Here is a 115,343-nt window from a genome sequence, read left to right on the forward strand (position 1 = left end):
TACGTTAAACCCAACATCATTAAAAATCTCTAAGCAAACTTTTTGAATTCAGGCTTACTCTTCGCCCCTCACGGTAAACAATAGGTTCTGTCCGTCAGGAGTGAAGCAGACACCACCGTTCACTTTTCCTTTTACCACTGTATTAAATGGTTCGGGGTCTTTGTCTTCCGCTGGATTGAATTGAAAGAGTGCCGCTGGGGTTAAATTCGGGAAGAAAATGATCTTGTCCCCTTGAGGGTGCCATGCAAAGTCAGCAGATGGGGCTTTCTTGTTTTTGTAATGAACTTTGAAGCCCTCCTTCATGCCGGCTACATTGACAGTGCCGACTTCATAAGTTTTTTCAGATGCATTACGACCTTTAAAGCAAAGCCAGTTACTGTCAGGAGACCAACTCATGTTCCAGTACAAGCTTGAGTAAGGGCTTTCTCCTGGGGGAAACACCAGACTTTTGGTCTCTTCGATTAAATCATAAATCTGGATATTTGCTTTTCCCGAATCAGAAATGCTATATGCAATTTTTCGACCATCGGGTGACCACTGCGCTCCCCAGCCTCGTTCTTGAATCACTTTAATCTGGGAACCGTCTGCGTTCATAATCGCAACGCCATACGGGGAAGGCTGTGAAAAAGCGATTCGATTTCCACCCGGAGACCAACTGGGCATCGCGCCAGGCCCGATGACTTTCATGTCACTGCCATCGGCATTCGCAACAATGATTTGTACATTTGAGAAGCTTTCACCATTTTGAGACTTCCAGCCGTCAAAGGCCAATTTCTGACCATCGGATGAGAAAGCAGGGGAGCCAACATTATGAAAGTCACCGGGTACTAAAAAGAGCGTAGCGTCTTTTCCGTCTTGAGCGGCAATGTAAAATCGAGTCCTGTTGACTTTTGCTTCTTCGTCCGCGGCTATCAGGGAACTATTGAAGTGATGAACTACCAGGCTCGTCATACAATAGAAACAGGTAAGTACGATATGTTTCATCATGAATCCTCTGGATGTAGTAAAGGAAAGATTAATTTGTAGCTGTCTGAACTATAACAGTTTGAAAATCCGGTTGAAAGAAAATATTTTCTCAAAGGCCACTGGTGTATTTCAGTAACCATGATAAAAATCATGACTCTCTATTTTCACTATGAGTCAATCTTCAACTCAACCGATTGAGATATGACAACTTCTCAATGACCACTCTTTTTACCGCAAGTGAAGGCGACTCGATATGAGTTGAATGTCGTTTCATACAATCCGAAACTATTCTGAAAGTGGTTGATATCCTACTTTTTGTCGCGATGAACAGACCGAACTATATGGAGCGGCGAATTTCATGATACTCATTGTTTGAAGAGTTTGAGGCGACTTTCTCTTGTAGCGGATGGTTAAAATATTGTGAATCAATGTGCGCGAAGCAATTTGAAGTAACTACTGGTTATAAAACAGGATAACAGATAATCGTAGTTTTGTTTCGCGCGCGACGCAGAACTCAGGGATTTTAAGCGACGCCTGATAGCTGTCAAGCGATCTATTTTGAACTAAAAGTTTGCAGTCCTGGCTACAAACAGTTAGAATATATAAGCAGATGTTTAAGTGAATTGGCTTCCCCATTAAATTATAACCGAGTGATGAAATCGGTTTTGTATTGAACCCACCTGCCGATCCTTCCTGATACCACCAGCCGAGGACTTGACCATGAGTCGTTCTGTAAATTCGCTTCAGATAACTCAATCACGGCGCTCATTCCTGCAAGCAGGATTTCTTACTTTAGGTGGCTTGGGATTGGGAGATTTGCTGCGGCTGAGAACTGCAGCAGCCTCGCCTGCAAAATCGACGCCTGATACATCGGTCATTCTGATTTGGTTGCAGGGTGGTCCCAGCCATATGGAAACCTATGATCTCAAGCCGGATGCCCCCGTCGAATATCGTGGAGAATTCAATCCCATTCATACCGAAGTACCGGGTATGGATATTTGTGAGATGCTCCCGCTGCATGCGAAAGTGGCAGATCGCTTTACGATTATTCGCTCAATCTCACATGGCTTTGCGAATCATGCCGGTGGGGCAGGGCGTTTCCTTTCTGGCCGTGATCCATTAAGACCGCTGGATCCTATAGCTCAGTTTCCGACAATCGGGCCGATTGTCTCCCGGATGCGCGACCATGTGAATAATGGCATTCCCAATTACATTGGTAATCAACCGCGCGTCTATGGGGGAGGCAGTGCTTATCTGGGAGAGTCAGCATTACCATTTGTAGTAGGCGCAGATCCAAACCGGAGTAATTTCCAGGTTCCCAATATCACTATGGATGAGAAGCTCAAGAATCGTCTTGATGATCGCATGCTGCTATTGACTTCCTTTGATCAGATGCGTCGTGACCTGGATCAGAGCGGTTCTTTAGAATCCATGGATCAATTTAATCGTCGTGCCTTGGAGATGCTCACCAGTGATCGAGCCCGTAACGCTTTTGACATGACGCAGGAAAGCGATGCGACCCGAGAAAAATATGGTCGTCACAAATGGGGACAACGTGCATTACTTGCTCGTAGGCTGGTTGAAGCCGGCAGTAGTTTTGTAACGATGCAAATGCAAAATCCCAGTACTCCAGGTAGTGCAGGAAACTGGGATATCCATGCGGTCAACGGTCACTTGTATGATGATATGCGGGGACGGCTACCGATCTTTGACCGCGCGGTTTCCGCTCTGATTGAAGATATCTATGAGCGGGGTCTCGATGAAAAAGTGATGGTCATCGTTTCGGGAGAGTTTGGGCGTACGCCTCGTATCAATCCTCAAAAGGGAACACGTTCGAAAGTGATGCAACCCGGACGCGACCATTGGCCCGGCGCGATGTCTGTTTTAGTGTCAGGTGGTGGTATGAAAATGGGGCAGGTGATCGGTTCTACGACTGCCAATGGAGCCTACGCGAAAGATAACAAGTTGGACCCCAACGATTTGCTGTCGACAGTTTATCGTTTTCTGGGTATCGACCAGAACCATGAATTTCTCGATCACAGCGGTCGACCGATGCCGATTCTTCCCAAAGGCAAACCCATTGTCGAGTTGACCTGATTGTTGTATGAATTTTGTCTTGAGTATTGTACTGGTTTCTGAGTCATGAGAAATATTCACTGCCTGACCAACTAAAGCGTTTTACTCTGCATTAAAAAAGAGTTGATTGAGAATGAACTCAACCAACTCTTTTAAGTATTTATTGGAAGTGAACTGTGATTTCTTATTTCAGGAAGAAATCATCGGGTCCTTTGTGTGTGTAGTAAGGGTATTGCACGATTCCCATAGGCTGGTTTTGTTGAGGATAAACAGCCGCAGGGGGAATATATTTGTAAGTCTGGTAGTGTTTGGGACGTTTCTTGTGGTGATAGACATTTTTATGCCCATTGTTCCAGCCACGATATCCCGGAGGGCAGTATGCTCCGTGGTGCCTGTGGCCTATTTGCTGGATTGGTGCCTGTTGTCCAGCGTGTTGTTGATGCATCAGCTGCTGATATTTGACCATTTCAGCTTGTTGCTGCATCATGAACTCACCATCGGCCGATTGACCTCGAATAACCTGGCTATTTGTGCACCCTACACTTAAAGGTAGAATCAAACAAGCGGCCATTGTAACTAAAAGTTGAGGTTTCATTGGCTTCCTTTCCCCCTGAAATTTGAGTGTGAGCAGGTCTACTTATAAACAGAGACTCTTGCTCGCAAATATTGGTATCGTTTATGTCAAACGTTGAAAAAGCATCCATTGCCTTCTAGGAGACCGGACGATGATCAGCAAACGAGTTATTTCTTTTATCGGCATGTTTGGGATCAACAATAGTTAAAATCCCCCAGAAAAGGAAAACCGCTGTAATATTCAAAACTGATCGACCTTGCAGAATCGTCAAAGCCGGGATAAATTATCATAGTTTCCTACTCTATGACTAAATTCGTGTAAACTGGTTAAAGTGGGTTGTTTTGTTGTTTGAGTTTTTGAGGCAAGGCATCGTCGGTGGCGAAGTGCTCATCTTGCTTTGTTATTTGCCAACAAGGGAGTGTTCGGCGTGTTTGTAGCTGCATCATCACGTTGTTTTTCAGATGAATCGTTCGAAGTTAGTTGTGAACGATTGACGGATCTGGAATATGATAAAATTGAGATCTGGATGGATGAAGAAAGTGATCATCTGAAGCCATCTGAGGTGGTCGATTCCCCGGAAGATTTTTCTTCTCGTTTTCGTGAAGCTACGCGGCTGACACCGATTGCTTTTTGTCTGGAAAATGACATTACTCCCGATAAGTTTCAATCGTTGTGTAAAACAGCGAAGCTGATGCGAATTGCTCAGATTACGATCCCTGCTTCTCCTCTGGGAACTCCATTTAATTCCGAAATCGATCGCTTGAAAACGTTACTGGAAATTGCCAGTCGCGATGGTATCTGTCTTTCGATCAAAACAAAAACCGGCCAACTTACCGAAGATCCACGAACAGCGACAGAACTATGTCAGTCAGTAAAAGGTTTAGGAATCACATTGGACCCCAGTTATTATACCTGTGGTCCTTACAGCAATACTTCTTATGATTTAATTTTTCCGTATGTCTGCCATGTGCATTTAAGAGATTCCACCAGTGATCAAGTTCAAGTACCCGTGGGATTGGGTGAAATTGATTACAGTCGATTGATCAGCCAACTCGAACGAGAGGAATATAACCAGTTTCTTTCAGTGGAAGTTCTACCATCCTTACTGAACGGTGTAGATCGCGCTTTAGAGCTTCGTAAGTTACGACTCCTATTGGAATCAGTTGTGATCTAAACCGAGCTCCGTTTTTTCGGAGTCGGAACTGCGAAACGATTATTGGCTGTGCACGCGGTTCAGTTTCTTGCGCGGGAATTGTTTTTCTAGTAGTTTCACCGCTTTTTGAAACAGAACATCGTCGGAGGGAGATTCGGCAATGTTGGTGTTTTCGTTAGGATCCATGCTGTGGTCATAAAGTTCCCGTGCTTCGACCTCGCCTGTTTTGAAATCCCGCCACTCGGTATATCGATAGCGGGGCGTTCGGACTGAAACTCCCATCAATTGGGGACTGCCTTTGTAGTACGCGGGGCGTGGGTGTTGCGTGTATGCCGCGGGTTTCCCCTTTTGTGTGGGATCATTGAGTAGTGGAACGAGACTTTTACCTTCTAGTGGGCCGGGGTCTGGCAGGTTGCAAAGTTCGGCCAGCGTGGGATACAGGTCAAGTAACTCAACCAATGCTTTGGAAGATGTACCCGCCTGTTTCATTTTTGGAACAGAGATCATCAAAGGTACATGCGCATCATTTTCAAAATTCGAAGTCTTACACCAGAGACCATGCTCACCCAAATGAAAACCATGATCTGACCAGAAGACGATGATGGTGTTGTCACCTAACCCCAGCCGATCAAGTTCATCAATGACTTTCCCTATTTGGGCATCAAGGTAACTAATGCCTGCCAGATAGCCTTTCCGTAGTTCAATGACTTCGATTGTCGTTAATGTTCTGCCTTTCGTTCCCAGTAGTTCACGGCCATTATGCAAGGCAACTTGGGGAACATCTTTGGGCGGCGTGGGATTTTTAGGAGCAGTAATCGGGCTCTGATCATAAAGCTTCCAGTATTTTTCCGGAGGATTGAAAGGTAGATGTGGTTTCCAGAACCCAACCGCTAAGAAGAAAGGCATCTCCTTCTTTTTGAGTTCCTGTAAGGCACCAACGGCAAGATCAGCGATGCGTCCATCGAAGTAAGCAGAGTCAGGTACATCGCGACGTTCCGTTTTTAATACTTTGGACAGATTCACAGGCAGCTTTTCGTTTTTGCTGATAATCGGTTTGTCACTGCCATGAGTTGCATAATGCATGACTGCAGGCACAGACCATGATGCCGGATCCCCTTGAATATTCTGCCTCCAGTTATGGAAAATTTTTCCGATGTTCTGTGTGAAATATCCCTGTTGTTTGAATAACTGAGGCAGTGTGACAATCTCTGGTTTTACTTCGCGAAAATGGGTTGGCAAATCCCATATTTTTAAAGAATCTGGTCTGCGACCGGTCATGATTGAAGCCCGTGACGGATTGCATAACGCCTGCTGGCAGTAGGCTTGCTTGAAAAGCACACCACGTTTTGCCAATTGATCCAGGTAGGGAGTTTTGGCTAAAGGATGACCGTAGCAGGCCAGATCACACCGCAAATCATCTGCAGCGATGAACAACACATTTGGTTTCTGTGCAGATGCAGAATGTAAAGAAAGAGCAGGGCAGAGCAGTAAGGCGAGCAGTATTAGATGCAAGGATTTAGCTGAATTGTGCATTGGGGATGACTTTCGTAGAGATGTTCTATAAGAAAGCGAGTCATTCGTCTTTTTTATTCTGAACAGATCAGGGTGCATACGCAAGGATGTTTCGATTCATATTCCAAAGTCATTTGTGCGGGCACGATATATTTGAAAAATAATCGAAAAAAAGTTGTTGACATCGTTAATCAACTGTATTACTGTGTTGATACAGTTGATTGTGAGGAGATTAAATGCAGATTCAATTATCAGAAGCGGACGGCACTCCCTATTACCAGCAGGTAACGAATCAGATCAAGTTTCTGGTTGCTTCCGGGCGTTTGGAACCACATGAACAGCTCCCTTCTGTGCGCGGTCTTGCACAGCAATTAACAATCACTCCGAATACGGTGGCACGGGCTTACCGTGAGCTGGAAGCGGAAGGAGTCGTGATCTCAAAGCGCGGTGCCGGCGTTTTCATTTCGAACGGTGTTTCCCCCCTATCAAATAAAGAAAAACGTCGTATTCTCAATGAGCGCATGGATGCTCTACTGACGGAATCACGTCAATTAGGAGTCGATGAAGAAACACTACTAAAGTTACTACGTCAGCGTAGCCAGAAATTTGATTCACATAAAGAGGGTGTAAAATGACCGAGCATGTTATTGAAATTCAAAATTTGAGCCGTCGCTTTGGGAAAAAACAGGCATTGTCTGAAGTCAATCTAACGGTTCCTGAAGGTTGCGTCTTCGGATTGGTGGGAGAAAATGGCGCCGGTAAGACAACGATGTTAAAACATGTTTTAGGATTTCTGAAGCCACAACAAGGCGTTGTACGTGTATTTGGTTTAGACCCGGTTGCGGACCCTCCCGGCGTTCTGGGACGTATTGGACACCTTTCAGAAAATCGGGATCTCCCAACATGGATGTCGATTAGAGAATTGTTCGAATTTACCCGTGCCTTCTATCCAAAATGGGATCCGGTTTATGCTGAAGAACTTCGAAACATGTTCGAACTGACTCTGAATCAAAAAGTGCCTACGTTATCACGGGGACAAAAAGCACGGGCCGGATTGTTACTGGCACTGGCACATCGACCGCAATTACTGGTACTCGACGAACCATCCTCGGGTCTCGATCCGGTGGTTCGCAAAGATATTCTGGATGCCATCATTCGCACGGTCGTTGATGAGGGACGCACGGTCTTGTTTTCCTCTCATCTTTTAGATGAAGTGCAACGTGTTTCGGATCAGATTGCCATTCTCGATCAGGGACGTATTTTGCTGGCAAGTCCTTTGGATCAGGTCCTGGTTTCGCACTATCAGCTCACGGTCAGCTTCCCGGAACCACAGCCCTATTTTCCGCAGTTAACAGGTGCGATCACCTGGTCAGGTTCAGGTCGAGAATGGAAGATCGTATGTAATGGACAGAAAAAGGAACTCGAAGCAGAGTTGGAAGCAATGCACTGCGAAATTTTGGAGCAGGGGGCACCAACGTTGGAAGAAATCTTTGTAGCTCGAATGAAATCGGTCGAACGATCTTCTGCAAACTGATGAAGTTTATGAATGAAAAGAGGAGATCGGAGTGTAACTTATGAAATCCGCCTTGTATGTAACGACAAAAGATTTCTGTAAACGGGTACGATTTGGTGCTCTGCTTGCAGTGGGAACTTTGGTATCAGGGCCATTGTTGTTTCTGATCATTACTCGGTTACAGGGCTTGAATTTCGATTATCTCAAACAGGATATGTTTGCTTATCACTTTGCCTACCTGGGAGTTTCCTGGATAATCTTTCTCGCGGTTTGTTTGCATGCGTTGACGGGATGCCAAAAGATCTGCCTGGGTTTGCCGGTTCCTTCGAAAGTGATTGCCACATGGCTGATGTTGGCCACAGTGGCCTTAGTGATTGTATTACAATTAGTGACGAATGGTGCCTATAGAGTACTATTTTTTGATGAAAACTGGCTCACCGATTATTGGCCACTGCTGGGGCCATTGCTGTTTATTACCACATTGATTTTGGTGGGGCATTACATTTTCTGGAGTCTCCATGCACCTAGTTTTACACGAGTCGCTTTCTGGATTACTTTGATTGTCGTGATGTTCTGGTGGTTCATCTCACGTTATTATCCCAATGGATATCAAGCAAAGATTGTTCCCTGGAGTCACGTGACGCTTTGGGAGTTCGTCACGTTGCAACTGGTGAGTGTAGTTGCCTGGTATCAGGGAACCCGCGCGTTTGCCAAAGTTCGGTCTGGCATTGCAGTTCCCAGCCCGCAGTGGCAGCAAATGCAGGTCTGGTGGAACGCCTTACTCACCGGAGCCATCCCTGAAAGCGCACCGATTCCTCTTTCTAAGCGGACCTCATTAGCTCGTTTGCATTGGCGCGATTCGTGTCATCGTGCTGTGATCATGGGAGGAACCTTGTTCATGATTTCTGTGTTAGCCGTTAACCTGACGTCTAGAGCAGAGTTTGGAACGAGCCTTAGCCGACAGGTTGAAGGCTTTGTGATCGTCACAATGGTGTTTAGTTTCATTGCGGCTATTATCGTCGCGCTACTTATTGGAGAAGGGGTTTCTGCCTCAGGTCGAACAGAAATGAAACGCTTTCTGGCGATGTCACCACTTTCCGATAATGACTTTAATGCGACTTTATTCTGGAACATGATCAAAGCGTGTGTCTTGACACTTCTCTTGATTCAAGGGGGCCTGATACTTAGTTATGCTGGAGTCATGTTTTTGGAAGGACCAGAGATTTTTAACGGAGATCTAAACCTGAATGTTTTTGCCGGTTTGTGGGTGAAATACACCATTTATACGGTAATCGGATTCTGGATCATTGCGGCGAACATGATTTCGATACTTTGGACAGGCCGGACCTGGTTTTACTACACAATGATTGGTGTATTCTTCGGGGGCTTTAGTCTTTTTATGGGACTTGCCAGTGTTTCAAATCGGTTTTTTCGCACAAATGTCATCTACAGCTATATTTTTGCGGGTGTTTTACTCACCCTGCCGCTTCTGATAGTAGGAGGCACAATAGCAGCCTATGTGGTTGCATACCAAAAAAAACGGATTAGAGCATCTACGGCTATGATTGCCAGTCTACTCTGGTTAGTGAGTTCAATTCTGACCTGCTATTTTAAACATCCGAATCTTTCTCGAATTGATGACATCATCGGAATCTTTTTTATTGCAGCATTATTGGTATTGATTATTGCCCCATTTGCTACGATTCCACTGGCTTTATCCTGGAATCGACATCGATAAAGGTGCTAAAAACTCTTTTTAAAACTGCTAGTTAATATTCAAAACATGCAAATGTATTTGAGTGAAAATTGGGTGAAACCATGACGCATATGCTTTATGAGGTGACGCAAACATTTGTGAAACGAGCCTGGTGGGGAGCCTTACTTGGCGTTGGCCTGCTCGTGTTAGGTCCTCTGGTATTGCGAGGCTTAATTCTACTTGTTGAGGGCCCCATTGAGAGTGGAGCCTTTCGACCGTTTAGTTTTCATTTTGCATTTCTGGCAACCTCATGGCTTGTCTTTATCTCGGTTTGTTTACAAGCGTTACAGGGGGTCAAGAAAATCATCTTTAGTCTTCCTCTTTCTTCGGCATCGATTGCCAGCGGTTTGATGTTTATCACAATTGGAACCGTTGTTTTTCTCAGTCTCGTGACTAATGGGATTTATCGAATCGTCTTTTTTGATGAAAACTGGCTCAGCGATTATTGGCCTGTCTTAGGTCCAACACTATTCATTGCCACGCTGATGATGGTTGGGCATTGTGCATACTGGAATCTACATGCCCGGGGTTTCGGACGATTACTGTTCTGGATTGGTTTTATTGTCGCAATGTTCTGGTGGTTTATCTCACGCTATAATCCACATGGATTCGGTGAGAAAATCGTTCCCTGGAGTAATGTAACACTTTCAGAATTTGTCACACTACAACTGGTGTTTGTAGTGGCGTGGGTGTATGGCATTGTGTCGTTTGCCCGAGTCCGCTCTGGTGCTGCTGAGCCCAGTCTGCACTGGAATCGGTTTGAATCCTGGTTAAACCAGCTATCGAGTGGAACGTTGAACGAAACCCATAATAGTCTCATTTCAAAATCCAGTGCGCTGGCCCGATTGCATTGGCGAGATTCCTGTCGCCGTGCGATCTTGCTGGTTTTGTTTTTAGGGAGTATTGCCTTGGTTCTGAATCTGGTTCAATTCACTTATTTTGATACTTTGCGAATGGAGAATCAGACTGCCAAAGAAAGTCCCATGGTGGTTACCATGATGTTTTTGTTTTTTTCTGCGATTTCGATATTTTTAATCTTGGGTGAAGCACTTTCAACTCGGAATATGGTTGAGATGAAAGGCTATTTGGCAATCGCGCCTCTCTCAGATCAAGTCTTCTCTGCAGTTTTGGTTCGTAATTTAATCAAGTGCGTTGTGCTGACGATATTAGTATTCGCGCTGCTTAGTTTCCTGGTAAGTTACTTCATCGCGGTTTTGTATTACGGCTTTGATGTCATTAACAATCATTGGAACTGGCTCGTTAATCATGATTCGAAAGTGCTCTTTGTTGCAGTCCCTGTTCTCGTGTTGATTGGATTCTGGGCGGGAATCGCGAATTCGCTTTCATTGTTCTGGACCGGAAATCAATGGTTCTCTGTTAGTGTATTTTTCACTATTTTTGGACTTTTATTTTCGGGTTTTCTCATAAGTATTGTTTTGATTCCGGAGTCAATGAGAGTCAGCTTTTTGCATGGTGAATTTCTGTTGCTGACCTGCTGTATCTGGAGTGGTACGATCATTGCTTATTTTAATGCACTCAAAAAAGAACTGATCAATTCTACGACGATCTGGATAGCAGTTGTGTTTTGTCTGATAATGCCTTTGATTTTCTGGGGGTTTTGGAAAACAGACCAAAACATAGTCAGACTCTTTCTTTCTTCTCTCCTGGTATTAGTAGTGACCCCGTTCGCTACAATTCCACTGGCGGTTTCCTGGAACCGGCATCGCTAACACATCTCTGTTATGGGTAGGCACTTTCCGCCCTCTTAGCCTTAAATCGTGTGAAATTCTTATTTTCAGTTCAAATCAGCCTTAGTAGAGACTTGCAGTCCTGAGCGCAGCGACTAAAAATAAACAATTAAGGTAGATTTTCTAACTCAGGATATTCTAGTGTGGCTAGGCAGTTTACAGGGTTGTTAGTCACTTGACACTGACATTGCTTTTCGACCACACGGATATCGCCATATATATTGAGGAGAAATGATGGCTGTCGCAAAACATTTCAGAGTGACGCAAGCATTTTTGGCGAGCGTTGCCTTAATATTGGTTCTCATGTGCAGCATTTCTGGAGTGTGGGCAGAAGAAGAGGTAATCAAAGTTCCCGCTGGTTTGCCTCCCATCGAGTTCCCTGAAGATAATCCCCCCACGGCGGAAAAGATTGCATTGGGCAAACAGTTGTACTTTGACAAACGTTTATCACGAGATAACACTATTTCGTGTGCCAGTTGCCATGCTTCCGAGAAGGGATACAGTAATGCAGATCAGTTTGCGACTGGTTTCAAAGGGCAAAAAGGAGGCCGTAATTCTCCCACTGTGATCAACGCCGCCTATAATCGGTTTCATTTCTGGGATGGTCGTGCTGGCTCATTAGAAGAGCAGGCATTAGGGCCTATTGCCAATCCGATCGAAATGAATCTGACACTGAAGGAAGCCGTTGATCGCATTAATGCCATTCCTGGTTACAAGAAACAATTTCAAAAAGTTTTTGGCTCTGACGCTACCGCTGATACCATCGCCAAAGCAATTGCCACGTATGAACGTACGATTCTCTCGGGAGATGCTCCCTATGATCGCTTTAAGGCTGGGGATAAAAAGGCACTTTCCGAATCTGCACAACGGGGCATGAAACTCTTTTTCGGAAAAGCCTCGTGTAGTGCCTGTCACGCGGGACCGAATTTTACCGACAACGCCTTTCATAATATTGGTGTGGGGATGGACGCGAAAAAGCCGGATACCGGACGTAAAGCCGTTAGTAAACTGGGAGGCGATCACGGAAGTTTCAAAACACCAACATTACGCGATATTGCCCGATCTGCGCCTTATATGCACGATGGCAGCATGCAGACTTTGAAAGAAGTCGTAGAACACTATAATAAAGGTGGTGTTCCTAACGAATTTCTTGATGAAGAAATTTTCAAATTGAATTTATCCCCTCAGGAGGTCAATGATTTGGTGACCTTCATGAAAGAAGGCTTGGCCAGTTCAAAATATCCTGAGCATAAAGCACCTGAACTACCAAAATAGCGTTTCGTTGCTTTTTTTAAAACAGAGTGTGACGAGACAAAGTTACTAATTGAAAATCCCCTTTTCAAAGGAAGATGAACACCATGCAGTGGAATTTACACCTAATCTTGAAAGCAAGTGCTTGCTGCCTCACAGCGTTATGCCTGACCGCTGGAAGTAATCTACTGATCGCCGATGAAAAAGGTGATAAAAAAGGCGACGAGAAAAAGGGAGCCGCTAAAAAAGAAGAACCTAAAAAAGAGGCTGCTAAAAAGGAAGATCCTAAGAAAGATGCAAAAAAGCCAGCTCCCAAAAAAGAAGCACCAAAGAAAGAAGAGCCTAAAAAGCCTGCTGTGACCGTCAAAACTCTGGTTACCAACCTGGAAAATCCGAGCGGGATTGCTATTCAGGATGGAACCGGTCATGTCTTTGTTGCCAGTCGTTATGGCGTTTATCGCTATGACGCTAAAGGCAAAACCGTTGATCTGGAAATTGCCGGTTACCCAACCGATGTTTATGGAAAAGGTCCGAAGTACAATATCGGTCCCCTGGGCTTGGCATTTTTGAATAAAGACCATTTGGTTGTCGGCGATGGTAGCCGTCCCGACGGTTCAGAACTCGTTCGTATTTACAAAGTAGGCGATAAGCCTCTTGCAAAATGGGTCAAAGAAGATTCAGCCGCTCAGACTCTTGGTCCTATCAAGGCTGGTGACAAAACCGCCAAAGGAGAAGGTAACTTTTATGGAGTTGCCGTTGGTGGTGGAAATATCTTTGTTACTTGTAACGGAGATGATACCAAGGGCTGGGTTGCCAAATCTGTTGTCAAAGATGGTAAAGCGGGGCCTTTGGAACTCACTATCGCAACCAAGGAAGCTACCAATGTAGATGCACCGGTTGCCATTACATTCTCTCCGGATGGAAAACAACTTGTGATTGGTCAGATGGGTGAAATGAATGTCCCCAACGACGCTTTGTTGACGTTCTATGATCCTGCTACAGGAAAGCTCAACAAAAGTTTGAAAACCGGTTTAAGTGATATCGCCGGTTTAGCGTATAGCCCCAAGACCAAAAAGTTATATGCGACTGATTTCTCCTGGGTTGACACCAAAAAGGGAGGATTGTTTGAACTGAAAATTGATGGCGATAAAGTGACAACCGAAAAAATTATTGCCCTCGATAAACCTGCGGCCATTGCTTTTGATAAAGATGGCAATCTTTATCTGACGACTTTTGGAACTCAGGGGAAAGATCCTGAAAAATCACCTGGTTCACTGGCAATGATTAAAGCCGGTCTCTAAAACAGACGCTCACGACGCGGATTGATTTTATGGTAAACCAGTCCGCGTCTTTGTTACAAATATCATTTTTTCTCACCAATATTTTGAAGGTAAGTAAAGTCAAATGACAGCTCAAGTAATGCACCCCGCTCCTGATTTTTGTTTGCAGGGTTATGATCGTAGCAGCGATTCATTCAAAGATTACAAACTGGAAGACTACAAAGGAAAATGGGTTTGCCTCTTTTTCTATCCGTTGGACTTCACGTTTGTTTGTCCTACCGAATTAGTTGCGTTCAACGAAGCACTCGGTGAATTCGAAAGTCGTAATTGCCAGGTTCTGACTGCCAGCACAGATAGCAAGTATTCACACAAGGGATGGTGCGATGCTGATCCTCAATTGGCAGGCCTGAAATATCCTATGTTGGCTGATGGCACACATCAGCTTTCCAAGGATTATGGTGTCCTGAAAGAGGATGCCGGTATCGCTGTTCGTGGTATTTTCCTGATTGATCCGGAAGGTGTCTGTCAGTGGTTAGCGATTCACGGATTAAGTGTAGGACGAAATGTCGAAGAAGTTGTTCGAGTTCTTGATGCTCTCCAGACAGGCGAAAATGTTCCCTGTAACTGGAAAAAAGGTGACAAGACACTTTAAGCCAGGCTTAAACGTGCAAGATTCAAAACAGGAGAATTCGTTTTCGGATTCTCCTGTTTTTTTATCGCCCGCCTGCGACATCAATAAAAGCACCTGTTGTGAAGGAAGCTTCTTCCGATAACAACCAGACGATCGCATTGGCAACTTCCTGAGGAGTTCCTCCTCGTTTCATCGGTACCTGAGCTTTCACACGTTCGATTCGATTCGGTTCGCCTCCATCAGCGTGCATTGTTGTTGCAATGAATCCCGGGCGCACTGCATTCACGCGAATCCCTTCTTCTGCGACTTCCTTAGCCAGTCCTTTGGTGAATGTATCCAGTGCACCTTTGGAAGCAGCATAATCAAGGTACTCAAAGGGAGAACCCGTATATGCTGCCAAAGAGGAAACATTGACAATAGCGCCTCCTTGACCTCCGCGGGATTGCGACATTCTCGATACCGCAGCACGGGCACAAAGAAAGCTGCCAAACACGTTTGTATTGAAGATGCGCTGCCAGCGATCGAGAGTCATGGTTTGCATTTTCATCTGTTGTTCGAGAATTCCTGCGTTATTGACCAGGGCCGTCAGAGTTCCCAGCCGATCGTCGACAGTTTGAAATAATCGTTCGACGTCAGCTTCGACAGAAATATCTGCCTGTACGGCGATTGCTTCACCGCCCGCTCTCTGGATTTCAGAGACGACGTCATTGGCAGACATTTCATTGCTGCGATAATTCACACAAACTGAATATCCTTTTTGAGCGGCTAGTACCGATGTCGCCGCGCCAATTCCGCGTCCGCCTCCCGTAATGATAACTGCATTTTTCATAATAGAACTCTTGATTTGATCTATCGCGAATGTGGAAAGGAGAGAAATGAACCATTTTCATTATAAGGATATTTTTGAAGGGAGACAGGGCTATAAGCTAAAGCGACTCAAGAGGGTGTTCTATTTCTAAAGTATGGTTAATTATTTTCGATTTATGCTGGACTTCAAAAGAGAGTTTTTTAGTGACTTGGCTGGGAGGAGCCGTTAGTTTAGTCTAGTAGATCAACATAGATGAACCATATTCACATAAATCATCGAAATCAGTTCTGAGGAGATATCCGTTGAAACGCTCATCCCTTTCACAAGTGTTGAAATTATGCATTCTTATTTTAATCTGTCCTGTTTATTGCCTTGCGGCAGACAAAGCTGATAAAAAGCTGTCAGTGCTCTTGATCGATGGACAGAATAATCATCAATGGCAACAGACCACGCCTTTGCTCAAAAAGATTCTGGAAAATTCTGGTCGCTTTGAAGTCGAAGTCTCAACCACTCCTCCCAGTCCTCCCAGAAAGCCGCGCAAACCAAAGGGGAAACTGAGTGAGGGCCAACAGAAAAACTACGAGAAGCAGCTTGCGGAATGGAAAACAAAAGCAGCACAAGTCCAACAGGAAGCACCTGCGCTTTGGAAAAACTGGCGTCCTGATTTCAAAAAGTATGACGTAGTTGTCAGTAACTATAATGGTCAGAGTTGGCCTGAAGAAGTCAAACAGGCATTTGATAAATATGTTTCTTCTGGTGGCAGCTTTGTCGTCGTTCATGCCGCCGACAATTCTTTTTCGGATTGGCCCGCATATAACAAAATGATCGCCGTCGGTGGTTGGGGAGGTCGTGATGAAACCTCTGGTCCCATGTTGCGCTTACGTGGTGACAAATGGATTAAAGATACAACTCCTGGCAGGGGGGGGACACATGGCACGAAGATTCCTGTCGTCGTCAAAGTTCGCAAGCCTGAGCACCCCATTGTCAAAGGGTTACCTCGAGAATGGATGCATCCTGCCGATGAAGTCTATGGCAAGTTAAGAGGCCCGGCAGAAAATGTGACTGTGCTAGCGACCGCCTATTCCGAACCGAGTGAACGAGGGACCGGTGAGCATGAGCCGATTATGATGACGGTCGATTATGGAAAAGGTCGTGTGTTCCATACCACGTTGGGACATGATACCGTTGCCCTGCAAGGGACCGGCTTTCAGATTACGCTACAACGGGGAACAGAATGGGCAGCTACGGGGAAAGTCACACAACCACTGCCTAACACAAAATGGAAAGATAACGAACCAACGGTTCAAGCACCATAGTCCATTTGAGTTCGCTTTCAAGGACCGATTATAGAACAGCGGAACCTGCTATTTTAAGCAGGTTCCACCAGTCGTCAGGCATGTATTCTTTGCAGGCGAAGAATACGATATTGCCAAATCTGCATTGTCATATAACTTGCCAACGCTTATTTTTTTCCAGGCAGTTTGAGATCAATATTATTTTTACCAGATTCGACTGTAATTTTCTCTGGCAAAATAATGGTCTTCGGTGGAGACTTCATCGGAGGAGCCTCTTGATTCGATTCTAAATCCGGGTTTGTGATTGCTGCCATCCCAGGCGTAATCTGAACCGAGTGCCGTCCTACAACGGCTCCGACACGGTCATTGTATTTAAGAGAATATTTACCTTCTTCGTCGGTGATTCCAGTTGAAGTGATACCTTCTTCAGGAAAGAATTCAATCATAGCACCCGATATGGGAGAACCGTTTTCGAATACAACTCCTGTTACGACTCCTAGCTCCGGACCACTATTACCACATCCAGTTAGATTCAAGACTAATAATATTAAGCCAATCGATTGTACACGACTCATTGTATGATCCTTTCTGTTTCCAGAATCATTTGATTTTGTGTAGTAATTTACTGAAAGATCGCCAGAGAGTTCGCTATCTGGTTCTCTGGCGATCGTAAGAGTTAAAATTCTCCCAGCGGAATACCATCTTCAGTTTGAGACAACGCAAGCAGTGTGTTGAAATCGAGACTGTCACTCACAAAGCGAACGGCGCCATCTCCAAGTAGAATATGAGCTCCCCCTGTATGCTCGGAACGAAAACCATTATGTCCGCCATAAGGAATTTCATGACCGTAACCTGGACCATTATAGTTAATTCCATAGCGGGGGATCGTTACGTTTGCTGACCATCCGAGCCAGGCATAAGTTGCTGGGCCTGCCGCCCAGGGGCCACCTGCCCAAGCGGAAGGACGTGCATCTACTTTCGCTTTATCTGAGTCTCGAACTGTGTAGCTGGAGTGCTCACCTACCATAATTGTATTGGATGTTCCGTCTGTAATATTCGCCATCCGTATCGCTGCCGTCTGGGATGTCATATTGATAATAATTCCGACTTTGTGGTCCCACCCATAGCCCGTCCAGACTCCTCCAGGTGGAACAGTTGTAGTATTCGGTCGGTGATATCCGCCAGAGACACCTGCATAGTCTGCAGTCTGAACGGAAAATGCTGCTGGTGCTCCAATTCCTTGAGTTGCTCCGTTTGTTGTCAGTGATCGTGTTTTAGGCATAGGCGATGAAGGGCAATTGAGAATACTCACACGTAATTGTTCCATGACTTGCCAATTGAGATTGGCACCACTTTGCATCGACCAGTCAGTTCCTGAGAATATCATTTGGTTATAAGCGGCAGCCTGATCCATAAATGGGAGGATCAAGGTAATCCATGAAGTATTACGCTGATCGCCTGCAGTTTCGGTAATGTTACCTGGGAAAACCCGGTGTGTGTCATAGTAATTGTGGATCGCCAACCCAATCTGTTTCAGATTATTCTTACAACTCGAGCGGCGGGCCGCTTCGCGTGCCTGCTGTACTGCAGGTAACAATAAGGCAATCAAAACCGCAATAATTGCAATCACAACGAGTAGCTCGATCAGCGTGAAACCGCGTGATCTTCCTGGTCGGGGACTTAACATGAAACTGGCCTCCTGAAATGAAAAAGATGATAGGTGAGTAGAAATCTCAAATTGTTAAAACTACTCAAAAAAAACACGAGTCAGATTATGAATTGGTTAATTGCAAGAACAAGTCCGTTAATTGCGATCAGTAGTAGATTGTCTGCCGTCTTGTTGCCTTCTGATTATTTGAGTATGGCGTAACATTCTGTCCATTAAACACTTAGGGGTTTATAAGTAATTGTATTTACTCTTTTAATATTTTGCGCAACAGTTATTACGATTTTGCGCAACAGTCGATATACTGGTTTTAATGACTAATCATTGTGCAGGTTTGATTAAATGAGGTGCAACATGACCGCGATCGGACTTTTTCTTGAGCGTACCTCCGTACGATCACATCGTGTCATTAAAGGAGTATTACAGTTCGCCGACGAGCACCCTGATTTACGGCTTTGTGATTATCTTTTCGAGTCAGACCATGTTGAAGATTATGAACACGCGACTCCCCCCTGGCTTGGTCGTGTTGATGGAGTCGTTGCCAGTTCGAGCAAAATCGATTATCTCGTCGACTGGCTCAAGCGTGGTAAAGTTCCCATTGTAATGGCTTGTGGTGATCTGGCTGCCAGTGGGGTACTCAGTGTCTTTACCGATTCCCAGTCGATTGCTGAAATTGCTGGTAACCATATTCGTAGTATTGGACGCAGTCATGTTGGATTTGTGGGATACCAGAATTCAGATGGCTCGTTACATCGACAGAACTCATTAGCCCAGTTTTGTAAGGAACAGGGTTTTTCTTTTAGGGCTTGTGAAATGGAAGCCTATCTTCCTATTTCACATACGAAGGAAGCGGAATTGATTGAACCGGAACCTGATCTGCTGAAAATGCTGGCCAAGCTACCAAAGCCAGCTGTTGTGGTTACTCTGAATGACCACTATGCGATTGCGACTCTGAATGCGATTCAAAGTCTCGGATTTTCAGTTCCCGAAGATATTGCGTTAATTGGAGTGGACGATTCGGAATCGTCTCGCCTTTTTTCGACTCCGATTACCAGCGTTCATCCTCCAAGCTTTCAGATTGGGTATGAGTCTACACGTTTATTGATGCGGATGATTGAGGGTAAGCGTCTGGCACGAAAAACCGTTCTGGTTCCCGCCGACCGGATTTCTGTTCGCGAATCAACGGTTGGACAGCGGCGGGCTCCTGTGACCGATATTGACCGCGCCAAGGAGTACATTCGACGACATGCTTGCGAAGGAATTCGTGTCGTTGATGTTGCCGATCATGTTCATATTCCCTTGCGCACATTCCAAATTGAGTTCAAAGAACAGACGGGTAGCCCTGTCACTGAAGAGATCCGTCGCGTTCGCTTTAACCGTGCTTGTGAACTCCTGCAGACAACCGATTTCACTCTGGAACGAATAGCTCATCTCATTGGCATGAGCCATGCTGCCAGTTTTAGTGACTTCTTTAGACGTACAGCGGGAATGACTCCGAATTCTTATCGTGATAAGCACAATCAAGACTGATCACAGGCTCAATTTAATCTTCACCCATTTGTTTGTGAAGATGAATCGGCTCGGCTTGGTTTTTGCGCATCCGTAGGTTGAGCATTTCGACAGTAACAGAGAAGGCCATAGCGAAATAGATGTAGCCCTTAGGCACGTGGACATCAAAACCTTCTACCATGAGTGTCACACCGACCAGGATGAGAAACGAGAGCGCCAGGATTTTAATCGTGGGGTGTTTATCGACAAAATCTCCAATTGGTTTTGCAGCCACAAGCATCACTACGACTGAGAGCACGATGGCAATCGCCATGATCGAAACATGGTCTGATAAACCGACGGCAGTAATCACAGAATCGAGTGAGAAGATGATATCCAGCGCTCCAATCTGAACCAGAACTCCTCCAAAACTTGCTGCAACAGGTGAGTTTGATTCGTGACGAGAAACACCTTCCAGACTGTTATGGATTTCATGTGTTGCTTTAGCTAACAGGAATAAACCCCCGCCTATCAAGATCAAATCGCGACCGGAGAATTCACGTTCTAGAACTGAAAACCAGGGTTCGGTTAGCCCCATCACCCACGAAATAGAAAACAGCAGGATCAGTCGTGCCACCATTGCCAGACTGATACCCAATGTTCTGGCGAGGTCACGTTGTTTTTCAGGGAGCCGACCGACGAGGATCGAAATGAAAATAATGTTATCGATGCCCAGAACGATTTCTAATGTTGCTAATGTCGCTAACGCAATCCAAGCCTCAGGGCTGGCCAACCATTCAAACATGCTTTCTCCAATGAGGGACGATACAATTCCAAGTGTATCTGATTATACAGAACGACTGGACTCTGAACAGGGAATGGCAAACGGAGGATCAATCGTCGTGGATTAAAAGAAAAACCCTGATGTAGCGAATTTTACTACATCAGGGTTTTAACTAAACAAAAATTCTCACATTACTCAATCGCAACTAATAAAGGTTGTTCGTCCTGTTTTGTTATTTTTATGTTCCATCATTGAAGAAGGCAAAGTCATTCCCCTCCGCGCTCTCGCCGTGGCAAGCGATGCAACCTTGAACTTTTCCCGCAAGCTTGACACTTCCTTTTCGGGCGATCGTTCCATCAGGATTATATTTCGCCCAGTACCAGTCTCCTCCATTGGGGTTGTACCCATTGGAGCGGTACATCACGGTTACAGCCATTAATGTCTTCTGGTCTGGACCATAGTTCTCTTTGACCAGGATTGAACCATTCGGAAGTTGCTTTGGATTTCCCGCTGCTGTTCGGTTGAGATACATTTTTAAGAAAGCGCCATGGGGGCTTTCCCCTTTCGAAAATCCATCGCTTTTTCCAGGAACGGGAGCCCAGTTTTCATATTTTTGTGATATCAGATAGTTCCAGAATCGGTCTTCGAAGGGACGGGTCTTCTGAAACCCTCTCCGCGAGTTGCTTCCCTCTCTGGTACTACTTCCCCCGCGGTACCCACTTTGAGCAGAGGCTGCTTCTGGTGGTTTCAGAGCCAGCCAGATTCCCAAAAGGGAGAAACACATGATAGCCGCAATACTCAATCGTTTCATTGTTCATTCCTCGTATAGTACGACTCTGTCCTGATGTAATGATTTCACTTTTCATATCAATTTGTCTTGGTATTGTTTGTTCAATCATCTTTCAATTGCGACCTCACAACAGCCTTCATTCGCTCTCGCACAGTTTCTGAAAGTTGATTCTCGGAGTCGGTTTCGCTCTCGGTGATTTTGCCGCGTATTGTGTTGTGCAGTTTATTCTGTAGCCGACGAAACGAACGGCAGGTGCCACACATTCCCACATGAATCCAGAGACTCAACCGCTCTCTGATCGAGAGTCGCTGTATGAAGGACTTCGAGATTAACTGTGTGACCTGTTTGCAGTTCAACATGGAGTAGACGCTCCATAGCGATCCATTAAATGTTAATTTCTTTCTGTCGAGCTTCCGATGTTCTCAATCTTTGTCTAACTCAACGACGTTCGGCAACTCGTCCTAGATTTGCTTGATCGTTCAACTTCCAGTTGTAGTCCAGAAATGAAATACGAACGGAGTTTTGCCTCGCAGCATTCTGCACCGTTTGATCGGGTAGCCAGGGAGCGATTGTTTTCAATTGAACCGCTTGATTGGCACCAAAGTCTGTTCCGAACCAACTTAAAATCGAAGACAGGTAGAACCGTTTGTTTTGCTGATCAAAGCGAAAGTTTTGTGGTCGACTGAAAAAGTCTTTTGTATTAACGTCAAGTTGTTTCTCTACTTCACTGGCGGTGTAGGCTTGATTTAACAAACGAGGGCAACCAATTGACGCGCAAACGATCGCAAAGTGAATACGCGGTTCGTTCATTTTGCGGAGTATCTGGTGTTCGATTCCTTCAAGAGAGATTGCCTGTCCGCCTACTACAAGTTGAAGGTCCTTCCAGATGTTATAACCGATGACTTTTGCAGTATGGTTTCTGATACTCGATGTGGGATACTCTCGTAAGATTCCATGTACTGTGACAGCATTATAAGCGTTAATCCAGAAGGCAAGTTTTGCATTATTTCTGGCAGGTTGCTTGGGGTTTGCTTTCGACAGTTGATTAAGATAAGCCGTCAAAGCTTTCTGATCTGCGGACGACGCATGCCAGGCTTTGTAGTTCACATAGCCATTGTGATCGACATATTTCTTAAGCAGCATGTCCCAACTGGAATGATTGATTTGGTCCATTGAAACTTGAGCATTGGAGGAGACGTTCTGGCCAACATAAACTTTCGAGGCCGCCGCCACATTTCCACTGTTGACGATCATCACGATAGCAATTGCGACAGTAATGACCAGAACAGCAATGATTTCTTTACTGAACGTTTTCAAGACTCTTCCTTTCGTCCATAACATAATGTTTCCCTTCTCAAAACAATGAGTGTTGTCTCGATGGTTTCGTCCTTTTTCAGCACCCTCAGGTGACGGAGCTTTTCATTATTACTTACACTGTTTTTCCAGATTTCTAGAAAATGAAAGGTTTCTCGCAGCGGGTTGTCAGTCCAAACGGCTTATTAGTATGGACTTATGGTACATCTTACGAAATGCCTCTATTTAGATGGAAAATGTAATCGAATTCACAGACTCATCAAGAAATGAAAATTAGAGTGCAGTTTTCGTATTTCGAGAGTGTTTACTGGTGTGGAGGAATTGGTGATAAACTGCGAACAGAAACTCGATCCATCAGAGTGGGTCGATGCCTACAGCGATTACCTCTATCGGTATGCATTCTCTCGTTTAAGAGATGTAAGTGCAGCTGAGGAAAGTTTGCAGGAAACATTTCTTGCGGGTATTAAACATCAGAGTCAGTTTCAGGGTTTAGGTTCTCAACGCGCCTGGTTACTAGGCATCCTCAAACGCAAGATTGTGGATTATATTCGTTCCCGTTCTCGCTTGAAGCAGGTGTCTGATCATGGTGGTGAAGCAGAACTCGAAAATCAGTTATTCGATGAGTCGGGTTTCTGGCGTCAGGGAGCTAAGAGATGGGCAGTCGAACCAGGACGACAGTTAGAGAGCGAGGAATTATGGCAGGTAGTACGCGAATGTCTTTCACACATACCTGAACCTCAGGCGGATGCCTTTGTGTTGAGTGTGATGGAAGGAATGAGTACCGAAGAGATCTGTGCTGAGCTAAACATCACACAGTCAAACCTCTGGGTGCGGCTCCATAGAGCTCGTTTACACCTTGCTCATTGTGTCAGTTCCCACTGGCAAGCAGATGAAAAGGCCTGAGCTTCTCTAATTGCGATTCAGAATTTCTACTTATGAATCCACCGTCGTTTCGTTGTCCAGCTCATTGCGAGCCAGACAAACCAGGGTCCGAACTCAAGCCAAGTCACGACAAAGTCAAAAAAACGTTCTCCTGAATAGTTTGTGAAAGTCATTGGTGGGTCAGGCCAATGATATCCCAGCCAGAATCGCAGGTAATACATTAGAGTCAATCCGCTCAGTGCCAGCCACGCCCGGTTATGAGCATAGGGGAGAAAGGGAATTGCCCAGGTCCAATACCATGGATTTTGAGTTGGGAGTAACAGCCAGAACCAAGCAAGAGTCAAAAAAATTGCTTCCAAAAAATGAGTTACTTCATTTGCTCGGATCGCGCGCCAACAAAAGTAACTTGCAAGTACCAAAAACGCAAAGGCGGTAAATGTACGTGCTAATGCAAAAGGAACCTGTTCCTGACTGAGAGATGTCAATGCTGCCAGTTGGGTTACAATAGACTGCCGCCAGTTTTCTGAAGTGATAATAAACCATGGTCTTTGAGAAGCGGGAACCTTTGCCAGGGGAGTCAGGTTTTCGCTCACGAGTAAAAAAAGAAAGTCGTTCATTTTCCAGCGCGACAGAAACATCGTGAGCCCTTCGCCGTGCGCTTGTGGCGCGTTGCCATCGATGGAATTGATAGATTCCTCAGTGTTAGGAATTGGTGGCATTGAAGATTGTGAATCGAGAGGGCGACGATCAGCCTCGGCTGCGAGTCTCGATTCAGAAACACTCTGTGAAACCATCGGCCAGCATACGCCTGCTGAGACCAGAAGAAATACGAATGCCAACATTGTTGCCCGTGACCAACCCAGCTTCTGCACGGATACAAGAATCAAAAGTGGTGATAAAATGATAGGATATAGTTTTGCTCCCACAGCCAGGGCAAGAAACATTGATGCAGCTACACCCCATAACAAAGATGTTTGTTTCGAGTTTTTGATGGCAGCCATCTGATCGACAGAACTATAAAAAGCACGCAGCATCATGTAGACAGCGAGAGTTGTGAGGCAGACAGCAATTGAATCCAGATGCCCGCTGTTGGCGAACTCTTTGAGTACCAGTGGACACCACGCATAGACTACCGACCAGCCGACTGGTTTTGCGGTGAACCTAAGGATTAGGATTATCACCCAGATTGTGACCATGTCAAACAGCACAATCCAGGCCTTCATCACAATCAGATGAGTTCTAAGATCAGAATGTGAGGGAGTCGTTAGAGCAGCAAGTGCAAATACAGTTTGACTGACAGGTGGGTAAACAGTTGATAACTCGGAAAAGTGAACCCGATTCAGGATTGTCTCAATTGCCGGTGATGAATTTTTGGCTGTTGCAAGTTTAGATAGATCGGACGGAACCGTTAAATCTTTTGAACTTTCGAGGACTTGTAGCGGACTGTATCGAAACGGACTCACCCCGTGCATCATTGCTTGGCCGTCCCACATATAGCGATAAATGTCAACTTCCTGAATTGGTTCAGAAAAAAGCAGTAGTAGTCGCATGCTAAATGCAAACAGACCAATCACGGGTAATAACTGCCGATGCTGCCCCGCCTGAATTGCTACACGTAACGCAATGAGATAAATGGCAAATGCGGCAGCGAACAAAGAGAAAACTTCAATGATGGGTCTTGTGATGCCGGGGGTCTGATAGGAGAATCTTGCACTCAGCGAAACGATGAGTGTGTAAATTAACCACAACAGTATTCCACAGAAGATCAGAATAAACAGATTGTGCCGTTCCCTAACGGCTCTCGTTCGTCGCCTGTCGGCATCACTCAATGCTTCAACCCATACTTTCCAATTAAGTAGAGAATTTTTGATCCTGCTTTCACGGTACCGGAAAGTGTGCCACTAATCTTGCTGTTTCCAATACGACGCCGATAGGGAACTGGAATCTCGCGTGTTCTGAGATGCGCGCGAGTCGCTTTAATTTGCATTTCGACAGTCCATCCAAAGTTGTCGTCAATCATTTGAAGGTCAAGTAATGCACGATAGTTGATAGCACGAAACGGACCGAGGTCAGTATATTCACTCCCAAAAAGAGTGTGCATCAAAAAACATGCCAATTGGTTACCATAGACGCTTTGTGGTGGCATTGCTCCGGGCTCTCTTTCACCAAGTAACCGTGAACCGAGCACGAAATCGGCTTCGTCATTCAGAATAGGTGTCACGAGAAGGGGGAGCAGGTTGGGATGATCACTATAATCAGCGTCAATGAAAACGATGACTTGTGGAGCCTGTTGACCAGACTCAATCAACTGCCGCAGCGCTTGCAGACCGTGTAAACAGGCTGCACCATAGCCACGCTTCGGTTCGTTAAAGACAGTGGCGCCATGCGCGATGGCGATCTCTGCCGTCTGGTCTGTCGATCCGTTGTCGACGACAATCACCTCACCAACCGCGGGTAGGTCACTCAGGACCAAAGGCAAAGACGTCTCTTCATTCAGAGCGGGAATAATCACCGTAACTTTTGATAGATCAGTGATATTCGTCTCATTAGGCTTTTCGAAAGTCGATACAGCATGATCAGTGACCAAAGCAGCCTCTCCGTATGAAAACAGTTCTTTGTTTAACACATTGAGTCTCCGTTCGTTAGCCTTACGAGTAAGTATTTGCTGAGTCTATCTCGCCAAGATCAGATCTCAAACATACTTGTAAGTCTTGTCATTGATTTGTGATTACCTCGCTCCTGATCCCTGTGGCATTGAGCGTGGAGCTGGTTGTGGCGTGTGAGAGGGAGCTTCATGAGAAGAACCAGAGCCACCTGAATCAGGACTAATCATCATTCTTCCAGCCGCCGGATCAGCGTATGGTTCAGAATAGGTCTCCGGTGGTGAACCATAGGGATGCGCACATCCCACCACGCAACTTACGATAATCAGCAAAATACTCAAACCATAATACCACCATTTTTGATTCATGATCACATCCTTGTTTTTTGTAATCGGAACTTCCTGCCGACTTTCAGACTAATTCAAAACAGGGAGGACTTCACAACTATCTATTCTGAGAGCGGCATTATCGATGTCTTCCAAAATCGAGTCTGTGAATCTGATTACAGAACGGACTCTTGAATGCGAAAAACTTAAACACCGTAGAAAATGATTCAGAGGCAACTCAAATAGAATATGAAGTGTTAACTTGTTTGTTTGAATACTCTTAAGGCATGAAAAACTGAAATGACAAGGCTCGATGGCAAGTTTGGACCGGGAGTGAGGTAACTACTGGGTATGAAATGATCGCGATTGTGGTGACCAAATTGGTGGGTTACATCGCCCACAGTCTGGTTTCCGGTTAGACTAAGATTTCAACTACGACTATCCTTTGATAAATCGGAGCTCGAAATTTATGCTAAAAAAAATCGTCACTCGATCTAATCATCCCAGCTACTTGTCTCTCTCAGGTCTGTTGTTACTGCTCACTCTTTTGTCTGTAACATGTTTTGCATTGTCATCAACTGGTTACGCTGGCGATGAGGCTATAGTCCAGCACTCGTTTCTTGGTATGGGTAAAGCCAATAAGGCAGTCATTATTGGTGAGGACGGGAAAGTAGAATGGAAATTCAACATGCCCGCGAGTGACGGATGGGTTTTACCAAATGGCAATGTATTGCTGGCACTCTACGGGACAAAAGGATTTCCTAACGGCGGTGTTGTTGAAGTCGATCGCAAAACAAAGAAGATAGTTTTTCAGTACAAGGGCCGCCAAAAAGAGACGAGCACGGTACAACTCTTGCCAGACGGCACGTTTCTTATTGCGGAGTTGGGTCCAGAGCCGCGCGCTGTTGTCATCAATCGTAAGGGAGATGTTCTCAAGACGACTCCCCTACAATGTCAAAGAAAAAACGCACATATGCAAACCCGGATGTTGCGTATGCTTCCGAATGGAAACTATATCGCGCCGCATTTACTCGACTTCGCAGTCAAGGAATACAAACCGAAAACCGGTGAGGTGATTCAAGTCATCGTGACAGACGAACGAGGTCGTGATAAACGAGACTGGCCCTTTACAGCGATCCGTTTGAAAAATGGAAACACGCTGATTGCCTGCACGAATGGGAATCGTATCATCGAGACAGATGCTGAAGGTAAAATCGTCTGGAGTGTAACAAATCAAGATCTGGGAGAGAAACTGTTCAACGACGCCTGTGGAGCCCAGAGATTACCGAATGGCAATACTGTAATCTCCAGCTATCGGGCCAAGGGAAATCAGGTAAAACTATTTGAAGTTACAAGAGACAAGAGAGTCGTCTGGCGTTTCTCAGGCATGAATTCCGGCTTTCATCATTTTCAAATCTTGACAACGAACGGCAAGCCGGTCAAAGAAAACACTTGGAAATAAAGGCGGGGCTCTACTTGTTATATCTTGAGAACTCGGGGGACTATTGGCGATAAACGTTTCTGTCTCTTTGTTGGTGAAAAATTTTTTTATTTGATAATTCGACAGGGGAATGCGTGATATTCACACGTTAATGACGCCTTATTGGAAGTAACAACCAATCGTAGGGATGTGATTACACAATCTAAATGGTTGCCGATTCCAATTTATAGAGGCTGATTAGATGAAATCAGAAAGCAGACCTGAACGAATAGCGACAGCTTGCTGTATTATTTCATTTTTCGCCACTGGAATTACTGTCATCACCATGAGTGTGCATACCGTCGTCGGGAGAACATGGTTCAACGAATGGCTGACAATCGCAATTTCGGGATTACTAATACCTATTGGCTTGTTTTTAGGTTTAATTGCCATGTGGCGCTCGCAGTGTTCCCGGTTGTCAGTGAAGGCGGTGATTACGAATATTCTTACACTATTGATTCTCTGCCTCTGGTATGTTTGGCCGACTGAGCGATCATTTCTGCTTGCGGTAAGAAAGGGAGATATTGCTTCAGCACGGTTCGCACTACAAACCGGCATGGATGTAGAAACGCTTCAACTCTGGGGAATGGGAGTGAAAATTCCCGGACATAGTTCATTGACGATGGCTGCGGAAAATGGTGATGAAGAGATGGTGCGGTTACTTTTGGAATGGGGAGCTGATGTGAACAGGGCGAATGGACATGGTGACTACCCACTGTATTATGCTGCCTGGTCTGGTGACTTGCCAACAGCGCAATTATTGCTCCAGGAAGGAGCTGATCCGGTAGCCTTGAGTGGAGAGAGGAGTGCCTTACATATCGCCGCCATGATGGGACAACTCGAAGTGATTGATCTTCTCTTGGACGCTGGAGTGCCCATTGATTTGGCTGACAAACAGGGCATCACTCCCTTGGCGGCGGCTCGAATCAGTAAGAACAGAGCCGCCATTGGATACTTGCTCCAAAAGGGGCACAAGACGATTTTTCTACTGACACACAATGATTCTTTCATTTATTATCGATTTTATGATTTACAAAACTAATTATGGGGGTTTCAGAGGAAGTCGTATTTGTCTTCTTATGGAATCTGGCGCAAAAGAAAAACCTTGATGTAATTCATCTTACATCAAGGTTTTTAATAAGTGGCGGGGACAGGATTCGAACCTGCGACCTCGAGGTTATGAGCCTCGCGAGCTACCGGGCTGCTCCACCCCGCGCTATGGGTCCTGTCATCAGGACATAAGTAAATCATTAAGAGCAGAATAAGATGTAAGTATATAGTCGTTTCCGACATTACTTTAACGTTCAACGGCCCTAAATATAGTAAAGGCATACCGTTACCATATCTCGTAATTATAGTGAGGATCGACCCTTTCGTCGAGTAACTTTCAGCAAAATCCCTGAATTCAATGGGAAGAACGCAGAATCGGCCCCTAACTTAGGAGTAATCATTCATATTCCCACTTTAGAAACCAGGGGTCTTTGGTTTTTTTCTGCCAAGTTTTAAGCTTTTCCTGCATTTGGATCAGCCTTTCCTGGTGTTCAGGCTCAAAGGCGAGATTGGTTGATTCAAAGGGATCAGCGACGACATCATAAAGTTCGTGTTTGGGACGATGGATATAGGAGTAAACGGTTCGTTGACCGAACATTTTGTCACCCCGTTTTAAAACGCCCTGCCAGGTAGGAGATCGATATAAATCGGACGCAAAAGGGTAAGGCAGCTCATGGGCAATGTTGAAAATGTATTTATATTTACCACTCAAGATCACCCGCATCGGATAATACATTGTGATTTCATGAAAGGTATGTGAAGCATAATTTTCGTCGAAGTCAGGCGCGTGTTCTGTTCCAAGTGCACTCAGAAACGAGCGTCCATGAAACTGGTAAGGAACAGGTTTTCCTTTTCCTTGAACTCGTTTGCCATTATTTTCAACAGTGCGAAGTCGGGGAACTGGTTTCGGTGTCACGTTGCAATAATCCAGAATTGTCGGTGTCAGGTCGGCCCAGGAGACCCTCGCATCAGTTGTAATTCCCTGCTTGGGCTGACTGGGATCGCGGACAATCAATGGTAAATTCATCCCGGGTTGATAAAGATTTGTCTTTGCGCCAGGAAACGGTGGGCCATTATCGCTCAGGAACATGACAAGTGTGTCCTCCCAGTGTCCCGTTTCTTTTAACGTATTAATCAAAGAAACCACGCCCTGATCGAGTCGAGAAATCGCTTGATAGTATTCAGCCAGTTCCTCTTTGACTTCCTGATGGTTGGGTAGCCAGGGTGGCACTTGAATTTGTTCCGGTTTGTATTTTATGGGAGTCACGCCTGGGTAATGATCGGGGTCATTATTGAAATTGGAATAACCATCCGGGCCTCCTCCACGATGGGGATCGCTACTACAATAATAGAGAAAGAACGGTCGGTCGTCTTTTTCCATGATCCACTCTTTTGCATTGGCCGCCATGACTGCCGAGTTACGATTGCCCTGCACACCTTTATTACGGTATTCCTGAAATTCATAAACGTATTTTGGAGCCAGGTGATATTTTCCAATGGAGCATGTTCGGTAACCAGCTTCCTCAAGTAGGATTGGCAGTGATTTGACGGTGGCATAAGTACTGAAGTGATTATAACCATGGGCATGACCGTAGTGTCCGGTGGCGTGATTATATAAACCTGTCATGATCACCGAACGACTGGCGGAGCAGCTGGCAGTTGTACAATGGGCGCGGGTAAACCGAGTTCCCGATGCGGCCAGCATATCGATGCCCGGTGTTTTGATGACTTTGTTTCCATAGCAACCGGCTTGAAAGCCCTGATCATCGACAACGATCACCAGGACATTTTTCTGCTTGGAAGCAGCAGATAATTGTTTCGCAGAGCAGAATAGCAAAAGGACACAAAGCATTCCGTAGAGATATTGTCTCATGGTGTGGCTTTCTCATTAGGACTTAAGGTGGGAATCGTAGGAATCATCAAATGTGTGGTTTAGAATTTATTCTAATCTCCTCGAAGAGCAATCGCAAATCGGCAACTGAGAAAGCGGGAGAGTTTAACCGAAAGGTTCGAAATCAATGAGGACTGGCTTGATGTGGAGAGAATTCCTTTCGATAATTAAGTAACCTCCGATAGGAAATACGTTTCCTATTTGAGCCAGGAAATTGCTATGCAGGAAAATAACTATACTAATCTTGAATAAAGGCGATGACTATGACAACTTTGAAACGAGTGACAACGCTATTGACTATGATTATGACAATTTCAGCTCTCAATTTGGCGGTAGCCGGTGAACAAAAGCTGAATGTGCCTCCCAAAGGGTATAAAGCGTTATTTAATGGTAAGGACTTATCTGGGTGGAAGGGTTTGGTGGGCAACCCCAAGACACGTGCTAAAATGAGTCCTGAAGAGTTAGCTGAGGCACAAAAGAAGGCGGATCAAAGCATGCGGGAACATTGGAAAGTGGTTGATGGCGTGCTTGTCTTTGACGGAAAAGGTCAGAGCCTGTGTACTGATAAAGACTACAAAAACTTTGAAATGCTGGTAGACTGGAAAATCAAAAAAGATGGGGACAGTGGAATTTATCTACGCGGTTCACCCCAGGTTCAGATATGGGACCCTGCAACGAAAGCTGCTAAAGGTGTTGGTTCAGGCGGGCTATACAACAATAAAAAAAATCCCAGTAAACCTTTAGTGACTGCTGATAATCCAGTGGGAGAATGGAATACGTTCTACATTAAAATGGTTGGTGACAAAGTGACTGTCAAATTAAATGGTAAGTTGGTTACGGACACAGTTTTGGAAAATTATTGGGAACGCGATAAACCCATTTACGAAGCAGGACAGATTGAATTACAAAATCATGGTAATACACTCTATTTCCGAAACGTGTTTATTAAGGAACTCGATTAGTTAAAATCAGATTAAGTCAACTGAAATGAAAGCGTAGAGAGATCACTCTCTGCGCTTTCACTTTTGTAATCACAAATTTTTTAGTGAAACACAACGAGATGCTATCAAAAAATGCTCCTCTTTCTGACCCGACAGCGCTGGCACGATTTGGCAAATTGGATGTCGTCACGCGGCTGGTTGTAGAAGGTTTCATGATGGGGCAGCACAAAAGCCCTTTTAAAGGGGCGAGCGTGGAATTTGTGGAACATCGTCAGTATTACCCTGGCGACGAAATTAGACATATCGACTGGCGCGCATACGGAAAAACGGGAAAATATTACGTTAAAGAGTTCGAAGATGAGACAAATTTGCGATGCTATTTATTACTCGATTGTTCAGGGAGTATGGCCTATTCAGGTAAGACTTTAAGTAAATTTGAATATGCGCGCCAACTCGCGGCAGCCTTTGGATATTTATTACTAAGTCAGCGGGATGCCACTGGCTTAATTACGTTTGATACTGAGCAACGTGATTTCATTGAGCCGTCAGCGAACCCCAAAAACTTTGGCCAAATGCTGGAAATCCTGGAGCAGTCACAGCCTGGTAAAGAAACTGGGATTTCAGCTGCTTTAAATCAGGTTCTTCCATTAATCAAACGCAGAAGTTTAGTGGTTTTGATTTCCGATTGTTTTGACGAGCCTGAAGCACTCACAACCACTTTGAAGCAATTGCGACATGCTCGTCATGAAGTGCTCTTATTTCAAGTTGTAGCACCAGAAGAAGAAGATTTTCCCTTTAGTAAACCGACGCAATTTCGTAGTTTAGAACAAGCAGGTCATCGTCAATTGGTAGATCCTCACCAGTTACGTGCACGTTATCTAGAACAGTATCAGGAGTTTTGCGAGACTTTGTCACGACAATGCGGATCTGTGAATGTAGATTACCTCAAATTTCGAACGACTGACCCTTATCACTTGGCATTAGGTGCCTTTCTCAATCAACGAACCCGACCTGGAAGAAAGTGATTGCTTAAAGTCATGTCAGGTGAAAAAATTCCCATTAATCGACTTTTGGTTGGAGTGATTGCGGCCATTTGCTTGATTGTGGCTGGTATTTTGGAGTGGCAGGTCACTGTTGAACAGTTTGCTCAGAAAGAGGCAGCTACTGGCGCCTTTATGCGTGTAGGGTTACTCATGTTTGCGTTTTGGCTCGCGTTACCATCCAAAAAACGTGATGCTGCCTGGGCGAACGTGTCTCCCTGGTTTTTTGTGGGGCTGATTCTGGCAATTGTGGGAGTTGCCCTCAGACCTAAAATAGCCGTTCCCTTGATCGTTGTGTTAAGCATCATTGGCTTTGTGTTGCGACCTCGTAATAAGAAACGCGCACCAAGAAGATAGTCAAAGGATCAGAGAAAGCATGTGTTACTCTAGTTGTCTTAAGAGACGAAAGTGGTGTGCCTACATCGGGCTTTGAGCACGATTCACAGGTTGAACACGAAGGTTGCCTGGTAGTTTACGTGGAGCTTTCGCATTACTTCGTGAAAGTACGTTGATGGGCTGGGGTGATTGAAGTGGATTGGTGTTGGTCGGTTTTCGACGTTGCTGCCCATCAATATAGACACGGGCTGCCACCTTGAGTAATTGGGGACGTCGAACGGGAAGAACTCCTTCGAGCCGGTTTGCCACTCGTTCTACCCAGCCGGGTTGTCGTTCCATTGCGAGCGACATCATGTGCATAAAGATTGAAATTTCTTTAAAATTTCGGTCAAGAATCACATTGCTGACGGGGGCCAGAATCTTCGCCGCCACTTCTACCGTCTGCGAAGGAAATGAAACATACATTGAGGCTTGATGCGAAACTGAAGTTTTGGTTTTACCGTTACCAGGTTGATACTCAGTTTCCAAATAAAGCAGTGCTTTGGCGGCAATCGGTTTTGCTAACAGCGGGCTCTTGTAGACACCGGAGCAAAGCACCATTGTTTCGGTAGGGGTTTGATGTATGACTTCCAAAGTTCCGATCGTTCCATCACCTGCGTCAATTTCGTAGGATGTGGGACCTGTTTGCCACATTTGAAAATCGGATATTTTCATATCTCTCCAAATACTCACAACCACATCAGGATGAGCAATGAAGAAGGAATATGCTGAATGATTCACATCAAATTGAATTTTTGGCAGAATGCGAAACATGCTGATGTCTTTGAGAACATACTCGGCATTGATTCGATTGGCAGGCGTGAGCTTATCCAATGGAAGCTGTGAACGGGCTGATCTTCTCGCAAAACGAGTGGAAGAGCCTTTACTAAGCAAGGAAATAAGATCTTCTTCATTCGGAACATTGTTACTCGGATGGGCTGGTTTTTGTTCCTGTTGAAATTTTGTCAGCTGCCGGTCAGTGTCTTTTAAAAGATACTGACTGGCAGCCGACTTCGTCAGGGCCGGGCTCTGGCCGTCGCGGTCTTTTGAATTCAATTCTTGTGCTGATGCGATTGAGACAGGGATGGAACTTATCACACTAATGAGCAGGATCGTCAGTCGCTGAACCACTTGTGTCATCTCCATTTTAAACATATTTAAACCTGTTTCTTTCCACTATCAACAGATGTTGCTTAGGTCATGCGCCTGTTCTGAACGGGTAATTTTCTAACTCGACGGCTCACTGGTTGAGGGGACTAAATGGGGGCCCGCCTCAGGAACCGGCTCTGTTGGAGTTTCACCTGGAGATGGATCAGGTGGCACATACATTGAAGAATCAGGGAGAGGGGTTAACTCACCAGGAGTTTCACTCTCGTTATATTGGTAGTTGTTGTAGTCCGTAACTGGTTCTGGGCTTATATAATGTGGGCGGCAATCACTACAGCACTTACACCACCAACGGTTAAACCGAGAAGAACACCAGTCAGGTTTACCAATGCGCGTGAGGTCCCACGTAGGACGATAGAAACGGTCTGCATAGATCTGTGTGTCACTCACATCATCGATCAAGTTATAATAGAGATTGCTGGCTTTAAAGCACTGGCAGCCTGAGCCTACTATTATAAGCTGAGTCAAGACTATACACACAAAAGCTGCGCGCATCCGCAGATTCCTCCCCCTTTTGAATGTGACATTCCTTTGTCACAGTAGTTTCTATGATGGCATGCATCACAGATTGTACAATCGCCTGTACCTAAGGATGATCGGCAATCTTACGAGAGAAACTTTATCGATTATTCTGAATGACGGGGTTATCGAAGACTTACGGGATTTACCGCTTTCTTTTGCCAGGAAAATCTCGAAGTCCTTTATTTCATAGGGATTTATATTGTTGTTAATTCGTGCTTATTTTTACAAAAATTACTTGTGATACGAACTACTATTGTGGTTTCGATCCAGACGCTGGATATTAGAGAAGAGTTGATTACCACTCCGAAATATAAGAAAGGTTCCGTCAATGTGCTGTGAAATCAAACATCTGAGCGGGATATTTTTCATTTTGATTTCTTCTCTTGCAGAAAATGTATTCGCAGACGATCCGCTGAGAGGAAAGCCGTGGGTTTATCATGCGATTGATCAGTCTTCCCGAGGCGCAGATGGAGTCAAACTGACGGATGCAGACCAGGATGGTTTGCCAGATATCGCCACCGGTTGGGAAGAAGGAAACCTGACCCGAATTTATCGCAACCCAGGCCCGGCGAAAGTGAAAGAGCTCTGGCCTAAAATTACTGTGGGAAAAACTCCTCAGGTTGAAGATGCTGCCTGGATTGACCTGGATCATGATGGCCGACAAGAAGTCATTAGCTGCTGTGAGGGCAAAAGTCAGACAATTTTTGTGCACTGGGCCTCGAATAATCAACCATTTAAAAAACCATGGCAGCAAGAAGTATTACCTGCTTCAAGAAAAAAAATGATGTGGATGTTTGCGACCTCTGCACAAATTGATAATAAGCCGGGGTTAGAATTGGTTGCCGCTGGTAAAGGGAAGGGGGCACAAATTGGTTGGTATCAGGCAGGCAAAAATCCGCGCGATCTCTCGGGTTATCAGTGGAGACCATTATCACCTGCGGGGTGGATTATGTCAGTCATTGTACTCGACATGGATGGCGATGGTGATGTAGATCTTTTAACAACTGATCGAAAAGGAAAGATGAGAGGCTGTCGCTGGCTGGAGAATCCCGGAGTTCTGAATGTATCAAAATCTTCCAAATGGAAGAATCATTGGGTGGGTGGTAAAGATCGGGAAGTGATGTTCGCTCACGTTGCTGATCTTGATCAAGATGGGTGGAAGGATATTCTGGTAGTGACACGTATTCCCGATGAATTACTTTGGTTTCGTCGGCTGGATCAGAGTGGTCGCAAGTGGGAAAAAATAGCCTTTCCTTTTCCCATAAATACAGGGCATGGAAAAGCCGTTACAGTAGGTGATATCAATCTTGATGGACAGCCAGATGTCGTCATCAGTTGTGGAAAAGCGGATCCACCAAAATCCGGCATGTTCTGGATGAGTTATTCTAAAAGTGGTACGGGTCTTAAATGGACGACTCACGAAATCAGTGGGCCGCGAGGCATCAAATATGATCGAATTGAATTACTTGATCTCGATGCAGATGGTGATTTGGATGTGATTTCCTGTGAGGAACGGGATCAGAAAAAAGGCCTGGGAGTATTCTGGTATGAGAATCCCACCAAATAAATGAAATTCTGATTTGTTAAAAGAACAACACTTCCCTTTGAATGGTTTCGATTAATCGTCTGAGCCAGACATATCCTAAAGAACGCTTTCCACAGTCGATTTGTGGGAGAACCGAGGCTCCTGGCCTCAAGCCCGTAATTGATTCATGATCCAATTTTACTGTAACTTGTACTGTTGGAATTCCTTCTTCGTTCGTTTCAGCTGTCGCTGCGATTTTTTCTATAGTTCCTTGATAGGTTTGGCCTGGATCGGTTAACAGCAGAAACGAAACGGGGAGGGGGTTCTGATTCTGTTGATGGGCTTCGAGCACGTGACCGATTTCCGAATCGAGCACTTGCATTTTTAAAACCCAAGGACCTTTCAGATCAGCAACCGTTAATAGTCTTTGCCCACGTTGCACTGGTCGTGCCAGTAATTTTTCTTGTAAATCCCAAGTCAATACCTCACCGCTAATCGGACTTTTTAGTTTCAGTGCTTCTTGTTGATTTTTAAGTAAGACGAGTTGTTCTTTCAAGCTTTTGAGACGTTCATTCAATTCTTCTTGTTCTGCAGTCAGGCGATTTGCTTTTTGTAATGCATTAATATCAGTGGGATTCAAATCTAATCTTGCTGCCTGAATTACTGCTAATCGCTTTTGTGTTGTTTGAATCTCACCTCTCACACGACTGAATTCCAATTCTAAATCTGAATCTCTTAAAATAACCAGAGTATCACCTGCTAGAATTTGTTCTCCCTGATGAACGAGTATTTCATCAACGGTTCCATCTGCGGTAGCAAAAATATTTTGCTGGTCAACAGGTTGGAGTGTTCCGGAACCTTCAATCGTAAAGTCCGCGGGAGTCAAAATCAAAACGGCGCATATCAGTGTGAGAATAACCATGCCGGTAATGGCATTCCGCCATGTCATATTTTTCTTGCGAATCGGTGAATACGACCAGTGTTTCAAGACAGTAAAAAAAGGAAAGCTTTCATGCTGTAATGCATTATATAAAGCAGTCCCCCCATGACGTGAAACGGCTAGTGCACGATTGAGCAATGTGTTGTCGGATTCGAGATCATGAAATTGCTCTACTACGATCGCACCCAGGACAAGTTGCTCTGAAGTGGCATGTTGCACCTGGCTGGATTCTGTCGCATCGTTTTTCTGTTCTTCGATAATATGTTTCAGTGGAAAGATCATTAATGATCGTGATGATGCCAGATCGAGATAGGCATGTAAGGATTCTGTAATCTGAGGAGGATATTTTTGTCCTCCTTCCATGATCCAGAAATCTCGATTTGTGGATTGAATACAACCCACCAAGCTTTCCAAACGTTGAACAGACTCTGATCGCCGTTCAATTATATCCACGCCACTTGCCGCAATAAGGTTGTATGCTTTACCGGTTCGTTGCAGAACAGAGAGTCGATCACAGTTAATTAACGTTCTTCCTTCATTGGCGATGATATATGCGGTTTGTTGAGAATTTAAATGTACGTGGACGTGTTCTGAGAAACGTTCAAACTGATCCCAGAGAATTTCCATTTCCTGAAGTCGTTGCAATTGCTGATGCTGGCAGTAATCCTCGGAAAGCTCACATAAGGCACTTATGAATCTCAGAAAACCATCTTGTGCTGCGTATGATTTCGGAGGATGATGAACAATTTCCAAAATCCCAGTCTGCCTAGCAGGATGATTCTCAACCACGACGGGGCAGAGGATAAGATTTTCATCAGTGGGATTCGTTCCCTGATGTTGCTCTGATAGTCCCGAGTGGGGTCCAATTGTTACAGGTTGGTTCCCCTGTAATGCTTCACTCAGTAGAAGCCGGTGTAGTTCAATCGACTGTTGGCTTAATGGTTTGTCCGGATTTGATTCAGGGTTTAATCCGAGGCAGTTTTGGAGTTCCAGAGAGCCTGTAGAATTAGGAATCCAGATGAGACCACCCAAAGCAGACATGCCGCGCATAGCGCGATCCAGCAGTTCCGAGTAAAATTTTTGACTCGAAATCCCTGTTCTGGAGAGTTGAGCCAGTCCGAGAACGAGCGTTTCAATCTCCTGCCAGATGTCTTCTATCGAAGAGGATTCATCAGTCGTCATGCGATTCGAATAAATGAAGGTTCAGCGTGTGTTTGGCAGCCAGTTGTTTGGCAAACTTTTAAAGTTCTTAAATAGCTGCTGTTAATATTATCACAGTTGTGGGCGATGTACTCTGATTGACCCCTGAAAAGAGGAGAGGCTTATCAAAGAAATTCGTGCACAACTTTTATTTCTATGTAAATTTCCTACTTGCCCCAGTGTTGCAAGGTTGAGTGCCTATTCGTGGTGCATTCTGGGTGAAATGCGATGAATGAGTAGTTTATAGTTGTTTGGGGGAATATTCTGATTGTCCGATTATGCGGAATGTTATGAATGTATTGAAAATTTGCTTTGGGGGGACATGGTCTGATGCCGATGAGTTGAGAGAGTGTATAGCTTTTTAATTAATGGTCCAATTTGACCAAGGTTAATCAATGAACTGTTTAATGGCCCGGATTGTGCTTCTGTTAGCAGCAATTGTAATGCTGGGCCCAGGATGTAGCCGTTTTCTGGAGACTTCTCTACAAGAAGAATTTGTAGAAAGCGAGGAACTTTACCAACAAGCACTCACTCAAATCGAATATCCCAATGTAGATGAATTCGATGAAGGTGACACTTTTGGTACACAGGCACCAGCCAGACTTTCCAGTTCAACTACACCAGATTATTGGGAGCTCTCTTTGGAGGAAGTAGTGCGTTTGGCATTAGAGAATTCCAAAGTCTTAGGTGATGTTGGTGGAGTTGCTTTAAATACACCAGCAGCCGTTCATACAAAATATGATGCTGCAATTGTTGAGTCTGACCCTCGTTATGGGGTGGAAGGTGCTCTCAGCGCTTATGATACAACGCTTTCGGCAAGTACGTTCTTTGAAAAGAACGATAAAGCGCTCAACAACGTCTTCTTCGGTGGTGGAACTCGTCTTTTAAGACAAGACGCGATGGTCATTCAAGCTCAGTTGACAAAGCGAGCCATGACAGGAACTGAGTTTACCCTGCGAGATTATATTGATTACGATGCAAACAACTCTCCCGGTAACCAATTTCCACATGCTTATCAGAACAACATTGAAATGGAATTTCGTCACCCACTGTTACGAGGGGGAGGAGTTGACTTCAATCAACTGGCAGGTCCCAGTAATACACCAGGTGTCGTGAATGGTGTGATTATTGCCCGAATTAATACGGATATCAGCCTGGGAGAATTTGAAATTTCAGTTCGGGATCTTGTCAGCGATGTCGAGAATGCCTACTGGGACCTATATTTTGGTTATCGAGATCTCGATGCAAAAATAATGGCTCGTGATTCTGCTTTAGAAACATGGCGAAGAGTTCATGCTTTGTATGTAAATGGTCGACGAGGTGGAGAAGCGGAAAAAGAAGCTCAGGCGCGCGAACAGTATTACCGTTATCAGGCTGAAGTTGAAAATGCCTTAAGTGGTCGGTTATTGAATGGAACGCATACTAATAATGGTAGTCAGGGTGGAAGTTTTCAAAGCAATCACGGTGTGTATGTTGCAGAGCGTCGATTACGTATGTTAATGGGAATTTCCATTAATGATGGTCGTTTAATCCGACCTGCAGATGAGCCTTCTCTGGCCCGCGTCGAGTTTGATTGGGAAGAAACCTTAATTGAATCTCTGGAACGTCGTCCTGAGATCCGTCGACAACGATGGCAGATCAAAAAACGAGAGCTCGAACTGGAAGCAAACAAAAATTTCTTGAAACCCGAATTAGATCTGATTGGACGTTATCGTTGGCGTGGTTTCGGACGTAACTTTCTGGAAGAGGGAACACAAACCGGGCGATTCGAGGGAGCACTTAATAATCTGTTCGATGGCGATTTCCAGGAATGGCAGTTAGGACTTGAACTCTCTGTGCCTTTGGGAAAAAGACAAGCGCATGCAGCGATGCGGTTTGCAGAATTACAATTAGCACGTGATCGAGCAATTCTGCATGAGCAGGAACGAGCGATCGTACAGAGTTTAAGTAATGCTATTGCAGATGTTGATCGTGCGTATGCCGTTTTGCAAACTAACTTCAACCGTCGACATGCTGCCAGACAAGAAGTAGCTGCGATGCAGGCTGCTTATGATTCTGATAATGCGACTCTGGACTTACTGTTAGAGTCACAACGCCGTCAGGCAGAAGCGGATGGAAGCTACTATCGCTCGTTGGTGGAATACTCTCTGGCGATCAAAAACGTTCAGTTTGAAAAAGGATCATTACTCTCTTACAACAACATTTATCTCTCAGAAGGGGGCTGGCCTGAAAAAGCTTACATGGACGCAGCAGAGCGGGAACGTTTACGTGGTCGTGTAAGAACAATTGTTGATGCTCCTGCTTATACCGGAAATCTAAGTCAAGGAATTTACCCTCAATTATTAGTACCCGGTGAAGTACCTGAAGAGAATCTGAAACCTGCTCCTGAACCAGTTCCTGAGAAGTTTGTCCCACCAGAGCCTGGGACGACGGGTGAAGCCGCCGCCCCTCCTGTTGAAGGCGATATTCAATCGATCGAGTTCAGAGAAGATTGGGATGCGAATCATCAAATTCAAAATTTGGAATCGGTCCAGGCAGATAATCAGACCCCACAGCAGACAGATATGATTCAAAGCATCCCTCCTGGACTAAAAGATGAGTTTCAGTCGAATCTTAATCCTGGTACTTTTGGTATGGAAGCTTCCGATTCACAAATCGCTCCACAAAAAACTGGTCAATCAGAGATCAACTTTCGCCCGATGGACTTACAGGGAGAAGCTCCCACATTACGGTCTGCTCGTCAGAATCAGATTCCAGAATTTCCCTCTAGAGGGAGCTCAGGTGAAAATGACCCATTCAAAAATTACCGGGATTCTGGACCTCATTGGAAACCTGTTCCACTTCCGGAAGTGAAAAGACGAAATTTAAGTGATTTTTCTGGTGAGGTACAACGATTTCCCTTAAAAGGCACTAGCTGGCAATCCTTAAATCAGCGAACGGATTCAGGTTCCGAAATCGATATGGAAGCTCCTTAAAATGGGGATTTTTTTGGCAAACATCAGAATTTCGCCAAAAATAGTGAATCTGCGTTACTTGTCTCTCTTTCAGGATTGAGATAACTTAAGATATAATAATCTAGTTGAGCCAGAAGATTTTCCAAGATTCTGGTCTGTGGTAATTAGCATCTCATTGGAGATGTTCTTTTTTTCATAGAGACTATAATTAAGCAAGTATGTTTTGCTGGGAGTTCTAATTCCCTGTTGTGCAAAACATAAAACCCTTTTTTTACATAACAAGGAGAAAGAAGCAATCGAAACAACGCAGAGACTTAATGACCAGATACGGATTAGTCCGGTGAGGGTCGTTGATCAAGACGGGGAACAATTAGGAGTGATTCCCACAGCAGATGCTTTAAAGTTGGCGATGGATGCAAATCTCGATCTGGTTGAAGTCGCCTCTGATGCAAAACCCCCAGTCTGTCGAATTATGGACTATGGGAAGCTGAAGTATGAGCGTAAAAAAAAGACCAGCAAAAATACGAAACAACATCATGTACAACTCAAAGAAATTCGGATGCGTCCCAAAATTGGAAAGCATGACATCGAATTTAAGCTGAAGAGTGCCCGAAAATTTCTGGAGCAGAAGGACAAGGTCAAATTTAATATCATGTTTCGTGGTCGCGAAAATGCACATCACGAACTAGGGCGAACGATCTTAGGGGAAATTCAGGAGCAACTTTCTGATTTGTCTAAAGTCGAACAATCTCCCGCGATGGCCAGCGGAAGAAATATGATCATGGTCCTTGCTCCTAAATAATCGATACCTGTGTAACAGCGATTCGAAAACCAGGGGCCAGTTGCAAAAAATAAATATGGATGGGCAGTACTCTCTGTACGCGCTATTAACCGGGTCGGTTATTTTTTAGGTCAACAAAACAGGTTGGAGCTGGCAGACAGCTTAAACTATTATTGGCAGCTTTTCTTATAAATTGACCCAACTTCCAAGGCGATTGCTTTCTACAACTGCTTCGATGACTTTCATATTGGAAACAGCATCTTCGAGTGGAGTCGGAATAGACGTGTTATTGAGGACTGCCTGGGAAAATAAGTCTCCCTGAATTGTGTATTGGTTGCAAACTTCCAATTCAATTTCATTGATTTCAGTTCCAGTTTGCAACCAGACTTTACATGGTCGATCGATGGGAGCATTAAAGGGGATTTCTATTTCCACTCTTCCCTCTGTACCATGAATGTGTACGCGCTGGTAAGGGTTAAGTTGCGTAGAACATGTGAATGTCGAACTGCCATTAGGGAATTCCAAGGTTGCAGAAGTCAATCGATCTGTGTTGAGTGTGGAGTCATATTCAGCAATTCCAAAAACACGCTTGGGTTCCTCATCAAAGATGAATCGCGAAAGTGAAATCGGATAGCAGCCAATATCCATCAAGCCCCCTCCACCAAGCTCAGATTGGTTACGAATGTTTTGAGGGTCATCATTAAAGTAAGAGAAAAACGATTGAATGGTACGTAGAGTGCCAATTTTTCCTTCCTGCACTATCTTTTGTGCCAATTGCCATTGAGGGTGATGGCGGTACATAAAGGCTTCCATCACTTTTAGTTCAGAATGTTTCTGGGCACAATCGAGCAGTGTTTGACCTTCTTCGGATGATAACCCGATGGGTTTTTCACAGAGTACGTGCTTACCTGCTTGAATGGCCTTGATCGACCAGGGAACATGCATGTGATTGGGCAGGGGATTATAAATTACGTCAATGTCTGGGTCTGCCAAGAGTTCTTCATAAGATCCATAAGCACGCGCAATCCCTAATTGAGAGGCGACTTGTTTTGCTTGCGCCAAATTTCGCGACGCAATTGCAGTTACTTCACTGAAGTTCCCTTTTTGCATTGCGGGAATGACTTGTAGTGTGCCAATTTTTGCAGTGCTCAGAATACCCCAGCGGATTTTATCGCTCATGTGATGCCTGTGTGATTTATTGACATTTGAAGAAAGAAAGAGAAATTTCAGAACCAGCCCGGTGATTAGGCTGGTAGTAGGGTATAAGGCGCTAATTCGTTTAGCAAGGCTCTCATGTCAGATTGCTTTTCACGGTGTTGTGATTGAATGATAATCTGTGCCCATCGTCGATACAGTATGAAAGCTTCTTCGATTCCTTGACATACATTTTGTGATAGTTGAGGTAGGGTAATATTGTCTGAAGGTTCAATATGATTTAGCTCTTAACTTTGGGAGGAATTAGTTTTCACTTTTTTCTCTTGCCACTTTATCTATGGAACCACCTTCATCAATAATATTGCCAGCGTAGGCATCACCAGAACAAATTATAGTACTGAATGTATTAAGACTATGGAGCTACAGAGGGGGACAAAGTAATATTTCCAGAATCTGTGGCAAAATTGAGGTCATTCAGCTCATTCACATATATTGAATTTGGGAATGCTTGACTCAAGCATGGCAGCAATCAAGTCATTTTCAGTGCTTTCGATATTACTCATGTTAGTGGCCGCCGGGAGTCATGCGCGTGAATTCATAATTAATAATGGCAAAACAGCTTATTATTAAAATAGAGTGCCATATATGTGTTGGTGAAATTGTGTTCAATTGAAATCTTGTTTTGACATAAAGCTATGTGAAAAGTTTTGGAGTTGGGTAGGCATTATTCCGGCGTGGAGGTCTTTGCTTGGCGTTCTCTTGACTGCTTAAACGGCAAAGTTTTTCAAACTGTCCCCATATTTGAGAATTTCTGATCCACGATCTCCCGAGTCCAAGAATCTTACGGTTATTACTCTGAGAATGCATTGCTTAGTTTTCTTCATACATCTATCCTTCCTACTGAATTAGGGGTTTCTTCCCTATAACAAAGTGAAAAATCCGCTTTGACCATCGATAGCCATTTTAATTCCAGAGGTTCTAGCTACTTTTGGGTCATGGTTTTGCTCGAAAGGTCTCATCAGGTATCTCAAAATGGATCGTTTTCTATTTCCGAAATGGGCAAATACAATTGTGCCGGTACTAGGTGCGCTCGGTGCAGTTGGTGTTTTGTATGTCATTGGAATGGTAGCCTTTGGGGCCAGCCCTGAAACTACTGATGTGGGTTATCAGCCTGAACAGCCTCTGCCTTTTAGTCATGCCTTGCATGCGGGTAAGCTGAAGCTGGATTGCCGCTATTGTCATAATACAGTTGAAGTTGCTGGGCACGCCGCGATTCCGCCCACTTCTACTTGCTTGAACTGTCATAGTGGTGCTGATGCTAATGGAGTTGTCAATACTGTTGCCGTTCATTCAACAAGTGCAAAGCTTGCACCCGTTCGCGAAAGTCAAGCGACAGGTAAGTCGATACAGTGGCGACGTGTTCATGATTTACCCGATTATGTTTATTTTAATCATAGTGCTCATGTGCGTCGTGGTGTGAGTTGTGTTGCCTGTCATGGGCGAGTCGACAAGATGGAAAAGGTGACTCAGGTGGAGCCGCTGAGTATGGGCTGGTGTTTGAAGTGTCATCGGAATCCTGAGCCTAACCTTCGTCCACCAGAGTTTGTGACTAAACTCGATTGGGCACCTGATGGTGATCCGCATGAGGTGGGTGAAAAGGTTCGTGAGGAGTTGAATTTGAATCCTTCTACTAATTGTTCTACGTGTCACCGCTAAGGGGTTCGGTTGTGGATAAGAAGTATTGGCGAAGTCTGAATGAATTGCATTCCACGCCGGAGTTTCAAGAGATTTTAGATCGAGAGTTTCCAGTTGCAGCTTCCGAGTACCCTGAAGGGGTTTCGCGTCGTCGCTGGTTACAGATTATGGGTGCTTCTGTGGCTCTGGCTGGGGTCTCAGGTTGTCGCTGGGAAGATGAAAAGATATCTCCCAGTGTATCACGCCCTGAAGGTCTGATTCCCGGGATGCCGCAGAAATATGCGACGTTTATGGAGTTGGGGGGGCTGGCTGAAAGTCTGCTGGTGACTTGTTATGATGGTCGGCCGATCAAGGTGGAAGGGAATCCCGATTCACAACAAAGTAAAGGGGCTTCCTCTGTTTTTGCACAGTCGGAAACGTTGTCGCTATACGATCCTGATCGGGCTGTAGGGGTTGTGGAGCGGAGAGATGGTGGGCGATACGCTCGTGATTGGCAGGCGTTTTTTGAGTATTCCGATTCTGTATTGGATCAGGCAAAAAAAGATGGTGGTACCAAGGTTCGTGTCTTGGCTGATGTGAGTTCTTCGGCTGCCAGAAAAGGTTTGCAGGAAAAGTTTGCTACATTATTTCCAAAGTCTCAGTGGTATGATTATACCGCTTGTTCTCGCGACAATGTCTACGCTGGTTCAAAGCTTGCGTTCGGAGAAGTGATTCGGCCACATTTCGATTTGAGTAAAGCAAACATTGTGGTTTGTCTGGATGAGGACTTGCTGTCTGAGCATCCGGCAGCGTTGCTGCATACACGTGATTGGGCTGCCCGCCGCGATCCTGCCGCAGGCGAAATGAATCGTTTGTATGCTGTCGAAAGTCGATTCACAACTACCGGACTCGCAGCCGACCATCGACTGCCAACACGTTCTGTCGATCTTGGTTTCTTTCTCACAAAGCTTGAAGCCCAGATTCAAGGTTTGTTGTCAGGCAAGAAATCGGAAGCCGCCGGTGATAGTTATGCAGAAAAAGTCCTCGCAGCTATGGCTGAGGATTTGGTTGCCAATCAGGGAATGAGTCTGGTTGCGATTGGCGCGGGTCAGCCTGCTGAACTGCATGCAAAGGTTCATGCATTGAATGAGCGGTTGGGTAATGTTGGTAAAACGATTCGCTATACCAAAGAGCCCTTGGCGAGAGACATTTCTTCTGTTGATGCATTGGCAAAATTGACTGCAGAAATGCAGTCTGGAGCCGTCGATACGTTAGTGATTATTGGTGGGAATCCTGCTTATAATGCTCCCGGTGATATCGACTTTGTGACTGCATTGACTAAAGTTCCCAATTCTATTCATCTGGGTGAATATGAGGACGAGACCTCTCTGTTATGTAAGTGGCACCTCCCGAAAACGCATCCGTTTGAGCAATGGGGTGATGCTCGTTCTTATGACGGGACACTCTGTGTTGCACAGCCTCTGATTGAACCGCTGCATGATGGCAAGTCAGAAGTTGAACTACTGGCAATATTATGCGGCGAAAAACATCCAAGTACTCTGGAATTGATCAAAGAGGCTGTGAAGGGTTCATTAGATCCGATGGCTGTGAACGCTTCCTGGCGTCGTCTGGTGCATGATGGTGTTTTAAAGGGGAGTACACTGGATGCTGTATCGCCCAAAGCAAAGACACTACCGCCAGCGAAAATTGCTGAGGCAGCTACCGAAGAGTTTGAGTTGGTATACTACCCCAGCCCACAAGTTTATGACGGCCGATTTGCAAACAGTGGTTGGTTGCAGGAAACTCCTGACAACCTTACAAAAGTCACTTGGGATAACGCTGCGATTATTGCCCCCAGTACGGCTAAAAGTCTGGGAGTGGAATTTGGTTCTGTCGTAAAGCTGATTTTGGATGGGAAATCGCTCGAACTGCCAGTCTATGTACTTCCAGGGCAGGCTCCGAATTCGATTGCAGTGGCCTTGGGGTATGGTCGAACTGCAGCCGGTCTCGTCGGTGGTGATGTTGCTCGGGATGTTGCACCGGTTGGGGAAAATATTGCAGCCCTTCAGTCAAAAGGGAAAACAGATTTTGCCACTGGACTGAAGGTCGAAAAAACAGATAAGCAATACGAACTCGCGATTACTCAAGATCATCATAGTATCGACACTGTTGGTGTGGGCGAAATTCAAGGTCGGGTTGGCCAGCTTGTTCGTGAAGGCGACGTTAGTGAGTACAAAGAGGATCCCAGTTTTGCCAAAGGGCGAACACACCATCCTGAACTAAAATCCTTATGGGAAGAGCTTTCCTATGAGGGGCAAGCTTGGGGAATGTCTGTCGATTTAACAAAATGTGTTGGCTGTAATGCCTGTATGATTGCCTGTCAGGCAGAAAATAACGTTCCCGTTGTGGGGCGCGAGCAGGTGATCAATAGTCGTGAGATGCATTGGTTGCGTGTAGATCGTTACTTTACCGGTGATGATGTTGATAATCCTGGTGTTTCGATTCAACCTATGTTTTGCCAGCAATGTGAATTGGCTCCTTGCGAGCAGGTTTGCCCGGTTGCTGCGACTGTGCATACAGACGAAGGGTTAAATGACATGGTGTATAATCGCTGTGTAGGAACCCGTTATTGTGCGAATAACTGCCCTTACAAGGTGCGAAGGTTTAATTACTTTAACTACAATAAGGTCTACGAGGATCCTAATCGAAAATTACAGGCATTGGTTCTCAATCCTGAAGTGACTGTGCGTCATCGTGGAGTCATGGAAAAATGTACTTATTGTGTGCAGCGTATTAAGGCTGTTCAGATCGAAGCCAAAAATGAGCAGCGTCCCATTGAAGATGGCGAAATTGTTACTGCCTGCCAACAGGCATGTCCCGCAAAAGCCATTGAATTTGGTGACTTGAATAATGAGAAATCACTTGTTGCTAAAGCACATGCAAATCCTAGATCCTATGCAGTTCTCTCGGAGTTGAATATCAAGCCGAGAACCGCTTACTTGGCCCGTATATTAAATCCGCATCCTTCTTTGGCAAAACCATCGACAGAGGGGCATGGGCATGGAGAGCAACACGCTGATGCTGATCATCAAGAAAAAGCGGAAAAGCATTAGTATTTAATAAATAGAGATGAGTTTAACGGTTAGATTTACCAATCCTTAGAATTATAAGTAAAGATATCAAAAGCCATGGCTTCAGTAACAGCAGAGCCAATTGACACAACAATCGAAGTTCCCGGTAAGCGAACACCGCTTGTGACCGGCGCCCACAATTATGGCACAGTGACCGACGCCGTCTGTAGACTGGCTGAATGCAAAACGCCCCTGGCCTGGTATGTGGCGTTGGGTATTTCGGCTTCCCTGATGGGAATGCTATTTGGTCTGGTGGGGTACTTGATCATCACAGGTGTCGGTGTCTGGGGTAACCGCAGTCCTGTCTTCTGGGGCTGGCCGATTGTGAATTTCGTGTTTTGGGTCGGAATTGGTCACGCTGGTACTTTGATTTCGGCTATTTTATTTTTGTTCCGTCAAGACTGGCGGACTGGAATCAACCGTGCTGCGGAAGCAATGACAATTTTTGCTGTCATTTGTGCAGGTTTGTTTCCTGGAATTCATATTGGTCGGGTTTGGCTGGCGTATTGGTTATTCCCAATTCCCAACCAGATGGCAATGTGGCCTAACTTTCGTAGTCCTTTGTTGTGGGATGTATTTGCTGTTTCAACTTATGCAACAGTTTCCCTTTTGTTCTGGTATATGGGCATGATTCCTGACTTGGCATCGTTGCGAGATCGGGCAAAAGGAAAAATTCAACAATTTGCCTATGGTTTATTTTCGCTGGGATGGAATGGCTCTTCCAGGCATTGGCATCGTTACGAACGAGCTTACCTACTACTGGCCGCTTTGGCGACACCACTCGTGTTAAGTGTGCATACCATCGTTAGTTTTGACTTTGCTGTTTCTCAGTTACCGGGTTGGCATACAACGATTTTCCCCCCTTATTTTGTGGCAGGTGCTGTTTTCAGCGGGTTTGCGATGGTGTTGACTTTAATGATTCCCGTCAGATCGATTTGTGGAATCAAGGATTTACTCACTGATCGTCACCTCGAAAACATGACTAAGGTGATTATCGCCACAGGTTCGATGGTGGGATATGCCTATGCGATGGAATTTTTCATTGCCTGGTATGGTGGTAACCGTTATGAAACCTTTGCTTTCATTAACCGGGCTTTTGGTCCCTATGCCTGGGCCTATTGGATTATGGTGACTTGCAACGTCATCAGCCCTCAGTTGTTCTGGATTAAAAAAATCCGCACCACCCCCTGGATGATATTTGTGGTTTGTATTTTTGTGAATATTGGTATGTGGTTTGAGCGTTTTGTAATTACGGTCACATCCCTAAGTCGTGACTTTCTGCCCTCCAGTTGGGGATATTTCAAACCCACCATTGTTGATGTTTTAATGTTAATTGGTAGTTTCGGTTTGTTTATGACATTGTTTCTGCTCTTCTGTAAATTTTTGCCTATGGTTGCAATGGCAGAAGTCAAAAGTGTAATGCCGCGTCCTCATGGCAAAGGTGATCATTGATCAGAACTCACACTAGCAGCATGTCAGTCAAATACGACTTAACTTATTATTGAATTAAAAAATTATGGCAACAACGATCGAACAATCTGAAGAAACAAAAGCAAAAGCAGAGCCTGAACTTCTTGGGTTACTTGCTGAGTTCGATGATCCTGATGCATTGATCGAAGCATCAAAGAAAGTCCGTGATGCGGGCTATCGTAAGTGGGATACACACACTCCTTTTCCGATTCATGGAATTGATGAAGCGATGGGGATCAAGTGGACCATTCTCCCTTGGATCGTTGCCGGCTGTGGGCTCACCGGTGGTACGATTGCCGTTGGCATGCAATATTGGATGAATGCTGTCGATTACCCTTTCTTAATCAGTGGTAAGCCCCTCTTTAGTATTCCAGCCAGTATTCCGATTACGTTCGAACTTTCTGTCTTGTTGGCTGCCTTTGGTGCGTTTTTGGGAATGCTGGGCTTGAATCAGTTGCCAAAGCTATACAATCCGATTTTTAAGTCAGAGGCGTTTCGTCGTGTGACAAATGACCGGTTCTTTGTCAGTATGGACGCGAAAGATGCAAAGTTTTCTGAGATCGATACGGGCGAATTTTTGAAATCACTTAACCCGATTAATGTTGAAGAGTTTTGGTCTGATACCGAATCTCCCAAATTACCTCGTAATCTCACATTGGGCTTAAGTCTAGTTGGCGTAGTGATGTTACTCTTGGCCGGTTTGGTGGCTTATGTACGTACAACAACATCGCCAGATCCGCGGATTCATATTATCCAGGATATGGACTTCCAGCCCAGTCTGAAGGCGCAAAATACGACAAACCTCTTTCCCGATGGTCGGGAAATTCGTCCCAACCTCAAAGGAACTATTCCTCGCGGGCAATTCAAAGATGACAATATTCCTTTCTATTATGGCTTAAAATATCTACCAGAAGATCAGGATGTGGTAACGATTGCGTTACAGGACGAGAAAAAAACTGATGATAAGAAGGCACCGGCAGACAAAGCTTCAGCAGAAAAACCTGCTGCTCCTGCTGCAGTGGATCCTGTTGCAGCCAAACTGGACAAGTTACCCTGGGTGACGGAATTTCCGATACCAGTTACAGAAAAACTGATGGCTCGTGGTAAAGAACGTTATCGAATTTACTGTTCTGCCTGTCATGGGCTAGGTGGTGAGGGTGATGGTCTGGTTTCACTGAGAGCCATGGAATTACTACAAGGTACTTGGGTGAAACCAGCCTCTTATCATACAGAAAATGTGCGAAAGCTTCCCATCGGGCGACTTTATCATACGATTACGAATGGTGTCCGCAAAATGCCTGCGTATGGTTCACAAGTGACACCTGAGGACCGCTGGGCCATAGTTCTTTATTTGAAAGCGTTGCAGAAGAGTCATCAAATTGACGCAGATACGATTTCAGAAGCTGAAAAAAGAAAACTTCGAGACACTAAGTAATAAAGTAAACTCCACTGGCAACTTGTTGAATTTTAATCCGTGGTGAACAAGAAAAGTTATGCAAACCTCATCTGACACAAATAATAAAGTTTCCGTTCAAACACTGGCTGAACTGGGGCCGCTTCCTATGAAAGTCGCCCTTGGGTGCTCCGTGCTATTGCCAGTGGCGTTTGTGTTGGGCTTTTTAATGGATAACGGAACGGAACTTTTCGCGTTCTCTTATCTGCAAAGTACTTTTTTCTTTTTGAGCATTTCTCTAGGTGCGTTGTTCTTTGTACTCATTCAACAATTGACGCGCGCGGGTTGGAGTGTTGTCTTACGTCGTATTTCTGAATTTATTTCAATGGGAGTGATCCCTTTAGCCGTCCTGGTACTGCCAATTGTGTTAGTGACGCTTTCTGGAAGCGATGTTTTGTATCAATGGGCGAGTTCTAAAAACGTAGCTGGTGATCATCTTTTGCAGGCCAAGGCCCCTTACTTAAATAGTGGATTTTTTGCACTAAGATATGTGATCTATTTTGGATCCTGGATCTTTCTGGCACGATTCTTTTTAAATAAGTCCGTTGCTCAGGACGAAAATGGTGACCCTGAATTAACACTTTTGATGGAGCGTCGGAGTGGTCCGGCCATTTTGCTTTATGCATTTACGATTTCATTTGCAGCGATCGATTTTATTATGTCTCTGGACGCTCACTGGTTCAGTACGATTTTTGGAGTCTATTATTTTGCTGCAGGTCTAGTTGGTTTCTTTAGCACTCTGGCCATCACCTTAATTTATCTCCGCAGTAAAGGCCTATTACAAGAGCCGATCAATGTTGAGCATTTACATGATGTTGGTAAGTTACTGTTTGCTTTCAACTGCTTCTGGGCGTACATCGCCATTTCGCAATACCTTTTGATCTGGTATGCCAATATTCCTGAAGAAACTGTATTTTTCCTTCACCGCCAAGAGCATGGTTGGGGGATAATTTCTTTGACCCTGGTTATCGGTCATTTTGCGATTCCTTTTGTATTTTTTATGTCACGCTGGATGAAGCGGAATCCCAAAACTTTGTTTTTCTGGGCCGCGTACTTACTGGTCATGAACTGGATTGATATTTTCTGGCTTGTAATGCCGAATGTAAAATCGGGAAGCGGTGAATCCTTAGGCGTTTCCTTTGCAATGATCTTAATTAATATCTGTTGTACGGTTGGAGTTGGTGGAATCTATGTTGCTGGATTACTGAAATTTGCTGGTGAAAAATCAGTCATGCCGGTGAGGGATCCACGTTTGGAAGAGTCACTTAAGTTTCACAATATTTAATCACCGGCTGGTCTGGTAGAAGATCGGCTCCTTTAGAAATAAGAGAATGGAATATGTCGAGTCATAAAGCAGCATATGATGATCTCGATACAACGATGATCGCTTATGTTGGGACCGTAGGAACTATCATTACCTTTTTCCTTGTATTTGGGATTGCCGCGTTTTATTACGCATTTGCAAAGACGGAAAACGAAAAAAAGGTAATCAATGTTCCAGAACTAAATGCGGAGAGTATTCTCGCCAATCAGGCAGCTGCTCTTACCGAATATCGATGGATCGATCAAGATAAAAATATCGTAGCGATACCTATTGACCAGGCTATGCAGATTGTTGTTCAAGAGGAACAGAAGAAGCAGGCAAATGCAAAAACAAAGAAACCATGAACTCTAAACATTCCTTTATTCTGACTCTTTTTCTCTCGGCATTATGTGTAATGCCCGTGCAGGCAGAGCGTATGGAAAAAGCACCTAAGGATATCGAGTCTCTCGATGTGATTGAGCATCTGGATAGTCGTCTTCCTTTAGGATTAGAGTTTCAGGACAGTAATGGTAAACGCGTTAAACTCGAGGACTATTTTAAGAAAGATCGCCCCGTAATTCTTTCTCTGAACTATTCTAACTGTCCGATGTTGTGTTCGTTACAGCTGACAGGGTTGGTCAGGGGGCTTAAGGAATTAGAGTGGTCAACAGGTCAACAATATGATTTCGTGTCCGTGAGTATTGATCCGAAAGAGACATACCAGCGTGCCAATTTAACAAAGCAAAAATACTATAAAGAATATAATCGTTCGGGAACAGGCGACGGTTGGCACTTCCTTTGTGGTGATCAGCCAGCGATTACAGAAATAGCAAAGGCAATTGGAGTACAGTACAAATACGTTGAGGAACGCAAGGAATTTGCACACCCGGCTGTTTTAGTTGTGTGTACTCCTGACGGCCGCATTTCCAGATATTTATATGGAATTCAATTTCCAGAGCAGACATTAAAATTAGCCTTAGTTGAAGCATCAGAAGGTAAGATTGGTTCAACCATTGATCGTTTTTTACTGTTTTGCTTCCATTACGATGCAGATAGTGGTCGGTATGCCCCGACTGCTCGCAATATTATGAAAATTGGTGGTTTTGCGACCGTCTTTATTCTGACTGTTGTTTTGATTCCCTATTGGCGGGGTCGAAAAGGCAGAACTGAAATCGAAATAGTCCAAACACAAAAAACAGCAGACGGAACCTGAGTTACACTGGTTTCTTTTACTAAATTAATTTGTGTTTGAGCTGGATTTGGTAACAACTTTATTATTTTTAACACTCAACAGTTGATTGTGTGAATGCAGATGAAACTATTCATCCCTAACTTATTAGCGAATGACGAGGCCGGGTTCTGGTTCCCGCCCCAAGGTTCCACAGTGGCAGAGGGCGTTGATTCTGTCTACTTCTTTATCCTGTATGTTTGCACGTTTTTCTTCGTGTTAATCGTCGGTCTCATGGTTCTGTTTATGATCAAATACCGCCATCGACCAGGAGTGGAAGCAGAAAAAACTGTCACACATAATCTGACGTTAGAACTTTCCTGGTCAGTGATTCCTACAATCCTGACGATTATTATGTTCTGGGTAGGTTTCACTTCGTATCTTGACATGCGAACGCCTCCCGATTCTTCTTACGAAATCGATGTGGTCGCCAAAAAATGGTCTTGGGCTTTCAAGTATCCAAATGGTTGGATTGAAAGTGAATTACACATTCCAAAAGGTGAAAACGTAACGTTAACGATGGCTTCTGATGATGTACTTCATAGTCTGTGGATTCCAGCATTCCGGACCAAGATGGATGTTGTTCCGGGACGTTACACGCAGGAGTGGTTTAACGCAACAAAAGCAGGTACCTATCCACTGATGTGTGCAGAGTATTGTGGACAAAAACATTCAGAAATGATCACGAAAGTCGTCGTTCACGAAACCCGAGGCGACTTTGACAAGTGGCTGAAAATTGCTGCCGATATCCATAAAAACAAGACACCTGTCGAAGCAGGAGAATATTTTTACAAAACTAGAGGCTGTATCCAGTGCCATTCACTTGATGGTGTCAAAAAGAATGGCCCTTCATTTAAAGGCTTGTTTGGCAAAGAGCGGCAGTTTACTGATGGAACTTCGGCAGTAGCAGACGCCAATTACATTCGCAATTCGATTCTCGAACCACAGTCTAAAATCGTAGTTGGGTTCCGACCAATTATGCCTACGTTTAAAGGGCAATTAACTGACCAGGATATTACGGCGATTATCGCTTTTATCAAGAGTCAGAAATAAAAAAATAAGGCACATTACTACTTTAAGAATCTAGGTGATGTGGTGAATCAAAAAAGTGAGAACTTGGTTCTCAATTATGTTTCAGGATTATGTAATCCTACGTTATTTGAATTTATTCAGGAGGCTGGAAGATGGCAACTATAGTTGACTCCTCCAATCCAAAATCGAATTTACCGGTCCAATACCGTGAGTTAAATTATTTGAATTGTTCGAAGGGCTGGAAAAGCTGGTTCTTCACTCTCGATCATAAACGAATCGGTGTTATGTATTTGATAGGCGTCACAGCTTCTTTCTTTTTTGGAGGAATCTTTGCCGTTCTATTGAGAACCGAGTTATTATCACCGACTAAACTCCTGATGGGACCTGATACTTACAATCAGATGTTTACGCTGCATGGTGCCATCATGACCTTCCTGGTAATCATTCCCGGTGTGCCTGCCGCGATAGGAAATGTGATACTTCCAGTCATGTTAGGGGCGAAAGATGTTGCGTTTCCGCGCATGAATCTTTGTAGTTTTTATCTCTGGATGTTTGGTGCTGCATTCTTTGTAGCGGCTATAGTCCTGGGTGGGCTGGATACAGGTTGGACGTTTTACACTCCCTATAGTATTACATCGAACACAAGTGTGATTACCGCTTTGTTAGGTGTGTTTATCTTGGGATTCAGCTCCATTTTTACGGGACTGAATTTCATTGTAACAATTCATACTATGAGGCCCCCGGGGATGACCTGGTTCAAAATGCCTCTGTTCTTATGGGCTCTTTATGCAACAGCCTTAATTCAAGTTCTGGCAACACCTGTACTTGGGATCACAGGACTTTTGTTAGTAGTAGAGCGTGCTTTTCACATCGGAATTTTTGATCCGGCATTAGGCGGTGACCCGGTTTTGTTTCAGCACTTCTTCTGGTTTTATTCCCACCCTGCTGTCTATGTTATGATTCTACCTGCCATGGGTGTAATCAGCGAAGTGATCGCTGTCCATAGCCGGAAACACATTTTTGGATATCGTTTTATTGCCTACAGTAGTATTGCAATTGCCATCTTTGGCTTTCTTGTATGGGGACACCATATGTTTGTCTCCGGGCAATCCAAAGTAGTTGCAGTCATCTTCAGTGCGATTACTTTCAGTGTTTCTATCCCGTCAGCGATTAAAGTGTTTAACTGGCTTACGACGATGTATAAAGGCTCGATTCGTTTTACCACAGCCATGTGTTACGGTTTGTCTTTTATTTTCATCTTTTCGATTGGCGGCTTAACAGGATTGTTTTTAGCAACCTTAGCGACTGATGTTCATTTACATGATACCTATTTTGTGGTTGCGCACTTTCACTATGTGATGATGGGATCGTCACTGGTGGGATTGTTTGCAGCCGTTCATCACTGGTGGCCAAAAATCAGCGGTAAGCTGTTTAGCGAATTCTGGGGTCGGATTGCTTGTCTGGGTGTGTTTACCGGGTTCAACTTAACATTTTTCCCACAATTTATTCTGGGAACTCGAGGGATGCCACGAAGGTATTATACGTATTTGCCTGAGTTTCAAAATTTACATATTATGTCAACGATGGGAGCATATCTGTTAGGGATTAGTTCCGCTTTGATGGCTGCTACGTTGATTTATTCGGTCTATCGTGGAAAGAAGGCCCCCGCAAATCCATGGGGAGGCGCATCACTTGAGTGGCAGTGTTCTTCGCCACCACCTCATAATAACTTCGACCATCCTCCACATGCCGGAGATCCGTATGTGATGGAATCGGTCGTTTATGATGAGGAAGTTGAAGGTTTCGTTCCTGTTGAGTGTCATGAAAAAAAGACGGGAGCAACGACCGCATCAGGAGATAATGAAGTTTAATGAATACTGCGGCCACTACTACCACAGACGAACATGTTGATAGTCACGATCATGAACATCATGATTCCCGCTTGGCGCATCATTTTGACTCTCACCAGCAACAGTTTGATACAGGAAAGCTGGGGATCTGGCTATTTCTGGTCACGGAAGTTTTGTTCTTTAGCGGCTTATTTGGTTTTTACGCTGTCTATCGCTCATTACATCCTGAAGTATTCCTGTATGCCAGCCAGTTTCTGGATACCGTTTTAGGTGCAGCCAACACAGTTGTATTGCTCTTCAGTAGCTTGACAATGGCGTGGGGAGTCCGTTGTGCTCAACTAGGTCAAACGAGAGGCCTTTTGGTTTGTCTGGTGACCACACTTGCCTGTGCTGCGATCTTCCTGGGAGTGAAGTCCTTTGAGTACACAGAAAAAGCACACCATGGCCTCTTATGGGCAGGTATGTACCAGAGCCCTGAGCATCACGATCATGGAGACGAAACTGCAGCAGCGGCTGCGAATGGTAAAGATGCATCAGATCATGCACATGCGAGTGCAGATGATCATAGTGATGATGCTTTGTTTGAGAAAACGAAGCACACACTTTCTTACATGACTATAGTTTTATGGGGAGTGATTGTCCTTGCCGGAATCGGCTTTGGTGCACTGATTAAAAATCCGAATAAGAAGACACTTGCGACAGTCGCAGGATGTGTTTTGGTTTCAGCAATTGGTATGCAGTTAGGAGCATATGCCAGTATTGGTTATCATCATTTTGGGCATGCAGCTGAACCGACGGATCAAGAAATTGAGATGGCAGAAACGATTCCCGCAGAGTATGCAAAGCAAAAAGAAAAAGTACCTGAACCCAAATTGGCTGGTACGTTTTTTAGTGTGTATTTCTGTATGACTGGCTTACATGCAATTCATATTGTAGGTGGAATGATTGCCATCAGTTGGCTTATTGTTCGGACTGTTCATGGCGCGTTTACAACTTATTACTTTGGGGCCGTGGATTTTGTAGGCCTGTATTGGCACCTGGTTGACTTAATCTGGATCTATCTATTCCCGTTGTTATACCTGATCAATTAGTGGATGTTGTTAATCCAATCAATGAGAAAGCTTTTGGGCTTCAAATTATTTTAATAAAAAGAGACGGAATTATTCATCATGTCAACTCATGCTGAAAGCGAGACTCACTCAGACGATACTCAAACTTGTGAGGTGCATATTGTACCTGTCAAAGTTTTAGTAGGAGTTTTTATAGTACTGGTTGCTTTAACTGTCCTCACAGTTGAAGCGGCTAAGTTTGATGTGGGACGAGCAGATGTCATTGTTTCGATGACGATTGCCACGATTAAGGCTTCGTTAGTTGTATTTATTTTTATGCACCTGTGGTACGATAAGCCTCTTAATCGAATTGCATTCTTTTTCTCAATTGTCTTTGCTGCCTTCTTTCTTTGTATGATTTTGCTAGACTCACATGCTTACGACGATTATGTTAAAGGATTTCAGCAAGACAAAGCTTCCAATGCTGTTATGCCTGCACCGGCACCAGCACCTGAAACGGCACCAGCTCAAAAATAATGTTGAACTTGATCAAGTTCTCTGTGACAATAAAGATATCTTTTGCTCATTCTTCTCATGATGAGCGCAAGTAACTACTCCTCGTTTAAGTACGATGGCAGGTTAGTATGTCCACTTTCCGGAGTCGAACTGTTCGAAATCGTTTTGCGCTGTTATTCACTTCTCGAGATCGGCTAAGCCAAAGAGATTTTGGTTTGGCAATTTTCCTGTTTAGTATCGCGGTTCTTTTTTTGGGTGGATTAGTCGCTTATATTATTGTGCGTGCTAATTTAGCTCAACATCATCAACCAGTGGCTCTCGTAATTCCCCCACTTCTTTGGTTGAGTACGGCTCTTCTGTTTTTGGGAAGTATTTCGATTCACCGTGCTTTGTATTTTGTCCGACAGGAAAAGCAACAGCAGTTTCGGAATTGTTTGAATCTGACGTTTCTTTTAGGTGGGGCTTTTTTTGTAATTCAAGCTTTAGGATTGGTTCATCTTCTCCGGCAACACTCAGAAATCCTACTTGGCGTAGAGCATCTCAAAAATGCGTATAATTATCCCAGTAGCTATGGTGTTCTTTTTTCCTTTGTATTACTGCACGCTGCTCATTTTCTGGTTGCCTTTGGTCTTCTGGGGATGATCATTTTTAGAGCGTATCTCAATCAGTATGACCATGAATATCATTGGGGAGTCCATGCCTGTTCGATAGTATGGCATTTTCTCGGAGCACTCTGGGTGATTATGTTGCTATTGTTCTGCTTTGTTGGATAAGTTGTTTGTCAATGAAGCTTTAAGAGCTCTTTCTTCATCCAGCTTGTGTTAATTTTACACAGCAGTCAATAGTGAACGGAACACCGAAAATTGAATATTCGCGATCATCATATCACTAGAGAGTGTTTCTCTATTTCCTCAGGCTTGTGGCTTTTAGTATCATTAGATTCTAAAGCTTTTGCTTTCTGAGATAGTGTTTCAGAAGACTCTGGTTTCTTTTTTGTATTTCATGATGCACCACCCTTCAAGTCAAATCGAATCTCAAACTGAAGAGGTGGAAGGCCGTTCCAACCTGTTTCGTATGGTGTTAGAGTCCGTTGTCTCGCTGGCGATTGCAGTGATTCTCTTCAGGACATTTCAAGCCGAAGGATATATGATTTCTACGGGATCTATGGCACCCTCCTTGTTGGGTTATCATAAACAGGTGATTTGTCCTCGGTGCGATTTTTCATTTACTTATGGTGTTGCATATGATGATTCCGTTTCAGGGAACCGCTTTCAGGCAAAAGGGCATTCGGATGGTGAATCATTTCAGCAGGCTGGTCAATATGCGACATGTCCTAACTGTGGTACGCATTCGATAGATTTATCGAATGTTCCAAGAAACGAAGGTGACCAGCTACTTGTCTTCAAACACGCTTATTATCTAAAGCCACCAGAACGCTGGAGTGTTGCTGTATTTCAAAATCCAATGAAACCAACACAAGCATATGTAAAAAGAGTGGTTGGTTTGCCGGGAGAGTCAGTTCAAGTTAGAAATGGTGATTTATATATTAATGGCAAAATTGAGCGTAAAAATCTAAAAATTCAACGTGCTGTTCGGTTACTGGTTTATGATCATCACTATCGACCGACTAAGGATGATTTCTTTCAACCGCGTTTACTGCCTGACGAGAGTGAGTCACCAAATGGGGATCACTTGAGGGGTAAAAGAGCTTGGGTTGCCAAAGAAGATGGTTTTATTTTTGACGAAAATCATGAAAGTTCACAGAATGTATCTAGCAGAAACGAATGGGCCTGGGTGAATTACCAACATTGGATACGACAAGGCGGACACTATGTGACATCAGTTTCACTTGAGGAGTGGCCCGCAGAGGTCGAAAAACCAGAACCGGTTTTAGCGAACATTGAATATGATGAAGAACAAAAAAAATTGATCTGTAAAGGGTCAATGTCGGCAGAGACTTGTCATCGATATCTTGATCAAACAGCAAATGAGGAATTCCGTTATGCGATTGCATTACTATATGAAAAATCGCATGTATCTCCTCTCTTTGATGATTATGGTTACAATACAGGAGTCGAAAATCAACAAGCAATTCCTGTTCACGATGTCATGTTTCAATGTGATTTGAAAGTCAATTCCGGAGTGGGCGAGTTTGCGATTGAAGTTTTTGAGGGACATCATAAGTTTAGAAATGTTTTTGACTTTCAGCAAAGACGAGTTTCGCTATTTGTAGATGGTCAAAAAAAAGCGATTCGTACTGGCAATCTTTCCGGTGATTTTCGGACTCGAACCGCATTGCTTGAGATGTCTGTTATGGACCGTCAGGTTTTGTTAGCCATCGATGGGCAATTGGTTTACAAGCCGCTTTTATATAGTGAGACCACAACTCCGCGGAAAGAAATTCGTGTACCCGTTCGATTTGGTGCCAATGGGGGTGATTTTTACGTTTCAAATCTAAAACTATTCCGAGATATTCACTACGCACGCGGTAAGGCGCTGCATGGTGTCGATGAATCTTATCAACTGGATCACCAGAGTTATTTTGTACTCGGTGACAATAGTCCCGTTTCATTAGACAGCCGGAGTTGGTCAGACGGAAAAGTAGACTATAAATACTTACTGGGGAAGCCTTTTTTGGTGCATTTACCCTCACGTCAAGGAGAGGTGAAAATCGGAGATCATGTTGGCCACATGCGCATTCCAGATTTCTCCCGAATTCGTTATATTCAGTGACAGTAATACTGGTTATTTTGCAATAAATTCCCTGAATTTCATAAAAATATTCATAAATCGATCCTTACAGCGAATAACTGAGACTAACTGAAAATAATCAACCGCAGTCTTAAGTTATCACTGAATTTTTGATAGGTCGTCTGAGATGGCAAAAAATGTTGAAAAAGCAAAAGCGAAAAAACTCCCCGTAGAGCAAACTGAAGAAAAGAAGGACGAAGGTGAAAAGGCTCGTGGCCGGCATAATGAAATTCGAGATACGTTAGAGTCGATCATTATTGCGTTAGTATTTGCATTTGTATTTCGTGCTTATTCAGCAGAAGCGTTTGTGATTCCAACGGGGTCGATGGCACCAACATTATATGGTCGCCATAAAGAATTGAGCTGTGCGGAGTGTGGTGTGAAATACGCGGTGGGCGCCAGTGATGAACTGATCGGAAAATCTGGGTATTATGATCCAGATAAGAAAGTCACGGGAGCTTATTGCCCCAACTGCCGGTACTATACTAATCTTAGGAATGCGTCTCCATTTACAGGGGACCGGATTATCGTCAATAAGTTTCCCTTTGATTTTGGAGATCCTGACCGTTGGGATGTGATCGTCTTCAAGTATCCGGAAGAAGCACAGACGAATTACATTAAGCGATTAGTTGGCTTACCCGGAGAACAAATTCAGATTTCCCGGGGAGATGTCTACGCTAGAAAAAATGAAAAAGAACCATTTCAGATTCTGCGTAAAGACAATTTGGAGAAACAACTGTCAGTTCAACAGTTAGTATACGATGACGATTATCCACCCAGGGAGATCTTAAATTACGATTGGCCTGAGCGGTGGTCACCCATGGCTCAGGTTTCCCCTAACGAGACGAAGTTCCAGAATTTGAAGAAGTCTGCCTGGGAAATTGATACTGACGCACGTGTTTACCAATTTCAAGGTAGCGCTCTGGCTGCGGGTATCAGAAATCTTCAATGGTTACGCTACCAGCATATTGTCCCGCGTCAATCAGAGTGGGCACTACTTGAAGAAAATCCAGAACTATTCAAACAGACGATGCAGTCATCCCCGCCTCAACCACGTTTAATCAATGATTATACAGCCTACAATGATTATTCAGGTGGATTGTCAAAAGGAAGTTTTAAATATGATGCCGCTTTTTGGGTCGGCGATTTGACAGTCAGTTTTGATGTTGAAATTCAGACGGATGAAGGTGAATTTTTCGTTGAACTGATGCGGGGAGATCGCCATTATCGGGTACGTTTTGATATCAAGACGGGTCAGGCAAAGTTGTATTATGTAGAAGATTTTCCTAATCCCGAGCCTGTTGAAGTTGAGCTGACAACTGTGGAAACGGTTTTAAAAGGGAAAGGATCGCATTCGGTGATGTTTGCTAATGTTGATCAGAGGCTCTGTTTATGGATTGATGGTTCGGAAGTAAGTTTCGAAAACAAAACGGAATATGAACCGCCGGTTTCTCCTGCACCTCGCGATGGTGATCTCGCTCCTGTAGGAATTGCGGGACTCAATGTTGATTTTGTAGTTTCTCATTTATTGTTGCAGCGCGATATTTATTATCGTGCAGTTGAGTATTATCAGAATCAGGAATATTCTGGCGATCGGTCACACCTTTGGGAATTACTTTGGGATCCGGCAGCATGGAGTCGGCAATATGAAGACCATCGTCAACAGGTACGATTTGAGAAATTGTCAGACGATGAGTTTTTCGTGCTGGGAGATAACTCAGCGCGCAGTGCAGATAGTCGTCTTTGGGATAATAAGCGAAAAGCCGAACGGCGTCACGCAGTTCCTCGCTCTGCCCTGGTTGGAAAAGCGTTCATGATTTATTGGCCACATGGCATTCCGTTTCTGAATGATGGTCGTGGCTATTCACCTAATGTAGGGCCATTGAAGAGATTTTTCTATCATCAGACTTCGCCAGGTTCCTATCCCAGAGATCCTTACGCTAAGCTGTCATTTCCGTTTTACCCTAATTTTTCCAGAATGAAACGAATTCGATAGTATCTACTGATGTCCAGAAATGTAGAGGAAATCGATATTTAGTAGAATCATCGATTTTACTAGAATGCTTTTAATGCCCCAATAAAGAATGATCGTCAAGGAGGACGTGTGCAATGGCATTGCTGGAATGTGTTGGTCTGGTAAAAGATTATCCTGGGAAACGCGCCGTTGACGGTGTCGATTTTTACGTGGAACGCGGTGAAATTGTAGGGCTCTTGGGTCCGAACGGTGCTGGAAAGACAACGACTTTTCGAATGGCATGCGGGATGATTGCTCCTACCAAAGGACGCGTTTATCTGGAAGACACAGATGTGACTTCTTGGCCCATGTATAAACGTGCTCGACAGGGGATGGGATATCTTCCTCAGGATGAGAGTGTCTTTGTAAAACTTTCTATAGAACAGAATATCTATGCGATTCTTGAGTTTCTGGACTTAAGTCGCAAGCAAAGACATGAGACGGTAGATCATTTGCTTGATCAGTTTGGACTGACTGCGAAACGAAAGCAGATAGCGTCTACACTTTCAGGTGGTGAAAGACGACGTTTAGAGATCGCCCGTTGTCTGGCAAGTTCTCCTGAGCTGATTTTGCTGGATGAACCGTTCACGGGAATTGATCCGGTAACGATTCATGATATTCAGGACATTATTGCTGATTTACGGGACAGTGGTATTTCAATTTTGTTAACTGACCATCGCGAACGTGAAACACTTACAATTACCGATCGCAGCTATATTATTAGTGCTGGTCAAGTGTTGGTAAGTGGAGACGCGGAAACCGTTCTTAGTGATGAATCAGCTCAGGCGTTATACTTTGGTAAGCGCTTTGACAAAGGATCAATTATTGAAGGTCGTGAAGCCTTTGGTACACGCATCTCAGATCGAGATGCTGCCTAAGCCCTGTTTTCGTAACGACTCGGTTGCCATTGAATGGCGGCTCTTCCGATACACATGGAATCTGTCAAGCGGTTCATGCAGATTCCCGCAGCCGGCAGAAGAATGACATCGCCATCATTTACAGGAGCATAGCCATTTGCGTAAACCACTTCCTCAAGACGTGCCAGAATGGTGGGAATCGTAGAAGAAATGGAATTTCCATAGAATGGTAGATTGTTGAGGTAATCAGCAGTAATCGGGACTTGGCGTGCGGCTGCAATCATTGCTTTCAGTAATTTTCCGCTGGGCTGGTGCGGCGCAATTAAGATCCGGTCTGCTTGCCCTGCAACTTGTTCATACGATTTCAAACACGCTTCAAGCATCAGGTCAACACCGTTCAGGAAAACAGACTCACCATCCATGTGCATTACTAGTTTATGCTCAGGACGCCCTCGGAAATCAAACATATCTCCTTGCTCAGTCCAGAATAAAGGAACCTCTTGTTTACGGCGTTCTGCAGGAATGTATTCTGTAGATGTTTCTACATGTAGCAAAGAATGACCGGGACCTTTCCAAAGCGTCGTCCCGGTAGCTCCCGCAGAAACGATTCCACAGAATGCTTTGTCAGACGAATCATGCCAATGTTCTGGAGTTTCCACAGTGAGTAGGGGAATGTGGACTCTTTCAGGTAGATTTTCTAATAGTTCGGCAGCACGCTTCAGAAGTTCAACAAAACCGACACATCCATAGTTTAATGCGATAAATTTCTTAGAAGGTACTCTTAGGATATTTGAAAGTTCGTCACATAATTGCCGGGCAGAATCATGATTTGTATGAGAATGACACAGCATAATTGCCGGACAGTCTGCCCATTCAAATCCGACAGTCGACTGTAGTTTTTCTGCTATGGCAGCAGCGATGTCTATTGGAGAGAGTTGAGGTTGTAATAATCGACGAGTTTCTATACCAGTTGAGCGACTAATTGCCTTAACACTGGAAAAGCCATCCGTTATGCCTTGGTGTGAAAGAGCATAGACACTCTCATTATCCAATAGTTCGAAAAGGTCATCATGATCAGCCAGATCTACTATTTCCGTTAGTGCAAATCCATTATTCTGCATAAAGTAATCCCAACCTAATTATTGCAGAAAGGGAATCCATAACCCCGCAATCGTCTGAGTATGTGCAACATGTGCTCAAAGTGCAATTGAATATGAATAAATGAGGAGAAAATTTTAATAACTCGAATGATAATCGCCTGGCAGGAAGTGCTTTGGCATGAACATTTTGAATAAAATAGATGCAGGTAGTTCGTTAATTTAAAGGTTCCACGAAAGTAGTGCTAATAAGGTCATCAAAGCCCCCATAATAATGATGGCTGTGAAGAAAAAACGAATAGAACGTTGAATGATAATTTGAGGGACTTCATAACGAGTCGCATTATACACTAGGCTAATCACTGCCAAAAGTGGAATCAGATAGACAACGGCATTGATCTGATTCGCTAACAGGAATGGGATCGACATGATAAAACTGCCTTTGTTTTCTGAAATAAGGTTATAAACTGTATGTGACTGCTAATGGATCTGGAAATATTTGCTAGGATTTCGAATTTGCCTGTTCTTTGTCTTTTGATGCTGGTTCCTCTTCGTCACCTCTTCCATAAGCTGGTCCTTCAAATGCATCCCAGATTACCAGCAGATTTAACAATCCTGCGATCCACGTGAATACGACGGCGAATTCATAACGTTTCCCCAGCTTTTTATTGATATCATCAAGTTCCTGATTACTTAAAGGCATTTCAAACCAGTTTAGAAAGGGCCTGGGAATCGTTCCTTCAATGTGGCCTGTGTCTGTCCGACGTCCATTTACTTCTCGAACGACAGCACATTCAAGAACTCGTCTTTGATTGCCTCCCAATGGTAAACCTATTCCTACAGGATCAGACAGGTTTAATGCCGAGATCGGCTTATTATCCAAAGTCCCTTCAAAAACACCGGTAATTTCAGTGCCAAACTCACCAGGAACTGTTTTTAATTTAATGGAACCCTCTAATTGCCCACTAATGTTTTTGCCATCATCAGTACGGTCTAAGAGTGTTCCCTTAAAAGGAGCTTCTAAGGGCATTTCCTGATGATAGGGGTGTGAGTCAAAATAGTTAGCGTCAAAGTCATTTTGGCCAAGTCTAATTGGTGAAACAACTTTATTATAACGCGAAGTTTGTATCAAAGCGGGTAGTGCAGGTAAGCCGACACCTACTTGTGCAAAATAACCCAGATTTCTTTTACCAGGTTCTGACTGATAATAAACAGTCTTCCAATCACCTAATGCCATACCACAAAAGAACGTACTCAAGATGCAGAAACAGTAAATGGCTGCTTTAAATGTCCTTCCTTGGTAAAAGTGACCTGCACCAGGAATAAGGAATGCTAAAATTGCAGCGACAACAGGATTTTTCAATTCAATTTTGTTGTGGCTCTCCGTCATTTCAGGACCCTCTAGCACTGGTTGTATAAAATGTTTTTAGTAAATGATTTTCGTTTTTCAGCGCTGGATATTAGGCTTTGTAGCCAACAAACTGAAAGATTACTCTTTTTTAGTTTAGGTTCTCTTATATAGCTCAGGATGAGACGTAGTGTATCTCATACAGAATCAAAGGGCCAGTCCAACCTGAAGTCTTTACTATTTCAGGAGTTGGGGCTCTTGTCTTCTCAAAAAACGAAGGATTGGATGTCCCCGTTTGCTCTAAGGCTATTGTCCCCCTTCGGCTCGATTTGACCACCACGGCAGACTGATCCCGCCATCGATAGTAGTTGTACCTCCTGTCATATAATCAGCATCACCACTGGAGAGAAAGGTAACAAGCTTTCCGACTTCATTGGGGCTCCCCAGTCGTTTCCAGGGGATATTTTCTGCTCCTGCTTCAAGTTGTTCATCAGTGAAGAACTTTCTTTCTCCCGGAGTATCAATCCAACCTGGGTGAACAGTGTTTACGCGGATTCTGTACGGTGCAAATTCAATGGCAGCGGTTCTCGCCATATGATCAATTGCCGCTTTGGCCATGTTGTAGGCAGCTGAAGTGGGAATTGCTATTACTGCGTGCGGAGAACTAATCACAACGATAGATCCTCCCTCTCCTTGCTTTGTCATTTGTTGTGCCGCAGCACGGACACCAAAGAACGCGCCCCACATTGTCACATCTATGGTTTTTTTGAAGCCTTCCATATCCGCTTCGAGAATCAGCTCTCGATCACTGTAAGCAGAATTAGAAACAAATAAATCGAGGCTCCCAAACTCTTCCGCGACTGTTGAAACGGCAGCATCTACAGATTGTTGGTCTGAGACATCGGCCTGAATTGTGATTGCTTTGACGCCAAATGATCGTGCTTCTTCTGCTGCTGTTTCTGCTTCTTCAGGATGAGATCGGTAATTGATTGCGACGTTTGCTCCTGCTTTGGCCATTTCAATCGCACAGCCACGACCGATTCCACGCGAGGCACCTGTTACGAGCGCGTTTCGCCCTTCCAGCTTCATTGTTTTTATTCCTTAGTTGTATGAACGTTTGGTTTTGGCATAGCAAACCGTTGTGAATGAGGATTCTAATCAAATAGATTTTTTAATGGGTAAGGCTTTTAGAAGAATTTACAGGGCTACAATGTACTCTGCAAATGACGCTACTGCGAGGCCTGATCTATGATATGGAATAATCAAATCTAAACTGTAAACAAGAACGACCTAAAAACAAAGAAAACCGAGGAGCATTCTCTGCTCCTCGGCAAAATTTATGAAGATATCAGGTACTGTCATTGGTAATACAATGGGGAGAAAAAGATCTCTCAATTAAGCAGAGAAGCTGCTTCCACATCCACAAGATTTAACCGCATTCGGATTTTCAAACGTAAATCCACGTTTTTCGAGGCTTTCATAGAAATCTACAGTCGTTCCATCTAAGTAAAGACCACTTTTCTTATCGACAACGACCTTGACACCATGTTGTTCAGAGACGGTGTCATTTTCTTCATCGATTTCATCGACGAAACGAAAATCGTATTGGAACCCACTGCAACCACCAGAAACGATTCCGATTCTCAGTAAAGAACCTTCACCCATATTCTGGTCTTCCATAAATCGCTTCAGTTCTTTGGAAGCATTTTCAGTAATTGTGACGGCCATGGAAAAAAATCTCCAGTTTAAAAGTTGTTTGGTATATTAACCTTTGGTGATATCGATTAATAGAAAATGATCCCAAATCAGACTTTGAATTGGGAAAAGTGAGCCAATCGTGCTATTTCAGCCTCTTATAATTATAGCAGGAGTTTTATATTTTCCGAGATGCTTTTATTATCTAAACCATTTTATCTAACTGTTTTTTATAAGTATTATACTAATAACATTTTATGTCAATGTTTGCATTATGAATATACCTGAACTTGTTCGGAATCTGTGTTGTAAAAAAGAATCTGTAATTGGACTTGAATATCTGTTTTGAGGTTACTTCTAAAAGTAGTGCCTTTTGCACTAATTACATCGTGGCTTTAGAATAGGAACTCCTCTTATTTCTTTGTTTAAAAGTTGCTGAGACAGGATGCATGAATTCACCTCACCAAGTAATGTTGCTGAGCGAAATGGAGCCAGGGCAGTTTGCAGACAGCTTTGTTCTGCTGGTTTCCAAAGAGCGATCTACAACCAAAGATGGTAAACCGTACTTTCGCACTCAATTCCGAGATAATAGTGTTACAGCAACGGCAATGATTTGGAGTGACACCACCTGGTTTGAAGATTGTGAGTCGAATTGGACAGAAGGAGAATTTTACAAAGTTCGTGCTCGGTATGAAGAGAGTAAGTATGGTCCTCAATTAGACATTGATCGAATTCGTTTGGCTAATACTGACGATGAGGCGGATGGTTTTGATCCTGGTTTCTATTTTAAGAGATCCCGCTTTTCGAGTGAGGAAATGTTCCAGAAACTGACTGAAATCACAAATACAGAAATCAGTGATGTGCCTTTGAGAAATTTAGTGTTGGATATCCTTTCGGAGTACGAAGAACAAATCAAGACAATCGCGGCAGCAAGCAAGAACCACCATGCATTTACAGGAGGCTTTCTTGAACATGTTTTGTCAGTCACGAAAACGGCTTGCTATTTTGCAGACAAGTATCTGGCATACTATCAGAAGATGCAGCCACCTTTGAATAAATCGTTGGTCATTGCAGGTGCCATTTTGCATGATATTGGTAAATTAACGGAGTTGGAATATAAACCTCACGGTTCTCAGTATACACCCGCTGGACGCTTGATCGGCCATATTTTACTAGGACGCGATTTGGTTCGCGAACATGCTGTAAAAATAGAGGGACTCGATCCCGAAATGTTATTACGTCTAGAGCATCTCATAGTAGCACATCAGAATTTACCGGAATGGGGATCTCCGATTGCTCCTCACACTCCAGAAGCTTTGCTGGTACATTATGCTGATGATGTCGATGCGAAATTCCATATGATGGCGACGACGCTGGAAAATGTTTTGCCTGGAAGCCAAGAAGAGTTTTCAAGTCGCGATAATGCTTTACGACGAAGCATTTTTGTTGGCTTGAAGTCAAACGAATAAATATTTCTTCGTTTCGTCAATCACAAGTTTTTTTGTTCAAAAATAGAAATCTACAATGAAATTCACCAAGATGCAGGGAGCAGGAAACGACTACGTCTATGTTAACTGTTTTAAAGAAACCCTTCCTCAAGACATTCCGAATTTGGCAAGACAGGTCAGTGATCGACATAAGGGGATCGGCTCCGATGGTTTAATTTTGATTTGTCCTTCCGAAAAAGCAGATGCGCAGATGCGAATGTTCAATGCCGATGGTAGTGAATCAGAAATGTGTGGTAATGGAATTCGTTGTGTTGCGAAGTACGTTTATGATCATGGTATTGCACAGTCTCAGACACTAAAGATTGAGACGGGTGCAGGCATTCTGAGCCTCGATCTCGACATCATTGATCAAAGAGTCAGCCAGGTTCGCGTGAATATGGGGGGACCGATTTTAAACAGCTCCGAAATTCCGACACTGCTCACCGGAGATCCTCCCGTGAATGCGGATTTGCAGGTAGCGCATCAGACAATTCAGGTTACCTGTGTTTCAATGGGGAACCCGCACTGTGTGTGTTTCGTGGAAGAGATTACCGATTATTGGGTGCATGAAATAGGTCCTCAGGTGGAAGTCCATCCGATGTTTCCCAAGCGAATCAATGCTGAATTCATCGAAATTATTTCACAGAACGAGATGATAATGCGCGTCTGGGAAAGGGGTTCAGGAGAAACCCAGGCTTGTGGGACTGGTGCGTGTGCCTCAGCTGTTGCAGGAGTCTTAACAGGACGTACCGAACGCAATGTGCTTATCCATTTACCTGGTGGTGACTTACGATTAGAGTGGTCTGAATCAGATGAAGTGTTTATGACGGGACCTGCGGTAGAAGTTTACGAAGGAGTTTGGACAGGTCCACAATAATGAAAGTAGGGATTCAGCAGTGAGGCTGTGTATTTGTCTTGATTCAGGGATGACATTTTTTTGAAATGGTCTTGCAGTAAAATAAGAGAACTGTTAAATATCGGCCTCTCTCAATCTCATAATGAATTTCGACCTAAAACCTGCAACAAACAATACAGGCAATGAACCATTATCGGCTGTTCTTGCATCTGATTCGGGAAAACGAATTGGATGGAGACTTCAGATGCTGTTAATTGGTTGGAGTCTGTTTTTGATTGCCGGATTTAGTCTTGCAGTTCAAATAAAGCCGGACTCACGTGGGTTCGGTACCCATCAAAAACTTGGTTTTGCACCTTGTGTCATACGAAATCGATTATCCATTCCCTGTCCCAGTTGTGGGATGACAACTTCCTTTTCACATTTTGTTCGAGGTCAGATCCGTCAGTCTGCTCAGGCCAATACTTCTGGTTTGGTTCTGGCAGTCGTTTGTCTTGTGATGATCCCCTGGTCCTGGATCAGTGTTTATCATAAGCGACTCTGGTTGGTCTCAAACCCTGAAAGTTGCTTACTCTGGTTGATGTGTGGTTTAGTCACTATCACCCTGATGGAGTGGTTTTTTCGGCTGGCCTTTTAAAATAATATATTTTCCGGATTCCCGGTGACAATTAAGTTCCTCTCGCGTTTAATCCAAAATCATTTCTTGAGTAGCTATTTCGGTTTATGCCAAGGACGGCAGAAAATATGCGGAATTCAATACAGATAAAAAAAACAGGTTCATTGAACCAGTACTGTTTGTCAGGCTTCTTGCTAGCGCTGGTTTGCTTGGGGGCCAGTGGATGCTCTTTATACGTCATGGCGGGCAAAATGTTTTTTGGCGATCCGCTCCAAACTTGTGAGTTCAGTAGAACCACCAAGGTTGATCTGTCTGAAGAAGATAAAAAAGTTCTCGTCATCTGTTCGACACCGGAATCCATTCGTTCGGATTATCCCTCTTTAAATTACGATTTGCTGGAACAGATTACTTATCGTTTACGTCGCAATGATGTGAATGTGATGGATACTGGTAAGGTCGCTACCTGGCTGGATGACAATGGCGGCGTTTGGAACAACGTTGATGAATTAGCAGAAAATTTTGATGCCGACTATATTATTCATGTTGACATAGATGAATTTGATTACCGAGAGCCAAACAGCCCCAACTTACTAAGAGGAAAAGCATTCGGGACTGTTTCAGCATATGAAGTCCGCGAGATAGACGGAATCAAACGAGCTTTGGAAGTGTTTGCCAGTGAATATACTTCCGAGTATCCCAGTCACTTACCTGTGTCCATTGAATCTGAATCACCAAAAGTATTCAGGAAAAAATACTTGGATCGCATTGCCGATCAGATTGGTCGTTTCTTCTATAACTATCGGACAGGAGCTGATATCTAGCTTTACCTGTAATTATCCAAAGATTGCGTCCAAAACTTATTTCGGAGTTGTGAAGGATCACACGATGACAATTTTTTCGTTCGGACAACGATTTCATAAACAGTTTTTTAATACGGTCACCAAGCTTGTGATGGTGTTGGTGTTATGTACGACCATGTCTGGTTGTAATTATTTCATCCTGTTGGGGTACTTGATTGGTGGCCCTCCCTCTATTGAGCCAGACTTCGATGCTCAGACACAAAAATCAATGACGGATAAGGATGTGACCGTTGCCATTGTTTGTTATGCCCCATTGGAATTGCAGTATAACTTCGATGGTCTCCACAATGACTTGGCTAAATACACTACATTTCGCTTACACAGTCATGGAGTGAAAGTGGTCAATCCAGATCGTATTCGGGCCTGGTTGGATGAAAATCCTGATTGGGATAAGCCGGAAGAAATCGGCGAAGCTTTTGATGTGACTTATGTGATTCATGTCGAATTGCATGAATACAGTTTGTATGAGGAAAACAGCTCTGATCTGTATCGTGGTCACGCGGAAGGAATGGTGACCGTTTATGAAATGGACGAGGACGGGGAAGGTGAAAAACTTTACAGCAAGGAAATTACTTCTACTTATCCGCTCCGTGCTCCCAGAGCAACTTCGGAAGTCACCTTTTCCAAGTTCAAGAAAGAATATCTCTCTCGTTTAAGTGATGAAATTGGTCGACTGTTTTACGAATATTATCGTGGTGACGATTTCACTCATGCGATTTAGCCTGTATCCAGGTTTATTGTAGCGTCTCCAGGCCTGTTTGGATCTCGTATCATCGCTTTAAAGCCGCTATGGTTAAATTGGATGTGCGATAGTATGGTATCCTGATACACCGATCAGCTTCATTCGACTTGGAATCTCGGTGTACCCGACTACAATAATGTATTGATTGTTTCGGAGCCCCAGTAACTCGCAAGTGTATGTCGCAGAATAGTTGTTGCTCGAATTCAAGATACCTCTACGTTAATGTCCTATAGCAAACAAGAAGTCGTTGATCGTTGTCAGATTTTATTGGCTCATGCCTGGATGGTACGTACTTTCGTCAAACATAGTGACGAGATCGATGATTTTCCGGAGCTGATGAATATCACTCGTGCTGTGTTCGATACATCAAGGGCTCTGGAAACGCGTGTAGATGATCTTGACGCCTATCTTAAAATGCTGCGAAAAAAAATGAGGAAGCTGCGTCAGGCGACTGATCAATTTGCAGTGGATGCTCCCAACGCTTCATTGCATACAAATTTTCAACAGGCTGTCATTTCGATGAAAGCTTGCACAACAGAGTTGGAAGAATTACTTGAGAAGGTTGAATAACGCACGGCAATAGTGTTGCTTGCTTTTTGTTCCGGCATACTGTTTGAGCAACATTAGATTTTAGTTATTCATCCTTAGTCGCATCGAGGACTGCCAGGAATGCTTTCTGTGGAATTTCGACTTGACCAAATTGTTTAAGACGTTTTTTACCTTCTTTCTGCTTCTCCCACAGTTTTCGTTTTCTGGTAATGTCGCCTCCATAACATTTCGCAGTTACATTTTTACGCAATGCTTTAATGGTTTCTCGCGCAATAATCTTTCCACCGATGGCTGCCTGAACTGGGATTTCAAATTGATGTTTAGAGATTTCTTCTTTCAGACGTTTTACTAAGGCACGACCTCTGCGTTCCGATTGTGTGCGGTGGACAATTGTGGAAAGAGCATCGACCTTTTCCGATTTTACGAGGATATCCATTTTCACCAGATCTGCTGGGCGGAATCCAATGATTTCATAATCCATTGTTCCATAACCGCGCGTGGCGCTTTTGAGTCGGTCATACATGTCATACACAATTTCCGCCAAAGGTAATTCATAAACCAGTTGTGCACGATTAGTACCCAGGTACTCCGTATTTTTATAAATTCCTCGGCGGTCTGCGCATAACTGCATAATGGTGCCGATACTTTCTGCTGGCAAGATGAATGTCACTAGAGCGATCGGCTCACGGAATTCCTCAATCCTACTGGCATCGGGAACCGTTTGTGGGTTATCGATATGTAAAATGTCCCCATTTCGTTCTAAGATTTCATAGGTCACGTTTGGCGCAGTTTGCAACAGATCAATATTAAATTCCTGTTCCAGTCTTTGCTGAATGATTTCCATATGCAGCATCCCCAGGAAACCACAGCGGAAGCCAAAACCCAGGGCATCACTCGTTTCAGGAACAAAACTGAAGCTGGCGTCATTTAAACTGAGCTTTTGTAACTCTTCACGCAACTTTTCGAAGTCTGTAGCTTCAATTGGATACATACCACAGAAGACCATTTGCTGTGGTTTTTGGTATCCCGGTAACGGTTCTGGTGGCAGGTCTTTCGGATTAGCAATCGTGTCGCCCACATGCACATGGCTCAGTTCTTTGGCACCACTGACCAGGTAACCTACTTGCCCGGGGCCAAGTGATTTCGCGACCGTCATCTGAGGTGTAAATTGACCAATTTCTATAATGTCGAGCTTTGCACCACCACGCATTAAGACAACGGTTTGCCCTTTTTCAATTGTGCCCTCTATGATACGAACGTAGGTAACAACACCGCGATAGTGGTCGTATTTACTATCGAAGACAAGTGCTCGCAGGGGGGCGTCGGCTTTACCTTTGGGAGGTTCAATACGTTCAACAATCGCGTCTAGTACTTCGTCAATACCGATTCCATTTTTCGCACTGACCATCAAGGCTTCTGTGGGATCCAGACCGATAACCGTTTCGACTTCTTCGAGAACTTCATCAATGCGCGTTACTGGTAAATCAATTTTGTTAACAACGGGGATGATTGCCAAATCTGAATTAATGGCTGCATAAGCATTCGCGACAGTTTGTGCCTGCACCCCTTGAAAGGCATCGACTAATAACAGAGCGCCTTCACAGGCTGCCAGGCTACGGGAAACCTCATAGTGAAAATCCACATGTCCGGGAGTATCAATGAGATTCAATTCGTAGGTTTCTCCCTTGTACTCATAATAAATGGCGACCGTACGGGCTTTGACAGTAATACCACGCTCTTGTTCAATTTGTAAATCGTCCAGAATTTGAGCTTTGAATTCTCTGGCAGTGATTGCACCAGTCTTCAGAAGTAATTGATCAGCGAGTGTACTCTTTCCGTGATCGATGTGTGCTACGATCGAAAAGTTACGAATTAAACGTGTCTCAGTTGCCATTGAGTGAATCTCATTTTTCTTATTTAATAAAGGGTCCGGGCAAAATAGCCTGGGAAAATTGACGTTTATTGCAACTCGGTTTTCAGGCTGGCCCGTCGAGCGCAACCGGCTGCACCGATATAACCTGCGTCAGATCCGAGAGTTGCAAAGTCAATGATTGTATTTTCATAGGGGACGCTAAACGCGCGGATTTTGACTTCTTCGCGAATTCGATTCATAAAACGCTGACCTAATGTGGAGTCCTTGCCTCCAAATGTTGCAGCACCGCCAAACAGAACCATATCAGGATCAATGGTATGCATCAAAGTGGTTGTTCCCACGCCCAGATACATGGCTGAATCCATAATCAGTTCGTTTGATAGTTCATCATTTTGTTCTGCTTCCTGTGCAATTAATAGTGGTGTCAGTTTGATTCCTTCTTGCAATCGTTCATTCAAGCTGGAAGCACGTCCCGAATCGAGTTCCTCCTGACAACGACGTACCAGAGACTTAGCTCCTGCATATGCTTCGAGCGTTCCATATTGGCCCGAATCACACAAGCGTCCATTTGTCATTTGAATAATCATATGACCGCATTCACCTCCATGTGAATGTCGACCTTCAATGATCATCTCATCGATAATGATACCACAGCCAATTCCAGTACCCAACGTCCAGAAAACCAGGCTCTGTGCATGCTGGGCACCTCCCACCCAGTATTCTCCATAGGCGGCTGCATTGGCATCGTTTTGAAGTATCGTTTTTTTACCTGAGTAATGATCACAGATGACCTGCCGGATAGGAAAATCTTTCCATGTTGGTAGATTGGGAGGATCTACCAGTTTTCCACCTGGAATATCCATCGTACCTGGTGTGGCAATTCCAATCGCTTTGACATCGTCCATCGTAAAATTACAGTCTGACAAAACGTCCTGAATCGCGTGGTAAAGGTTTTGTATACCGACGTCAACTCCTTTGACTACTTCGGTTTTAGTTTTGCAAAACGCGAGAGTTTGTCCAGAGTCATCTACAACGCCAACCTTGATATTTGTACCACCAATATCAACACCGACAAAATAAGGTGCATTGTGTTTTGTCGGTTTCATTTGGCAAGTTGTTCCTCTGATGTAATTTGTTGTACTGATTTATTGAAATTGAAAATCATGCCTAGCGATTGAGATAAAGAGATCCCTCAGTGTTTGATGATGTCGATGTGCATTTGTTGGTTCGATGGCAGTCAATCGACGTCAGTACAGAGGAAGATCAGGACGTCATCCAGAAGTATAGTCGAGCAGGTGAGATTGATGCAATCAATCAGCTTACAAAACAGAAGCCGCTTTAGGGCATTTTGAACCGAACTTAAGGTTTTTTATCGAATCTGGCTAGTAGTAGAAAATAAACTTCGTATGAGCTTTCAGCAATCTGTCAAATAATATGGAAGAACTTCCTGGAAAATCAACAAGCGAGAGTGAAATTCCTTGGCGCCCCCTTCAAATTGGAACAGGATAGAGCGGATTGGTTATATGGTTACTTCTCACTGATGTCTTTCAAATCAGAGGCATGATATGAATTTTCATGGTAGAGTTTTTGTCGTCATTTTGTTTTGTTGTTTTTGCATAAGCAGTGCCACACATTCTGTAGGTGCAGTTCAAAGGCAAGCCAGCCGTCCGAATATCATTCTTTGTATGACCGACGATCAAGGTTGGGGTGAAACCAGTTTCAATGGTCACTCGATCCTCAAAACTCCCCATCTTGATGATATGGCTGCCAGTGGGCTTCGCTTTGATCGGTTTTATGCCGCGGCTCCTGTCTGTTCGCCAACACGAGGGAGCTTTCTCACAGGAAGACATCCCAATCGATTTGCTTGTTTCAGTTGGGGGCACACACTCAGGCCACAGGAAGTGACAGTCGCGGAAGCCGTCAAGTCAGCAGGATATACGACAGGACACTTTGGCAAGTGGCATCTGGGATCAGTGCAGGCGAATAGTCCCGTGTCCCCTGGAAACAGCGGTTTTGATGAGTGGGTTTCAAGTCCGAATTTTTATGAAAACGACCCTTATATGAGTCACAATGGAACTGTGACTCAGTTGAAAGGGGAGAGTTCACGTGTAACCGTTGATGCCGCGCTTGAGTTTATCAAACAATCAAAGATGAAGGAGAAGCCCTTCCTTGCTGTAATCTGGTTTGGAAATCCTCATACACCTCATGAAGCGACTTCCGAATTAAAAGATCTTTATCAGAACCAGTCAGCAGATTTTCAAAACTATTTTGGCGAGATTACCGGCGTCGATCGAGCCATGGGGTATTTACGTCGACAGTTAAGAGATTTAGGGTTAGCAGAAAACACACTTCTCTGGTTTACCAGTGACAATGGGCCTCGTCCTCCTCGATTTAAAAAAGAAGACTCTCGTTCACAAGCTACGGGAGGACTTGCCGGGTGGAAGGGGAATCTCTGGGAGGGAGGCATTCGTGTGCCTTCAATCATCGAGTGGCCTGCCCAAATTCAAAAACCGGAAGTTACCAATGTACCCTGTGGGACTATCGATATTTATCCAACTGTTCTGGCTGTTACCGGAGCGAAGGTTTCACATCAACCTCATTTAGATGGTGTCAGCCTTTTGCCGCTGATAGAAGGACAAATGACGTCTCGTTCCAAGCCAATGGGATTCTGGACCTATCCTGCTAAAGGACATCCCAAACGTAGTACAGAAATATTGCTTAAACTAAAACAACAACAGACGCCAGAAAAACCGAATCCTGAAGGCCCAGTTCCCGATGCGGGGGCTGCCAGTCTAAAAACAAAGTACTCAAAGGACGACTTACCAGGAGCAGCAGCTTGGATTGATGGTGATTATAAATTATTAAAAATGATTTCTAAAGAGAATCAGCCTCAATATACGCTTTATAATCTCGCTCAAGACCATTCTGAGAAAAAAGATCTTTCGAAAGTTGACCCCAAGCGATTTCGGAAGATGAAAGCAGGTCTACTTGATTGGCAGCACTCAGTAGTTGATAGTCTGAATGGGAAGGATTACTCAGATTGATGTTGAACAAGTAGCTTCAATTGAAAACAAGAACTCCCTAATACATGTTTTTTGATGTGATTTCTTTTAATCTTTTATTGAATTAAACGTCTCAAGTCGTTTTTTAGTAAGACTTTTAGCGATGGTTCAAATTTTTTTACTCTCGGTTACTCGAAATTTCAGACTCAAAGCCTTTGTTTGATTGCATTTCGTAATCGGAGTCTGCAATAATCGAATTTATAAACATTCATAAGGAAACCAAAGCGATTCTTCCGTTGTTTAAAGGGTATTGCTTTTCCTGCCAGTTTCCTGCTTGCTTACCTGTCACACTTGATTGAGGATCATTATGAACTCGGGACTTTTGAAACGGCTATTCAGCCTGACAACTCTTTTGTTATTGGTACTATCAGTGGCGTTTAACAGTTCTTTGATGGCTGCAGAGGCCAAAAAAGAATTAAAGGCAGGCATCATTGGTCTCGATACTTCCCATGCAATCGCTTTCACGAAAATGCTTAATACCGGAACTCCTGAGGGAGAACTGGCCGGTGTGCGGATAGTTGCTGCCTATCCGAAGGGGAGCCCCGATATTGAATCCAGTGTATCTCGTGTTCCAAAATATACGGAAGAAGTCAAAAAAATGGGGGTCGAGATTGTTGGTTCCATTGACGACCTACTTAAGAAAGTAGACGTAGTTTTTCTGGAAACTAACGACGGGCGTCCCCATTTAGAGCAAGCGATTCCTGTATTTCAAGCGGGTAAACCAGTCTTTATTGATAAGCCCATTGCCGGTTCACTTACTGATGCCGTTGCCTTGTTTGAACTTTCGCGCAAATATAACACTCCCATGTTTTCCTCATCTTCTCTTCGTTTTTCGAAAGGGGCACAGCGTCTGAGAAATGGTAAAGAGGGAAAGATTACTAAATGCAGTACGCATAGCCCTTGTTCTTTAGAGAAAACACATCCCAGTCTCTTCTGGTATGGAATTCATGGTGTAGAAACTTTGTTTACTGTGATGGGGCCAGGCTGCCAGTCAGTTAAAAGGACAGTCAGCAATGCTGATCGTGATGAGGTCGTCGGACGATGGGCCGGGGGAAGAGTGGGACAATTCTCTGGTGTACGCAAGGGGGCTCCCAAGGGGTATGGCGGAACAGCTGTTGGCGAGAACGGGGAAGTGGCAGTTGGTGGCTACGACGGCTACAAGCCTTTGCTGGTCGAAATTGTCAAATTTTTCCGTTCGGGTAAACCACCTGTGAGTGAAGAGGAAACACTGGAGATCTATAGCTTCATGGAAGCCGCCGACGAAAGTAAGCGTCAGGGAGGCGCTGAGGTCACGCTCGCGAGTGTTCTCGAAAAAGCAGAAAGAGCAGCAAATAAGAAACTCGCGAAACTGGATTTGGCGGGTGGTAGTGTTTCTGCCACTGATAATAAACTTTCTGCTGCTGAGAAAGCCGCTGGTTGGAAGTTGCTGTTTAACGGGAAAAACTATGCAGGATGGAAATGTAATAACGGCAAGCCGATCGCGGCTCCCATCGAAGATGGGGCTCTGGTTCCCTATAAATCAGGTGGTTATCTAATCGTTTACGACAAGGCGTTTAGTGATTTTAAATTCAAATGCGATGTAAAAATGCCTAAAGAATGCAACTCAGGAATTTTCTTTCGCATTGGTAATTTGAAAGACCCGGTTCAGACTGGGTTTGAGGCTCAGATTCTGAGTGGGAAAGGGACTGGTATGCATGATTTTGGAGCGATCTATGACCTTGTTGCTCCAGCAGAGAACCGGGCAAGTGCACCCGGTGAATGGACCAGTATTGAGATCACCTGCCAGGGGCCACATATTAGTGTCGCCGTGAATGGAAAAGTTGTTGCCAGTCTGGATGCGGATGAGTGGACTCAACCAGGAAAAAGGCTGGACGGTTCAAAGCATAAGTTTAAGACTGCTGTGAAAGACTTTCCTAGAAAGGGATATCTTGGATTTCAGGATCACGGTCATAAAGTTTGGTATAAAAATGTGAAGCTGCTGGATCTCTCAAAGAAGAAATAAGGTCTGGTTACCAAGTCATTGAGCCACCTGAAAGGCATTTCCTCTTCAGGTGGCTTTTTTCATTGGCACTTGTATTTGAATGATCGCATGGGAGCAGAGGGGGAATCATGGCAACATTAAAGAGGTAATTCCTTCTTGGGGAGATCGATAAGGTTATGCTACTATACTGTGAATACAAGATCATTAATTCTTGAATGATTAAGTCATTGGTGGCACGAAGCCATTTTTTTGAAACAGAATGGAAAATGATTCAATTTGTGCCTCGCTTTGACTACAAAAAAAGGGGGATCTGTGTAAAATAGCCGCGAAATCTTGGGTATTTGTGCTTCCATGCCTAAAATGGAAATAGCAAGGATGCGTGTGTATTGCGGGCAGCATCCAGATAGCTTAATAAACCTCTTCAAGCGAGTTTTTCTGAAAAACTCGTTATTTTCAGGTTCATAATTCAATGATTACAATTAAAAAAGGGTTGGATCTGCCTATTTCGGGTGAGCCTTCCGCTCTGATCGAACAGGGGCCAGAAATTCGATCGATTGCTCTGATTGGTCCTGATTATATTGGCATGAAGCCCACATTGGCTGTTGAAATCGGTGATACGGTCAAAAAAGGTCAGATGCTTTTCAGCGACAAAAAAACGGAAGGTGTGATATATACTTCTCCAGTTGGCGGGAAAGTAACGGAAATCAATCGAGGTGCCAAACGCGCCTTTCAGAGTATGGTGCTTGAAGTCCAGGGAACTGATGAAGAAACATTTGCCTCTTATGGTGATGAAGAACTGGCGAATCTGACACGCGAACAAGTTCAAGAGAACTTGTTGAATTCTGGTTTGTGGTCAAGTTTGAGAACACGCCCCTTTAGTCGTGTGCCTGCTCCGGGATCAATACCACATTCTATTTTTGTGACTGCGATCGATACAAATCCCTTAGCACCACCTCCGGAAGTCATTCTTAGTGAAGAACCTCGCGCTTTCTCACAGGGATTGCAGTTATTGAAGACTTTAACCGACGGAAAGCTATTTCTTTGCAAGGCGCCGGGAACAAATTTACCTGGTTGCGATCTTGATTTTGTTACAGTTGAGGAATTTGGCGGTCCGCATCCCGCGGGGCTCGTGGGGACACATGTTCATTTTCTTGATCCGGTCAGCGAGAAAAAAACAGTTTGGAATATCAATTATCAAGACGTGATTGCCATCGGCAAGTTGTTTACTACAGGTAAGCTCTCCGTAGAACGTGTTATTTCGATTGCGGGTCCTGCGGTTAAAAGTCCAAAGTTAGTGAAAACGATTCTGGGGGCCAGTCTCGCTGACTTGACAGATGGAAATCTTGAAGAAGGCGAAAATCGGTTAGTTTCGGGTTCAGCGCTTTCGGGGCGGACTGGCGAAGGTCCTTTTGCATATTTAGGCCGTTATGCCTCGCAGGTAACGGGATTAAAAGAGGGCAATCATCGCGACTTTCTCGGATGGATGGGACCTGGTTTCAATAAGTTCTCTGTCGTTCCGGTATTTATTTCTTCCTGGTTGGGACAGGGGAAAAAGTTCCCTTTTACCACTTCCACAGAAGGTAGTAAACGGGCCATGATTCCGATTGGAACTTATGAAAAAGTCATGCCGTTGGATATTTTACCTACGTTCCTGTTGCGTGCCTTGATTACCGAAGATACAGAACAGGCAAAAGAGTTGGGATGCCTGGAACTTGATGAAGAAGACTTATCGTTATGCACCTTTGTGTGTCCCGGGAAATATAACTACGGATCACTATTGCGTAAAAACCTGACAAAGATAGAAATTGAAGGTTAATTTTATAGATGTTCTCCCTCTTTGAAATAGGGAGATTTTTTAAATACGATGCGTTCAACTGTGCTGTCATTAGCCTGATAGATAAAAGTTGTTAGCCCTGATTTTCATCTTCAAACAAGTTTGTTTCAGATGATAACCGATATAAGTTAAAGTCGACAATTACTTGGCTTACCATGTATCGGAAGGGCATCACACAAGAAAGATAAACTACGAAATGAAGCCGTTACGAAATCTTCTTGATAAGGTGCACCCTCTTTTTGATAAAGGAGGGAAGTTCGAGAAGCTTTACCCACTTTATGAGGCGAATGATACATTCCTCTATACTCCGGGTGAAGTGACAAATGAAGCTTCTCATGTGCGTGATTCGATTGACCTGAAACGCATGATGAGCATGGTGATCGTGGCTTTGCTTCCCTGTGTCTTCATGGCTCTTTACAATACCGGTTATCAAGCCAACGCTGCGATGAGTACCATGGGCATAGAATCTGTTCCTGGTTGGCGCGGAACTGTAATGGCCTCTCTGGGAGTCATCCCGGATGCTAACAGCATGCTTTCTAACCTGTTACATGGTGCGCTTTACTTCTTCCCAGTCTACATCGTATGTATGGCCGTTGGTGGGATGTGGGAAGGCCTCTTTTGCATCATCCGACGTCATGAAATCAATGAAGGCTTCCTCGTAACTGGGATGCTCTTTCCCTTATCGCTGCCACCCACAATTCCACTTTGGCAAGTCGCCATAGGAATCTCGTTTGGAGTTGTGGTTGGTAAAGAAATATTTGGGGGGACTGGTAAGAACTTTTTGAATCCAGCGTTAACCGCTCGTGCATTTCTTTATTTCGCTTATCCCGCTCAGATTGTGGGTGATACTGTCTGGACTGCCGTGGATGGCTTCAGTGGTGCTACTTCACTCGGTCAGTTAGCTGTCGCAAGTCCTGAAGTTGGAATGAAATCCATAACGAACCCTGTCGCCGACGGTGGTTTGGGGATTAGCTGGATGCAGGCCTTTATGGGGCAGATTCAAGGATCGATGGGAGAGACCTCGACCTTTGCTTGCCTGTTAGGTGCTATCTTTCTGATACTGGCAGGCATTGGTTCCTGGCGGGTGATGGCAGGAGTTTTGGCCGGATCGATGGGGCTTTCTGTTCTGCTTTGGTTAATTGGCAGTAACACAAATGCGATGTTCTCGATGCCACCTCAATGGCATTTAGTTGTAGGAGGGCTGGCCTTTGGTCTGGTCTATATGGCCACAGATCCGGTTTCAGCAGCGATGACTGATACAGGGCGATGGGTCTATGGAATTTTAATTGGTGGAATGACGATCCTGATTCGGGTCATCAATCCAGCGTATCCAGAGGGGATTATGTTGGCAATTTTGTTTGGAAATGTCTTCGCGCCTCTGATTGACTTCTATGTGGTTCAAGCAAACATTAAAAGAAGGTTGGCGCGAAATGTCGCGTGATTCAATTGGTTTCACATTTATGGTGTCGGCTGCGTTATGCGTAGTCTGTTCAATTCTCGTATCCGGTGCTGCTGTAGGTTTACGCAGTCGTCAGGATTTGAATAAAGAGAATGAGCGTAAGAAAAATATCCTTTCCGCAGCAGGATTGATCAATCCCGATGCTGCTGCTAATGAGATCAGTAAAGTTTACGATGAGCGGGTCAAGGGTATCATCGTGGATCTCAACACAGGAAAAGTTGTTACCGATGATAAGGAATTATTTCCTAATCCTCAGGAGTACGATCAAAAAGCGGCGGCTGATAACCCAAAGATGAGTATGGAAATCCCTTCGGCTGAAGATTTAGCTGGAATCAAACGCCGCGAGAATTATTCCTGGGTCTATTTGATCAACGACGAAAATGGCAAGCTGTCGCAGTACGTGCTTCCCGTCAGAGGAAAAGGACTCTGGTCGACTTTATGGGGGTTCCTGGCTTTAGATACCAATTTAAACACAATAGCCGGCTTGACGTTTTACGAACATGGGGAAACACCTGGATTAGGTGGAGAAGTTGATAATCCCAAATGGAAAGCACTTTGGAAAGGCAAAGAAGCCTACGGCAAAGACTTCGAACCTGAGATTGAAGTTATTAAGGGGACAGTGGTTCCAGATTCTAAGAATGCCATACATGAAGTGGATGGACTCTCCGGGGCAACGATTACCTCACGTGGTGTGACCCACCTACTGGATTTCTGGCTTGGAAATTTAGGATTTAGACCTTATCTCGAAAGTATTCGAGAACAGGGAGAAAAATAGAATGAATTCAAAACAAAAAGAGGTTCTGACAGGACCGATTTTCAATAATAACCCCATTGCTTTACAAATTCTCGGAATTTGTTCTGCTTTGGCTGTAACCACCAAAATGGAGACAGCACTCGTTATGAGTATCGCAGTGATTTTGGTGACTGCCTGCTCCAATGCCGCGGTGGCTTCTATCAGATTACAGATTCCTAGCAGCATTCGAATTATCGTCCAAATGACAATTATTGCTTCGTTGGTGATCCTGGTAGATCAGTTTCTAAAGGCATTCGCATTTGGAATCAGCAAACAGCTTTCAGTATTTGTAGGGTTGATTATCACCAACTGTATTGTGATGGGGCGCGCAGAAGGTTTTGCTATGAAAAATGAGCCCGGTATCAGTTTTCTGGATGGGCTGGGAAATGGTTTAGGTTATAGCCTCATTTTAATGATCGTGGCCTTCTTTCGGGAACTGTTTGGATCAGGCAGCTTATTTGGAATCCCATTATTAAAACTAAGTCGCGATGGTGGTTGGTATGAGGCCAATGGTTTGATGTTATTACCTCCGAGCGCGTTTTTTATTATCGGTATTTTCATTTGGATTTTGAGAGTTTGGAAAACCGATCAAATGGAGGAGGCATAACATGTTTGAACATTATCTGAGCCTGTTTATAAAATGCTTGTTCATTGAGAATCTGGCTTTGGCTTTCTTTTTGGGAATGTGTACCTTTTTGGCCGTTTCCAAGAATGTTAAAACCGCCATTGGTTTGGGGATTGCTGTTATCGTGATTCAGACGATTACAGTACCCGTAAATAATGTGATCTATCAACACCTCCTGAAAAAAGGAGCTTTAGCCTGGGCTGGATATCCCAATGTAGATCTTACATTTGTGGGATTGATCTGCTATATCGGCGTGATAGCTGCCATGGTTCAGATTCTGGAAATGACTTTGGATCGGTTTTTTCCTGCTTTGTATAACACGTTGGGAATTTTCCTGCCTTTGATTACTGTAAACTGTGCGATTTTGGGAGGCACATTGTTCATGGTCGAACGTGATTATAACTTCCCTGAAAGTTGTGTTTTCGGCTTTGGATCAGGTGTAGGCTGGGCTCTAGCGATTATGGCATTGGCTGGAATTCGCGAAAAAATGAAGTACAGCGATGTCCCACTCGGATTACAGGGATTAGGGATCACATTCATTACCGTAGGATTGATGGCGATGGCCTTCATGGCGTTTTCTGGAATCCAATTATAAGTCTTTTAACTACTTCTATTTTTTAGAGCGGTCAACGTTTTATCATGGTTATAGAAATTCTGTTCGGCGTTGTTATGTTTACGGGCATTGTCATAGCCCTGGTTGCCATCATCTTGGTTGCAAAGTCGAAACTGGTTGCCTCTGGTAATGTCACAATCACGGTTAACGAACAGAAGCAGATTGAAGTCCCCGTTGGTGGTAAATTACTGAACGCACTTGCCGAAAATCAGATTTTCGTCTCTTCGGCCTGTGGTGGTGGTGGAACTTGTGCTCAATGTGAAGTCAAAGTTCTGGAAGGTGGAGGAGATATCTTACCGACGGAACGTTCCCATTTTAATAATCGGGAAGTACGCGAAGGCTGTCGTTTATCCTGTCAGGTGCCTGTAAAGAGCAGTATGGAAATCGAAGTCCCACCAGAGGTCTTCGAAACTAAGAAGTGGGTTTGTAAAGTCAGATCCAACGACAACGTTGCAACCTTTATTAAAGAACTTGTTCTCGAATTGCCTGCTGGTGAAGATGTGGACTTCAAGGCGGGCGGATTTATTCAGATTGAAGCACCGCCACACCATATTAAATATAGTGACTTCGATATTCCTGAAGAATACAAGGAAGACTGGGATAATTTCAACTTATGGCGATTTGAATCTAAAGTAGATGAAGAAGTAATTCGCGCCTATTCCATGGCCAATTACCCGGGGGAAAAGGGAATCATCATGCTGAATGTGCGTGTTGCGTCTCCACCTCCCCGTTCACCAGAAGGCACACCTCCTGGTAAAATGTCTTCCTATATCTTCGACTTAAAACCGGGTGATGAAGTTACGATCTCCGGTCCGTATGGAGAATTTTTCATCCAGGAAACAGAGGCGGAAATGATCTATATCGGTGGGGGAGCCGGTATGGCTCCTCTACGATCACATATCTATGAGCTCTTCAAAGAACGTGAAACGAACCGAAAAGTGTCGTATTGGTACGGTGCTCGTAGCTTACGGGAAATGTTTTACGAAGATGAGTTCCGAGCTCTCGAAGAGAAGTTCCCCAATTTCAAAATGCACGTTGCCTTGTCTGATCCGGTTCCAGAAGACAACTGGGATGGTCTACAAGGTTTTATTCACCAAGTGTTATTGGATGAGTATTTAAGTAAACATCCTGCACCCGAGGACTGTGAATACTATATCTGTGGACCTCCAATGATGTTGTCTGCCGTTCGGAATATGCTGGATGACTTAGGAGTCGAGCCTGAGAATATCCGCTATGATGACTTTGGCTAGTCGCCGCCACAAACTGTTTCTGCGCGTTGCCGTTTTACTGCTGTTGATCTTTCCTGCCACGGCATGTCAAACTGACCAGTCTGATTCTACTGCAGACTCACTGAGTAAGCAGCAGTTTCAGGGCCCCACAATGGGGACGTCTTACCATATCACGATCTGCACTATGCCTGTGGATCAGGTTAATGCCGATCTGCTTAAACAAGAAGTAGATCAACTTTTAGAAAACGTCAACGCTCAGATGTCAACTTACATCGAGACATCTGAGTTATCCCGATTCAATCAATCGCAATCCGATCAATGGTTTGAAGTTTCTCCATCGGTATTAAAAGTCGTTGAAGCAGGCCTCAACTTAAGTAAAGAGAGTGCAGGCGCCTTTGATATGACGGTAGGTCCTCTAGTCAACCTGTGGCACTTTGGTCCCGTTCCAGGTAAAAAAGCATTACCAGAATCCACTCAGATATTAGCGACGAAAAAGAAAGTGGGTTATCAGTACATTGAATTACAACATGATGAAGCTGCGTTGAAGAAGTTAATACCCAATGTCTACCTTGACCTCTCGGCAATTGCAAAAGGGTACGCTGTAGATATTGTTGCAAAATATCTTGACTCACAATTCATCGAAAACTATCTGGTCGAAATTGGTGGGGAGATGCGGGCTAAAGGTGTGAATCAAAAACAAGTTCCCTGGAAAGTGGGAATTGAAAAACCAATTAGTGAAACACGCACAATCCAAAAAGTTGTTCCACTTTCCAATCTGTCGATGGCTACTTCGGGCAATTATCGTAATTTTTTTGAAGTGGATGGTAAAACGTTTTCTCATACCATTGATCCCCGTACAGGTTATCCTGTGGAACATTCTCTGGCCTCTGTCACGGTTGTCGGAGAAACTTGTATGAACTGTGATGCACTTGCAACATGCCTGATGGTATTAGGCCCCGATGAGGGGTATAATTGGGCTAAAGAGCGGAAGATCGCTGCTTACTTTATTGTAAAAGAGGAAAATGGTTTTACAGAACGATATTCCCCACGCTGGCAGAAATTGTTGGGAGAGGAAAACGAATCATGATGGCCACAATCTTGCTTGCACTTGGTATTTTTGTCCTTGCTTTCCTGGGAATGGCAGTGGGTGTCATCGTCAGTAATCGTTGTATCAAAGGGTCCTGTGGGGGCTTGTCTAATCTTGAAGGAGTTGAAGGTTGCTCACACTGTGGCGGTTGCTCTGTTTCTGATCAACAACAGAGACAAGGTGATGAAGTGACTGCAGCTAATTCATGTTCTGTTGACCAAGAAAATTAGTCTCTTGGACGAAACTGGAAAATACTATTTTTCGGTCAGTCTTTTGTTATCATCAAATGATCAATTGCCATCGATCTTACCTGTAGCTTTTTCGAGAGAATTCATTCTGATGATGTTTCGATGTTGAAAAGTTGGCCAGAAATTTTCAATATTTCTGCTAGTAGTTCGAATAAGATATGAGACAATGAAGGCGGTATATTATTCTTCAAGAGTGAAGAAACTTGTGAAAGAATAGCACCAACATTTAAGCTCTAATTTTCAGTGCATTCGCTATCAAGAGGAGATTTGTGATGGAATCAGATGAGAATCAAGCCGAACCAGTTCATGTTTCTACCGAAGAGGAAACAGGGGAACAGCCGCGGGCTGAGCATGATAAAAAAAGTGATTCATCAGGAGTGAATACTTCGATTGAGCGATTACGATCCGAATTCGACAAATTGCTGGGAGTTGCCGTTGAACAAGGGGAACGCGCATTGGATAAGCTCGGTTTATTTGGAAGTGAGTCAGTTTGGATACCCCGCGTAGATATTCTCGAACTAGAAGAGCAATTTCAAGTTCAGTTTGATTTACCAGGCGTAGCAGCTGAGGAAATCAATATCACTCTGGCTGGAAATATGCTAACGATTGCAGGCACACGAAATACGGGAACAATCACGACGTCCGGCCAAACCGTTCGATTGAGTGAACGACCTGCAGGGCAGTTTCGACGGTCTGTTCCCATGCCTGTTGCCGTCGATCCAGATAAGGTTACCGCGTCGGTACAGAATGGTATTTTGAACGTTTTACTAGATAAGTCTGCTACAGAAAAGCCTCGGCAGATTCCGATCAAAACTGGCTCCGAAGCTGGTGTTTCCTCTTAGCTTGCAGGTTTTTGTCCTGGTAATCGCTCTAAAAATTCAACTGATGTAACTGCGACTCGAATTTTTCTGTTTTCTCGTTTCAGTCACTATTGGCCTCTATTACGAGCATAAATCGGACATAGAGGTTGCTATTGACCTATTTTGAGAGATCGGCGATATTTGCCTCTCACAAAAGAGAGCTGGGGATTTCCATTGATGCAATTAGCGTTTATGTACCATTTCTAGCCTCTTTCAACGGTTTTTTGAATTTCTGATCTCATTGTTACGCCAGGGAAGGCTACTTTGATGCGATTATTCAAACGTGGATTAGCATGTCTAACCATTATCGGTTATCTGGGTGTTTTAATGTTTGGCATCTTTTGCCACACCTTTTCCTATAGAACAGCCCAGCATCCCGCTATGTATTATATTGTCTGGGATATGTTCTGCGGCTGGTCTGCTTATTCGATTCGCACCCACATCGTTGGGGAAGGGGTAAGCGGGAAATATTATGAATTGTCACCGGGGCCGTGGGGAGATTATAAACCCTATGGTGATTTGGGGCGACGGCATTACGATACGACCGGTGATGCCTGGTTGAGAATGGCAATGAATACACTCGATAAAACCGAGCATGAGCCCATGCTTCGAATTTTGTGTATTGAGGAAGCCTGGTGTAAGAAATATAACTTACCGGATTCTGTCTGGGACAAGCGTTATGAAGAGCCCAAGGATTTTAAAAATTATTATCGTTTACGCAAAGTAATTACACCGGAGGGCATTGTCGCGCAAACTTATGTGCCCTGGCTGACCAGACAGCGATTTTTACAAATCAATGATAATCCTCGGTTGACTGCAGATATGAGTCGAGGGCGTCCTTTTTTTGCTGGAACAGTGGGTAGTCGTATTGAGCCCCAGGGACCGCAACATGATCCCGACGTTCCCATTCATCTCGCTTCGCCCGTGGGGAATTAAGAACGATTTACTTTCGGTTTGTTGTTTTACAACTTCAGTTGGTTTTTGAGTCGTCAGATCAAACAGGATTTCAAGCATGGATGCTAAAGAATTGATTCCAACGCAACAAAATTCCATTCGGAATCGCTTTCATCGATTCTTTTTTGCAAAAGAAATACCCTTTGGATTGGCCATTGTACGCATATTAGTTCCTCTCATCTTATTTGGAACTGTGTGTACCAGATGGAGGTATTCAAGAGAATTGTTTTCAAGCGATGGAGCTCCAGCTCCCCTGGCAGATATCTTTCGCTATTATGATTTTCTTCCAGTCCTTCCAGGCAGTGTTGTTGTTGGACTATTTGCAGCACTGGGATTTTTTCTGATTTGTAGCAGCATTGGCTGGATGACCCGATTTTCCCTGATCGCTTCTGTCGTGCTATATACATATTTCTGTTTCATGGATTGTATCAGTATGGCAACGAAGTATTCTGTCATTGCTTCACATGTCTTGTTTTTACTTTCCCTATCCAATTGTGGTGCCATCTGGTCAGTTGATAGTTGGTTGAAAGGGAGGCGACAAAACCGATCGTTACCACAGTATACAAAATATGAACTTCCTCGATTTGAGATATGGCCACAAAGACTGATGCAGATTCTTATTGGGGTGGTTTATTTTGGAGCTGCTATGACAAAGCTTCATACTCCTGGATATCTCGAAGGAGACCAAATCAGTTATTGGGCAATGTCACGCTATAATAATCCACATCCTATGGGGGATTTCCTGACGATGTATCCCATCGTCTTTTCAGTCATGTCTTACGTTGCACTTGTCTGGGAAATCGTGTTTGTGTTTATCGTCTGGCAAAAGTGGGGCCGAATTGTTGGATTAGGTTTGGGAGCGGCTTTTCACATCGGAACGCTGTTTTCACTTGGATTATATATCTTCCCTATGATTTCGATTTCAATTTATTTTTGTTTTCTTACGGAAAAGGATGTTCGATGGTTATCGGCTCAGTTCCGTCGTTTCTATCGCCAAGGTGTTTGGTTGGCACAGTATTTCTTTAAGTTGAATGCCAGGATTGAAAGTTTACGTCCGCACCATGTTACAGCTTGGAAGTCATCGGCTGCTTGGGGAGCAGGGATTGTTGTTGTTCTGTTCCTGAGTATTTATGTGGAAGACCGACTGGACCTATATGGCCTTAGACGAGCTGAAGGCCGAATGACGTTGCATGAAGTTGCCCCTGAATTAATAGAAGAAATGTTGGTACCAGAACAAGTGATGAGACAAAAAGACAAATTTCTCAGTGTTGATGTCGGAACACGGATGGTGGGGGGATGGCTCACAGATCGTAAATCGGAATTCATGGTTGGGGATTTAATACTCGTGCAATGCTGTCTGAATCCTCCTCACGAAGACATCTGGATTGATTGTCATTTCTGTGAAGAGAATGGACGAATTGTTACCCGGGTTGGACAAATCGTTCCGCGCGAGAACTTACGATATACTTTTCAGATTTACGCGCCTGAGATCTTAGCTCCGGGTAACTATTATGTTTCCATCAAATCAAAAGGCAAAGAAATGATGCGACGTTCAATTACGTTGCTTCCCAAACTTTCGGCAGTCGCAAACTGATCAGGCGATATTATTCTGATCCAGATTGGAAAGATGTGTGGATTATAACGACAGGCAATTTAAAACCGACATATCTTTGCCAAGCTACCAAAAGTCCTTAATAGCCATAACAGTTTTCACTGATAATGTGCGGCATGAATATGTACTACTCATATTGATTCCAGCATTCTAAATGGTAGTTCAGTCAATCACTTTGTCGATATCCTGAGTAAGCTATTTTACGTATCAGGAATTTGCAAAGGACTGCAATGGCGAAGCTGTATTACGATTTTTTCGGTGTTTTGAGTGAAAGAAGTCGTCAGAAGCAAGTTAGATTTGCTGATTTTGCCGTTAGGCTAATTTTTTTCGCTTGTTTACTCTTCTCTTTTTCAAGTTGTTCACATTTCGAGCAATATGCTGAAAAAGAATCAGGCATCGTATCTCCCCAGCCTCCGCTCGCCGCAAAAACCACCGCAAGAAAAACAAAAGCTCCCAATGATTCTGGTAAACTGCCAGCAATTGAACTGGTGGAATCTGAATGGCAGGAATTCGACGAAACCCAGGATACACGGTCCTCAGAGTCACAAATTGAGCGAGTTGCTTTGAATACCCCTTTAGTCCCGCCTGATTCTACAAAAGAAAAAGGGACAACTTGGAGTTCGGGGAAGAAAAGTTACTCACTAACAGAGTTGGAATTGATGGCCAGCGAATATAATCCAACGTTGGCTCAGGCATCTGCTGTCGTCGGTAAAGCATGTGGTATTCAAACGCAAGTTGGTAAACGACCTAATCCAATTGTGGGATATTTTGGTGACGAAATTGGTGATCAGGGAACAGCGGGTCGACAGGGAGCTTTTATCTCCCAGACGTTCATTACAGGTGATAAACTCAGACTAAATGAACTCGTTGCAGAAAAAGACGTTCAGGAAACGTCGTGGCAGTATGAAGCTCAGCGGATGCGAGTTAAGAACGATGTCAGTTCACGCTATTACGAAACCTTAGGCGCGCAACGAAGAATTGAACTAGCGAACGAATTGCTTAAAGTCGCTGAAGACGGACTAAAAGTGACTCAGCAACTATTTAAAGCGCAACAGGCGAGTCGGGCAGATATCTTACAATCGAAAATTCAGCTCAATGAAGTGCAGATCATTCAGCAAAATGCGGTTTTGGCTTTTGAAGCATCCTGGAAACGATTGGTGAATATCATTGGACTACCTGATCTGGTGCAGGGCCGATTAACGGGAAACCTGGAAGAACAGTTTTCTCCCATTTCAGATTGGGACATTGTTTATAACGAATTAGTGAGCAAGAGTCCGGAGTTGCAAGCAGCCTACTATCGTGTTCAACGCGCGTGGTCTCAAATCGAAAGACAACAGGTACAGGCAAAACCAAACCTACAAACACAAGTGGGAATCGGACACGATTATCAAACAGGGAGTGAAATCGTAAATGCACAATTAGGCGTGTTTTTGCCGATATTTAATCAGAATGAAGGTAACATCGCAATTGCATCTTCTGACTATCATCGTGCACTAAAAGATGCAGAACGGATCGAGTTAAACTTGCGTGATCGATTGACATCGGTCTATCGAAATCATCAGCAGGCTGCCCAGCAGGTTAACCGTTTTCAGAAAGAGATCTTACCTTCCGCAAAAGAAAACCTGGAATTAACAAATGAAGGTTATCGTCAGGGAGAATTTGAATTCTTACGCGTTTTGACAGCACGTCGTACTTTTTTTGAGGCAACACAGTCATATGTCTCGTCACTCATTGCACTGCGACAGGCAGAGATAGGAATCTCCGGTCTTCTTCTCACAGGTGGACTCAATGCGGTACCTGATATAAGCCAGGGAGCAGGTGGAACAACCCAACGTGGACAGGCTTTGAATGGTCAGTAAACCCTAGTCGATTAATCTTTGGGTAACGAGTGTCTACTTTTTTGTGCTGAATAGATCAGCTTTTCGCGCATATTAGTAAGTACAGCTTCCAATTCTTGATCTATAAGACTCGAGCAAGGATACCCATCGTATTCCCTTGTGAAAAAGCAGTCTTGGTACAAACGAGTCCAAGGTTATCGCTAGCATAAATTCTGCTATGAATACGATATTTATAGCACGGACTCTCGAGATTTCTTCATAAATCCTAAGTACATAGATAATTTAATCTGTCTACCCGTTCCTTCTAATTAGAAGCAATACTGCCCGTGGTGCGGAGTCACATCTAAGTAGTACTAATTATTCTGAAAACACTCAATTGCAAATTCGTGCATGGAATCTGGAAAAACGCTTCGATCCGTTTTGAGTCGTTCGAGAATTGTCGTTCAGTCGTCTTCTTACTGTGGGCCAAGGACGAGACTCGGAGAACCCTGTTTGAAATACAGATTGACAGAAATTTTTATTTTTTTCGCAATTTCCCCAGTCTCACTTACGTCCAATCTTTCAGACAATGAACGAAAAAAACTATACTGGTTTCTATAAACTCTGAATTTAACGCTTTTTACGCGATCGCCCTGTTTGCCATCTATTCTCAACCAGATAACAGGGTATTGGACAATGTACAAAAGGTGGGTAGTATGCAATATCTAAGATTGGCACCTCGTTTTTCCCTTTTTTTGTTTGTAGCAACTACCTTACTTGGACTACCTGAATTCACGCGTGGTCAGACACCAGTTGATGCTGGTAAGCCTGTTCTCAGTACGAAAGACAAAGCACCCGAAAAGGAAAATGAATGGGACCATCTGATATATATCCCCTTTAAAAACATTAAGGACGTTTTCAACAAGTCAGAAGCGACCATTTTTATGCCGTATTTGGAGTATTTAAAACTCTGGTCCCAGTCAGCAGGCATCGGCACTGAAGGTGGTATCAACTTTCCTGTCAAAGCGGTCGTAACAAGTTCTTCTTACACTGGCACGGTTGAAGAAAACGTAGCGCGTATTCAATGTGATTTAACGATTCAAGTGATAGGGGATCCTTGGGTAGAAGTTCCATTACGTTTTGGAAAAGCTGCAATTGGAAAGGTCAGCTCTACGAATTCGAAAGTTTTTTTGCGGGGCACTGGAAATGGAAGTTATGCACTATTGCTCTCTGAAAAAGGAGAGCATCGGGTGCAGATTGAACTATTAACGCGTGTAAAAAATTCGCCCGAAGGACACAGTTTTCAGTTTGAGTGTCCAACGGTTGGGGTTACAACCTTGGAACTAAAGATTCCTGAAGCAGATCAAACTGTGAAGATTACCCCCCAACTGGTGCGGCTGCCAATTAAGTCACCTCAAGATGCCACTTTGGTTAAGTCGACATTGGGAGCAACCAATCAGATTACAGTGCTCTGGTATCCTCGTGAAAGCACAAAGCCAGAAATGGACTTGCTGGCTAGTGTCGAGAATTCTACATTGGTTTCAATTCGAGATGGTTTAGTCCATACAGAATCATTATTAAAATATGAGGTCCTCAGAGGGGATATGCAAAGTGCACGGATTGCAGTTCCTCTCAAAGATCGTATTTTGGATCTTTCTTCCTCCAACACCAAAATTAAAAGCTGGGAAATAGAGAAAACAGATAACAAACAAATCATTGCAGTTGAATTCCTCAATAAGTTGCAAAATGGTGCGCTGATTCAAGTGAATACGGAAAAAGATATTCCAGATGAGCCATTTAACATTCTCGGCTTATCGGAGACAGCAACGAGTGGAATTCATGCACTCGATGTTATCAGAGAGAGCGGCCAGATTGCTATTGTCCCCGGAGAAAGTATGACGTTTTCTGTTACTAATACAGAAGGTGTCACTCGCAGTGAAGTTGCAAGTATTCCCAAGAGTATTCAAAGACCCAACGCCGTTTATTATCGTTTTTTCAATCCCTCAGCAAAACTGCAGATCAGTATACAGCCACTCAAACCTCGTATTTTTGTAAATCAGTTGACCGAGTGTTTTTTCGGTGAAGATGAAATTCGAGTGCGAGCACAACTAGACTATGACATTCAACGAGCGGGTATTTTTTCGTTTCAGTTAAAAGTTCCAGAAAAATTGGTCATTGATTCTGTAAATGTGGCTGGCCTGAAAGAATATAATTTTGATAAGAAAACGCGGCAGTTAACGGTTGCCTTGCTGCAAAAATATCAGGGGAAATTGAAACTACAGATTCGTGCGCATCAGGATTTCAATAAAGGATCGCAAGAATCAAAAGTCAATGTTCCATTACCGGAGCCAATCAACGTTGAGCGGGAGACAGGTCAAGTTGCCATTTATGCTCCCGAGTCAATGGAGTTGATTATTAGAAATCAGGATGTCGTTGGTGCGCAGCCTGCCACGTATTCGAACCCAAGAATTACCAAGACTTCATTAGCTTCTGCTTGGGATTATAATCGTCGTCCAGTTGAGATTCCGGTTCAGATTCAAATTAAGCCAACACGACTGGTCGCAGATGTTGCAACCAGTATCGAAGTCAAAGAACAAATTGCCGAAGTACTCAGCAGAATTGATTATCAGGTTCAATATGCCGGAGTGGATACTTTTCGTTTCGCTGTTCCTGAAGCAATTGCTGATCTGATCCAGATTCGATCTTTATCACCGGCTCCAGCACCATCCATCAAGCAGAAAAGTCGTGCTGAAAAAGCGGTTGAAGGTTGGGTTGTCTGGACTGTAACAACGCAGAGAAATGTCCAAGGCCGTTATTCACTCGAAGTACGTTATGACATTACATCAGGTTTGTTAGCATCTGCGGCAAAGCCAGATTCTGAAGCAGAGAATACAGACAAAGAAAAGAATGAAGCATCAAAAGCGGAAACAGGAGATATGTTGCTGGATAAGATCGCTTTACAACCATTGAAAGTATTAGGGTTAGAAAAAACGAATGAGAATCAGCGTTCGCGCGATGTTCCTCTGGCAAGGGTTTACGGTGAAATTGCAGTTCAGAAGTCGAGAACGCTTTCTGTTTCGACTTCAAATCTGGAAGAGCAACTGGATCCAATTGACATCCGCGAATTGAAATTATTACCGAAGGAAGGTTTTTTAGCGTTTCGTTATTTTAGTCAACCGGTAAGTCTGGAACTCATATCTACGAGACACAAAATTCAGGAAGTCGTAGAAACGATTATTATGAAATCTCTGGTTGAGGTTGTTGTGACTAAAGAAGGGCGTTCAACTTATCGTTGTCGTTATTTGATGAAATCAAGTGAAAGACAGCAATTAAAAGTGGCTTTGCCAGAAAATATGGAACCGTTAAGTATTACTGTAGCCGGTCAACCAGTTCCTTTGGAAAAAGATGAGCAAAGTCAAAGTGAAGATGGTTGGTCAACGTTTTTTATTAACGTTGCCCGAGACCAGTCTTCAGATCAACCTTTTTTGATCACCTTATTATTTACAAAATCTGTTCCCAGGATTACAGAATCATTTGGTGGTAATTTAAAATTGCCCTTGCCACTTTTTGGTGGAATCGATGGTGAAAATGTTGTCGTTCAGCAATTGAAAACAGCAATTTGGGTACCTGATCAGTATACCTTGGTTGGTGTGGCTGATGAATTTGAGCCCGATGACCAGGTTTTTATATCTGGAATCATTCCTGGGAGAGGGGGGATTCAGGCATCAGGAACCGATTTTGATTCTTGGATTGGGGCTTCCGGAGGAGCCTTGGTGGATTTTCCCACTGAAGGCCGTGTGTTTTCTTATACGCGATTGGGAGACAGTCCTGAAATCAGTGTTTCCTGGTGGAAGCTTTCCTTTTCTACCTGGGTCTTGAGTGGTGCCCTAATTGCGATTGCCTTCGTCATGCGAAAAAAGACTTGGGAAAATAAGCTCGCTCTGTTGATCTTTTTAATATTTATACTTGCGATTTACTCAATAACTGATGCAGACAAAGTGCTGGTTGGTGTTTATGCCGCGCGTTTTGGAATTGTCGCAATGCTTAGCCTCTGGATTTTGTATGCTTTCGCAGGATTGCGGGCTGGAAAGAAACTTTCGTCAGGTGCAGTAATCCAACATAGTTCCAATATAGATGGCAGTGGTCATTCAGCCGCTGTGATTCCACCTCCGGGTATATTTGATGAATTTATGCAAAATCAATCTGGTAAAAAATAGTCCAGTAAATATTGGTAAGACCTGACCTTGCATATATGTGGCGTTGTTGAGTGTTTTAAAAGACTAACTGTGAGCGACTAACTTCAATGGGGTTCGCCATGATTTCGAATTCGACAAATTCTTCAGAACATAAAACGATTCCCCGGCAGCGTATTCGGTATAAAAGAGGTTTGCTGTTCTGGTCAGTCTGTTGGTTGAGTATGTCTGTCTGCATGAATTCAGTTTTGCAGCAGACTGGGTTGGCGCAGAAGCCCGTTGCTCACAAAGAAGCCTCCAATTCTGATCAGAAAAAATGGCCGAAGACGGCTGTTTATATCCCCGTCGATGAGTTAGATGCATTGTTGATGCGCGATCGTAGTGGTGTGCTCTTACCACGTACCCAATATGAGGCATTAAAAAAACAAGCTAAAGTTAACTCTGACGGTATTGTTCTCCCGAATTCGAACATCATCATTCATGACGCTACTTATCAAGCAACGGTCTCTGATCGCCAATTAATGATCGAAGCAACGATTTCAATTCAACAGTTTCAACAAAAACTAACTGTAGTCAATCTACCCTTGCATGGTTTGGCGGTGGAATCTGCTATGTTAGATCAACAGCCAGCAATGATCGCACGTTCGTCAGGAAAAATTGATTTACTTCAGTTATTCAGTCAACAACAAGGTGAACATCAACTTGTAATAAAATTGTCGGCTCCACTGAATTCTGTTGGCAGCGATCAAGTTGCGCAGTTTCGACTCTTGCCAAACGTAGCCAGCCGCTTCAAATTGGAAATGCCTTCAAATCAATATTTGATCGTAAATGATTTAAAGTTGAAACCATCTACTAAGAACAAAAAAACGGGTTATGAATTTCCAATTGGCGGTACTGGACAAGTCAATTTAAAGATAACAGAACAAACACATGAACAGACTAACGATTCGTTGGTTTTTGCCCGAAGTGCAATTGGTGTGTCGGTGAGTCCAGGGAAAGTCGCCTGGCAGGCGCAGACGGCATTGAGTATCTATGGGCAATCACTTGATCAAATCATTTTTAGTGTTCCTCAGTTTCTGGAAATTGTGAGTGTGGAATCAACGGGACTTGAATCTTGGGAATTAAACGATAGTGTTAAAGACCAGCAGAGAACCGAAATCACTTTGAACTATCGCCAACCGATTGAAGGTGAGCGGCAAATTATCTGTCGTGGCGTCATGACTACAAAAACGGATCAAGCGTGGAACGTTCCAGACCTCCATATTGAAAAAGTGAATTCCCATGTTGGTTCAGTTTTAATTCGATATCCTTATGGAGTTCGTTTACAAGTTGAAAATACCGATAGTGTAAGACGCCGTGTTATTAAAAATTCAGCAAATATGAAAAAGGCAACTGAACGTTCGGTGAATAGCCCAGGGATGGACTTTGATTTCTGGCAGCAGATGTTTGACATAACCTTAGTGACACAGGAAAAACGGTCCGAAGTTCAGATGGCGGCTTCAACAATTGTTGAAATCAATGAGCAGGGTCTGAATTTGCAATTAGTGACGACTGTGGAAAGTTTGTTTGCGCCACTCTTCGAATTTCAAATGCATATTCCCGCTGAATGGACAATCCTCGGAGCGACCATACAAAACCAGAATGCCAATTGGAAAGAATCATCCAGAGAAGCAGGTAGCAAATTGATTCGGCTACCATTCGTCAAAGCATTACCTGCGAATACTGAAGCTAAAGTTGTGATTCTCGCTCATCGTGATCTGGAAAACTGGCCTCCTGATTCTGGTAGTCAATTACTGGAATTACCCAAAATTGAATTACCCCAGGCGAAAATATTGGAAGGGTCTATCATCATTAATGCTGACAGTGATTGGGATCTGGTTCCCAGCGGATTGACGAATTTAGAGCCGATGCAGGAACGAATTTCTAAAATGCGTTTTGGGTATCAGTATCAGGACAATAACTATAAAGGGAGTTTGACAGTTTCTCGAAAGCCGCTTCAGTTAGCTGCACATCACCTACAATATGTAAGACTAGACCAAACTACCTTTTTCTCTCATTTTGAAACGACTCTCAATGTGGAGCGGGGTAGCTATCGAAAATTAATGGTAGCACTTCCGGAGAATGTCGGAACCGATCTTCAGTTTCGACTAATGAAAACAGACGGAAAAATCATCGAACAAGTGGCTGATAAACCACAGAATGGCCTGCGCGTCTGGACTCTCAAAATGGACCGACGTTTAAGCGGGAAGCAAATTTTAGTTGTCACAATAGAACAGCCTCGAAAAGAAGGCGAGATTGTCACTATCCCTCAATTACAAATCATGTCCGCCGATAGACAATATGGTGAGGTCGCTTTTGAAGCTGAAGGGGATCAGCGTTTGAGAATCCAAACAATAGGCCTGCGAGGACAACCTTTAACGTCAATTGACGCAGCTGAACTACAATTACCTGTATCGTATTGGTCTCGTGAACGGATTGTGGCAGCGTATCGATTTGTTGGAGTTGGTCATCAAATTCAAGCTGAAGAAACTCGCTTCAAACAAACGGTTGTACCTACAGCAATAGCACATCAGCTTGCTCTAAAAAGTTTACTGGGACATGCGGGTGAAGTCCAAAACGAAGTATTACTCTCATTTTCTGCTGTTGGGATCCAATCTTTGAAAGTCGCTTTACCAGATCAGGCTCTCTTATTGTCTGCTCTGGTAGATGGAATTCCTGTGGAAGTTCGTAATACGGGCAAGGCTTTTATCATTCCGGTTGCCTCCGGTAGTCAAAGTGCTGGGACTCGTACTTTGAAGTTATTGTATGATGTGAATCAAAGGCCTTTAGATCAAACACAACAGTTTTCTCAGTCACCACCTCAGGTTGCTGTTGTAGATGGAGCGGGACAGACTCAACCTTTGGAAATTTTAAATCAATCATGGTCTGTACTTTATCCAGATGAGCTTTTAATCACAGAAAGTAAAGGAGACTTCATACCTGCCAAACCGTTAGTCCGACCTGGCATGCTGGAGAGTATTCGTCGGCAACTTTCCCTTCTCTCGCCGCGCCAAATGGTAGGCAGGTTTTTCATGCTCTTCTTTATTTGCATAGCGATTTTGATTTGTACCTACTGTTTTCGTAGAGGGGGTATCTCTGGTATGGCATTTCTGATCGGCGGGTTCTGTGTGTTGTTTCTGATGATTTTATTATTAATGCCGGCATTAAATTCGAAACGTGCATTGGTTAGAATTTCTTCATCACGAAATCTGCAGGAGCAACCAGGGCAAGCCGCCGCTGCATATAGTTCTGATGATGGCTCAGAAACTGATGGTTATTATCTTAAAGACAAAATGGAAATGATTCCGAATGTTCAAGATGGGATCGAAACCGAGAGTATGGGCCGATCGCGAGTTAGTGGAGTGACGGAAAGAGCTGAGAAAGCACTGGGGCTCAAGCGGAATCAACCACAGTTGGCTGCACCAATGGACCAACCTTCTCTGGCAAAAAGTCCTCAAGGTGTGAGAAGTCATGCCATCAGTGGTGTTCCTAAATCACAACTTCCAGAACCATCTGCGTCTATTGAGATAGAGGGGAAACTCGGTGGACTTGGTGGGGGTGCATTACCTGCTGCAGAGACTCCTGCTGCACCGAAAGAGCAGTCGAAAAATGACTTCGTTGCCGGATTTGAATCACCGTTGCCTGCAAGAACATTAGGCGGGCGTTTGTCTGTTGTTGCGCCATTACCAGAACCAGTTGGGTTCCACTCATTGGCATTCCAATATTATGGAGCACCTCGGCAAGAACCATTGTCTCTTAGCATTTCATTACAGCAGTTACAACGAAGTAGGCGATTTTGCCTGGCTGTGATTGCAGGTCTGCTTTGGCTGAGTTGGTTATTTCGAGGGATTTCCTGTAGACGAAAGCTGGCACTGGTAATCTTTGGGATTTTACTTCCTGTTACCTGTAGCGCGCTTGTCTCAGTCCAGTATCAATCGTTACTGGATGGTGTCTTTTGGGGATCAATCCTTGCTAGTATTCTGTGGAGCCTCGAGTGGTTCTATCAGCGGCTTCGGTCTGAGATTAAAGCGCTCCTACATTCGACTGATAAACAGGCAACCGTTACATCGTTGATTTTGTTGGGATCTTTCTTATGTAGTCCAGAAGCTGTTTTTGCACAGAATAAACCTGTAGTAGAGCCCAAACTGCCTCAGAACCTGGTGATTCCCTATGAAGTGGGGAAAGATCCCTTGAGTTCGCAGCGGATCTTTCTCTCACGTGAAGAGTTTATCAAGCTCTGGAATGAAGCCCACCCTGATCAACGGATGAATCAAGAGTCTGAATCAGGGGGTGTTATTAGCCAGGCACTTTACTCGGCTAAGGTTAAGGCGGGAGCAGAAGCGGGACAAGCAATTGTGCATGTGAAGGGCCGACTGGTAATCCACACAATTGGTAATCAACCGGCGACGCTACCACTTCCTCTGGGAGAAGCAGCAATCAGTAGCGCACTTCTGGACGGGAAATCGGCGACAATTTTAGTTCGTCAAGCCAAAGCCAAAAAAACAAGGTTAGAAAACGTTTACTCTATCATGATCTCTAAGCCAGGCTTACATCTGTTGGACCTGGAATTTGATCTTCCTGCACGGCAGACGGGAGTCACTGGCAGCTTCCGAATTAGTTTGCAACCGGTTGCCAGCGGAAGATTCACTCTGGAACTTTCTGACAAAGACTCACAAATCAGCATCACAGGTTCGAGAGCCTCTTATCGAAAGCAGACGCTTTCAGGAAAAACAACATTGGAACTTCCCATCGATCAGGGAGGCACAATCCAATTTGCCTGGAGACCTGCGGAAGAACGTGGAGCAATTCAAGGGATTGTGCAATGCAAGTCGACTCAGGCAACTGTTGTTCAAGATGCTGGTCTGGTGTTGCGCAACGAATATGATTACCGCGTTCGTCAAGGAGAAATAAATCAGGCCAGCTTGAAGATTTTTGAAGGTTTACGCATCCAGTCAATCTATGGACCAGATGTCGGAGGCTGGGAAATGGTTGGCACCGGAGAAGAACGCCGCGTTAAGGTTTTTTTACGACGAGATATTAAGGGTTCAACGAAAATCAATATCGTCGCCTTTCATCCGTTGTCAGTTAGCAAACAATCCCGTGTTGTTAATATACCTCAAATTGCACCTGAAAATATTACCAATGAAACAGGCACTGTCGGCGTGTATGCGGAATCACAATTTCAAATTCGTCCAGAGGAAATCGCTGGTGCAATTCAAATTGATGTTGGACAATTTAAAAACCCTGCGACGTCTTCACCTGCTTTGAAGGTTGCCGGTCAGGTCTTAAGACCGCAATGGGCTTATCGTTTTTCTCGACGTCCATTGACTTTTCGCTTTTCTGTTTCTCGTCGACAGCCTGAAAAACTGGCAGTGGCCGAACATGCGGTTTTAGTTTCTCCTCGAAAAATGAGCCTTTCCAGTCGAGTGAAGTATCAATTAAAGGGAACGCCTGAGTCAACATTTGTAATTGAACTCCCAGAAACGTACCTGATTTTAAACGTGAATGCTGAAGAATTGGATGACTGGTATGTCATTGAACAAAACGCTGATGATATGCGGGTTTTGGTTCTTGAATTTAAAGAATTGAAAACAAATCAAGTAGAAGTGGTCTTTGATGGCGTAATCCCTCGAAATGCAAACAAACTTGAAGCAGAAGTGATGATGCCGACACCCTTGGAAGTTTCATCTATACGTAGCGATCTCGCTATCTGGTGTGATGATTCTTTACTGGCAAGTGCGCCGGAATTAAAAGACTGGCGATCGATTTCACCTGAAGATTTATCAGCCGAACTAAAAGAGCAGCAACCTCGATTGCCTCAGTTTGCTTTCCGTTCTACAGCTGAATTACCAGAGTGGATCAATTTGGAATTGTCACCCGCTCGGCCGATGGTCACTGCTAATTCTCTGGTTATGACGACTGTAGGTAATGTTTCAGTGAGTTATACAGTAGGAATACGTTGGATGATTCAGGGCGCTGCCACCGATGTATTCTCGTTTACAACTCCCGCATGGCTGGGGGAACAGCTTGATTTTCGAGGAGAATCCATTCGTCAGGTAGATAAGAAAGTGATTGGTGGTGCTGTCGTCCAATGGACGATCTATTTGCAGGATTCCGTTGAAGGTTCGTACTTCATTACGGCCGAATCGACTTTGTCTCCCCCTGATTCCGGTAAAATTGAGATCCCACAAGTACGCGTAATGGATACCAGAGGCAATGTTGATCCTCAAACAACGGAATTAGAAACTCAACAACATTTTCTGATGCTCGTAAATCACTCATGGGCACGACTTTCTTTATTGAATCAAGACAGTATTGCCCCAGTTGAGCGTCAGGAAATGCCCTTAGTGATCAATGATTCTCTTGCGAATCAGGCGATGGAGTTAGCACGCATTATCCGCAACCGTAAACCACCGATTTATCAGATACAACAGTTTCAGGCAGATCAGGGAGCTGCCGCTGCAGTAAATCTGGCAGATTTGACCACTGTTTTGGCCAATGACGGAAGCTGGAAGACTCAGGCTGACTATCGAATACGAAATCGTTCGCGACAATTCTTGGCGATTCGACTTCCTGAAAAAACACAGGTTTTGAGTGCTTTTGTCAAAGGCAGACCAACGGCTCCCGTCCTGTTAAAACCTGATGCGCAAAACAAAGAGACTAAAAAAAATCTCATTTATCTAGTTGCCTTACCTAAGGCGAGTGCGGCTGATCTATCATTTTCGGTGAAGTTGATTATAGCAGGCCGTTTAGCACAACCATTGTCCCAAAGCACACTCCGATGGCAGGCACAACTAGTTGATATGCAGCCTCCGCAGGTTGTTGTCCCATCCGAAAATGCAGACTATGGAATTCCAGTGGCGCAGACCAAATGGACAGTGTATATTCCCAATGACTATACTGCGACAGCACTGCTGGACGATCCACGTACTAATATGATTCCTATCAAGAATAGTCGCTCTTACTCTTCCGGTGGTCTCGATATTTCCAATCTTGCCAAAGACGTTGACAATTTATACTCCGTCTATAGTGGTAGTAAGAGTAGTCGTGTTCGAAGTCGAGTGATCAAAAATCTCAAACGATTGGAAGAGGGATTGAAAAATAGGCCAAGTTCGGAAATGGGACAAGGACAACAAGGCCTGCAAATCAAGCAAAAGATTGGTGAAATTCAATTGAGAGAACAACAGCGTCAGGCACAGCAGGAAAAATTATTTGGTAATTCCAGAGATATGAATGGCGATGGGCAAGTTGATTTTGATTCCGATGAAACATTTAACCAGTTAGTAATTGGTAATAATGCAGCTTTATTTGAAGCGAATAAGGGAGTTACTTTTCAAAAAAATGTGAAGGGTAAAACAAAAACTTCCGCAGGGGATCTCTCCGGAAAGTCAAGACTTTCAAAAGAAAAAGCTGAATTAAGAGGCTTTTCTTTTCAAAGGGAATTAGACAAAAAAGGTGCCAAGAAGAAAGCCACCAGTAAGCCCGTTGACAGTCGCGCACTCAGGCGAAAGCAAAGTTTTGAAAATGCCGCTGGGCAAATCCAGTCCCCATTTGGTCTTCCTCAACAGCAAAGTGCAGAACCCAATGCTTCAACTCCCCGGTTCAATGATCAAGTTCGTTCTGAAAAGTTGTCTCAAAAAGGTAAAAGTGATCTTTGGATGCAGCTAAATGAAGTGGAAGAATCACTGGCAGATGCGAAATCTCCAAATCTGAGCTTTGGTAGTAATTTTTCTGGTTTAGAGCGTGAAGATATTCTTAACCGATCAATGGATACCGAAAGCCGTGGACAACAGGCAGGTTGGACACAGGCAGGGGGAATTTCTCTGAAGTTTAATCTCCCCATTCACGGCCACAAACTTGAGTTCACAAAAATCAACGGGCAGCCTAAGTTGGCACTTAGTTTACGATCTGAAAATACGTATGAAATTGGTTCTGCTGTACTTTGGACTTTGATTTGGGGGCTGATTTTGCTTGCATTGATCTGGTACGGATTTCGTTTTTCTCAGTCAGAGATTGCACAAGTTCGGTTAGGTGCCATACTGATTCTGATCGGTTTAGCTGGTTGGTTATTCCTCTCCGGAGTATTAGCAATTTTCGGCATGGTATTCTTTCTCACTGGCTCAATCTGTCTTGCCTACCGGTATGTGAGGCGAGCTACTTGAAATCGATGATGATTCTGTTGTATCTTGCAGCAATGAATTTCAAGTAACTTTCTCGTTCCAATTGTTAGAGGCCATTATGGGAACCAAAGTCATCTGGCTGGGACATGCCACTTATCAAATTGAAACTGCTGGTAAAACGATTTTGCTGGACCCCTTTCTGACCGGCAATCCAAGCGCCACGATCTCAGCAGATAGCTTATCAGCAGAGGCCATTATTGTAAGCCACGGCCACGGCGATCATGTTGGTGATACTGTCGAGATTGCGAAGCGGACAAGTGCTCTTGTGATTGCTAACTTTGAAATCGCAGAGTGGATGCAAAAACAAGGTGTGGAAAATGTGCATCCCCAGCATATTGGTGGAGCGCATCAATACGATTTTGGAACGATTAAACTTACGATTGCACACCACGGCTCCATGTTACCGGATGGGAGTAATGGTGGCAGCCCTTGCGGAGTTTTATTGAAATTAGCAGAGGGGACAATTTACTTCGCTGCTGACACTGGCTTATTTTATGATATGACTTTGATTGGTGAGGAAGGTGTAGATCTGGCGATCTTACCCATAGGTGATAATTTTACAATGGGACCGGAGGACTCAGTAAAGGCAACCAAATTCATTGCCCCAAAACGAGTGACACCAATGCATTATAACACGTGGCCACTCATTGAACAGGATGCAGTGGCATGGGCCGAGCAGATAAAAGCGCAGACAACAGCAGAACCGGTTGTATTAGAGCCGGGGGAATCTTTCGAATTATGAGAGTTCACTGAGCTTCAGCCTCTTCTGGAGGAAGCTCTAGTCCCACTTGTATTTCATCTCCTTCAATACGAACAGGATATGTGGGAACTTGAAGCTTGGATTTAGGATTATCAAGCCACGTTCCGTCTTTGATACAAAATCGCCATGCATGCCAGGGACAAGTTACGGCTCCCTCTTCGTCGACGTACCCTGTAGAAAGTGGGGCTCCCTGGTGAGGACAAAAGTCATTTATAGCAGTGTAGTTCCCTTCTTTTAGGAAAACAGCAATCATCTGTCCTTCCAAGTGAAAGGCGCGGCCTTCACCTTCAGGAATATCTTTGATTTTGGCAATCGAATAATATGTGGTCACAAAAACAATTCCAGTTATTTAATGAGTCAACGTCCAGGCTGGGCCGCTTGGCGAATTTTCGATAGTTTACGGATCAGGCTACCCATTTGGTGACGTGTGATAGATTTTGAATTCGAAAGTTTAGCAGCTTTCATTAACAAGGCTTTGACTTTTTGCGGATCTTGTTTGAGACGTCTTGCGATTGGATCAATCACGCGGTGCTCTTCTCCGCGAAAGTGCCTGAGATGTAGCTCCGTAAAGAGTTGCTTGACATACGCACGAAATAATGCATGTGCGTTACCATTTTTAAAGTGTAAATTTCCTACATTATCAGTATGCGAGACAATGTTATGTCGTGCAAGAATGTGAGATGAAAGAAAAGGACCAAAACGGATACTGTGCCACCATCCATACAGCAGCAGTGCTATCAATATTTGTATAGTTAAAGGTCGAAAAGTAGGATTGATCAATAAAGCCACGACTTTTGAAGTTCCTGAAGCATTCAGAGATTCATCGACGACTACATAATCAAGCATCCCCGCTGATTCGATCAGTCGAAAGGCAGCAACGCTTCCGCCATCAATCATAGACTGATTGGAAAAAATATCTGAGGACGCAGCTACAACGATGTCGCCAAACCCGTGTTTCAGTCGAACTGCTTGTTTGGTCTCTCCTAATGAAATCAGTGTCTGGCCTGATTTAGAATTCACTTGGGCATTCGTTTCCCAGATAATCGATTTCGCATCGGGAAATACCGTAGTTGCTTTACCAGCCAGAAGACTATGCTTGTCATCGAAAGAGAAAGTAATTCGGCTTTCCTTATTCTTCTGTTTTTCAACATAATCTAAAGGAATATTTTCGCGTTCTGTTTCATCAAGATAACTTACACTGATTTCCAATGGATTGATTTCAAACTCTGGGTGTTTATCACTTGCTGAGATGATTAGCCGCCCTCCTTCATTGACCCAGTCAAGTAAGATAGACCATTCTAAAGGACTGGGATATCTGGCTGGCCCCAAAATGCAGAGCGTGTCATTATAATCCAGAGACTGATTCAGCATTGATAATGGAACACGATTGCGTTCCGTATAGTTGGTTTCGTATTCCAACAACAGAAAAAACGCTTTTTTCCCACTGCCTGATGAACTATATGTATCATCCATTGCTCCTGTGCCGAATTCCGGAAACCAGAAATGGAGACTAAGTAGGGTGCAAAGGAAGAGCAGCCAGATCCAGCCGACGTTCCTGCGTTCACGCTTTTTTCTGGAAGGCTGCTTCATAACTGTTTAAAGTACTTTCAAAATGTTCTTTGGTGGCTTCTCGTCGCCCAAACCCTAAAGGCTCATATGTACGAATTATTTTGCGAAATGAATCACCGGGTAAGCCGTGAGGTCGCGCCGCTCGAAGGTAATCTCGATAAGTCAATCCTTTACGGAAACGAATCCACCCTGATCGTTCAATGAAACTCATTGAGCCGTATAACAATTGTACGATGGCATTGTGGTAATCACCGGATTTGGCGAATTTTTTTGCTCGTTGTAGATAGATGGACGCTTCATTTTCTGCAGGCGAAACAATCTGTTCTATAATCATTTCACCTTGTAATTGTGCTCTTTTTGGCTCATCACTCTTTTTTCGTGCGTAATCGATTCCTTTAAAGGATCGATAGAGCAAATACAAAATCAAACAGCAGATAGAAAAGATAAACGCATAAGATAGAATCAATAGAAATAGTCCTCCGAAGGCAAAGAAGAAGGGTTCGGCCGCATTAGCTTCTTGTTCCTGGGACTCTTTTAAAAATTCTTCCCAATCAAAGGGTAAATCAGAAGCTGTTTCACGTTGTTGGGTTAGATGGCGAAATTCGGGCCGACTGAGGATTTGTCTCGTATCTTGTTCGATGATTGTTCGGTCAGGCGATAAAGCTTTGGAATAGTCGTTCTCAATCGTCTGAGAAAATATTGTGGTTGCATCTAATAGAAAGCAAGTTATTAAAACAAAACTTAATACAAAACTCCTTACTGGTTCATAATTCCACGGGAGGTAATAAATCATAATAATGCCTCTCCCTTTTTGAGGTTCTGAGAAACTTCTGCCATACGTAATTCCATATCCCAGCAGTCACGATGAACCCGCAGATCTATGTATGTGAAGAACCAGGCTAGACGACCAATCGGATAAACGAGCAGGATGAATCCTGTCAATACAGCTAAAACTCGTGGATCGGATGTCATCAATAGCAGAATATTGGATAAGGATTGATCGATTGCTTCAATATCAAATAAATATGGGATTTTCCCCATGACGATTGGAAATTCTAATAATTTATAAGATAGATAATCGAACGTAACAAAAAAAATCAAAGTCAGGACGTAGCAGAAAAAGAACGACCAGAGACCACGAAAAAAAAGTGCCCCAAAATCATGTGAGATCAGATTTTTCGTTCGATGATCATGTGAAGTTCCTGACTGTGAAGCAATCCCGGCATAACGGAGTGAAGATTGTTCTGCACGAAAACTGCTTCGTAGTGTCAACCAGATTCCAGGAATAAAAATGTATATAAAACCTACTAAAATCAATATGTTATCAGAGAAAAATATCAAAGCGGGGCCGATAAAAATAATCGCTCGGTCAAACAGACAGCGGAAGATTAAGGAGATCAATTGTGGGTTAAATTGATTCCTCAAAGCACGAAAGCCTTGTTGATTTCCAAAAGTATATAAAGCAGTATTCCAGGTGAGAATCACACCCAACGGTGAAGTTGCGAAGTAGGCAACTGTAATAGCAGTGCTAAGATTGACCAGAAAATAGTAGCTGAGAAGATAGACTAACGTGCAAGCAGGTATGGCAAACAAAGCCCAAATTTTTAAAAGAGGGATTAGAAAACGTCCATAAAACATAATTGCCAGATCCAAACATTTGACTGCCTTACGGGGAACGAGAGCAATATTGACATGATCAAATCTCATGAATGCGGTCCCCTGTTGAAACCAACTTCACTGGATTTACTTCGTTCCCTTTTTTTAACTGGTAATGGAGTTATATCTGCCTGTCGTCCTGCAAATCCCAGGTAAATGAAAACAATTATCCAAAGGCCGCTACCAACTACATATTTGACAAGGTTAGATATTCCAGAAGGAGACCAGAACGCTTCAATCAAGGCAGCCACAACCAGCATGACGGCAGCTCCTCCTGCGATTTGAACCGCCTCGAGTCCACGGACTTGTAATGACTGAAAACGCGTTCTTTGACCAGGATGAATGAGGGCGTCACCCAAAATCAATCCCGCTCCTCCGGCAACGGCTATCGCCGTCAATTCAAATGAGCCATGTGAGATGACGAAACTCAAAAATCGCTCTCCATTTCCCTGGCTGACAATATAACCTGAAACAGCTCCCAGAAAGATGCCATTGAATAACAAGGTGTAGATCGTCCCAACTCCCAGTAGAATCCCCAGTGCAAAACACTGTAGCGCAATTCCTACATTATGATTAATATAAAACCCCGCCATCGATGCCCTTTGATCTCCGAATGTGGATTCCTCAGATAGAAAACTGTCTTTCTCATCTGTTCTATCTGTTGTTTTTTCCTCTTCATTATTTAAGGGACTCTCTTCACCATACATCAGATCGAAGTTAGCCATCATCTCTTCTGGAATGATGCGAGTTGCCAGGCTGGGATTATTCTGCACAACATACCAACTGATACCGAGGGGTAAAAAAAACAAGAGGCATGCAGTAAGAAAGTAACCAATATTGGCTCGAAAGAGGCGAGGAAAACCAACAGCGAGATAATGGAATACACCTGCTAAATTTGCAGGTGGTGCACCATAAAACAGGTTATGTCCACGGGCTACCAGATCGTTCAAGTAGGAAGTTAAATCATGTCCCCAGCCACGAGAACGAATCGTGGCCAAGTCATTGGAGACTTCTCGTAACAGTTGAGAATATTTCGAAATTTCTTCTGCAGGTAGTTTGGTAAACGATTCCCTCCGTATACTCATCAGAAATTCTTCAAATTGTTTCCAATGTGGTTGGCGCTGTTGAATAAATTTGTGTTTATCCAAGACTCACCTCCCTATTTCGAATTCGACTTTGGTTAGAAACCGTGAATTCATCTTCTTCCTGATGATTGGAAAGACTAAATGTTTGATAAACTGAAGCAAGAAATGCCATGGGGTATTGTTCCACTTTTTGAGAATCGCCAGAATATTTTAATCGTTCTGCCAAACTTTTAGCTAAAATACCGGCCAATGCGTGCCCACGTTCGTAAGTGAGCACATGTCGGCGTCCCATAAATTCATCAATGAGGGAGAGGACTTCATCCCGTGGTACAAAACTACCGATGTCATTTTTATTCAGTGGTTGAATTTTCTTGAGTATCACTGGCTTTCTAGGCAGCTTCAACGAACGTTCCTGGATCACTACAGTTCCCGCTACAAGGTCACCAAGTCTTTGAAAGCGTCTTGTCAGCAGCATGGATGTGATGCCGATACCATAGAAAATAATTGCGTCTGCACTACGCGCGAGGTTGCGCAACAATGCCGGCCAGAAAGTTATAGGATATCCACCATCGCGAATTACACGTAAACCACAAATATGCTTACCAATAGATTGTCCTTTGAAGAAGCCTTCCGAAATAGTGTAGTAGCCCCAGGTATTTAAAAACATGATAACCAGGAAGATCCCAATGGCTGTCCCCGGTAACACTATGCCAATCATGTTTATAACCATCATCGCTCCGAACAAAATTGCTAAGCGAATTGCCAGATCGATCATATAGGCGATGTATCGTTGAGCAGGACCAGCAAGTTGATATGTCAGAACAACATTCTCAGGTGTTTCAATTTTCATTTCCAAGCTGAGAACTTCACGCTGAGCTGTAAAATTCTGCTGAGGAAAATTAGCTGAAGTGGGGACCGTTTCGTCGCTGGTTATTGTAGAAATCATGAAACGCTAATGTTTGAGCATACAGGGATGTTTAAGTTCACAAAGTACTGACATTTATACTGCTTATTATAGACCAACTGTCGTTTTCGTATCTATACTCACATATTTTTTTACTGAAATCTCGATTTCATCGTTTTCTGACGACCGCTTAACTGGCTATAATTATTAAGTACCCGCCGGCAAATCAATGAAGTATCGTTCAGATCAATAGCCACTATCGCTCACATGATGTATTTGTATGGCAAGTTCTGTATGTTCCTGAAATTCGATGATACTTTTTACGATACCAAACAGAATTAGTTGAGAGTAAGGATGAACTGATGCGAATTAATCGACGAATATTGAACATTACCAGCCTGTGTGCCTTTATTCTGACAAGTCTCTTTTCAATTGCTTCTGCTGAAGAACCAGCTAAAGATGAGATCAACTTGCAAAAGTTGAAAAAAACACAGATGAAGGGGATCAATTTTCTGAAGAACAGTCAATTAGAGGACGGACTGTGGACGACAGAAACTGTGCCTGGAATAAGTGCATTAGTAACAACTGCATTATTAGAAAGTGGAGTCCCAGCAAGTGATCCTGTTGTTGCTAAAGCACTCAGTCGTTTAGAGGGTTTTATAAAGAAGGATGGCGGCATCTATTATGCGAAAAGTAATCATCGAAATTACGAAACCTGTATTTCAATCATGGCATTTAGTGCTGCTAATCAGAACGGGCGTTACAATACAATCATTAAAAACGCAGAAAAGTTTTTGCGCGGGTTACAATGGGATGAAGGAGAAGGAATAGAATCTTCGGATACTGCCTTTGGTGGTGCTGGTTATGGAAGTCATCAGCGACCTGACCTTTCAAATACACAATACCTCATTGAAGCATTACGAAAAGCGGGTGTCAAATCGGATGACCCTGCAATCCAGAAGGCTTTAGTTTTTGTTTCACGCACACAAAATTTGGAATCGGAACATAATACAACTCCTTTTTCATCCAAAGTGAATGATGGAGGTTTCTATTACACTCCTGCTGCCGGTGGAACTTCACAAGCAGGCAAGACACCCGATGGAGGTCTGCGGTCTTATGGTAGTATGACATACGCTGGTCTTAAAAGCATGATCTACGCCGGTGTGGATAAAGATGATAAAAGGGTCAAGGCAGCAAAAGAGTGGATTCGTCGTCACTATTCTCTGAAAGAAAATCCGGGCATGGGGCAGATGGGTCTTTATTATTACTTTCATACTTTTGCCAAAGCTTTAGACACAATGCAGGTCAATCTATTTAAGGATGCGGAAGGCCATGTCCATAATTGGCGCGCAGAATTGATTACTCGGTTAGAGAAACTCCAGCAGCCAAATGGGAGTTGGACCAACAAGACAGAACGTTGGTACGAGGCTGACCCCAATCTGGCAACCGCTTATGCTTTACTGGCACTGGCATATTGCCAACCCACTAAATAAGAATTCAATGACGCTTTGTTAGGTGTGGAAAGGGGGGATCTCCACGAGGTTCGTTCCATCAATCATTCCGACCACATATTGAGAGACTCGATTGATGATTTCATCAATCATAATTTGACCCGCTTCAGCTGTAGCCTCTAAAGGCTCTTGATCTTCTTGATCACGCATGGCATCCTGACGCACATTTTCTGGAAATGCCGCAAGAGCAAATGCTGTTTCAAATTCCTGCGCATGCCCTGGAAAGCGTTTTGTTTTTAGATTTGTTGTCGCCACTTCTTCAGGTAACAGGTTCCAATACGATTCAAAATGTAGATTGATCTCAAGTCGTTGTTGAAATTGCCCCCACATACCTAAACAGGGGGCAATATTTCCACCATGACCGTTCAGAACAAGAATGTGATTGAACCCTGCTTGATGCATACTGCGAATGGTATCAAATAAGACGCTGAGCCAACTACCAGGAAGTGCAGACAGTGTGCCAGGATGTCGCATGTGGTGCTCGCTGATACCAATATTCATTGAAGGTGCTACAATGACGTGCGGCGAAAGTTTATTGGCAACTTCGGTTGCGATGAGCATGACACTCCTCCAATCATGTTCCATTGCCAGGTGTTCCAAATGTTGTTCCGTTGCTGCGACAGGAATAATACATGCCTTCAATTCACCCGATTGCATCCGTTCACGAAATTCTCGCCTGGTATGTTTGTGGAGAAGAATTTCCGAGTTATGATCATTTGATTCAGACATGCATTTCGTTCCTGAAGTTTGTTTTGAGGTTGTAACTAATAATGAAAGCAATCAGAGCATTCTAATGATATTTAACGAACGGCTAATAGAAGTCAACGTTCCAGCATCTTTTCCATTACATGATATCCTGGTAGCTTAAATCCGAGTTCTTGATATGTCGATTGCGCACGTCCGTTCTCTTTTTCAACATAAAGTCGTAGACCTACAACATCTGAATTTGATTGGGCCAGATTTTCGATATGCTGAGACAGCCTCTGAAAAACTCCTTGTCTTCGATAATCGGGATGTACGTATACACTTTGGAACCACCAAAACTCACCGTTCCTCCAATCGCTCCATTCGCGAGTGTACATGACCTGACCTATTACGTTTGATTGATAACGGGCAACATAGTATTGACAGCCGCGTGTATTACTGAGTGATTCAACAACACCAGCTCTGACTAACTTTTGATCCAGGGATTTGGACTCTGTCTCCTGGGCTAAACGAATGTTAAATTCGGTAATAATGTCACAGTCTTCCAACGTTGCTTGATCGATTTGGATATCGAGCATGAAAGAGCCCTTCAAGAAAAAAAATAGAATTCAAACTTCAATCTAACAGTTCAGAGCTTCCATTGTCTTTGCCATGGAATAAGTTGTGTAAAATTTTTGTAAACGATCACTTGAGGGAAATGTATGTAGGCAAAGCAATTTTTTTTGATTTTTGGGTTTTTAGTGAAGAATGGAGAAACTTTCAAAGTGAATATGGCGATATTAGGTAAAACAGCATAAATGGTTTTGCAAGGATGCATGGTCAAAATTTTTAGGAAGCGCCATTTTTACGTCCGAGTTAAATCATGACGCTGGGAGATAGAGCCTTGAGAAGTTCAGGGGAACGACAATATCGATTAGATACCAATGCGCGTTTATCAACGATGCATACTAATTGGACCAAGATGTTCATTGGTGTGACTGCTGGCGTATTGAGCATGTATTTCATGGTAGCTCGGCCGATGTTGAATCAGATCGGTCAACTGCAGGCAGAATTAGTTATTGTACAAAATGATATGGACAAACTGGTTGGAGCAAAGACCAGTGCCTGGCAGGTCAATAATCTGTTGTCGGTCTTAAATTCGCAGGCCCAACAAATCACAAACGCCCAAGCTACTGTAGCAGAAATTCGAGATTTGCGAGTGTTACTCGATGAAGAGTCTGAGCAGACAGATCAGGCTTTGGCTTCTTTTCAGAAGATCGATGATTTTCAGAAACAAGTGATTCAACAAAAAGATTTAACTTCAAAAGCCCGCTTGACTCTGGATGAAATGCTGGCGATGCAGGACCAGCTGGCTTCTCAAAAAACGCAAACTGCAGTCACGCTTTCTACGTTAGAAGAAATGATCAAGCTTCAAAAAATGGCGTTAGATCAATCTTCCAGGATTAAAGACGCACAGGTTGCCTTTGGTGAGTTTATTGAATTCAAAAAGCAGATTGTTGATCAGTCTGGGAAGTTGGAAGTTGCTCGTGAAAACAGTCAGAAAATGATTGCTCTGCAAGATAGTATGGTGGCTCAGTCAGAATCACTTACTGCTGCAGAAAAAAGTGCCCGACAACTTGTATCACTACAAAAAGTTCTGACTAATGACGAATTAAAGATTACAGAGGCTGATACGAATTTGC

95 protein-coding genes and 1 tRNA gene (2 of these 96 running past the window's edge) are annotated in these 115,343 nt (G+C 43.9%); 62 read left to right on the forward strand and 34 right to left on the reverse strand.

Features of this window, described 5'->3' with window-relative positions:
• Positions 1 to 33, forward strand: partial view of an efflux RND transporter periplasmic adaptor subunit gene (locus tag V144x_RS02640; protein WP_144980987.1) — the 3' end only. The gene continues 1,329 nt to the left of window position 1, outside the view; the window shows 33 of its 1,362 coding nt (coding positions 1,330-1,362); its start codon lies beyond the left edge, outside the window; it ends in the stop codon at positions 31 to 33.
• 21 nt (positions 34 to 54) lie between these two features.
• Here the strand turns inward: V144x_RS02640 and V144x_RS02645 are convergent, their stop codons facing one another.
• Positions 55 to 987, reverse strand: a complete 933-nt coding sequence (locus V144x_RS02645; protein ID WP_232102689.1) for a TolB family protein — start codon at positions 985 to 987, stop codon at positions 55 to 57.
• Between the two features lie 699 nt (positions 988 to 1,686).
• Here V144x_RS02645 and V144x_RS02650 point away from each other — a divergent pair.
• On the forward strand, positions 1,687 to 3,063 hold the full coding sequence (locus V144x_RS02650) for a DUF1501 domain-containing protein (RefSeq protein ID WP_144980990.1): 1,377 nt from the start codon (positions 1,687 to 1,689) through the stop codon (positions 3,061 to 3,063).
• Between the two features lie 163 nt (positions 3,064 to 3,226).
• Here V144x_RS02650 and V144x_RS02655 read toward each other — a convergent pair whose 3' ends face one another.
• Positions 3,227 to 3,637, reverse strand: a complete 411-nt coding sequence (locus tag V144x_RS02655; RefSeq protein WP_144980993.1) for a hypothetical protein — start codon at positions 3,635 to 3,637, stop codon at positions 3,227 to 3,229.
• Positions 3,638 to 4,043: 406 nt separating this feature from the next.
• Here V144x_RS02655 and V144x_RS02660 point away from each other — a divergent pair, with 406 nt between their 5' ends.
• A complete protein-coding gene (locus V144x_RS02660; RefSeq protein ID WP_232102690.1) occupies positions 4,044 to 4,790 on the forward strand; it encodes a sugar phosphate isomerase/epimerase family protein in 747 nt (248 codons plus the stop codon).
• Between the two features lie 39 nt (positions 4,791 to 4,829).
• Here V144x_RS02660 and V144x_RS02665 read toward each other — a convergent pair whose 3' ends face one another.
• Complete coding sequence (locus V144x_RS02665; protein ID WP_144980999.1) at positions 4,830 to 6,302, reverse strand: sulfatase; 1,473 nt, start codon at positions 6,300 to 6,302, stop codon at positions 4,830 to 4,832.
• Between the two features lie 215 nt (positions 6,303 to 6,517).
• On the opposite strand from V144x_RS02665, the gene V144x_RS02670 reads away from it, so the two are divergent.
• The 7 genes from V144x_RS02670 to V144x_RS02700 all read left to right on the forward strand — a co-directional run bounded on the left by V144x_RS02670 (position 6,518) and on the right by V144x_RS02700 (position 14,481).
• Positions 6,518 to 6,916 (forward strand): GntR family transcriptional regulator, encoded by a 399-nt coding sequence (locus V144x_RS02670; protein WP_144981002.1) that lies wholly within the window; start codon positions 6,518 to 6,520, stop codon positions 6,914 to 6,916.
• Positions 6,913 to 7,815, forward strand: a complete 903-nt coding sequence (locus V144x_RS02675; protein ID WP_144981005.1) for an ABC transporter ATP-binding protein — start codon at positions 6,913 to 6,915, stop codon at positions 7,813 to 7,815. The genes V144x_RS02670 and V144x_RS02675 overlap by 4 nt, the downstream gene beginning before the upstream one ends.
• Before the next feature lie 40 nt (positions 7,816 to 7,855).
• Positions 7,856 to 9,532 carry a hypothetical protein gene (locus tag V144x_RS02680; protein ID WP_144981009.1) on the forward strand — a complete coding sequence of 559 codons (1,677 nt, stop codon included), beginning with the start codon at positions 7,856 to 7,858 and terminating at the stop codon, positions 9,530 to 9,532.
• A gap of 80 nt (positions 9,533 to 9,612) precedes the next feature.
• Positions 9,613 to 11,280 carry a hypothetical protein gene (locus V144x_RS02685; RefSeq protein WP_144981012.1) on the forward strand — a complete coding sequence of 556 codons (1,668 nt, stop codon included), beginning with the start codon at positions 9,613 to 9,615 and terminating at the stop codon, positions 11,278 to 11,280.
• A 252-nt stretch (positions 11,281 to 11,532) separates the two neighbouring features.
• Positions 11,533 to 12,573, forward strand: a complete 1,041-nt coding sequence (locus V144x_RS02690; RefSeq protein WP_144981015.1) for a cytochrome-c peroxidase — start codon at positions 11,533 to 11,535, stop codon at positions 12,571 to 12,573.
• 83 nt (positions 12,574 to 12,656) lie between these two features.
• On the forward strand, positions 12,657 to 13,850 hold the full coding sequence (locus V144x_RS02695) for an NHL repeat-containing protein (protein ID WP_144981018.1): 1,194 nt from the start codon (positions 12,657 to 12,659) through the stop codon (positions 13,848 to 13,850).
• A gap of 103 nt (positions 13,851 to 13,953) precedes the next feature.
• Positions 13,954 to 14,481: a peroxiredoxin gene (locus V144x_RS02700; RefSeq protein ID WP_144981021.1), complete on the forward strand. Its 528-nt coding sequence runs from the start codon at positions 13,954 to 13,956 to the stop codon at positions 14,479 to 14,481.
• A gap of 61 nt (positions 14,482 to 14,542) precedes the next feature.
• On the opposite strand, the gene V144x_RS02705 is transcribed toward V144x_RS02700, so the two are convergent.
• On the reverse strand, positions 14,543 to 15,289 hold the full coding sequence (locus V144x_RS02705; RefSeq protein WP_144981024.1) for an SDR family oxidoreductase: 747 nt from the start codon (positions 15,287 to 15,289) through the stop codon (positions 14,543 to 14,545).
• 281 nt (positions 15,290 to 15,570) lie between these two features.
• Between V144x_RS02705 and V144x_RS02710 the strand changes: the two genes are divergently transcribed.
• A complete protein-coding gene (locus V144x_RS02710) occupies positions 15,571 to 16,584 on the forward strand; it encodes a ThuA domain-containing protein (RefSeq protein ID WP_232102691.1) in 1,014 nt (337 codons plus the stop codon).
• Positions 16,585 to 16,730: 146 nt separating this feature from the next.
• Here V144x_RS02710 and V144x_RS02715 read toward each other — a convergent pair whose 3' ends face one another.
• On the reverse strand, positions 16,731 to 17,138 hold the full coding sequence (locus V144x_RS02715) for a carboxypeptidase-like regulatory domain-containing protein (RefSeq protein WP_144981027.1): 408 nt from the start codon (positions 17,136 to 17,138) through the stop codon (positions 16,731 to 16,733).
• Between the two features lie 101 nt (positions 17,139 to 17,239).
• A complete protein-coding gene (locus V144x_RS02720) occupies positions 17,240 to 18,250 on the reverse strand; it encodes a DUF1559 domain-containing protein (RefSeq protein WP_144981030.1) in 1,011 nt (336 codons plus the stop codon).
• Between the two features lie 333 nt (positions 18,251 to 18,583).
• Between V144x_RS02720 and V144x_RS02725 the strand changes: the two genes are divergently transcribed.
• Positions 18,584 to 19,759 carry an AraC family transcriptional regulator gene (locus tag V144x_RS02725; RefSeq protein ID WP_197993178.1) on the forward strand — a complete coding sequence of 392 codons (1,176 nt, stop codon included), beginning with the start codon at positions 18,584 to 18,586 and terminating at the stop codon, positions 19,757 to 19,759.
• 13 nt (positions 19,760 to 19,772) lie between these two features.
• Here the strand turns inward: V144x_RS02725 and V144x_RS02730 are convergent, their stop codons facing one another.
• The 4 genes from V144x_RS02730 to V144x_RS02745 all read right to left on the reverse strand — a co-directional run bounded on the left by V144x_RS02730 (position 19,773) and on the right by V144x_RS02745 (position 22,608).
• A complete protein-coding gene (locus tag V144x_RS02730) occupies positions 19,773 to 20,522 on the reverse strand; it encodes a TerC family protein (RefSeq protein ID WP_144981036.1) in 750 nt (249 codons plus the stop codon).
• A 217-nt stretch (positions 20,523 to 20,739) separates the two neighbouring features.
• Positions 20,740 to 21,312 (reverse strand): cytochrome P460 family protein, encoded by a 573-nt coding sequence (locus tag V144x_RS02735; protein ID WP_144981039.1) that lies wholly within the window; start codon positions 21,310 to 21,312, stop codon positions 20,740 to 20,742.
• 80 nt (positions 21,313 to 21,392) lie between these two features.
• Complete coding sequence (locus tag V144x_RS02740) at positions 21,393 to 21,650, reverse strand: anti-sigma factor family protein (protein WP_144981042.1); 258 nt, start codon at positions 21,648 to 21,650, stop codon at positions 21,393 to 21,395.
• 79 nt (positions 21,651 to 21,729) lie between these two features.
• Complete coding sequence (locus V144x_RS02745) at positions 21,730 to 22,608, reverse strand: DUF547 domain-containing protein (RefSeq protein ID WP_197998725.1); 879 nt, start codon at positions 22,606 to 22,608, stop codon at positions 21,730 to 21,732.
• 321 nt (positions 22,609 to 22,929) lie between these two features.
• Between V144x_RS02745 and V144x_RS02750 the strand changes: the two genes are divergently transcribed.
• Positions 22,930 to 23,508 (forward strand): sigma-70 family RNA polymerase sigma factor, encoded by a 579-nt coding sequence (locus tag V144x_RS02750; protein WP_197998726.1) that lies wholly within the window; start codon positions 22,930 to 22,932, stop codon positions 23,506 to 23,508.
• A 26-nt stretch (positions 23,509 to 23,534) separates the two neighbouring features.
• Here the strand turns inward: V144x_RS02750 and V144x_RS02755 are convergent, their stop codons facing one another.
• From V144x_RS02755 to V144x_RS02765, 3 genes are all read right to left on the reverse strand, one after another.
• Positions 23,535 to 25,235 carry a hypothetical protein gene (locus tag V144x_RS02755; RefSeq protein ID WP_144981048.1) on the reverse strand — a complete coding sequence of 567 codons (1,701 nt, stop codon included), beginning with the start codon at positions 25,233 to 25,235 and terminating at the stop codon, positions 23,535 to 23,537.
• Between the two features lie 77 nt (positions 25,236 to 25,312).
• On the reverse strand, positions 25,313 to 26,113 hold the full coding sequence (locus V144x_RS02760) for a glycosyltransferase family 2 protein (protein WP_197998727.1): 801 nt from the start codon (positions 26,111 to 26,113) through the stop codon (positions 25,313 to 25,315).
• A gap of 102 nt (positions 26,114 to 26,215) precedes the next feature.
• Positions 26,216 to 26,458, reverse strand: coding sequence for a hypothetical protein (locus V144x_RS02765; protein ID WP_144981051.1), 243 nt, complete (start codon positions 26,456 to 26,458; stop codon positions 26,216 to 26,218).
• Between the two features lie 427 nt (positions 26,459 to 26,885).
• On the opposite strand from V144x_RS02765, the gene V144x_RS02770 reads away from it, so the two are divergent.
• Together V144x_RS02770 and V144x_RS02775 are read left to right on the forward strand one after the other, a co-directional pair.
• Positions 26,886 to 27,878, forward strand: coding sequence for a beta-propeller domain-containing protein (locus V144x_RS02770; RefSeq protein WP_144981054.1), 993 nt, complete (start codon positions 26,886 to 26,888; stop codon positions 27,876 to 27,878).
• Positions 27,879 to 28,098: 220 nt separating this feature from the next.
• Positions 28,099 to 28,938 (forward strand): ankyrin repeat domain-containing protein, encoded by an 840-nt coding sequence (locus tag V144x_RS02775; RefSeq protein WP_144981057.1) that lies wholly within the window; start codon positions 28,099 to 28,101, stop codon positions 28,936 to 28,938.
• A gap of 100 nt (positions 28,939 to 29,038) precedes the next feature.
• On the opposite strand, the gene V144x_RS02780 is transcribed toward V144x_RS02775, so the two are convergent.
• A tRNA-Met gene (locus V144x_RS02780) sits at positions 29,039 to 29,112 on the reverse strand.
• Positions 29,113 to 29,343: 231 nt separating this feature from the next.
• A complete protein-coding gene (locus V144x_RS02785) occupies positions 29,344 to 30,819 on the reverse strand; it encodes a sulfatase family protein (RefSeq protein WP_144981060.1) in 1,476 nt (491 codons plus the stop codon).
• A gap of 281 nt (positions 30,820 to 31,100) precedes the next feature.
• Between V144x_RS02785 and V144x_RS02790 the strand changes: the two genes are divergently transcribed.
• From V144x_RS02790 to V144x_RS02800, 3 genes are all read left to right on the forward strand, one after another.
• Positions 31,101 to 31,799 (forward strand): 3-keto-disaccharide hydrolase, encoded by a 699-nt coding sequence (locus V144x_RS02790; RefSeq protein WP_232102692.1) that lies wholly within the window; start codon positions 31,101 to 31,103, stop codon positions 31,797 to 31,799.
• A gap of 98 nt (positions 31,800 to 31,897) precedes the next feature.
• A complete protein-coding gene (locus V144x_RS02795) occupies positions 31,898 to 32,803 on the forward strand; it encodes a DUF58 domain-containing protein (RefSeq protein ID WP_144981066.1) in 906 nt (301 codons plus the stop codon).
• A 12-nt stretch (positions 32,804 to 32,815) separates the two neighbouring features.
• Entirely contained in the window at positions 32,816 to 33,175 is a 360-nt protein-coding gene (locus V144x_RS02800; RefSeq protein ID WP_144981069.1) for a hypothetical protein, read from the forward strand.
• Between the two features lie 60 nt (positions 33,176 to 33,235).
• Here the strand turns inward: V144x_RS02800 and V144x_RS02805 are convergent, their stop codons facing one another.
• Positions 33,236 to 34,324: a hypothetical protein gene (locus V144x_RS02805; protein ID WP_144981071.1), complete on the reverse strand. Its 1,089-nt coding sequence runs from the start codon at positions 34,322 to 34,324 to the stop codon at positions 33,236 to 33,238.
• Between the two features lie 96 nt (positions 34,325 to 34,420).
• Positions 34,421 to 34,855, reverse strand: coding sequence for a hypothetical protein (locus V144x_RS02810; RefSeq protein WP_144981074.1), 435 nt, complete (start codon positions 34,853 to 34,855; stop codon positions 34,421 to 34,423).
• 397 nt (positions 34,856 to 35,252) lie between these two features.
• On the opposite strand from V144x_RS02810, the gene V144x_RS02815 reads away from it, so the two are divergent.
• Positions 35,253 to 36,449, forward strand: coding sequence for an FG-GAP repeat domain-containing protein (locus V144x_RS02815; protein WP_197998728.1), 1,197 nt, complete (start codon positions 35,253 to 35,255; stop codon positions 36,447 to 36,449).
• A 16-nt stretch (positions 36,450 to 36,465) separates the two neighbouring features.
• Here V144x_RS02815 and V144x_RS02820 read toward each other — a convergent pair whose 3' ends face one another.
• On the reverse strand, positions 36,466 to 38,529 hold the full coding sequence (locus tag V144x_RS02820) for an efflux RND transporter periplasmic adaptor subunit (RefSeq protein WP_144981080.1): 2,064 nt from the start codon (positions 38,527 to 38,529) through the stop codon (positions 36,466 to 36,468).
• Positions 38,530 to 38,942: 413 nt separating this feature from the next.
• On the opposite strand from V144x_RS02820, the gene V144x_RS02825 reads away from it, so the two are divergent.
• Together V144x_RS02825 and infC are read left to right on the forward strand one after the other, a co-directional pair.
• A complete protein-coding gene (locus V144x_RS02825; protein WP_232102693.1) occupies positions 38,943 to 41,522 on the forward strand; it encodes a TolC family protein in 2,580 nt (859 codons plus the stop codon).
• Positions 41,523 to 41,796: 274 nt separating this feature from the next.
• A complete protein-coding gene (gene infC / locus V144x_RS02830; protein WP_144990642.1) occupies positions 41,797 to 42,303 on the forward strand; it encodes a translation initiation factor IF-3 in 507 nt (168 codons plus the stop codon).
• Between the two features lie 165 nt (positions 42,304 to 42,468).
• On the opposite strand, the gene V144x_RS02835 is transcribed toward infC, so the two are convergent.
• Positions 42,469 to 43,461, reverse strand: a complete 993-nt coding sequence (locus V144x_RS02835; RefSeq protein ID WP_144981083.1) for a Gfo/Idh/MocA family protein — start codon at positions 43,459 to 43,461, stop codon at positions 42,469 to 42,471.
• A 1,008-nt stretch (positions 43,462 to 44,469) separates the two neighbouring features.
• Between V144x_RS02835 and V144x_RS02840 the strand changes: the two genes are divergently transcribed.
• The 15 genes from V144x_RS02840 (at position 44,470) to lptB (ending at position 63,786) form a co-directional block, all read left to right on the forward strand.
• Positions 44,470 to 45,153 carry a cytochrome c3 family protein gene (locus V144x_RS02840; RefSeq protein ID WP_144981086.1) on the forward strand — a complete coding sequence of 228 codons (684 nt, stop codon included), beginning with the start codon at positions 44,470 to 44,472 and terminating at the stop codon, positions 45,151 to 45,153.
• An 11-nt stretch (positions 45,154 to 45,164) separates the two neighbouring features.
• Positions 45,165 to 48,224 carry a TAT-variant-translocated molybdopterin oxidoreductase gene (locus V144x_RS02845; protein WP_144981089.1) on the forward strand — a complete coding sequence of 1,020 codons (3,060 nt, stop codon included), beginning with the start codon at positions 45,165 to 45,167 and terminating at the stop codon, positions 48,222 to 48,224.
• Positions 48,225 to 48,299: 75 nt separating this feature from the next.
• Positions 48,300 to 49,694, forward strand: a complete 1,395-nt coding sequence (gene nrfD / locus V144x_RS02850) for an NrfD/PsrC family molybdoenzyme membrane anchor subunit (protein WP_144981092.1) — start codon at positions 48,300 to 48,302, stop codon at positions 49,692 to 49,694.
• A 64-nt stretch (positions 49,695 to 49,758) separates the two neighbouring features.
• On the forward strand, positions 49,759 to 51,147 hold the full coding sequence (locus tag V144x_RS02855) for a quinol:electron acceptor oxidoreductase subunit ActD (protein ID WP_144981095.1): 1,389 nt from the start codon (positions 49,759 to 49,761) through the stop codon (positions 51,145 to 51,147).
• A 58-nt stretch (positions 51,148 to 51,205) separates the two neighbouring features.
• A complete protein-coding gene (locus V144x_RS02860; RefSeq protein ID WP_144981098.1) occupies positions 51,206 to 52,450 on the forward strand; it encodes a quinol:cytochrome C oxidoreductase in 1,245 nt (414 codons plus the stop codon).
• Positions 52,451 to 52,503: 53 nt separating this feature from the next.
• The gene (locus V144x_RS02865) at positions 52,504 to 52,833 is read left to right on the forward strand and encodes a hypothetical protein (protein WP_144981101.1); all 330 of its coding nucleotides are present in this window, start codon (positions 52,504 to 52,506) and stop codon (positions 52,831 to 52,833) included.
• Positions 52,830 to 53,681 (forward strand): SCO family protein, encoded by an 852-nt coding sequence (locus tag V144x_RS02870; protein ID WP_144981104.1) that lies wholly within the window; start codon positions 52,830 to 52,832, stop codon positions 53,679 to 53,681. Before V144x_RS02865 ends, V144x_RS02870 begins: the two co-directional genes overlap by 4 nt.
• Positions 53,682 to 53,780: 99 nt before the next feature.
• On the forward strand, positions 53,781 to 54,749 hold the full coding sequence (gene coxB / locus V144x_RS02875; protein WP_232102694.1) for a cytochrome c oxidase subunit II: 969 nt from the start codon (positions 53,781 to 53,783) through the stop codon (positions 54,747 to 54,749).
• 131 nt (positions 54,750 to 54,880) lie between these two features.
• Positions 54,881 to 56,599: a cytochrome c oxidase subunit I gene (locus V144x_RS02880; protein ID WP_144981110.1), complete on the forward strand. Its 1,719-nt coding sequence runs from the start codon at positions 54,881 to 54,883 to the stop codon at positions 56,597 to 56,599.
• Entirely contained in the window at positions 56,599 to 57,669 is a 1,071-nt protein-coding gene (locus tag V144x_RS28610) for a cytochrome c oxidase subunit 3 (protein WP_232102695.1), read from the forward strand. Before V144x_RS02880 ends, V144x_RS28610 begins: the two co-directional genes overlap by 1 nt.
• A 78-nt stretch (positions 57,670 to 57,747) precedes the next feature.
• Complete coding sequence (locus V144x_RS02890; RefSeq protein ID WP_144981113.1) at positions 57,748 to 58,164, forward strand: cytochrome C oxidase subunit IV family protein; 417 nt, start codon at positions 57,748 to 57,750, stop codon at positions 58,162 to 58,164.
• Positions 58,165 to 58,271: 107 nt separating this feature from the next.
• Entirely contained in the window at positions 58,272 to 58,916 is a 645-nt protein-coding gene (locus tag V144x_RS02895) for a cytochrome c oxidase subunit 3 (protein ID WP_144981116.1), read from the forward strand.
• 229 nt (positions 58,917 to 59,145) lie between these two features.
• Positions 59,146 to 60,876, forward strand: a complete 1,731-nt coding sequence (gene lepB, locus V144x_RS02900) for a signal peptidase I (protein ID WP_144981119.1) — start codon at positions 59,146 to 59,148, stop codon at positions 60,874 to 60,876.
• Positions 60,877 to 61,021: 145 nt separating this feature from the next.
• Entirely contained in the window at positions 61,022 to 62,890 is a 1,869-nt protein-coding gene (lepB, locus tag V144x_RS02905) for a signal peptidase I (protein ID WP_144981122.1), read from the forward strand.
• A 113-nt stretch (positions 62,891 to 63,003) separates the two neighbouring features.
• Positions 63,004 to 63,786 (forward strand): LPS export ABC transporter ATP-binding protein, encoded by a 783-nt coding sequence (gene lptB / locus V144x_RS02910; RefSeq protein WP_144981125.1) that lies wholly within the window; start codon positions 63,004 to 63,006, stop codon positions 63,784 to 63,786.
• Here lptB and V144x_RS02915 read toward each other — a convergent pair.
• From V144x_RS02915 to V144x_RS02935, 5 genes are all read right to left on the reverse strand, one after another.
• Positions 63,783 to 64,886, reverse strand: a complete 1,104-nt coding sequence (locus V144x_RS02915; RefSeq protein WP_144981128.1) for a beta-ketoacyl-[acyl-carrier-protein] synthase family protein — start codon at positions 64,884 to 64,886, stop codon at positions 63,783 to 63,785. The genes lptB and V144x_RS02915 overlap by 4 nt on opposite strands.
• 198 nt (positions 64,887 to 65,084) lie before the next feature.
• On the reverse strand, positions 65,085 to 65,291 hold the full coding sequence (locus V144x_RS02920) for a hypothetical protein (RefSeq protein ID WP_144981131.1): 207 nt from the start codon (positions 65,289 to 65,291) through the stop codon (positions 65,085 to 65,087).
• 73 nt (positions 65,292 to 65,364) lie between these two features.
• Complete coding sequence (locus tag V144x_RS02925) at positions 65,365 to 66,252, reverse strand: DUF6677 family protein (protein WP_144981134.1); 888 nt, start codon at positions 66,250 to 66,252, stop codon at positions 65,365 to 65,367.
• A 264-nt stretch (positions 66,253 to 66,516) separates the two neighbouring features.
• A complete protein-coding gene (locus V144x_RS02930) occupies positions 66,517 to 67,299 on the reverse strand; it encodes an SDR family NAD(P)-dependent oxidoreductase (RefSeq protein WP_144981137.1) in 783 nt (260 codons plus the stop codon).
• 306 nt (positions 67,300 to 67,605) lie between these two features.
• The gene (locus V144x_RS02935) at positions 67,606 to 67,938 is read right to left on the reverse strand and encodes a HesB/IscA family protein (protein ID WP_144981140.1); all 333 of its coding nucleotides are present in this window, start codon (positions 67,936 to 67,938) and stop codon (positions 67,606 to 67,608) included.
• Positions 67,939 to 68,354: 416 nt separating this feature from the next.
• Between V144x_RS02935 and V144x_RS02940 the strand changes: the two genes are divergently transcribed.
• The 6 genes from V144x_RS02940 to V144x_RS02965 all read left to right on the forward strand — a co-directional run bounded on the left by V144x_RS02940 (position 68,355) and on the right by V144x_RS02965 (position 73,033).
• The gene (locus tag V144x_RS02940; RefSeq protein WP_144981143.1) at positions 68,355 to 69,374 is read left to right on the forward strand and encodes a 3'-5' exoribonuclease YhaM family protein; all 1,020 of its coding nucleotides are present in this window, start codon (positions 68,355 to 68,357) and stop codon (positions 69,372 to 69,374) included.
• Positions 69,375 to 69,429: 55 nt separating this feature from the next.
• Positions 69,430 to 70,269, forward strand: coding sequence for a diaminopimelate epimerase (gene dapF, locus V144x_RS02945; RefSeq protein ID WP_144981146.1), 840 nt, complete (start codon positions 69,430 to 69,432; stop codon positions 70,267 to 70,269).
• 223 nt (positions 70,270 to 70,492) lie between these two features.
• A complete protein-coding gene (locus V144x_RS02950; protein WP_197993184.1) occupies positions 70,493 to 70,882 on the forward strand; it encodes a DUF2752 domain-containing protein in 390 nt (129 codons plus the stop codon).
• A 107-nt stretch (positions 70,883 to 70,989) separates the two neighbouring features.
• The gene (locus tag V144x_RS02955; protein ID WP_144981152.1) at positions 70,990 to 71,682 is read left to right on the forward strand and encodes a hypothetical protein; all 693 of its coding nucleotides are present in this window, start codon (positions 70,990 to 70,992) and stop codon (positions 71,680 to 71,682) included.
• A 64-nt stretch (positions 71,683 to 71,746) separates the two neighbouring features.
• Positions 71,747 to 72,442 (forward strand): hypothetical protein, encoded by a 696-nt coding sequence (locus V144x_RS02960; RefSeq protein WP_144981155.1) that lies wholly within the window; start codon positions 71,747 to 71,749, stop codon positions 72,440 to 72,442.
• A 243-nt stretch (positions 72,443 to 72,685) separates the two neighbouring features.
• Positions 72,686 to 73,033, forward strand: coding sequence for an amidohydrolase (locus tag V144x_RS02965; RefSeq protein WP_144981158.1), 348 nt, complete (start codon positions 72,686 to 72,688; stop codon positions 73,031 to 73,033).
• 64 nt (positions 73,034 to 73,097) lie between these two features.
• Here the strand turns inward: V144x_RS02965 and lepA are convergent, their stop codons facing one another.
• Positions 73,098 to 74,906: a translation elongation factor 4 gene (gene lepA / locus V144x_RS02970; RefSeq protein ID WP_144981161.1), complete on the reverse strand. Its 1,809-nt coding sequence runs from the start codon at positions 74,904 to 74,906 to the stop codon at positions 73,098 to 73,100.
• Between the two features lie 65 nt (positions 74,907 to 74,971).
• A complete protein-coding gene (locus V144x_RS02975) occupies positions 74,972 to 75,991 on the reverse strand; it encodes an ROK family protein (RefSeq protein ID WP_144981164.1) in 1,020 nt (339 codons plus the stop codon).
• An 89-nt stretch (positions 75,992 to 76,080) separates the two neighbouring features.
• On the opposite strand from V144x_RS02975, the gene V144x_RS28250 reads away from it, so the two are divergent.
• The 18 genes from V144x_RS28250 (at position 76,081) to V144x_RS03060 (ending at position 106,213) form a co-directional block, all read left to right on the forward strand.
• Complete coding sequence (locus V144x_RS28250; RefSeq protein WP_197998729.1) at positions 76,081 to 76,227, forward strand: hypothetical protein; 147 nt, start codon at positions 76,081 to 76,083, stop codon at positions 76,225 to 76,227.
• A 223-nt stretch (positions 76,228 to 76,450) separates the two neighbouring features.
• Positions 76,451 to 77,929: a sulfatase-like hydrolase/transferase gene (locus V144x_RS02980; RefSeq protein ID WP_144981166.1), complete on the forward strand. Its 1,479-nt coding sequence runs from the start codon at positions 76,451 to 76,453 to the stop codon at positions 77,927 to 77,929.
• Positions 77,930 to 78,254: 325 nt separating this feature from the next.
• Positions 78,255 to 79,949: a family 16 glycoside hydrolase gene (locus V144x_RS28255; RefSeq protein WP_197998730.1), complete on the forward strand. Its 1,695-nt coding sequence runs from the start codon at positions 78,255 to 78,257 to the stop codon at positions 79,947 to 79,949.
• 448 nt (positions 79,950 to 80,397) lie between these two features.
• The gene (locus V144x_RS02990) at positions 80,398 to 81,744 is read left to right on the forward strand and encodes a Na(+)-translocating NADH-quinone reductase subunit A (RefSeq protein WP_144981169.1); all 1,347 of its coding nucleotides are present in this window, start codon (positions 80,398 to 80,400) and stop codon (positions 81,742 to 81,744) included.
• Between the two features lie 214 nt (positions 81,745 to 81,958).
• Positions 81,959 to 83,203: an NADH:ubiquinone reductase (Na(+)-transporting) subunit B gene (locus V144x_RS02995; RefSeq protein WP_144981172.1), complete on the forward strand. Its 1,245-nt coding sequence runs from the start codon at positions 81,959 to 81,961 to the stop codon at positions 83,201 to 83,203.
• Positions 83,193 to 83,996, forward strand: coding sequence for a Na(+)-translocating NADH-quinone reductase subunit C (locus V144x_RS03000; RefSeq protein ID WP_144981175.1), 804 nt, complete (start codon positions 83,193 to 83,195; stop codon positions 83,994 to 83,996). The genes V144x_RS02995 and V144x_RS03000 overlap by 11 nt, the downstream gene beginning before the upstream one ends.
• A gap of 1 nt (position 83,997) precedes the next feature.
• Positions 83,998 to 84,621, forward strand: coding sequence for an NADH:ubiquinone reductase (Na(+)-transporting) subunit D (locus tag V144x_RS03005; protein WP_144981178.1), 624 nt, complete (start codon positions 83,998 to 84,000; stop codon positions 84,619 to 84,621).
• 1 nt (position 84,622) lies between these two features.
• Positions 84,623 to 85,234: an NADH:ubiquinone reductase (Na(+)-transporting) subunit E gene (nqrE, locus tag V144x_RS03010; protein WP_144981181.1), complete on the forward strand. Its 612-nt coding sequence runs from the start codon at positions 84,623 to 84,625 to the stop codon at positions 85,232 to 85,234.
• A gap of 44 nt (positions 85,235 to 85,278) precedes the next feature.
• Positions 85,279 to 86,502: an NADH:ubiquinone reductase (Na(+)-transporting) subunit F gene (gene nqrF / locus V144x_RS03015; protein WP_144981183.1), complete on the forward strand. Its 1,224-nt coding sequence runs from the start codon at positions 85,279 to 85,281 to the stop codon at positions 86,500 to 86,502.
• The gene (locus V144x_RS03020; RefSeq protein WP_232102696.1) at positions 86,486 to 87,568 is read left to right on the forward strand and encodes an FAD:protein FMN transferase; all 1,083 of its coding nucleotides are present in this window, start codon (positions 86,486 to 86,488) and stop codon (positions 87,566 to 87,568) included. Before nqrF ends, V144x_RS03020 begins: the two co-directional genes overlap by 17 nt.
• Positions 87,565 to 87,798 (forward strand): (Na+)-NQR maturation NqrM, encoded by a 234-nt coding sequence (locus V144x_RS03025; RefSeq protein WP_197998731.1) that lies wholly within the window; start codon positions 87,565 to 87,567, stop codon positions 87,796 to 87,798. Before V144x_RS03020 ends, V144x_RS03025 begins: the two co-directional genes overlap by 4 nt.
• A 290-nt stretch (positions 87,799 to 88,088) precedes the next feature.
• A complete protein-coding gene (locus V144x_RS03030; RefSeq protein WP_144981186.1) occupies positions 88,089 to 88,658 on the forward strand; it encodes an Hsp20/alpha crystallin family protein in 570 nt (189 codons plus the stop codon).
• 285 nt (positions 88,659 to 88,943) lie between these two features.
• Complete coding sequence (locus V144x_RS03035; protein ID WP_144981189.1) at positions 88,944 to 89,612, forward strand: hypothetical protein; 669 nt, start codon at positions 88,944 to 88,946, stop codon at positions 89,610 to 89,612.
• A 76-nt stretch (positions 89,613 to 89,688) separates the two neighbouring features.
• A complete protein-coding gene (locus tag V144x_RS03040) occupies positions 89,689 to 91,224 on the forward strand; it encodes an HTTM domain-containing protein (protein WP_144981192.1) in 1,536 nt (511 codons plus the stop codon).
• 248 nt (positions 91,225 to 91,472) lie between these two features.
• Positions 91,473 to 93,101: a TolC family protein gene (locus V144x_RS03045; protein ID WP_144981195.1), complete on the forward strand. Its 1,629-nt coding sequence runs from the start codon at positions 91,473 to 91,475 to the stop codon at positions 93,099 to 93,101.
• Positions 93,102 to 93,775: 674 nt separating this feature from the next.
• Positions 93,776 to 97,276, forward strand: a complete 3,501-nt coding sequence (locus V144x_RS03050; protein ID WP_144981198.1) for a prepilin peptidase — start codon at positions 93,776 to 93,778, stop codon at positions 97,274 to 97,276.
• Between the two features lie 98 nt (positions 97,277 to 97,374).
• Positions 97,375 to 105,453, forward strand: coding sequence for a hypothetical protein (locus tag V144x_RS03055; RefSeq protein WP_144981200.1), 8,079 nt, complete (start codon positions 97,375 to 97,377; stop codon positions 105,451 to 105,453).
• 76 nt (positions 105,454 to 105,529) lie between these two features.
• Positions 105,530 to 106,213, forward strand: coding sequence for a metal-dependent hydrolase (locus tag V144x_RS03060; RefSeq protein ID WP_144981203.1), 684 nt, complete (start codon positions 105,530 to 105,532; stop codon positions 106,211 to 106,213).
• Positions 106,214 to 106,217: 4 nt separating this feature from the next.
• On the opposite strand, the gene V144x_RS03065 is transcribed toward V144x_RS03060, so the two are convergent.
• The 6 genes from V144x_RS03065 to V144x_RS03090 are packed head-to-tail and all read right to left on the reverse strand — an operon-like array spanning position 106,218 to position 111,487.
• Positions 106,218 to 106,562, reverse strand: coding sequence for a Rieske (2Fe-2S) protein (locus tag V144x_RS03065; RefSeq protein WP_144981206.1), 345 nt, complete (start codon positions 106,560 to 106,562; stop codon positions 106,218 to 106,220).
• Between the two features lie 26 nt (positions 106,563 to 106,588).
• A complete protein-coding gene (locus tag V144x_RS03070; RefSeq protein WP_144981210.1) occupies positions 106,589 to 107,821 on the reverse strand; it encodes a DUF4350 domain-containing protein in 1,233 nt (410 codons plus the stop codon).
• Positions 107,793 to 108,593 (reverse strand): DUF4129 domain-containing protein, encoded by an 801-nt coding sequence (locus V144x_RS03075; RefSeq protein WP_144981213.1) that lies wholly within the window; start codon positions 108,591 to 108,593, stop codon positions 107,793 to 107,795. Before V144x_RS03075 ends, V144x_RS03070 begins: the two co-directional genes overlap by 29 nt.
• Entirely contained in the window at positions 108,590 to 109,507 is a 918-nt protein-coding gene (locus V144x_RS03080; RefSeq protein WP_144981216.1) for a hypothetical protein, read from the reverse strand. The genes V144x_RS03075 and V144x_RS03080 overlap by 4 nt, the downstream gene beginning before the upstream one ends.
• Positions 109,504 to 110,604, reverse strand: a complete 1,101-nt coding sequence (locus V144x_RS03085; RefSeq protein WP_144981219.1) for a stage II sporulation protein M — start codon at positions 110,602 to 110,604, stop codon at positions 109,504 to 109,506. Before V144x_RS03085 ends, V144x_RS03080 begins: the two co-directional genes overlap by 4 nt.
• Positions 110,597 to 111,487: an RDD family protein gene (locus V144x_RS03090; RefSeq protein WP_144981222.1), complete on the reverse strand. Its 891-nt coding sequence runs from the start codon at positions 111,485 to 111,487 to the stop codon at positions 110,597 to 110,599. Before V144x_RS03090 ends, V144x_RS03085 begins: the two co-directional genes overlap by 8 nt.
• 320 nt (positions 111,488 to 111,807) lie before the next feature.
• Here V144x_RS03090 and V144x_RS03095 point away from each other — a divergent pair, with 320 nt between their 5' ends.
• A complete protein-coding gene (locus tag V144x_RS03095; RefSeq protein ID WP_232102697.1) occupies positions 111,808 to 112,938 on the forward strand; it encodes a prenyltransferase/squalene oxidase repeat-containing protein in 1,131 nt (376 codons plus the stop codon).
• An 18-nt stretch (positions 112,939 to 112,956) separates the two neighbouring features.
• Here the strand turns inward: V144x_RS03095 and V144x_RS03100 are convergent, their stop codons facing one another.
• Together V144x_RS03100 and V144x_RS03105 are read right to left on the reverse strand one after the other, a co-directional pair.
• Positions 112,957 to 113,685 (reverse strand): creatininase family protein, encoded by a 729-nt coding sequence (locus tag V144x_RS03100; RefSeq protein WP_144981225.1) that lies wholly within the window; start codon positions 113,683 to 113,685, stop codon positions 112,957 to 112,959.
• 92 nt (positions 113,686 to 113,777) lie between these two features.
• On the reverse strand, positions 113,778 to 114,239 hold the full coding sequence (locus tag V144x_RS03105; RefSeq protein WP_144981228.1) for a GNAT family N-acetyltransferase: 462 nt from the start codon (positions 114,237 to 114,239) through the stop codon (positions 113,778 to 113,780).
• Between the two features lie 305 nt (positions 114,240 to 114,544).
• Here V144x_RS03105 and V144x_RS03110 point away from each other — a divergent pair, with 305 nt between their 5' ends.
• On the forward strand, positions 114,545 to 115,343 hold the 5' portion of the coding sequence (locus V144x_RS03110; protein ID WP_144981231.1) for a hypothetical protein. 452 nt of this gene lie beyond the right edge of the window; 799 of the gene's 1,251 nt are visible here — the first part of the coding sequence; it begins with the start codon at positions 114,545 to 114,547; its stop codon lies beyond the right edge, outside the window.

It is taken from the genome of Gimesia aquarii, from assembly GCF_007748195.1.
GTDB classification, from domain to species: domain Bacteria; phylum Planctomycetota; class Planctomycetia; order Planctomycetales; family Planctomycetaceae; genus Gimesia; species Gimesia aquarii.

Excerpts from the sequence above, each read along its gene's own strand:
- V144x_RS02645 (WP_232102689.1), bottom strand. The coding sequence starts at position 987 with ATGATGAAACATATCGTACTTACCTGTTTCTATTGTATGACGAGCCTG.
- V144x_RS02650 (WP_144980990.1), top strand. The coding sequence starts at position 1,687 with ATGAGTCGTTCTGTAAATTCGCTTCAGATAACTCAATCACGGCGCTCA.
- V144x_RS02655 (WP_144980993.1), bottom strand. The coding sequence starts at position 3,637 with ATGAAACCTCAACTTTTAGTTACAATGGCCGCTTGTTTGATTCTACCT.
- V144x_RS02665 (WP_144980999.1), bottom strand. The coding sequence starts at position 6,302 with ATGCACAATTCAGCTAAATCCTTGCATCTAATACTGCTCGCCTTACTG.
- V144x_RS02670 (WP_144981002.1), top strand. The coding sequence starts at position 6,518 with ATGCAGATTCAATTATCAGAAGCGGACGGCACTCCCTATTACCAGCAG.
- V144x_RS02675 (WP_144981005.1), top strand. The coding sequence starts at position 6,913 with ATGACCGAGCATGTTATTGAAATTCAAAATTTGAGCCGTCGCTTTGGG.
- V144x_RS02680 (WP_144981009.1), top strand. The coding sequence starts at position 7,856 with ATGAAATCCGCCTTGTATGTAACGACAAAAGATTTCTGTAAACGGGTA.
- V144x_RS02685 (WP_144981012.1), top strand. The coding sequence starts at position 9,613 with ATGACGCATATGCTTTATGAGGTGACGCAAACATTTGTGAAACGAGCC.
- V144x_RS02690 (WP_144981015.1), top strand. The coding sequence starts at position 11,533 with ATGGCTGTCGCAAAACATTTCAGAGTGACGCAAGCATTTTTGGCGAGC.
- V144x_RS02695 (WP_144981018.1), top strand. The coding sequence starts at position 12,657 with ATGCAGTGGAATTTACACCTAATCTTGAAAGCAAGTGCTTGCTGCCTC.
- V144x_RS02700 (WP_144981021.1), top strand. The coding sequence starts at position 13,954 with ATGACAGCTCAAGTAATGCACCCCGCTCCTGATTTTTGTTTGCAGGGT.
- V144x_RS02705 (WP_144981024.1), bottom strand. The coding sequence starts at position 15,289 with ATGAAAAATGCAGTTATCATTACGGGAGGCGGACGCGGAATTGGCGCG.
- V144x_RS02715 (WP_144981027.1), bottom strand. The coding sequence starts at position 17,138 with ATGAGTCGTGTACAATCGATTGGCTTAATATTATTAGTCTTGAATCTA.
- V144x_RS02720 (WP_144981030.1), bottom strand. The coding sequence starts at position 18,250 with ATGTTAAGTCCCCGACCAGGAAGATCACGCGGTTTCACGCTGATCGAG.
- V144x_RS02725 (WP_197993178.1), top strand. The coding sequence starts at position 18,584 with ATGACCGCGATCGGACTTTTTCTTGAGCGTACCTCCGTACGATCACAT.
- V144x_RS02730 (WP_144981036.1), bottom strand. The coding sequence starts at position 20,522 with ATGTTTGAATGGTTGGCCAGCCCTGAGGCTTGGATTGCGTTAGCGACA.
- V144x_RS02735 (WP_144981039.1), bottom strand. The coding sequence starts at position 21,312 with ATGAAACGATTGAGTATTGCGGCTATCATGTGTTTCTCCCTTTTGGGA.
- V144x_RS02740 (WP_144981042.1), bottom strand. The coding sequence starts at position 21,650 with ATGTTGAACTGCAAACAGGTCACACAGTTAATCTCGAAGTCCTTCATA.
- V144x_RS02765 (WP_144981051.1), bottom strand. The coding sequence starts at position 26,458 with ATGAATCAAAAATGGTGGTATTATGGTTTGAGTATTTTGCTGATTATC.
- V144x_RS02770 (WP_144981054.1), top strand. The coding sequence starts at position 26,886 with ATGCTAAAAAAAATCGTCACTCGATCTAATCATCCCAGCTACTTGTCT.
- V144x_RS02775 (WP_144981057.1), top strand. The coding sequence starts at position 28,099 with ATGAAATCAGAAAGCAGACCTGAACGAATAGCGACAGCTTGCTGTATT.
- V144x_RS02785 (WP_144981060.1), bottom strand. The coding sequence starts at position 30,819 with ATGAGACAATATCTCTACGGAATGCTTTGTGTCCTTTTGCTATTCTGC.
- V144x_RS02790 (WP_232102692.1), top strand. The coding sequence starts at position 31,101 with ATGACAACTTTGAAACGAGTGACAACGCTATTGACTATGATTATGACA.
- V144x_RS02795 (WP_144981066.1), top strand. The coding sequence starts at position 31,898 with ATGCTATCAAAAAATGCTCCTCTTTCTGACCCGACAGCGCTGGCACGA.
- V144x_RS02800 (WP_144981069.1), top strand. The coding sequence starts at position 32,816 with ATGTCAGGTGAAAAAATTCCCATTAATCGACTTTTGGTTGGAGTGATT.
- V144x_RS02810 (WP_144981074.1), bottom strand. The coding sequence starts at position 34,855 with ATGCGCGCAGCTTTTGTGTGTATAGTCTTGACTCAGCTTATAATAGTA.
- V144x_RS02820 (WP_144981080.1), bottom strand. The coding sequence starts at position 38,529 with ATGACGACTGATGAATCCTCTTCGATAGAAGACATCTGGCAGGAGATT.
- V144x_RS02825 (WP_232102693.1), top strand. The coding sequence starts at position 38,943 with ATGAACTGTTTAATGGCCCGGATTGTGCTTCTGTTAGCAGCAATTGTA.
- V144x_RS02835 (WP_144981083.1), bottom strand. The coding sequence starts at position 43,461 with ATGAGCGATAAAATCCGCTGGGGTATTCTGAGCACTGCAAAAATTGGC.
- V144x_RS02840 (WP_144981086.1), top strand. The coding sequence starts at position 44,470 with ATGGATCGTTTTCTATTTCCGAAATGGGCAAATACAATTGTGCCGGTA.
- nrfD (WP_144981092.1), top strand. The coding sequence starts at position 48,300 with ATGGCTTCAGTAACAGCAGAGCCAATTGACACAACAATCGAAGTTCCC.
- V144x_RS02855 (WP_144981095.1), top strand. The coding sequence starts at position 49,759 with ATGGCAACAACGATCGAACAATCTGAAGAAACAAAAGCAAAAGCAGAG.
- V144x_RS02860 (WP_144981098.1), top strand. The coding sequence starts at position 51,206 with ATGCAAACCTCATCTGACACAAATAATAAAGTTTCCGTTCAAACACTG.
- V144x_RS02865 (WP_144981101.1), top strand. The coding sequence starts at position 52,504 with ATGTCGAGTCATAAAGCAGCATATGATGATCTCGATACAACGATGATC.
- V144x_RS02870 (WP_144981104.1), top strand. The coding sequence starts at position 52,830 with ATGAACTCTAAACATTCCTTTATTCTGACTCTTTTTCTCTCGGCATTA.
- coxB (WP_232102694.1), top strand. The coding sequence starts at position 53,781 with ATGAAACTATTCATCCCTAACTTATTAGCGAATGACGAGGCCGGGTTC.
- V144x_RS02880 (WP_144981110.1), top strand. The coding sequence starts at position 54,881 with ATGGCAACTATAGTTGACTCCTCCAATCCAAAATCGAATTTACCGGTC.
- V144x_RS28610 (WP_232102695.1), top strand. The coding sequence starts at position 56,599 with ATGAATACTGCGGCCACTACTACCACAGACGAACATGTTGATAGTCAC.
- V144x_RS02890 (WP_144981113.1), top strand. The coding sequence starts at position 57,748 with ATGTCAACTCATGCTGAAAGCGAGACTCACTCAGACGATACTCAAACT.
- V144x_RS02895 (WP_144981116.1), top strand. The coding sequence starts at position 58,272 with ATGTCCACTTTCCGGAGTCGAACTGTTCGAAATCGTTTTGCGCTGTTA.
- lepB (WP_144981119.1), top strand. The coding sequence starts at position 59,146 with ATGATGCACCACCCTTCAAGTCAAATCGAATCTCAAACTGAAGAGGTG.
- lepB (WP_144981122.1), top strand. The coding sequence starts at position 61,022 with ATGGCAAAAAATGTTGAAAAAGCAAAAGCGAAAAAACTCCCCGTAGAG.
- lptB (WP_144981125.1), top strand. The coding sequence starts at position 63,004 with ATGGCATTGCTGGAATGTGTTGGTCTGGTAAAAGATTATCCTGGGAAA.
- V144x_RS02915 (WP_144981128.1), bottom strand. The coding sequence starts at position 64,886 with ATGCAGAATAATGGATTTGCACTAACGGAAATAGTAGATCTGGCTGAT.
- V144x_RS02920 (WP_144981131.1), bottom strand. The coding sequence starts at position 65,291 with ATGTCGATCCCATTCCTGTTAGCGAATCAGATCAATGCCGTTGTCTAT.
- V144x_RS02925 (WP_144981134.1), bottom strand. The coding sequence starts at position 66,252 with ATGACGGAGAGCCACAACAAAATTGAATTGAAAAATCCTGTTGTCGCT.
- V144x_RS02930 (WP_144981137.1), bottom strand. The coding sequence starts at position 67,299 with ATGAAGCTGGAAGGGCGAAACGCGCTCGTAACAGGTGCCTCGCGTGGA.
- V144x_RS02935 (WP_144981140.1), bottom strand. The coding sequence starts at position 67,938 with ATGGCCGTCACAATTACTGAAAATGCTTCCAAAGAACTGAAGCGATTT.
- V144x_RS02940 (WP_144981143.1), top strand. The coding sequence starts at position 68,355 with ATGAATTCACCTCACCAAGTAATGTTGCTGAGCGAAATGGAGCCAGGG.
- dapF (WP_144981146.1), top strand. The coding sequence starts at position 69,430 with ATGAAATTCACCAAGATGCAGGGAGCAGGAAACGACTACGTCTATGTT.
- V144x_RS02950 (WP_197993184.1), top strand. The coding sequence starts at position 70,493 with ATGCTGTTAATTGGTTGGAGTCTGTTTTTGATTGCCGGATTTAGTCTT.
- V144x_RS02955 (WP_144981152.1), top strand. The coding sequence starts at position 70,990 with ATGCGGAATTCAATACAGATAAAAAAAACAGGTTCATTGAACCAGTAC.
- V144x_RS02960 (WP_144981155.1), top strand. The coding sequence starts at position 71,747 with ATGACAATTTTTTCGTTCGGACAACGATTTCATAAACAGTTTTTTAAT.
- V144x_RS02965 (WP_144981158.1), top strand. The coding sequence starts at position 72,686 with ATGTCCTATAGCAAACAAGAAGTCGTTGATCGTTGTCAGATTTTATTG.
- lepA (WP_144981161.1), bottom strand. The coding sequence starts at position 74,906 with ATGGCAACTGAGACACGTTTAATTCGTAACTTTTCGATCGTAGCACAC.
- V144x_RS02975 (WP_144981164.1), bottom strand. The coding sequence starts at position 75,991 with ATGAAACCGACAAAACACAATGCACCTTATTTTGTCGGTGTTGATATT.
- V144x_RS02980 (WP_144981166.1), top strand. The coding sequence starts at position 76,451 with ATGAATTTTCATGGTAGAGTTTTTGTCGTCATTTTGTTTTGTTGTTTT.
- V144x_RS28255 (WP_197998730.1), top strand. The coding sequence starts at position 78,255 with ATGAACTCGGGACTTTTGAAACGGCTATTCAGCCTGACAACTCTTTTG.
- V144x_RS02990 (WP_144981169.1), top strand. The coding sequence starts at position 80,398 with ATGATTACAATTAAAAAAGGGTTGGATCTGCCTATTTCGGGTGAGCCT.
- V144x_RS02995 (WP_144981172.1), top strand. The coding sequence starts at position 81,959 with ATGAAGCCGTTACGAAATCTTCTTGATAAGGTGCACCCTCTTTTTGAT.
- V144x_RS03000 (WP_144981175.1), top strand. The coding sequence starts at position 83,193 with ATGTCGCGTGATTCAATTGGTTTCACATTTATGGTGTCGGCTGCGTTA.
- V144x_RS03005 (WP_144981178.1), top strand. The coding sequence starts at position 83,998 with ATGAATTCAAAACAAAAAGAGGTTCTGACAGGACCGATTTTCAATAAT.
- nqrE (WP_144981181.1), top strand. The coding sequence starts at position 84,623 with ATGTTTGAACATTATCTGAGCCTGTTTATAAAATGCTTGTTCATTGAG.
- nqrF (WP_144981183.1), top strand. The coding sequence starts at position 85,279 with ATGGTTATAGAAATTCTGTTCGGCGTTGTTATGTTTACGGGCATTGTC.
- V144x_RS03020 (WP_232102696.1), top strand. The coding sequence starts at position 86,486 with ATGATGACTTTGGCTAGTCGCCGCCACAAACTGTTTCTGCGCGTTGCC.
- V144x_RS03025 (WP_197998731.1), top strand. The coding sequence starts at position 87,565 with ATGATGGCCACAATCTTGCTTGCACTTGGTATTTTTGTCCTTGCTTTC.
- V144x_RS03030 (WP_144981186.1), top strand. The coding sequence starts at position 88,089 with ATGGAATCAGATGAGAATCAAGCCGAACCAGTTCATGTTTCTACCGAA.
- V144x_RS03035 (WP_144981189.1), top strand. The coding sequence starts at position 88,944 with ATGCGATTATTCAAACGTGGATTAGCATGTCTAACCATTATCGGTTAT.
- V144x_RS03040 (WP_144981192.1), top strand. The coding sequence starts at position 89,689 with ATGGATGCTAAAGAATTGATTCCAACGCAACAAAATTCCATTCGGAAT.
- V144x_RS03045 (WP_144981195.1), top strand. The coding sequence starts at position 91,473 with ATGGCGAAGCTGTATTACGATTTTTTCGGTGTTTTGAGTGAAAGAAGT.
- V144x_RS03050 (WP_144981198.1), top strand. The coding sequence starts at position 93,776 with ATGCAATATCTAAGATTGGCACCTCGTTTTTCCCTTTTTTTGTTTGTA.
- V144x_RS03055 (WP_144981200.1), top strand. The coding sequence starts at position 97,375 with ATGATTTCGAATTCGACAAATTCTTCAGAACATAAAACGATTCCCCGG.
- V144x_RS03060 (WP_144981203.1), top strand. The coding sequence starts at position 105,530 with ATGGGAACCAAAGTCATCTGGCTGGGACATGCCACTTATCAAATTGAA.
- V144x_RS03070 (WP_144981210.1), bottom strand. The coding sequence starts at position 107,821 with ATGAAGCAGCCTTCCAGAAAAAAGCGTGAACGCAGGAACGTCGGCTGG.
- V144x_RS03075 (WP_144981213.1), bottom strand. The coding sequence starts at position 108,593 with ATGATTTATTACCTCCCGTGGAATTATGAACCAGTAAGGAGTTTTGTA.
- V144x_RS03080 (WP_144981216.1), bottom strand. The coding sequence starts at position 109,507 with ATGAGATTTGATCATGTCAATATTGCTCTCGTTCCCCGTAAGGCAGTC.
- V144x_RS03090 (WP_144981222.1), bottom strand. The coding sequence starts at position 111,487 with ATGATTTCTACAATAACCAGCGACGAAACGGTCCCCACTTCAGCTAAT.
- V144x_RS03095 (WP_232102697.1), top strand. The coding sequence starts at position 111,808 with ATGCGAATTAATCGACGAATATTGAACATTACCAGCCTGTGTGCCTTT.
- V144x_RS03100 (WP_144981225.1), bottom strand. The coding sequence starts at position 113,685 with ATGTCTGAATCAAATGATCATAACTCGGAAATTCTTCTCCACAAACAT.
- V144x_RS03105 (WP_144981228.1), bottom strand. The coding sequence starts at position 114,239 with ATGCTCGATATCCAAATCGATCAAGCAACGTTGGAAGACTGTGACATT.